Below are 111413 nucleotides of genomic sequence, written 5' to 3'. Positions count from 1 at the left end.
TACGTGCACGCATCACAAGCGACAACTGGCAGAATTGACAGGTAGGCAGTTCAGATCCAGGTACTGAACCACGACAGCAACAACGCCATCGCCAGGCACGAGAAGCCCAGGATGTAGTAGTAGCGCGGTACACGCAGGTCGAACGCATCGACCAGCCCTTCCTCGCCAGCCAGGCTTTCACGCGCATCGCTCTGGCGACGCCGCGCACTGTGCAGCAACAGGCCGCCCGGGCAGGTGATGAACAGCGCCAGGACATTGATCAGCTTGGCGGGATGGGCGGCCAGGAACCCCCAGAGGACTTGCAGGGACATCGCGCAACCTCGTAACGACGATAAGCAAAGCCCGGCATTCTACCCAAGCCTGACCCACCCTCTCGTTTTTTGCGACCAAGGGTCACTAAATTTCATCTGTCACACGCTCGTCATCCAGACAGGCCACCCTGTCGGCCTTTGCAGACCGGAGCTTGTCATGCTGCACGCCGAAAACCAGGACCGTCTCTACCTCGTCTCGCAGAGCGACGAGCAGCAGGCGCTGATCGACGGGTTCGCGATCAATGTCCACGACCAGCGCTGGCTGGTGTATTGCGCCCTGGGCGGACACGCGCACCAGGACCTGCCGGAAGTGGATCAAGACACCGGGCTGAGTGTGCTGGACTTTGGAATCGAGGCGGCTTGACCTGCCCGCTCGTGCGATTAGTGGGAGCGGGCTTGCCCGCGAAAAAGACATCGCGGTGCCTGGCACCGGCGAAGCCGGTGTTCGCGGGCAAGCCCGCTCCTACAGAGAAGTGACCCCAGGTGCCGCACCAACCAGGGTTTGAGCGAGCCTCAGCCCTGGTCCAGCCAAAGAAAAACCCGCTGCCTGTGACCAGGCAGCGGGTTTTGTTCATTCAGGCCGCGTGCTTATTCAGCCAGGACCTGACCGATGGTCGGATCCTTGAACAGCCGGGTCAGCGCATCGCTGAGTACGTCGCTGACCAGCTTGGTGTTGGTTTCCTGGTTCGGCGCCATGCCGAAACGCTGGTCGAGAGAAGCGCCATAGCGGCCGCTGTAGCGGCGGTTGGCGTTGGACACGTCGGCACGGAAGGTGGCACCGATGGTGGCCTCGGTCACGTACATCTTGTCCTTGGGCGACTGGTACTTCAGCTCGGCCAGGGTCACGGTCAGCTGTGGCGCGCTGCCGGCACCCGAGGTGGGGGTGAAGCCGAGCAGGCGTACTGCCGCTTCGGCCTGGGCCTGCAGCTTGGGCACCACGTCATTGCCGTTGACGGTAATGGTGCTGGTCTCCGGGTACATGCCACCCCGTGTGCCCAGCGACTGCGAAGCACGGCCGTCGACCACCCGCACGACTACCGGCTGGCCACGACCTACCGGATTGAGCTGAGCGGTGAGCTTGGGTTGCGGGCTGAGTTGCTGCGGGCTGTGTGCACAGCCGACCAGGCTCAGGGTGGCCACCGCCATCAAACCGAACAACAGACGTTGCAGCATGCGCATTTCTCCAGAAAAAGCGGCAAAGGCCCACAGTATACCCAGCCTGGAGCAAGCCAGTCATCGGCCCGCAGCTGCTGTCACAATGGTTTCATGGCCACGGCGCTATCCTTGCCCCAGCCCGATCAAACAGGACTCGCCGCCATGGCCTCGCTCTGGACTCTGCTCTTCCAACGCCCGCGCCACACCACCTACGCCCGTCTCGACAGCGACGGCAAATGCCTGGCCTTCAAGCAGTGCCACCAGGCACCCAGCGGCAGTGGCTGGGTCCAGGTCAGCGAAGCACACCTGGGCTGGCTGGGTCATCCGCTGCCCAACAGTGCCCGGATTTGCGTACCTGCAAGCCGCCGTTGGCAGCAACGCATCCTCCCTGCCTGACAAACGCTGCAATAAAAACCCAAGAAGAACGACCTTTCTGCCCGCGACCTCGTTATAATCTCCCCCCGATTATAAGGACGTCTCCTGATCGGGCCCCGCACTCGCCGCTTGACCCCGGCACCTTCACCGCTTCGCCCACAGAGAGCCTTCCACTCAGGTCTTGCATTGGCTGTCGTGCCTGCTGTCTCTGGCCGTCTGCTGCGCATGAACCTGCGGGTTGCCACCGCGCAGTCCACTTTTGAGGTTCACGACTCCAAAAGAGCGTGAAAAAACGGTTTTTCACAACTTCACGAGAGTGTGGCGAGCAAATGAACAGTCTGGCATGTGCAAAAGCGGCAGATACGTCTCGAACAGCCCTGAACAGACGGCAAAAGCGCTCATCCTGGATGGGAGCCTGAGGCCGGTCCATAACGCACGACGGAACACTTGACCATAAGTCGAATTGCCGCACCCGTGGCAAATGGCGTTCAATTATCGAACACCCAAGACTGATTGGCGGTGTCCGCGGAAGTTGCAAGAACTGCGAAGAGTCGGACATGGCGATCCTGGCCAACCCAGGGGTCCTATGCTGTCAATTAGGTGCTGTAGATTGTGGAGACGCGTTAATGGCGCAGAACGAATCGGTTGATGTGGTACTGGTAGGCGCGGGCATCATGAGTGCCACCCTGGCCGTACTGCTCAAGGAGCTGGACCCTGCGATCAAGCTGGAAGTCGTCGAGGCGATGGACTCCGGGGCCGCGGAAAGCTCCAACCCCTGGAACAACGCCGGGACCGGCCACGCCGGCCTGTGCGAGCTGAACTATACGCCCCAGGCCGCCGATGGCAGCATCGACATCAAGAAGGCCGTGCACATCAATACCCAGTTCGAGGTGTCCCGCCAGTTCTGGGCCTACCTGAGCAGAAAAGGCGGCTTCGGCTCGGCGCGCGACTTCATCAATCCCGTGCCGCACCTGAGCTATGTCGAAGGTGACAAGGGTGTGCAATTCCTCAAGAAGCGCTTCGAGCTGCTCAAGCAGCACCACGCGTTCTCCGAGATGGAATACACCGAAGACAAGGCGCTGATGAACGAATGGATGCCCCTGATGATGCCTGGTCGCCCGGCCGACCAGCACATCGCGGCCACCCGCGTGCTCAAGGGCACCGACGTCAACTTCGGCGCCCTGACCAACAAGCTGCTCAAGCTGCTGGGCGACAGCCCAAATGCCCAGGTCAAGTACAGCAAGAAGGTCACCGGCCTGCGCCGTAAAGGCGACGGCTGGACCGTGAGCATCAAGGACGTCAACAGCGGCAACAGCCGTGAAGTCGACGCCCGCTTCGTCTTCCTCGGCGCTGGTGGCGCGGCGCTGCCGCTGCTGCAAGCGTCTGGCATCCCGGAAAGCAAGGGGTTCGGCGGTTTCCCGGTGAGCGGCCAGTGGCTGCGCTGCGACAATCCGGAAATCGTCAAGCAGCACCAGGCCAAGGTCTACAGCCAGGCCGCGGTCGGTGCCCCGCCAATGTCGGTGCCACACCTCGACACCCGCGTGGTCGACGGCAAGAAATCCCTGCTGTTCGGGCCTTACGCCGGCTTCACCACCAAGTTCCTCAAGCATGGCTCGTTCATGGACCTGCCGCTGTCGGTGCGCATGGGCAACATCGGTCCGATGCTGGCGGTAGCCCGCGACAACATGGACCTGACCAAGTACCTGGTCAGCGAAGTGATGCAGTCGATGGAGCAGCGCCTGGAATCGCTTCGCCGCTTCTACCCCGAAGCCAAAGCCGAGGACTGGCGCCTGGAAGTGGCCGGCCAGCGCGTGCAGATCATCAAGAAGGATCCGAAGAAAGGCGGCATCCTGCAGTTCGGCACCGAGCTGGTCTCGGCCGCCGATGGCAGCCTGGCTGCGCTGCTTGGCGCCTCGCCGGGCGCCTCGGTGACGGTTTCGATCATGCTCGAACTGATCGAGCGCTGCTTCCCCGAGCAAGCCAAGGGCGCCTGGGCTGCCAAGCTCAAGGAAATCTTCCCGGCTCGCGAGAAGGCCCTGGCCACCGATGCCGCGCTGTACCACAAGATCAGCGCCGACAACGACGTGGCCCTGGACCTGGCGCAAAACAGCCCGGCCAAGCACTACGCCTGAAATGGCTGAAACGAAAAAACGCCCCGAGGGGCGTTTTTTTGTGCCTGCAATCCCTGCCCGCGAAAAGGGCAGACTGAAGGATCAGCCGCGGGCGTTGGCGATGACCTCGATGTACTCCGGCGCATTGCGCTGGTCGGCGATCGTTTCGGCGAAGGTCTTGCCGTGCTCGTCCTTGCCATCGACGTCGTATCCGGCCTCGACGAAGAAGCCAACGAAACGCTCGAAGTCGTCGATGCGCAGGCCACGGTAGGCCTTGATCAGCTTGTGGTGCGACGGCGAGGTCAGGCCATCGGCCGGCTCGAACTGAAGGAACGTCTTGATGTAGTCGTCGCTGATCTCGTCACCGATAACCTGCTTCTTGTCTTTACGCATTGCCGACTCCAACTGGGCCATCACGGGCATTTCAAAGGCGGGCAGTGTACCGCTGGCAGCCCATGGGCCTCAACGCGTACGTACGGTTCCGGTGTGCAGGTCGGCCCAGACATGGCCGTTGGCGTAACTGAGGAACTGCACGTACAGCGTCTCGTTGCGCAGCAGGTCCATGATCACCCGGTAATCGGCCTGTGGATAATTCAGTGTCAGGGTGCGGGTCTTGTCATCGTAGGTCGGCCGCTTGAGGCTCTTGCCGCCCTCGCCGTCGAAGGTGACCAGCACCTGCCCGATAGTTGCCCCCTTGCTCAAGGGCTTGCCCTTCAGACGCAAGGTCAGGGACGAGGTGATGGGAATCGGCTGCTGGTTGGACTGACGCTGGGCACCGACCACCACCGAGTAGTCGGTGACCTGCAGCAGTTGTTGCGACTCGGGTTCTTCCTGGCGCAGCGAGAGGTCATCAGGCGGAAGGAACTGGCTGTGCAAGGGGGCTGCCGAGAGCGGCAGGCTCAGCGCCAGCAGAAGGGGAAAGATCGCACGCATGAGAGGCTCCTTGGCAGAGGGGAGCACTCTAGCACGCCTGATCGACCGCTACTGTCAGCGCGCGCTCAATCGAACTGCGCGCGCATCCAGGCCTGGTACTGCGCCACCCCGTCCTCGCCCTCGCGCGGTGCCCAGTAGGCATGCTCGCCCTCGCCCACCGGGCGGTAGGGGCCGGACTTGCACTCGAACAGGATGCTGTCATCTTCGAGCACCACCAACCCGTGATAGGTGCCGGGCGCCAGGTCGACCCCCAGGCAATCACCGCCGGCTTCGAGCACACGCTTGTCGCACACCGCGCCCTGCTCATCGAAGATCAGCAGCCCCAGACGCCCCTTGAGCACCACCAGCGCCTCGGCCTTGTCATCCTTCAGATGACGGTGTGGCGGAATGTAGGTGTTCGTCTGCAAGCCGACTGCCATGCGATGGCAAGGCTCTTCCATCTCATGGAAATTGTGGTGCTGGCGACCACGCGGGTTGCTGGCAGCCTTGGCGGCCAGCCCGTCGAACAACGTCTTGTCGATGAAGGCAGGCTGGCGCATGGCTCACATGCCCTTTACGGCGAAGATGCCATTGGCGTTGCGCCAGTAACCCTTGTAGTCCATGCCATAACCGAAGATATAGCGATCGACGCACGGCAGGCCGACGTAGTTGGCCTTCAAGTCCGGGCTGGCCTTGCGGTCGTGGTCCTTGTCGATCAGCACCGCGGTGTACACCGAACGCGCGCCGGCATGCTTGCAGAAGTCGATGATGGCGCTGAGGGTGTGGCCTTCGTCGAGGATGTCATCGACGATCAGCACATCGCGATCGATGAACGAGATCTCCGGCTTGGCCTTCCAGAACAGCTCACCGCCGCTGGTCTGGTTGCGGTAGCGGGTCGCGTGCAGGTACGAGGCCTCCAGCGGGAACTGCAGGTGGGTCAGCAGCTTGCCGGCGAAGATCAGGCCGCCGTTCATCACGCAGAAGACTACCGGGTTCTTGTCGTGCAGGTCCTTGCAGATCTGCTCGCCGACCTGGGCGATGGCCGCTTCGACCTGGGCTTCGTTGTACAGGCAATCAGCCTCGCTCATCACTTGGCGGATATGCTCGAGATCGGCGGACATGGCGCTCTCCAGGAGGTGCATTTTGGAAAAGCGGGCAAAGGTACGCATCCGCTCGTCCCAGATCAAGCATTTATGGACTAACGTGCTCAATGACTGCACGACAGCAAGGACTGAATAGATTAACCTAGCGCGGTTTTTTTGCCCGCCCCCCGGAGCCTTCCCCTATGCCTACTCGTGAGATCCGCCATCCGCTGATCCGCCACAAGCTCGGCCTGATGCGCCGTGCCGATATCAGCACCAAGAATTTTCGCGAACTCGCCCAGGAAGTCGGTGCGCTCCTGACCTACGAAGCCACCAAAGACCTGCCGCTGGAAACCTACGAGATCGACGGCTGGTGCGGCAAGGTCCAGGTCGAGAAGATCGCCGGCAAGAAGATCACCGTGGTCCCGATCCTGCGTGCCGGTATCGGCATGCTCGACGGCGTGCTCAGCCTGGTCCCGGGCGCCAAAGTCAGTGCCGTGGGCGTAGCCCGCAACGAGGAAACCCTCGAAGCGCACACCTATCTTGAAAAACTCGCCCCCGACATCAATCAGCGCCTGGCGCTGATCATCGACCCGATGCTGGCTACCGGCGGTTCGATGGTCGCCACCATCGAGCTGCTGAAGAAAGCCGGCTGCAAGGAAATCCGCGCGATGGTCTTGGTCGCGGCGCCCGAAGGCATCGAGGTGGTCGAGAAAGCCCATCCGGACGTGCAGATCTACACCGCGTCCATCGACGAGCGCCTGAACGAGCATGGCTATATCGTGCCGGGCCTGGGCGATGCCGGCGACAAGATCTTCGGCACCAAGCAGAAGGACGCTTGAACATGCAGGACGGCTTCAACGACCCGCTGTGGCGCCAGGTCGTCTCGGGCGCGCAGATGCTCTTCGTGGCATTCGGCGCGCTGGTGCTCATGCCGCTGATCACGGGCCTGGATCCTAACGTGGCACTGTTCACCGCGGGCCTCGGCACCTTGCTGTTCCAGCTGGTCACGGGCCGTCAGGTGCCTGTATTCCTGGCCTCGAGCTTCGCCTTCATCACCCCGATCATCCTCGCCAAGGGCCAGTTCGGCCTGGCCGCGACCATGGGCGGCGTGATGGCCGCAGGCTTCGTCTATACCTTCATGGGCCTGATGGTGAAGATCAAGGGCACCGGTTTCATCGACCGCATGCTGCCACCTGTGGTCATCGGCCCGGTGATCATTTCCATCGGCCTGGCCATGGCGCCGATTGCCGCGAACATGGCCATGGGCAAGGGTGGCGACGGCGCCGCGCTGATGCCGTACAAGACCGCCATGCTGATCTCCATGCCGGCGTTGCTGACCACCTTGATCGTCGCCGTGTTCGGCAAGGGTATCTTCCGCCTGGTGCCGATCATTGCTGGCGTGCTGGTGGGCTTTGCCCTGTCGTTCGCCTTCGGCGTGGTCGACACCGCGAAAATCGCCGCAGCCCCCTGGCTGGAACTGCCCAACTTCACCGCGCCGGAGTTCAACTGGCAGGCGATCCTGTTCATCGTTCCAGTGGCCCTGGCGCCGGCGATCGAGCACATCGGCGGGGTGATCGCGGTCGGCAGCGTGACCGGTCGCGACTACCTGAAAAAGCCCGGCCTGCACCGCACCCTGTTCGGTGACGGCCTGGCCACCACCGCTGCAGGCCTGTTCGGCGGCCCGCCCAACACCACCTACGCCGAAGTCACTGGCGCGGTGATGCTGACCAAGAACTACAACCCGAAGATCATGACCTGGGCTGCAGTGTTCGCGATCACCCTGGCGTTCATCGGCAAGTTCGGCGCGCTGCTGCAGAGCATTCCGGTGCCGGTGATGGGCGGCATTCTCTGCCTGCTGTTCGGCTCGATCGCGGCAGTGGGCATGAACACCATGATCCGCCACAAGATCGACCTCGCCGAGGCACGCAACCTGGTGATCGTTTCGGTGACCCTGGTGTTCGGTATCGGTGGTGTGCTGATCGGCAGCGGCGACGGCCCGGACGACTGGGGCCTCAAGGGCATCGCCCTGTGCGCCGTGGTCGCCATTGCCCTGAACCTGATCCTGCCGGGCAACGACGGTTGGAAGAACAAGAAGCTGGATGACCAGTTGCCTTGACCAGGCGTTGAACCGAGTCGACTTCTTCGCGGGGTTACCCGCGAAGAAGTCATCACCGACTCAAGCCCTCTCGCACATCCCCGCCAATACCTGCGCCCACTGCGGGTGATCGTTCAGGCACGGCACCAGCACCAGCTCCTCGCCGCCGGCCTCGATGAACTGCTCCTTGCCGCGATCGCCGATCTCCTCCAGCGTCTCGATGCAATCGGCAACGAACGCCGGGCACATCACCAGCAGCTTCTTCACTCCCGCCTTGGCCAACTCGTCCAGACGCGTCTCGGTGTAGGGTTCGATCCATTTGGCTCGCCCCAGCCGCGACTGGAACGAGGCTGACCATTTGCCCTCGGGAATTCCTGCCGCCTTGGCGAACGCAGCAGCACTGGCCAGACACTGCGAGCGGTAGCAAACCTTGCGCACCTGGGCACAGGCAGTCTCGCAGCAATTCGGGCTCTGGAAACAGTGCGAACCGGTCGGATCGAGTTTCTTGAGATGGCGCTCCGGCAGGCCATGGAAGCTCAGCAGCAGATGATCGTAGTCCTGTTCCAGGTAAGGACGGGCACTGGTGACCAACGCATCGATGTACTCAGGTTCATCGTAGAACGGCTGCAACACGCGCATTTCGACAGGCAGGTCGCGCTCGGCGACTGTCTGGCGAGCCAGCTCCACCACCGTGGTCACGGTGCTGTCGGCGAACTGCGGGTACAGCGGTGCCAGGGTCACCTTGCGCACACCCTGCGCGGCAAGGCGCTCGAGCACTTCTGGTAGCGCCGGTTGACCATAGCGCATGGCGATTTCCACCGGCCCATGCGGCCAATGCGGGGTGATGGCCGCCTGCAGGCGCCGAGTCAGCACCACCAGCGGCGAACCCTCGTCCCACCAGATCGACGCATAGGCGTGGGCGGACTGCTCCGGGCGCTTGATCAGGATCAGCGACACCAGCAAGCGCCGCACCGGCCAGGGCAGGTCGATCACATACGGGTCCATGAGGAACTGGTTGAGGTAGCGGCGCACATCGGCGACCGAGGTGGATGCCGGTGAACCCAGGTTGACCAGCAGCAGGGCATGATCGGTCATGCAGCGTCCTATGTCAGAGGCGGTCGGACAGGTCGTCCAACGCCGATTGCAGATCGTTGAAGCGGAACGTGAAACCTTCAGCCAGCAGGCGCACCGGGCGCGCACGCTGGCCCCCCAGCAGCAGGGTCGACAACTCGCCCAGGCCAGCCTTGAGCACCAGCGCAGGCACCGGCAGCAACGCCGGGCGATGCAATGCACGTCCCAGACGCCTGGCGAACTCACGGTTGCGTACCGGCTCTGGCGCGCAGGCATTATAGGGACCGCTGGCGTCGTTTTGCTGCAAGAGAAAATCAATGAGGCGGATCTGGTCCTCTATATGGATCCAGGGCATCCATTGCCGACCATCGCCGATCGGCCCGCCAAGCCCCAGCTTGAAGGGCAGGCGCAGGCGCGAAAGAAAGCCCCCGTCGCTGGCTAGTACCAACCCGGTACGCACCAGCACCACGCGCATGCCCAGCGTATGCGCACGTTGCGCAGTCTCTTCCCAGGCGATGCACAGCTGGCTGGCGAAGTCCTCTTTCACCGGCTGCGAGGCCTCGGTCAACTCCCGCTCGCCACCATCGCCATACCAGCCCACGGCCGAGCCGGAAATCAGCACCCCGGGACGCTGCTCGCGGCGCTCCAGCCAGCCCAGCAACTGCTCGGTGAGGGTGACACGACTGGCCCACAACAGTTGCCGGCGCGCGGCCGTCCAGGGTCGGTCGGCGATGGGCGCGCCGGCCAGGTTGACCACCGCGTCCAGCTGATCGTCCGCCTCCAGCTCCTCCAGCCGAGCGATACCGCGCACGCCGCTGCCGCAACGCTTGGGCACCTGGGCAGGCTCGCGGCTCCACACCGTCAGGCGATGGCCCTGGCTGAGCCAGAGCTGGCACAGGTGCCGGCCGATCAATCCAGTACCGCCCGTCAGCAATATATGCATGGCTGTGTCCTCGCAAGCTGCGGCCATGGTCTATTTTTAAGATCAAGGCACTTTTTAAACCGATAGCTCTCGGATAAACATAGGCCAACCTGTCCTATCGAGCGGAATAGCCTTATACAAAACTTCTGCATTGTACAGGTTTGTCTGACAGCGTAGTCTGCTTAAAGCAAGGTTCGAAGAGGCCATCATGACAGTACCTATAGCCATCATCGGTGCCGGTATCGCCGGCCTGTCCGCCGCCCAGGCCCTGCAGAAGGCCGGACAGAACGTCCACTTGTTCGACAAGGGCCACGGCAGTGGCGGGCGCATGGCCAGCAAGCGCAGCGATGCCGGCGCGCTCGACCTGGGCGCCCAGTATTTCACCGCCCGCGACCGACGCTTCGTCGAGCAGGTCCAGCAATGGGTCGCCGCCGGCTGGGCCGCGCAGTGGAAGCCGCAGCTCTACAACTACCGCGACGGTGAACTGACCCCCTCCCCCGACGAACAGACCCGCTGGGTCGGCGTGCCACGCATGAGCGCCATCACCCGCGGCCTGCTCAAGGATGTCACGGTCAACTTCGGGTGCCGTATCACCGAGGTCTTCCGCGGCAAGCAGTACTGGCATCTGCAGGACACCGAAGGCTGCAGCCACGGGCCGTTCAGCCAGGTGGTGATCGCCGTGCCAGCCCCCCAGGCCACTCCCCTGCTGGCGGCCACACCCAAGCTCGCAGCGGTCGCCGCCGGCGTGCAGATGGAACCCACCTGGGCCATCGCCCTGGGCTTCCAGACACCGCTCGATACCCCGATGCAAGGCTGCTTCGTGCAGGACAATCCGCTCGACTGGCTGGCACGCAACCGCAGCAAACCCGGCCGCGACGAGCACCTCGACACTTGGGTGCTGCACGCCACCTCCAGCTGGAGTCGCCAGCACCTGGACCTGCCCCGAGAAGAAGTGATCGAGCAGCTGTGGGGCGAGTTTGCCGAACTGGTCGGCTGCGTGGTGCCAGCACCGACCTTCGCCCTCGCCCACCGCTGGCTCTATGCCCGCCCCGTCGGCAACCATGAATGGGGCACCCTCGCCGACGCCGACCAGGGCCTGTACGCCTGCGGCGACTGGTGCCTGTCCGGACGCGTGGAAGGTGCCTGGCTCAGCGGCCAGGAGGCGGCGCGTCGCTTGCTCGAGCACCTCGAGTAAAGTTGTACAAAAAATTTGTCTTGCATAAGTTTTTCGATGTGCTGGAATAGACCTGTACAAAATTATCGGATTGTACAGGTCTACGGAGGCCACGATGAACGCTCCCCACTCGACAGGCAAACCCCGCATCGCCATCAGCGCCTGCCTGGCCGGGCAGGATGTGCGCTACAACGGCGGGCACAAAGCCTCGGACCTGTGCCAGTCACTCGATGAGCATTTCGACTGGCTGCCGCTGTGTCCGGAAGTTGCCATTGGCCTGGGCACTCCTCGCGACGCCATTCGATTGGTCGGCGATCCCCAGGCCCCGGAAGTGATCAACCCGCGCAATCCCGGTACCGACCTCGCCCCTCCCCTGCGTGCCTACGGCCAGCAGATGGCCGAAGCGCTCGACGATATCTGCGGCTATGTGTTCATGCAGAAGTCACCCTCCTGCGGGCTGGAGCGGGTCAAGGTCTACCAGAACAATGGCCGCCCCTCGCTGCTGGGCGGGCGCGGCGCCTATGCCCAGGCGTTCTGCGAGCGCCGCCCGGACCTGCCGGTGGAAGAAGAAGGCCGCCTGCACGACCCAGTGCTGCGCGAGAACTTCATCAGCCGCGTCTACGCCTATGCCGACTGGCAGCACCTGCTGGCACAAGGCCTGAGCCGCGGCGCCTTGATCCGCTTCCACTCACGTTACAAATACCTGCTGATGGCGCACAACCCGCAGGCCTATCGCGAACTCGGGCGCCTGCTGGGCAGCATGAGCCGCGACGACGACCCGCTGCAGATAGGCCCGCGCTACTTCAGCCAACTCATGCAGGCTCTGCGCCGCTGCGCCAGCCGCGGCACCCACAGCAACGTCCTGCAGCACCTGTGCGGCTATCTGCGCGATGCCCTGGACAGCAGCGACAAAGCCGAACTGCAGCGTCTGATCAGCCAGTACCAGCAGGGCAGCGTGCCGCTGGTGGTCCCGCTGACCCTGCTCAAGCACCATCTGCGCGTTCACCCCGACCCTTACCTGATGCAGCAGGCTTACCTGCAACCGCACCCGGAAAGCCTGGGCCTGCGCAATGCACTCTGAAGACAGCCTGCCGATCGGCGAACTGGCCCGGCGCACCGGGGTCAACCCGGTCACCCTACGGGCCTGGGAGCGACGCTACGGCCTGCTGGTGCCGGAGCGCACGCCCAAGGGCCATCGCCTGTACAGCACACAGCATGTCGAGAAGGTGCAGGCGATCCTGCAGTGGTTGGAACGCGGCGCCTCGGTGAGCCAGGTGCGTGACCTGCTTGAAAACCGCAGCGAAGCCTCGCCAAGGCTGGAGGGTGACTGGCAAGCGCGCTGCCAGCAACTGGTCGAGGCCATTGCCAATCTCGCCCAACGCTCGCTGGACCAGCAACTCAACCAGGCCATGGCGCTTTATCCCGCCTCGACTCTGTGCGAGCAACTGCTGCTGCCGCTGCTCGAGCGCCTGGAGCAACGCTGGCGCAAGCACTTCGACGCCATCCTCGAGCAGGCCTTCTTCCACACCTGGCTGCGCAGCAAGCTGGGCGCGCGGGTCTACCACGACAACCATTCGCTCGAGGGGCCGCCGGTACTGCTGGCCACGACCCTTGACGCCCCCTTCGATGCTCAACTGTGGCTCGCCGCCTGGCTGCTCAGCAGCAGCGGTTTTGCCGTGGAGGTGCTCGAACAACCGGTCGGCGGCAAGCAACTGCTGCACGCGATCGCCCAACTCGCCCCGCGCGCCCTGGTGCTGCACCTGGGGCCGCGCATCGACCTCCAAGCACTGGCCCCCCTGCGGGATGTAACGCTGACGAAACTCCTCGGGGGCGCCAGTGTCTTCATCCATGAGGAGCGACTGCGCAGCCTGGAACTTCCGGCGCTGCTGCTCTTCGAGACACCGCAGGGGGCATTGCGCCTGCTTCAGCAATCACGCTGAACCCGACTGTCAGAGATCCTGAGATGCAATTGATCTGGCTGCGCAGCGACCTGCGCATCAACGACAACACCGCCCTCGCCGCCGCCACCGCACAGGGGCCGACCATTGCCCTGTGGATCGCCAGCCCCGGGCAATGGCAGGCGCATGACGATGCGCCGAGCAAGGTTGACTTCTGGCTGCGCAACCTGCGCGACCTGCGCCACGCCCTCGAACGCCTGAACATCCCGTTGCTGATCCGCCATACCGACACCTGGCAACAGGTGCCCGAAACCGTGCTCGAGGTTTGCCGCACGCACAAGGTGCAGACCGTGCACTGGAACGACGAGTACGGCGTCAACGAAAGCCAGCGTGACCGGCGGACCCAATCCTTGCTGGAGCGCTCCGGCGTGACCGCCCGCACACACCTGGATCAGTTGTTCTTCCATCCCGGCACCCTGCTGACCAAGGCGGGCCACTATTTCCAGGTCTTCGGCCAGTTTCGCAAGACCTGCCTGGAACATCTGCATCGCAGCCTGCCAACCCTTGCCCAGCCCGTGAAACCACAGGCTTCCCTAGGCATCGCCAGCGACCCGATCCCCCGGCACATAGAAGGCTTCGACACGCCCGAGCAGAGCCTGCGCGAGCACTGGCCTGCCGGTGAAGACGAAGCCCAGGGCAGGCTGTCGCGCTTCGTCGACGAAACCATCGACGACTACCAGACCCTGCGTGACCTGCCGGCCAGGCCCGGCACCAGCCAGCTCTCGCCCTACCTTGCCGCCGGTGTGATCTCGCCGCGCCAATGCCTGCACGCCGCACTGTCGAGCAACCGTGGCGAATTCGACAGCGGCAGCCAAGGTGTACGCACCTGGATCGACGAGCTGCTCTGGCGCGAGTTCTACAAGCACATCCTGGTGGGCTATCCACAGGTCTCGCGCCACCGCCCCTTCCGCGCCCCCACCGAGGCTCTGCCCTGGCGTGACGCGCCCGATGATCTCCAGGCGTGGGAACAAGGCCGCACCGGCTTCCCGTTGATCGACGCGGCCATGCGCCAGCTGCTGCATACCGGCTGGATGCACAATAGGCTGCGCATGGTCGTCGCCATGTTCCTGAGCAAGAATCTGCTCATCGACTGGCGCAAGGGCGAGCGGCATTTCATGCGACACCTGATCGACGGCGACCTGGCGGCAAACAACGGCGGCTGGCAGTGGAGCGCCTCCACCGGCACCGATTCGGTGCCCTATTTCCGGATCTTCAACCCGGTGACCCAGTCGCAGCGTTTCGACCCCCAAGGACGCTTCATACGCCATTGGCTACCGGAACTCACTCATCTGGATGACAAATACATTCATTTGCCTGTGAAATCTTCCGGACTATTTGATACAAGTGGCTACATCAGCCCGATCGTCGATCTGGACAGCAGCCGCCATCGGGCACTGGCAGCATTCAAGGCGCTACCCGCCTCCATCAACTGAAGGGCATAGCATTGAGTAGTACGCGAAGGTTCTGGGTAACAGGGGCCAGCAATGGAGTAGGCCTCGCCTTGGTCGAACGATTGCTCGAAGAGGGCCATCGGGTCGCGGCCAGCGGCATGGATTGCCAGGAGCTCGATACCTTGGCCGAGCTGCACGAGGCACGCCTGCTGCGCCTGCCAGCGCACCTGAACGAGCTGGTCGGGGCGCAGTCTGCGGCCGAGCAGCTGCAGTCGCACTGGGGGGCACTGGACGTCTTGATCGTCAATGCCGGCACGTGCGATTACCTAGCAAACGATCTACCTGCCAACGCGGTAATGGAAGAGATCGTCAGCAGCAACCGGCGCGCCAGCGAGCATGTCCTGGCCAGCGCACTGTCGTTATTGGCCAGAGGCGACAGGCCACAGGTGATGGCACTGTTCAGCCGCTATTCGACGCTGCAACTGTTTGCGCCAGCGCAGACCCCGGCGGGCCACAACAGCCTGCCCCAGTGGTTCCGTGAGCAACGCAAGGTCCTCGACAATCTGGCGGTACAGCTTACGGTGGTCGCGCCACAGTCGCTCAAGGCACCGGTCAGCAACAGCATGGCGATACCTGAATCCTGGACGGCGCAGAGCGCAGCAGATGAGTTGGCGCGCAGGCTCAAGCACCCACAGGCCGAGTTGGTGCTCGAAGTGCTGGACCCGACCTTGCTGTGGCCACTGCCCTGGGAAGCCTGAAGTAAACCCGGGGCGCTGCACGCCCCGGTGATCCGGGTCAGAGCGCCATTCGATAATGCAGCGAATAGCTCTCGACCCCATCATTGGGCTGCTTGATCCCGGCGTTGGAGTAGTGGATCGCGCGAACCCCGATCTCGTGCCCACCGGCAAAGCGCAGGCCAAAACCGATGCGGTCCTCGAACTGGAACGACGAGCCCAGGTCATTGCTTTCCAGCTTGGTCCGTGAGAATGCCGCCACACCGATCCCCGCTTCGATGTAGGGCTTGACTGAGTCCCCGGCGAACTCGTACACGAACACGGGGGCGAACGACAGGCTATGATTGCTTGCCCGCTCATCGCCATCCCAGTAGGTGTAGGCACCGTCCCAGTACCCGGTGATTCGGCCTACGCTGGTCTGCCACCAACTGGCATCCCAGTTCGACTGCAACCCCAGTCGATAGACCATGGTACTGTCGCCAGTCTGCCCCACCGACAACGAAACATCAGCCGCCTGTGCCGACACCGCCTGCCCCAATGCCAACGCGGCAACCGCCGCCATTCCAAGCAAATGCCTCATGAGCTCGTCCTTCTTCCTGGTGTTGTTATCAAGTGTCCGCCTGTGAACCAGGCAAAATGATAGAAATCGACATTAGGACGATAGTTCAGCTTGTGTGCGGGAGATTTCAGCTATTTTTTACAGGTCGAACGCGCTGACCTGTTCTACAGACCCGTACCACAGCACCGGCAGGATTTCGCGAAGGTGCTGCGGCGCAGCGCTACTGTAGAAGGCCGCCTCGCGTGAAGGCCCCTCGGCAAGCAGGTCGCGGGCGCTCAACAAGCGCTGCAACTGGCGCGCCACCGCAGCGCCCGTGTCGATGATAGCCACATCCGAGGGCACCATTTCGGCCAACAGCGGGCGCAGGAAGGGGTAGTGAGTGCATCCGAGGATCAGCGTGTCGCAGCCCGCCGCCAGCAGCGGCTGCACGTACCCCTGCAGCATTGCACGCAGCTTCGGGCTGCCCAGATCGCCTGTCTCGATCAACTCCACCAGCCCCGGGCACGGCTGGGTCACGACCTGTACATCGCTGGCGAATCGGTCGAGCAACGCGGCAAATTTTGCGCTCTGCAAGGTGCCGGTGGTGGCCAGGACGCCGACCACGCCGGAGCGTGTCGCCGCGGCGGCCGGCTTGACCGCAGGTTCCATGCCCACCAACGGCCAATCGGGGTAGCGTTCGCGCAAGTCGGCCACGGCCGCCACGGTCGCGGTATTGCACGCCAGGACCATGGCCTTGGCACCGCGAGCATGGAAGAACTCGGCGATGCGCCGGCAGCGCTCACGGATGTAGTCGGGGGATTTCTCGCCATAGGGTACGTGACCGCAATCGGCCACGTAGAGCAGCGACTCGTTGGGCAGCAAGCGGCGAATCTCGGCGAGCACCGACAAGCCACCGACCCCCGAATCCATCACGCCCACCGGCGCCGAGCGATCAGCCATGGCGATCGCCACACACCGTGCAGGCCGGATCACGCTTGACCCGCAGCTCACGCATGCGCGTGCCGAGGGCATCGATCAGCAGCAGGCGGCCCACCAGGGGCTCGCCGAACCCGGCCAGCAGCTTCAGCGCTTCCAACGCCTGCAAGCTGCCGACCAGCCCTACCAGAGGACCGATCACGCCGGCTTCGCTGCAGGTCAGCTCGGCCTCGCTGCCATGGCCATAGAGGCAGTGATAGCAAGGGCTGTAGTCGCGGCGGGGGTCGAACACCGACAACTGCCCTTCCAGGCGAATTGCCGCGCCGCTCACCAACGGCTTGCCGGCCGCCACGCACGCGGCGTTGACCGACTCACGGGTGGCGAAATTGTCGGAGCAGTCCAGCACCAGGTCCACCGCCGCCACCGCCGCAGCCAAGGAGTCGTCGTCCAGGGCATGGCGATGGGCGACCAGCGTGACTTCCGGGTTGATCGCCTGCAGGCGCTGCAGCGCCGAATCGACCTTGCTCATGCCGACGCTGCCGCTGTCATGGAGGACCTGGCGTTGCAGGTTGGTCAGGTCGACCGTGTCGAAGTCGGCCAGGTGCAATTCACCCACGCCGGCAGCCGCCAGGTAGAGCGCGACCGGCGACCCCAGGCCACCAAGCCCGACCACCAGGGCCTTGCTCTGCTTGAGCCGCAACTGGCCGTCGATGTCGACCTGCGATAGCAGGATCTGCCGACTATAGCGCAACAGCTCCTGGTCGCTCAGCATGGCAGGCGCCCCAGGGAAATACGTTCGTGGCCGCCCAGGTCGCGGCGGCTGTCCACGTCGATGAAACCGCTACCAACCAGCAGGTCGCGCACGGCGGCCGCCTGGTCGTAGCCATGCTCGAGCAGCAACCAGCCGCCGGGCAACAGGTGCTGCGGCGCCTGGGCGATGATCAGGCGCAGATCGTCAAGGCCATCGGGGCCGGCCACCAGCGCACTGCTGGGCTCGAAACGCACATCGCCCTCGCTCAGGTGTGGATCTTCGGCGGCAATGTAGGGCGGGTTGCTGAGGATCAGGTCGAAGCGCTCGTCGGCCAGGGCGTCGAACCAGTGACTGCTGCGCACCTGGACATTCGCCAGGTGCAGACGCTCGCGGTTGCGCTCGGCCAGAGCCACGGCCTCGTCGATGCGATCGACCGCCGTCACCTGCCAGGCCGGGCACTCGCTCGCCAGGGCCAGAGCGATGGCGCCGCTGCCGGTGCCAAGATCCAGCACCCGGGCAGGTTTGGCAGGCACCCGTTCGAGCGCGACCTCCACCAGCAGCTCGGTGTCCGGCCGAGGGATCAGGGTGTGCGGCGCGACTTCAAGGTCGAGCTTCCAGAAGCCCTGCTGACCGAGAATGTACGCCACCGGCTCACCTGCACGACGGCGCTCGAGAAAAGCCGCGAACGTCTGCGCCGCCTCACTGCTGACGATGCGCTCGGGCCAGGTGTGCAGGTAGCTGCGCGACTTGCCCAAGGCAGCGGACAACAACAACTCCGCGTCCAGGCGCTCGGTCGGCGAATCGGGCAATTGCGCGTTGCGCAGCAGGCTGGCGATGATGGTCATCAGTCCCCCAGGGCGGCCAGTTGATCGGCCTGGTATTCGGCCAGCAAGGGTTCGATCACGGCATCGACGCCACCGGCGAGCACATCGTCGAGGGAGTAGAGCGTCAGGTTGATGCGATGGTCGGTCACCCGACCCTGCGGGTAGTTGTAGGTGCGGATGCGCTCGGAGCGGTCGCCCGACCCCACCAGCAGCTTGCGCTCGCTGGCAATCGCATTCTGCGCGGCGCTGGTCTGCATGTCGTTGAGCTTGGCCGACAGCCAGGACATGGCGCGGGCGCGGTTCTTGTGCTGGGAACGCTCTTCCTGGCACTCGACGACGATACCGGTCGGCAAGTGGGTGATGCGGATCGCCGAATCGGTCTTGTTCACGTGCTGACCACCGGCACCGGAGGCGCGGTAGGTGTCTATGCGCAGGTCGGCCGGGTTGATCTCGATCGCGGCCTGCTCGTCAGGCTCGGCCAGCACCGCCACGGTGCAGGCGGACGTGTGGATGCGACCCTGCGATTCGGTTTCCGGCACCCGCTGCACGCGGTGCGCACCAGACTCGAACTTGAGCTTGCCGTATACGCTGTCGCCCTCGACGCGGGCGATGATTTCCTTGTAGCCGCCGTGCTCACCCTCGTTTTCGGAGAGAATCTCGAGGCGCCAGCCACGCTTCTCGGCGTAGCGCGAGTACATGCGGAACAAATCGCCGGAAAAGATCGCAGCCTCGTCGCCGCCGGTGCCGGCGCGGATTTCGAGGAACACGTTGCGCCCGTCGTTGGGGTCCTTGGGCAGCAGCATGCGCTGCAACTGCGACTCCAGGACGACGAGTTGCTCCTTGGCGTCGCGCACTTCCTCCACGGCCATCTCACGCAGGTCCGGGTCGCTGTCCTTGAGCAGCGCCTGGGCGCCCTCCAGATCCTCCTGGACCTTGCACCACTCCTTGTAGGCGACGAACACCGGCTCGACTTCGGCATATTCACGGGAATAGGCGCGGAAACGAGTCTGGTCGGAAATGACTTCGGCATCACCCAGCAGGGCGGTGAGTTCTTCGAAGCGGTCCTGGAGGATGTCCAGTTTTTTCAGCAGCGACGCTTTCATTGCGTGGGTTTGTCCGTCGAGCCCTCGTGGAGGGCAAAGAGTTCCTGGGCCATGGCCAGCGCATCGACGCGGCCTTCGGCAGAGAGCTTTTTCAGTTGCACGCTGGGCGCGTGCAACAGCTTGTTGGTCAAGCCGCGGGCCAGTTGGGCGAGTACTTCTTCGGGGTTGCCGCCGTTGGCCAGCAGGCGCTGGGCTTTTTGCAGTTCCTCATCGCGTAGCCGCTCGCTTTGCTGACGGTAGGCCTTGAGCACGTCCACCGCAGCCAGCTCGCGCAGGCGCGCCATGAAATCATCGGCACCGAGATTGACCAGCTCTTCGGCGGCCTGGGCTGCACCCTGGCGGCTCTTGAGGTTTTCGGCGACGACCTCGTGCAGATCGTCGACAGTATAAAGGTAGACGTCGTCCAGCTCGCCCACCTGCGGCTCGATGTCCCGCGGCACAGCGATGTCGACCATGAAGATCGGCTTGTGCCGGCGCTGCTTCAGCGCGCTCTCGACCGCACCCTTGCCAAGAATGGGCAGCTGGCTGGCGGTGGAACTGATGACGATATCGCTGTTGGCCAGCTCCTGGGGGATGTCCGCCAGCAGCACGGCATGGGCACCGAACTGCTCGGCGAGGATGCTGGCTCGCTCGAGCGTGCGGTTGGCGACGACGATCCGCTTGACCCCCTGCTCGTGCAGGTGGCGGGCGACCAGGGTGATGGTTTCACCGGCACCGATCAGCAAGGCCTGGCTGCGGCCCAGGTCGGCGAAGATCTGCTTGGCCAGGCTGACCGCGGCAAAGGCGACCGAAACCGGGTTCTCACCGATGGCGGTGTCGGTGCGCACCTGCTTGGCGGCACTGAAGGTGGCCTGGAACAGGCGCCCGAGCAGCGGACCGATGGTGCCGGCCTCGCGGGCCACTGCGTAGGCCGACTTCATCTGGCCGAGGATCTGCGGCTCGCCCAGCACCAGCGAGTCGAGCCCGGAGGCGACACGCATCATGTGCTTGACCGCATCGTGCTCTTCGTGAACGTAGGCGCTGGCACGCAGTTCGTCGAGGCTCAGGCGATGGTAGGCGGCCAGCCATTGCAGCACGGCGTCGGCGCTGAGCTGGTCCTGCTCTATATAAAGCTCACTGCGGTTGCAGGTCGACAGGATCGCCGCCTCGCGGCTGGCGGTCAGTCGGCAGAGCTGCTGCAGGGCATCGACCAGTTGCTCGGGCGTAAACGCCACGCGCTCGCGTACGTCTACCGAGGCAGTCTTGTGGTTGATACCGAGGGCGAGAAAGGCCATGCAAGGTCGCTGGTTGGGACGGGAAGCCGATAATTGTCCTACTTCGCAGGATTCAGGACAACCACCGTTCGCTATTGTCGTGATGAGCCTGGGCTATCTCGAGGCCTGCGGACAAGGCGCGAATCAAGGCCAGGCACCTGCCGCAACCAGTTGTGGTAGCGGGCCTGCCCGCCGAACATCCCGCGCCCGGCGCGGTCACACACTTCGCGGGTGGGTTTGCCCCCGCGCTTGTGTCATCATGCTCCGACCGCCGGTTAGTCCACCAAAGCCTCTATGAACAGACCCTACGCATTGCTGCTTGCCTTCGCCCTGCTCCAGGGCTGCCAGAGCCTGACCCCGCACAAGAGCGAGGATCAGCAAGCTGTTGCCGAAGCCGACAAGCCCGAGGCGAAAGCGCCTGTGGTGTATGGATCGTTCAAGCAGGACACACTCTACAGCCTGCTGGTGGCTGAGCTCGCCGGCCAGCGCAATCGCTTCGACATTGCCCTGGCCAACTATGTCGACCAGGCGCAGAAGACCCAGGATCCGGCCGTCTCCGAGCGCGCCTACCGCATCGCCGAGTACCTCGGAGCCGACGAACCGGCCCTCGACACCGCGCTGATCTGGGCCCGCAACGACCCGCAGAGCCTCGACGCCCAGCGCGCCGCAGCGATCCAGCTGGCCCGTTCCGGGCGCTACGACGACGCCATGGCCTATATGGAGAAAGTGCTTCAGGGCCAGGGCGACACCCACTTCGACTTCCTCGCCCTGTCTGCCGCCGAAACCGACCAGAGCACCCGCGACGGGCTGATGCAAAGCTTCGACCGACTGCTGGTCAAGTACCCGGACAACGGCCAGTTGGTCTTCGGCAAGGCCCTGCTGCTCAACCAGGACGGCAAGACCGAACAAGCACTCGAACTGCTCGAAAGCCACCCGCCACGCAATGGCGAAATTGCGCCGATCCTGCTGCGCGCGCGCCTGCTCCAGGCCCTGGACCGTGGCGACGAGGCCCTGCCACTGCTGCGCGGGGCGATTCGCGACAATCCGGACGACAAGCGCCTGCGCCTCACCTATGCGCGCACGCTGGTCGAGCAAGACCGCATCACCGACGCCAAGGCCGAGTTCGAGAACCTGCTGCAACAGTACCCGGATGACGACGAGCTGCGTTATTCGCTGGCCCTGGTGAGCATGGAGAACAAGAACTGGGACGAGGCCGAAGGCTATCTGCAGGAACTGGTCGAGCGCGACAGCAACGTCGACGCCGCGCACCTGAACCTCGGCCGCATTCGCGAAGAACGCAACCTGCCGGCAGCGGCCCTGCGCGAGTATGCGCTGGTCGGCCCAGGCCCGGACTACCTGGCCGCGCAATTGCGCCAAGCCGACATCCTGATCGCCAACGGCCGCAGCGCCGAGGCCTCGCGCCACCTGGCCGAAGCCCGCGAAGCACAGCCCGACTATGCGATCCAGCTCTACCTCATCGAGGCCGAGACCCTGGGTAACAATGGCAAGGAAGCCCAGGCCGACCAGGTACTGCAGCAGGCCATCAAGCGCTACCCCGACGACCTCAATCTGCTCTACACCCGCGCCATGCTGGCGGAGAAGCGCGACGACCTGCCGCAGATGGAAAAAGACCTGCGCGCCATCATCGCCCGCGAGCCGGAAAACGCCATGGCCCTCAACGCCCTGGGCTACACCCTGGCCGACCGCACCACACGCTATGGCGAAGCCAAAGCACTGATCGACAAAGCCCACCAGCTCACCCCGGACGATCCTGCAGTGCTCGACAGCCTGGGCTGGGTCAATTATCGCCTGGGCAACCTGGACGAGGCCGAACGCCTGTTGCGCCAGGCGCTGGAGCGCTTCCCCGACCATGAAGTCGCCGCCCATCTGGGCGAGGTGCTGTGGGCCAACGGCAAACGCCGCGAAGCCCGCCAGGTCTGGGCCAAGGCCTTCGCCGAGCAGCCCGACAGCCCTATCCTGCGCAAGACCGTCCTGCGCCTGACCGGATCCGAGAACCTCTAAATCATGCGTTTGCGTCATCTCATCACCTTCGCCCTCATCGCCCTGCTCACCGGCTGCGCCGGTTTTGGCACCCGTGAAGCCGTCCAGGGCAAGGGCAGCCCGCAACAGTGGCGCGAACACAAGCAACAATTGAGCACCCTCGACGGCTGGCAGATCAACGGCAAGGTCGGCATCCGTGCCCCGCGTGACTCGGGCAGCGGTACGCTGTTCTGGCTGCAGCGCCAGGACTACTACGACATTCGCCTGGCAGGTCCTCTGGGTCGTGGCGCCGCACGCCTGACCGGCCGCCCCGGCGGCGTGGTGCTGGAAGTGGCCAACCAGGGTCGCTACGAAGCAGCGAACCCCGAAGCCTTGCTCGAAGAGCAACTCGGCTGGCGCCTGCCGGTGTCGCATCTGGTCTGGTGGGTCCGCGGCCTTCCGGCCCCCGACAGCAAGAGCCAGCTGACCCTCGATGGCGACAGCCGCCTGGCCCGCCTCACCCAGGACGGCTGGGAAGTCGAATACCTGAGCTACATCGAGCAGAACGGCTACTGGCTGCCCGAGCGCCTCAAGCTGCGCGGCGAAAACCTCGACGTCACCCTGGTGGTCAAGGACTGGCAACCCCGCCAGCTGGGACACTGATCCGATGCACAGGCTCACCCTGCCCGCCCCGGCCAAGCTCAACCTGTGGCTGCACATTACCGGCCGACGCGCCGACGGCTACCACGAGCTGGAAACCGTGTTCCAGTTCCTCGACCACGCCGACCAGTTGAGCTTCGAGCTGCGCGACGATGGCCTGATCCGCCTGAACACCGAGATCGCCGATGTCCCCCACGACAGCAACCTGATCGTGCGCGCAGCGCGCAAGCTGCAGGAACAGTCCGGCACGCAACTGGGTGTCGACATCTGGCTCGACAAGATCCTGCCCATGGGCGGCGGTATCGGTGGCGGCAGCTCCGATGCGGCCACTACCCTGCTCGCCCTGCACCATCTCTGGCAGCTCGACTGGCCGGTCGACCGCCTCGCTGCGCTGGGGCTGACACTGGGCGCAGATGTGCCGGTGTTCGTACGCGGTCACGCCGCCTTCGCCCAGGGTGTCGGCGAACAGCTGACCCCGGTTGATCCTGAAGAACCCTGGTATGTCGTGCTGGTGCCGCAAGTGTCTGTCAGCACAGCGGAAATTTTTTCGCATCCAGAGTTGACACGTGATTCCCTCCCCCTTAAGATGCGCCCCGTTCCCGAGGGAAACAGTCGAAATGACTGCCAACCGGTAGTAGAGCAACGTTATCCAGAAGTTCGCAATGCGCTGAATTCGCTGGGTAAATTTACGGAAGCTCGAATGACCGGCACTGGAAGTTGCGTGTTTGGGGCCTTCCCAAGCAAAGCCGAAGCTGATAGAGTTCTGGCCCTTCTTTCAGAGACCCAAACAGGGTTTGTGGCAAAAGGAAGCAATGTTTCGATGTTGCATCGCAAGCTGCAAGGTCTGATCAAGAAGTCGAGCGCATAAGCGTTCGCAGCAACAGATACAGGGGCGTCGCCAAGCGGTAAGGCAGCAGGTTTTGATCCTGCCATGCGTTGGTTCGAATCCAGCCGCCCCTGCCATTTTCCTTATACTCATCCAGGTTACCCTCAGCCTTCAGGTACTGCGCGTGTCCAAGATGATGGTCTTCACGGGGAATGCCAACCCCGATCTGGCTCGGCGTGTAGTACGTCAGCTGCATATCCCACTGGGTGATGTTTCTGTCGGTAAATTCTCCGACGGCGAAATCAGCACTGAGATTAATGAAAACGTCCGCGGTAAAGACGTCTTTATCATTCAGCCGACTTGCGCTCCGACCAACGATAATCTGATGGAACTGGTAGTGATGGCCGACGCCTTCCGCCGCTCCTCAGCTTCCCGAATCACCGCTGTGATTCCTTACTTCGGATACGCCCGCCAGGACCGCCGTCCGCGTTCGGCACGTGTAGCCATCAGCGCCAAAGTCGTCGCTGACATGCTCACTGTCGTGGGTATCGACCGTGTTCTCACCGTCGACCTGCACGCTGACCAGATCCAGGGGTTCTTCGATATTCCTGTCGACAACATCTACGGCTCGCCCGTACTGGTCGACGATATCGAAGACCAGCGTTTCGATAATCTCATGATCGTCTCCCCCGACATCGGTGGTGTGGTGCGTGCACGCGCCGTCGCCAAGTCGCTGGGCGTCGACCTGGGTATCATCGACAAGCGCCGCGAGAAAGCGAACCACTCCGAGGTGATGCATATCATCGGCGACGTCGAAGGACGCACCTGCATCCTGGTAGACGACATGGTCGACACCGCCGGCACCCTGTGCCACGCGGCCAAGGCCCTGAAAGACCACGGCGCAGCCAAGGTCTACGCCTATTGCACCCACCCGGTTCTGTCGGGTCGTGCGATCGAGAACATCGAGAAGTCGGTGCTCGACGAGCTGGTGGTGACCAACACCATCCCGCTGTCCGCCGCTGCTCAAGCCTGTGACCGTATCCGCCAGCTGGATATCGCACCGGTAGTCGCTGAGGCGGTCCGCCGCATCAGCAACGAAGAATCGATCAGCGCGATGTTCCGCTAAGCGGAACGCACGCTGACGAAAAGCGCCCCGCCCCGGCATCGATGTCGGGGCGGGGCTTTTTTGCCATCCCCGTCCGGCGCTGGTCGCAAACGCCCTCGGGGGGCTATTTTGGAGAAACAAAATGACTGATTTCACCCTGAACGCCAAAGTGCGTACTGACCTGGGGAAAGGTGCGAGCCGCCGCCTGCGTCACTCCGCCAACATCCCAGCCGTTGTCTACGGTGGTAACAAGGACGCCGAGTCCCTGACCATCCTGGCCAAGGAAATCACCAAGCTGTTCGAAGACGAGGCTGCCTTCAGCCACGTTCTGCAGCTGAACGTCGACGGCACCAAGCAAGACGTCATCGTCAAGGCTCTGCAGCGCCACCCGGCCAAAGGCTTCATCATGCACGCCGACTTCGTTCGCGTCGTTGCTGGCCAGAAGCTGACCGCCAAGGTTCCGGTTCACTTCGTTGGTGAAGAAGCCCCGATCAAGAAAGGCGGCGAGATCTCCCACGTAGAATCCGAGATCGAAGTTTCCTGCGAAGCCAAAGACCTGCCTGAGTTCATCGAAGTCGACCTGTCCAAGGCCGAAATCGGCACCATCATCCACCTGTCGGACCTGAAAGCTCCGAAAGGCGTAGAGTTCGTCGCTCTGGCCCACGGTGATGACAAAGCCGTTGCCAACGTTCACGCCCCACGCGTGTCCGCTGAAGCTGCTGAAGAAGGCGCTGCCGAGTAATCCACTCGCACGCCGGCGTTGATCGGGTTACAGTGCCGCGCGCACCGTAACCCACCAACTCCAAGGAAAGAGCCCCTGACGTGACCGCCATCCAGTTGATCGTCGGCCTGGGTAACCCCGGCCCCGAATACGAACAGACCCGGCATAACGCAGGGGCTCTTTTCGTTGAACGCATTGCCAGCGCCCAGCGCGTTTCGCTGTCTGCTGACAAAAAGTATTTTGGCCTGACGGCTAAGTTCAGCCATCAAGGCAACGATGTTCGCCTGCTGATTCCCACCACCTACATGAACCGCAGCGGCCAGTCCGTGGCGGCCTTGGCCAATTTCTTCCGCATCAAGCCGGAAGCAATCCTGGTGGCGCATGACGAACTCGACCTGCCTCCCGGCGTCGCCAAGCTCAAGCGTGGCGGCGGGCATGGCGGGCACAACGGCCTGCGCGACATCATCGCGCAGCTCGGCAACCAGAACGACTTCCACCGCCTGCGGCTTGGCATTGGCCACCCGGGCGACGCCAAACTGGTCTCCAACTTCGTCCTGGGCCGCGCGCCGCGCGCCGAGCAGGAGAAGCTCGACGCCAGCATCGATTTTGCCCTCGGCGTGCTGCCGGACGTACTGGCCGGCGACTTCGCCAAGGCCATGCGCGAACTGCACAGCCAGAAGGCCTGACTTTCTAGAAAGGGGAATTCCCATGGGTTTCAATTGCGGCATCGTCGGCCTGCCCAACGTCGGCAAGTCCACCCTGTTCAACGCCCTGACCAAATCCGGTATCGCGGCGGAGAACTTCCCCTTCTGCACCATCGAGCCGAACAGCGGCATCGTGCCAATGCCCGACGCACGCCTGGCGGCGCTGGCCGAGATCGTCAAGCCGAACCGCATCCTGCCGACCACCATGGAGTTCGTCGACATCGCGGGTCTGGTCGCCGGTGCTTCCAAGGGTGAAGGCCTGGGCAACAAGTTCCTCGCCAACATCCGCGAGACCGACGCCATCGCCCATGTAGTGCGCTGCTTCGAAGACGAGAACGTGATCCACGTCTCCAACAGCGTCGACCCCAAGCGCGACATCGAGATCATCGACCTCGAACTGATCTTCGCCGACCTCGACAGCTGCGAGAAGCAACTGCAGAAGGTCGCTCGCAACGCCAAGGGCGGCGACAAGGAAGCCCTCGCACAGAAGGCCTTGCTGGAAAAGCTGATCCCGCACTTCACCGAAGGCAAGCCTGCGCGCAGCCTGATGAAGCATATGGCTGACGACGAGAAGGCGGCCATCCGCGGCTTCCACCTGCTGACCAGCAAGCCGGTCATGTACATCGCCAACGTTGCCGAGGACGGCTTCGACAACAACCCGCACCTGGACGTGGTGAAAGCCATCGCCGAGGAAGAAGGCGCGGTCGTGGTGCCGGTGTGCAACAAGATCGAAGCGGAGATCGCCGAGCTGGAAGACGGTGAGGAGAAGGACATGTTCCTCGAGGCCCTGGGCCTTGAAGAACCCGGCCTGAACCGCGTGATTCGCGCCGGCTACGAGCTGCTCAACCTGCAGACCTACTTCACCGCCGGTGTACAGGAAGTGCGCGCCTGGACCGTCCGCGTCGGCGCCACCGCCCCGCAAGCCGCCGGTGTCATCCACACCGACTTCGAGAAAGGCTTCATCCGTGCCGAAGTGGTCGCCTATGACGACTTCATCCAGTTCAAGGGTGAAGGCGGTGCCAAGGAAGCAGGCAAATGGCGCCTGGAAGGCAAGGACTACATCGTCAAGGACGGTGATGTGATGCACTTCCGCTTCAACGTCTGATCGCGCTGCAGGAGCATTCGGTACGCCGTCTCACTCCGAGCCAATAAAAAACCGCGCCTTTGCGCGGTTTTTTATTGGCTATTGGAAGCCTCGATGGGCGAGGGGCCGCTAGGCGAACATCACGGCTACTGTTAATGCAGCTGGAATTGACAAGTCCAATCCGTCCGCTTTATCCCGCCGGCATCAACCACCATCATTGAGTCAACCGCTCCACTGCCGACCATCGACGCAAGCAACACTGCGAGGGCTCGAACATGACCAGCATTCCCCGCGACACCCCGTCATCCGTCCGCAATCTTCAGGCACGCCTGGAGCCGGTCTTCTATGCCCTGCTGCGCGCTGTACTGGGCAACGTCATGTTCACCCACGGGCTGCCCAAGCTGCTGGGTGACTCACATGGCTCTATAGCCGATCCGATGGCCAGTTCGACCCACCTGATCGGCAACGTGATGGGCCTGCCGTTCGCCGCCGAACTGGCGTTTCTGGTGATGCTGCTGGAAACCGTCGGCGCGCTGATGCTCGTCGTCGGCGTGCTGACCCGGCCCGTTGCCCTGGCCATGGCCGCGGAGATGGTCGGGATCAGCTACGCCCTCGGTCCGACCTGGCCGTGGGTGGACCGGGGCATCGAATATCCGGTGATCCTCGGCAGCCTGGCGTTGTACATGGCCATCCGGGGCGGCGGACGCTTTGCCTTGGATCACAGGTTGTGGCACGGGCGCTAAGTGCAACGCGATCCGTTCAGGCGACGCTCGATCAGCCGTTGCGGAACAGGAAGCTGTAGGCGTTGAGTGCCGGCACACCGCCCAGGTGCGCATACAGCACCCGCGAACCTTCGGGGAATTCGCCATCGCGCACCATGCCGATCATCCCCGCCATCGACTTGCCCTCGTACACGGGGTCGGTCAGCACCCCCTCCAGCCGGCCACACAGGCGGATCGCCTCCAGCGTGCCCTCGTTCGGCAGCCCATATTCGGGGTAGGCGTAGCGGGTATCGAGCACCACATCGTCCTCGGTGATCTCGCGCCCCAGGTCCACCAGCTCGGCGGTGTGACGTGCGATGCGCAGGATCTGCGCCTTGGTCTGCTCCGGCTTGGCTGAAGCGTCGATGCCGATCACCCGCTGCGAGCGCCCATCGGCGGCAAAACCGACCACCATGCCCGCCTGAGTGCTGCCGGTAACCGAACACACCACGATGTAGTCGAACTTGAAGCCCAGCTCCGCCTCCTGCTGGCGTACTTCCTCGGCAAAGCCGACAAAGCCCAGCCCGCCGTAGGGGTGCTCGGAGCACCCTGCCGGAATCGGGAACGGCTTGCCGCCCTTGGCGCGAACATCCGCCATCGCCTGCTCCCAGCTGGGGCGGATACCGATGTCGAAGCCCGCGCTGTCGAGCCGCACATCGGCCCCCATGATGCGTGACATCTCGATATTGCCGACACGGTCATACACAGCGTCGGAGTAGTTCACCCAGTTTTCCTGCACCAGCACGCACTTCATGCCCAGGTGCGCGGCCACTGCGGCGACCTGGCGCGTCTGGTTCGACTGGATGCCGCCGATCGACACCAAGGTGTCGCAGCCTTGTTGCAGCGCCTCGGGGATCAGGTATTCGAGCTTGCGTGTCTTGTTGCCACCAAAGGCCAGGCCGCTGTTGCAGTCCTCGCGTTTGGCATAGAGCTCGACCTTGCCCCCCAAGTGGGCACTCAAGCGCTTGAGCGGGGTGATCGGGGAGGGACCGAAGGTCAGCGGGTAACGCTCGTAGCGACTCAGGTTCATGGTTGTGCTCCCAGTTGCGAAACACGCGGATCGCGGGCTCCGATAGGGTCAATGCTAGGGAGGTTGGTGGAAAAACGGGTTGCAAGTTTTCCCTGAATTTCGAGCTATTGTTTTATTGATCGATCATTTCCCTTCGCTTTGTTGTGAGGTTCAGGCATTGAAAGCAATAAATGAACGCGAGCGGAAAACCCCTCCCCTGTCCGGGCCGCCACAGCTCGACCGTATCGACCGCGCGATTCTGCGTGCCCTGCAGCAGGACGCCTCGATTGCCAACGTGGCCTTGGCCGACAAGGTCAAGCTCAGCGCCCCGGCCTGTCTGCGACGGGTCGAACGCTTGAAGCAGGCGGGATTGATCAAGGGCATCGTCGCCCTGCTCGACAGCGAGCGGCTGGATGCGGGGATGGTGGTGTTGATCGGCGTGGTACTGGACCGCTCCACCCCGGAGTCCTTCGCCGCATTCGAAGCGGCTGCGCAGAAGGTCTCCGGGTGCATGGAGTGCCATGTGGTGACGGGGGAGTTCGACTATTTCATGCTGCTGCGCACCCGCGACAGCCAGAGCTTCAACCGCCTGCATGCCGAGCAGTTGCTGTATCTGCCGGGGGTGCGGCAGATCCGTTCGTTCATGGGCCTGCGCCAGGTGCTTTCGACGACTCGGATTGTGTTGTAGAACAACACTTCACGCCACGATCTCAACACCCCCACGGCACCGGCGCCTCGGCCTCGATGCCATAGCGCACGATCGCCTCGGCACACCGCTGGCGCTCCAGCACGCCTTCATCGGCCAGACTCGACAAGGCCGCCAGCACGATCTGCCGGCTGTCCACCTCGAAGAAGCCACGCAGCCGCTCGCGGCTGTCGCTGCGTCCGAAGCCATCGGTGCCCAAGGCAACGAAGCGATCCTGCACGTATGGCGCCACCAGGTGCGGCCAGGCGCAGACATAGTCGGTCGCGGCAATCACCGGCGCGCCCTTGGGCAGGCACTGCACCAGGTGACTGACCCGCGCCGACTCCTGCGGATGCAGCCGGTTCCAGCGCTCCACCTCCCTTGCCTCGCGCGCCAGCTCGCTAAAACTGGTGGCGCTGAACACTTCACTGGCCACGCCCCAGTCCTGCGCCAACACGCGTGCCGCCGCCTGCACTTCGCGCAGGATCGCACCTGAGCCCAGCAACCGCACCGTGCCACTCGCCCCTTCGGGCAGGTGTTGCTCCAGACGGTAGAGCCCCCGGATGATGTCGTCCTCGACCCCTTCCGGCAGGCTGGCCTGTGGATAGTTTTCGTTCATCAGGGTGACGTAGTAGAACGCATCTTCCTGCGCTTCGAGCATGCGCCGCATGCCGTGGTCGAGGATCACCGCGAACTCGCCGGCAAACGCCGGATCGTAAGCACGACAGTTGGGCACCGTCGAGGCGATCAGCAGGCTGTGGCCGTCCTGGTGCTGCAGTCCTTCGCCGCCCAGGGTGGTACGCCCGGCAGTGGCGCCCAGCAGGAAACCACGGGCGCGCTGGTCGGCGGCGGCCCAGATCAGGTCGCCGATACGCTGGAAGCCGAACATCGAGTAGTAGATGTAGAACGGCAGCATCGGCAAGCCATGGGCCGAATAGCTGGTGGCCGCCGCCACCCAGGAGCTGATCGCCCCCGCCTCGCTGATGCCCTCTTCGAGGATCTGCCCGTCAAGCGCCTCGCGGTAGCAAAGGATCGAACCGATGTCTTCGGGCTCGTAGCGCTGGCCGACGCTGGAATAGATACCGATCTGCTTGAACAGGTTGGCCATGCCGAACGTGCGCGCCTCGTCGGCGACGATAGGCACCACTCGCGGCCCGAGCCGAGGATCCTTGAGCAACCCGCCGAGCATGCGCACAAAGGCCATGGTGGTGGACATTTCCTTGCCATCGGCCTGGGTGGCGAATGCCGCGTAGCTCGCCATCGCCGGCACCGGCAGCCCCTGGGCCTGGCGTGGCCGCGACGGCAGGTAACCGCCCAGTGCCTGGCGGCGTGCATGCAGGTAGCGCATCTCGTGACTTTCGTCGGCAGGCTTGTAGAAGGCCAGGGACTCGGTCTGCTCATCGCTCAATGGCAGGTTGAAGCGATCGCGGAAGGCCATGAGCGCCTCGCGGTCGAGCTTCTTCTGCTGGTGCGTGGTCATCTTGCCCTGCCCGGCCTCACCCATGCCGTAGCCTTTCTTGGTCTGCGCCAATACCACGGTCGGGCGACCATCACCTTGCTGGGCGGCATGGTAGGCGGCATGGATCTTCACCATGTCGTGACCACCGCGCTTGAGCCGGTCGATCTGTTCGTCGCTCATGCCTTGGGCCATCTGTGCCAGCGCCTCGCTCTGGCCGAAGAAATGCTCGCGGTTGTAGCGCCCATCCTTGGCGGCGAACGTCTGGAACTGCCCATCGACGGTGGCCGACAGCGTGCGCTCCAACTCGCCGGAGGCATCGCGGGCGAACAGGCCATCCCAATCCGATCCCCAGACCAGCTTGATCACCCGCCAGCCCGCACCGCTGAACAGCGCCTCCAGTTCGTCGATGATGCGCCCGTTGCCGCGCACCGGGCCGTCCAGGCGCTGCAAGTTGCAGTTGACCACCCACACCAGATTGTCCAGACGCTCGCGCGCGGCAAGGGTAAGCGCCGACATGCTTTCCGGTTCATCCATCTCGCCATCACCGAACACGCCCCACACCCGACGCCCGGCGCTCTGGCGCAGGCCCCGGTGCTCCAGGTAGCGCATGAAGCGCGCCTGGTAGATCGAGCTGATCGGCCCGATGCCCATGGAGCCGGTGGGGAACTGCCAGAAATCAGGCATCAGCCAGGGATGTGGATAACTCGACAGACCCTGCACACCGCGGCGCCGCGCAGTGATTTCTTGTCGATAGTGCTCCAGTTGCTCAACCTGCAAGCGCCCTTCGAGGAAGGCCCGGGCATAGACACCCGGCGCCGAGTGCGGCTGGAAGAACACCAGGTCACCCGCCCCCGGTGCATCGCCGCCACGGAAGAAGTGGTTGAAGCCGACCTCGAACAAGTCGGCGGCACTGGCGTAGCTTGCAATATGACCGCCCAGCTCGCCGTAGGCCTGGTTGGCGCGCACCACCATGGCCAGCGCGTTCCAGCGCATGATCGAGGCCAGGCGTTCCTCGGTCGCCAGGTCGCCTGGGAAAACCGGCTGCTGCTCGACGCCGATGCTATTGATATAGGGCGTGCCATGCCCTGGCTGCCAGCCGACTGCGTGACGCCGCGCCAGCGCCGCAAGCCTGTCGAGCAGCACCCGCGTGCGCGGTGCGCCTTCGTGTTCGAGCAGCGACAGCAACGCGTCGCGCCACTCGTCCAGGCCCTGGGAGTCGATATCGTCCTCGGCGGACGGCTCGCGCAACGATCCTGCGGCTTGATGGATGCTCATGACAGCGCTTGCACCTCGGTGTGTGTGTTGGGTGGGGTTTCAGACCGCCAGGAAGCGTTCCTCGAGAATCCGCTTGACCAGCATCCGCGCCACTTCGACGACCTGCTCGACCTGTGTCACGGGCGAGCCCTGACGACTGATCGCGGGGTCGAGCTGCAGGCAGCGCAGCTCATGGCCACACACTGAGCCTAGCCATGCCAGGCGCACCTGCCCGTCGCTCTCGAGGTCTAGCAGGTAGCACCGCTTGGAGACCGCTCGCAGCAGCGCGCTGGCCTCGCACACCGACTCGGCGGCAAGCGTGCGCTGCCCCTCCCCGGCGGCCAGCCAGTTGGCCTGCAGGCCGTCCATGTCCTGCACGTGCAGATGGGCAACTTCGTTCCAGCCATCGAGCGCGGCGTGCAGCCCGCTGCCCAGGCTTTCGGGCAACGCTGCACTGGACACCACCACCACCGCCACGTCCTGCGATGGCGCCTTCACCCACCTTGCGAACCTGGAAATCGCCAGCATGACCTGCTCCCTCTCGTCGGGCCTGTGCGCATGAAACCTGCTCCAAAACGATACTCAGCGCAGGTTTGAATTTCATACCTATTCTCAAGCTTGATCGGGAACATCCTTCCCGTTTCCTAGCACCCAGTGAAGACCGTCCCGTGACTGCTTTGCAGAACAGACCATCATTCCGGCAACCGCCCAAGCCTGGCGGCAGCGGGCCCCACGCCAGACCGAGGAAGCGCGATGAAAGAACCCTCCAAGTCCATCGAGGTCAACGCCCACGAACGCAAGATCCTGCGTGCATTGCAAGCCAATGGCCGAATCAGCAACGCGGAACTGGCGAAGAAGGTCGGGCTGAGCACCACTGCGTGCTGGAACCACACCAAGCGGCTGTTCGATGCGGGCGTGATCAAAGGGGTGCATGCCCACGTCGATCCGAACGTGCTGCAGCAAGGCACCGTAGTACTCATCGGCGTGGTGCTGGATCGCTCCACCCCCGAGAGCTTCGCCGCGTTCGAAGCGGCCGCGCGCAACCTGCAGCAGGTGCTGGAATGCTGGCTGGTGGCGGGGGATGTGGACTACTTCCTGAAGATCCGCGTGCGTGACCTGCCGGCCTTCAACCAACTGCACAATACGCAGATCATCGCCCTTCCCGGAGTGCGGCAGGTGCGCACCTTCTTCGTGCTCAACGAGGTGAAGTCCGGGGGTTTCATCAATATCTGAGGCAATGCCACCTGCTTTGGTAAACCGTCCCTGAAAGGCATCCGTTCCTTCTTTTTCGAGCTGTGCCCCGACGCTCTAATGCCGACAGCGGTCCGTCGCAGACGCTCCGCTTCCCCCAGGAACGGAGCGTCCCATGCCACTTATCAACGCGTCCATGCAATTGCCAGGTCTGGCGGTGGCCTTGCTATACACAGGGCTCACCAGCGCACAGCCAGCCGATCCGCAGACCGAGACTCTGCAACTGGAACGCCGTGCCGCGCAGTGCGTGCCGCATCTGGAGAGTCTGGAGCGGCTGCTCATCGACAGCATCCATCGCCTGGAGCCCACCATGGGTGAAAGGCTGCGGCAGATTCCCGAAATCGAACGTCGTATAGCCCGCCTGCGCCAGCAGTTGGACCAGGAGCTCCAGGACTACGAAAAACTGCCGTGGCGCCCAGAGCACCGCATACGTCTGCAAGCGCTTGAAAACGAAATCTGGACCAATCAGAGCGCCATCCGTTCGACCCAGTTCGACGAGCGCAACCTGACGGTGATGAAACCGGCACTCAGCAGCACACGCCTGCAACAGAGCGCCGTACTCCAGCAACTGGACGCATTCACCGCCGCACGCCATGACTGTGAATCCCCCCAGCACAGCCCTCAGTGCTACGCCGAGGAGGTCGTGCCTCTGCACCCTCTGCTGCAGTCGGCACTCGACGACACCCATGCGCTGCTCAAAACGCTCTGGTCACAGCTCAGCAACATTGCCTTCTATTCGATGACATGGATAGACGACTGCGCGCCGACAGCCCCCTCGGGATTCGGCCGACAGCCATCCCCCGATTTCCAAACCCCCGCTAGATAGTTCTCCCAATCCACAGAAGAGGTCCACCGTGTCTGAATCTACCCCATTCATCAGCCGCAGAGCCCTGATCGAGAAAAACATCCGTAAGGAACTGACAACTCATGGCGCATCCCAACCGTTGAGCCTGCCAACCGTCCACAGCCCGCTCGTGACTCACTACGTGAACAGGATCGAGGGCTCCTACGACTCGTCGCGCGCCAGGATCGATACGGACCACGCCATCGACCTGCTCTACATCGCCTACAACACCACGCCCCAACGCAACGGCGACATCCGCGTCAAGATCAGCAGCATCATGAACAGCCTGATCAAAGCGCAGCAGGAGAGTGAACGCCAGATCAAGGCCGCCAGCAATGCCGCCAGCCGTCTCACCCGAAGGCTCAACCGCGGCCTGACCGGCTGGACCGCCGCCCAGACAAGCGGCGACATCACGCAGATCAAGCGCTTCGTCGGCAAAGAACTGATGGAGATGGCCAACGAGATCAAAAAATCGGCCATGGAGGTCAACGCGAACCTGCAAACCATCGTCGACCGCTACGATTGCATCATCAATGACACCAACGAAGTGACCGCCAGCAGCGAAATGGCCTTGAGCTTGACACTTGAGGCCAACGAAAAAATTCGTCAGGAAATTCTTCAGCACAAGGCTCGCAGCAAGGCACTGGAATCGCTGGTAGCCGACATGCAACAACAGGTCCAGCGCTACGAGGCGCTTGCCCGCGACTATGCAGCCCAAGCCAAGTCTTCCGAGGAGCGCGCCTTCTGGTCAGGCATGCTGCGTGGTGCGGCGCAGGTGGTATCGGCCGCCATGCCACTGGTGGCCATGGCCGCCAGCGGCGGCGGCTCGTCGCTGATCGCCGCCGCCTCAGTCGCTACCAGCGTCGGTAAAGGCGCCAACAGCGACACCACTGGCGATCTCATTCGCCTGAAGAAAGAACGCTCCGAGCAGCGCGCGGAACTGGCCCTGATACAGGAGGATGTGGAGAAACTGCAGACGTCGATCTCCGGTTATCAGAAGCAGAAAGGCCAGGAGAGCGACACCGGCAAGCTCAAGGCGCTGGAGAACCGGATCACCGAAGCCCAAGAGCTTCTGGCCAAGGCCAAGGTCAAGTACAACCTGGCCAAGGAGCACCTTGGAACACTGGATTCCGCGCTCCAGACGCTGGCCTCGGCAGCCGGTGAGATCAGCGATGCCAGCCGGGAACAGGCCGACAACCTGCGCCAGATGCAGCTGCATATGCTCGATAATGCCGACAAGTACGAAACCGCCCGGCGCGAACAGGCAGCCGAACTGGCGGAAGTCTCTGTGCTGATGGCAGGCAAAGGCAGCGAGCAGGAGATCATCGAGCTTGCCATCAGGTCACTGAACCTGAGCGTGAGCGCCCTCAAGCGCACCCGCGAAATCGTCGTGGAAATTGCGTTCTTCTTCCGCTCGTTCTGCGACTTCATGGAGATCATTCGCCAGGATGCCCAAGAGCAGATCGAAGAGTTCGAAGATGCCGAAGACATCGACTCGAGCCGCGACTACCTCTTCTCGCAATTGTGTGAGTCCACCGACGCATTCTTCATCAGCCAGACCGGGCAGTGGATCGCCGTCGGCATTGTCTCCGATCATTTCGCCCTGACGTTCAAGGACGGCTGGAGCAAGCTCAACACGCTGTCCGGAAAGTACATCACCAACGACGAACTGCCGGCCTATCTTACCCAGGCGGCGGGCAAGCTGGACATGATCGCAGCCGACCGCAATGCCGCCAGCCACGAGCGTCAGGTGTACCTGGAAAACTACCGTAGCGAACTCAACGCCGGTTAATGGCCTCCCGCCAGGGGCAAATAATCAGTTCATGATTTTCTGAACTGATTATTTGCCCCTGCCGATTTTTCCCCCTGACACGCCTCTCCAGAATCGCCTCACCACAATCACAATAACCGTGAGGCCACTCCCGTGGACCAGACCCTCCAGGTACGGCAAGCTGCCGCCGACCTCGTCGACGCCTTTGCCAGTAACGATACCGCCCGCTATTTCGCCTGTTTCAGCGAAGACGCCACGTTCCTGTTCCATACGCTGCCCCAACCGCTGCTGTCTCGCCGCGCCTATGAAGACCTTTGGGCCCAGTGGAAAGCCGACGGCTTTGCCGTGCTCGGCTGCACCTCGAGCAATGCCCACGTGAGCCTGCAGGGCGATCTGGCGATCTTCATGCACGACGTGGCCACACGCATTCGCATTGCCGAGCAGGAACAAGCGCTGAACGAGCGCGAGACCATCGTGTTCCGCCTGCAAGGCGAGCGCTGGCTGGCGTGCCATGAACACTTGTCGGTCGCCTCCTGCGCCTAACGGTCTTGCCGCACTGCCATCGCACTCACAACAAGGCCTGCCTCAGGCCAACAACACACGCGCTGGAGCACCACCATGAGCCACTCGACCGGTATCGAGACCAATGGCGTCGAACAGATCCCCGACGATCAACGCGACGCCACTCCCCTTGACCTTTTCCGCCTGATCTTCGGCGGCGCCAACACTTTCGCCACCGCCGTGCTCGGCAGCTTCCCGGTACTGTTCGGGCTGTCCTTCCAGGCGGGGCTGTGGGCGATCCTGCTCGGCGTCGGGGTCGGTTCGCTGATCCTTGCCCCCATGGGGCTGTTCGGCGCACTCAACGGCACCAACAACGCCGTCTCGTCCGGTGCGCATTTTGGCGTACACGGACGGATCGTCGGCTCGTTCCTGTCGCTGCTGACCGCCGTGGCGTTCTTTTCGTTGTCGGTGTGGAGCTCGGGCGATGCCCTGATCGGCGGCGCCAAGCGCCTGGTCGGGCTGCCCGAAACCGACCTCACCCTGGGTCTGGCCTATGGCCTGTTCGCAGTGCTGGTGCTGGTGGTATGCATCTTTGGTTTCCGCTTCATGTTGTGGGTCAACAAGGTTGCGGTATGGGCTTCAAGCCTGCTGTTCCTGCTCGGCGTCGCCGCCTTCGCCGGACCGTTCGACGCAAGCTTCGCCGGCAGCGTCAACCTCGGCCAGCCGGGCTTCTGGGCCGCCTTCGTTGGCGCCGCGATCCTCGCCATGAGCAACCCGGTGTCCTTCGGCGCGTTCCTCGGTGACTGGTCACGCTACATCCCGCGCCAGACCCCGAAATCGCGCATCATGCTGGCGGTGATCCTGGCCCAGGCCGCGACCCTGATCCCGTTCCTGTTCGGTCTGTGCACCGCTACCCTGGTGGCCAGCCAGGCGCCGGACTATATCGCCGCCAACAACTATGTCGGCGGCCTGCTGGCGATTTCGCCGACCTGGTTCTTCCTGCCGGTATGCCTGATTGCCGTGATCGGCGGCATGTCCACCGGCACCACCGCGCTGTACGGCACCGGGCTGGACATGTCCAGCGTGTTCCCGCGCCTGCTCAGCCGCGCGGCCGCCACCCTGCTGATCGGTGTGCTGGCGATCGCCTTCATCTTCATCGGCCGCTTCGCTTTCAACCTGGTGCAGAGCGTATCGACCTTCGCCGTGCTGATCATCACCTGCACCAGCCCGTGGATGGTGATCATGATCCTCGGCCTGATCACCCGCCGTGGCTTCTACCACGCCGACGACCTGCAGGTGTTCACCCGCGGCCAGCGTGGCGGCCACTACTGGTTCCTGCACGGCTGGAACTGGCGCGGCATGGGTGCCTGGATCCCCAGCGCCGCCGTGGGCCTGTGCTTCGTCAACCTGCCGGGACAGTTCGTCGGCCCGTTCGGTGACCTGGCTGGCGGCATCGACCTGAGCCTGCCGGTCACCCTCGGCATCGCCGGCGTGCTGTACCTGATCCTGCTCAACCTGTTCCCCGAACCTGCCGGTGTCTACGGCCCGCGCGGCCCGCGCTGGGTACGCTGCAAAGACGCTCCCGTGACACCCGTGACCACTGCCGAAATGGCCTGACTGGAATCCGACCATGACCACCCCCCACTACATCGACGGCCGCTGGGTCGAAGGCCAAGGCAACGACAGCATCAGCGTCTGCGATCCCTCTCTGGGCGTCCCGTTCGCCGAGCTGAAATCGGCCAGCAGCGCCCAGGTGGACGAGGCGGTGCAAGCCGCACGCCGTGCGCTGCCCACCTGGAAGAGCCGCCCCGCCGCTGAGCGCGCGGCCCTGTTGCGCGGATTTGCCGAACAGCTCGGTGCCCGCCGCGAGGAATTGATCGCGCTGCAGATGCGCAACAACGGCAAGCCACGGCACGAGGCCGAGATCGATCTGGACGACGCGGTGGCAACCTTCGCCTACTACGCCGAGCTCGCTGAACAACTGCCGCAGAAAAACTGCGACGTGCCCCTGGCCGCCCCAGGCTTTACCGCACGCACCCGCCTGGAAGCCGTCGGCGTGGTCGGCCTGATCGTGCCGTGGAACTTCCCGCTGGTGACCAGTGCCTGGAAGCTCGCCCCGGCCCTGGCCGCCGGCTGCACCGTGGTGCTCAAGCCCTCGGAGGTCACCCCGCTGATCGAACAGGCCTACGGCCAGATCGCCGAGCAGTTGAGGCTGCCTGCCGGGGTGCTGAACATCGTCAACGGCAAGGCCGAGACCGGCGCGGCGCTGAGCGGCCACAACGGTCTGGACAAGCTGTCGTTCACCGGCAGCAATGCCGTCGGCAGCCAGGTCATGCGCAGCGCCGCCACGCAGTGCCGCCCAGTGACATTGGAGTTGGGCGGCAAGTCGGCGATCGTGGTCTTCGACGACTGCGATCCGGACCAGGCGGTAGAGTGGATTGTCGCCGGCATTACCTGGAACGCCGGGCAGATGTGCTCGGCCACCTCACGCCTGCTGGTGCAGGACGGTATCGCCGACACGCTGCTGCCACGCCTGCAGGCGGCGCTGGAGAAATTGCGCGTGGGCAATCCACTGGTCGAAGACGTCGAGATGGGCCCGCTGACCAGCCAGGCGCAATGGCTCAAGGTTGCCAGCTATTTCGCCAGGGCGCGTGAAGAAGGGTTGAAGTGCCTGGCCGGTGGCAAGGCGCTGGATGCCGAAGGTTGGTTCGTCAGTCCGACACTGTACGTCGATGTGCCCGAGACCAGCCGCTTGTGGAGCGAAGAGATCTTCGGCCCGGTGCTGTGTGCACGCCGGTTCTCCACCGAGGAACAAGCGATCGCCCAGGCCAACGACAGCCGCTTCGGCCTGGTGGCTACGGTATGCTCGGCGGACCTCGAACGCGCCGAGCGCGTGGCCGATGCGCTGGAGGTCGGGCATGTCTGGATCAACTCGGTGCAGGCGGTGTTCGTCGAAACCTCGTGGGGCGGCACCAAGGGCAGCGGCATCGGGCGCGAGCTTGGGCCTTGGGGGTTGTCGGGGTATCTGTCGGTGAAGCATGTGACGCGGTGTTTAGGGTGAGTTTTTAAGCGCTCTTTTCGAGGGTTGGGGGGCTCGGTGGCCTGGTAGATATCCCTTTCAGGGTATTTGCGTAGAGGCTGACAGGTGCTCGCCGAAAGCTTTTTAGCGCCTGTGAAATCGAGCGCCGCCCGCGCGGCGCTTCGCGGGCAAGCCCGCTCCTACAGTTTGTTTCGGGCCAGTCTCTCCTGAGCCATCACTGGGTCCGCCTTGGTGATCCGACGCGGTTTCGGTGCGGGCTTTGCCGCCGCTCCACACGACTCAAGACATGCGCCAAGGCAGGCGCCGGTACTTGCACAGGAATAATTGGCCCGAAACAAACTGTAGGAGCGGGCTTGCCCGCGAAGCGCCGCGCGGGCGGCGCTCGATCTCACAGACGCTGAAAAATATGTGACGAGCACCTGCCAGCCCTGTCGCGATCTCATGCAGAACCAACTACGGGACAAGCCCACTCCCACGTTCTTCATGGATGGCGACCTCCATCTACCTGTCAGACATTTCCGAACCTGAAGCAAAGTGCTTCAAAGCCTCTCAGCTTGGGAATTACCCTACGCGCTCTGCAGACGCTTCGGCATTGTCGATCAGCACCAGCAGGACTAACTTCCCCGGGTCGTCGTAATGACGACCGGGTGTGAGAGCCTGCCGTCGTCGAAATGAAGCACGCAGCACTGCCATGGCAGCTGTGCGCGGGCAGGCCCAGGCCTGGCCGGCATTTGCTCATTTCGACCGGTCTCTCACCCCGCGTACGGCTGCCACCCTCACCCTGTGAGAGGGGTCTGGAGGCGGCACCCTTTTCAATCGAAATGAGTGCATTCCATGAAAAAGATCGCCCCCGATCCACCCACCGCAAAATCCGCACAACGCCCCTTCTTCACCATCAACGACGACATGCCCGCCACCGACGCCCTCGTCCACCTCATCCAACTGATGCACGGAATCGAAGACACCCTCGATGAATACTGCTGTGCCAATGCCGGAGTGCCTGGGACCGGGATGCTGGTGAATACTGCGCACAGCGTGCAGATGGGCAGGCTATTGGCTGAACATGTGCTGGGTGATGGCAACCACAGATAACAGCTTTGCCCAATATCCGTAGGAACGGGCTGGTCAGATTTGGAACAAGACAGCCGCTCTCATACGCATCCCTTTCAAGGTGTTTGCGTAGAGGCTGATAGGTGCTCGCCGAAAGTTTTCTAGCGCCTGCGAGATCGAGCGCCGCCCGCGCGGCGCTTCGCGGGCAAGCCCGCTCCTACAGTTTGTTTCGGGCCAGTCTCTCCTGAGCCATCACTGGGTCCGCTTTGGTGATCCGACGCGGTATCGGTGCGGGCTTTGCCGCCGCTCCACATGACTCAAGACATGCACCAAGGCAGGCGCCGGTACTTGCACAGGAATAATTGGCCCGAAACAAACTGTAGGAGCGGGCTTGCCCGCGAAGCGCCGCGCGGGCGGCGCTCGATCTCACAGGCGCTAAAAAGCTTTCGGCGAGCGCCTGTCAGCCTCTACACAATCACATGCGAGCCCCCTCCCCCACAAACATCTGTGGAAGAGGGCCCGCTGCATCACACCGACTCGTCTGCCGCCCGCGTCCCTTCCTGCAGCAACACCATGCTCTGCGGCGACGACAGCGCGATACCTTCCTCGCGCAAGCGCCCGAGAATGGCGAACAGCAGGTCACTGCGTGCGCCCGACACCTGCCGCGGCCCGGCCACGTAGCCGCTGGCGCTGAGCACCATGCCGCTGGCGGTCAAATCCTTGAAGGTGACCGACGGCGCCGGAGCATCGAGGATCGCCTCGTGGTCGCGGTAAGCCTGCAGCAGCAGCTCGCGCACGTGGTTGGCATCGGTCTCCAGTGGCAGGGTCAAGGTCACACCGACCACACCCAGCGCATTGGCCATGGTCACGTTGCGCACGTTCTGCGAGATGAACTGCGAGTTGGGCACGATCACCGTCGAGCGATCGGACATCTGGATCTCGGTAGCACGCACGTTGATGCGCCGGATGTCACCCTCCACCCCCGCCAGGCTGACCCAGTCACCCACCTTCACCGGACGCTCGGTGAGCAGGATCAGGCCGGAGATGAAGTTCTGCACGATCTGCTGCAGACCGAAACCGATACCCACCGACAGCGCACTGACCACCCAGGTCAGGCTGGTCAGGTTGATGTGCAGGGTCGACATCACCAGCATGGCCAGGAACAGGAAGCCCAGGTAGCCAACCAACGTCACCAAAGAGGCACGCATGCCAGCGTCCATGTCGGTTTCCGGCAACAGACGCTCGCTCAGCCAGCGCTTGACCACACGAATGGCGAACAGCCCACCGAGGAAGATCGCCAGCGCCAGGAAGATATCCTGGGGCACGATGTTCAGATTGCCGAGGATCTTGCCACCGCTACCATCCCAGTCGGCCAGGCTCAGCAGCAGCTCGCCGGGGCTGGTGCCCGAAGGCATGAACGCCAGCAGCGCAGCGATGAACAGCAGTACGGTGCGACCGATACCGGCCAGTACCGTGCTGGCCTGGGCCTGGTGACGCTGCTGCAGGCCCAGCGCCGAGGCCAGCGCCAGGCCAGCAGGCTGACGCGGCGACAGCAAGGTTTCGCAGAGGTCGCCGAACACGGTCACCAGCAGGTAGGCGCACACCGCCACGACACTGATCCACAGCAGCTTGGCGGTCAGGAAGTAGGCCAGGGTGAGGTAGCCGGTGAGCAGCGCCAGCAGGATCGCGATGACCCACACCACCACCACGAAGGGGATCAGCCCCGCCAGGCCCGCCGGGCGCTCCAACCCGTGCTGGCGACGAGTGCGGCGATAGCGTACCAGTACGGCGACGAACAGCAGCGATACCACCAGCGCGGTCAGGCCGTTGGTGGCCAGGGTCAGTGCCAGGCTGGTGCCGATGACACTGTTGATCCGCTCCTGGGTCAGCAGCAGCACCAACGCCAGGGCCAGGGCCTGCGGGAACCAGCCCAGGGCGCTGGCCACTTCGTCGGGGATCGGCGGCAGGCGCCAAGACGGGCGCTGCAGCATCAGCATGGCGCGGCCCAGGCCCGAGATGAAGGCGCTGAACACCACCAGGGTGAGAACATGATTGGTCAGGCTGGCAAGGTCCGGCCCTACCTCGGCACTGCTTTCCAGGCCCCAGCGCAGCAACGACACGGAACCGGCGATGGTCGCCAGGGTGGCCAACGCCACGCCCAGGGCCAGGGCACTGCGGCGCAAGCGGCCTTCGGGCAGCCAGCGGATCATCGCGTCGGCCAGCAGGCGCTCGAGCACCTTGCGCACCAAGGTCCAGACCAGCACGGCAGCCACCAGCGCGCTGATGAACAACCAGCGGTGCTCGGCGCTGAGGGCACTGGCCACAGCATCTGCCGCCTCACCGCGCAGGTCGCGCAGGCGCGCCACGTCTTCATCGGTAGGACGGATCAGGCTCGACCAGAACGCCGGGCTCAGCGGGCTGGCGGCGCGGCTGGTGATCTGCGAGTTGAACAGGCTGCGGCGCAGGTTGACGATCTGCGTAGACAGGTCACGCGCCGACTGGGTGAGCTGGGTAGCTTCGGTCTGCTCGGCCACCAGGGCCTTTTTCTGCTTGTCCAGTTGCTGGCGCTGGCGCGTCAGGCTCTCGGCCTCCTCGGGCTGCACCGGCCCCAGCACATTGAGCTGATCATCCAGCCGGGCGACATCCGCCGTACGCTGCGTGGCCAGGGCATCGGCCTGGCGCTGCACCTGCAGCGCCGACTGACGCAGTTGCGAGAGCAGGTCGTCATTGGCATTGCTGGTCACGCCCTGGCGGATCTGGTCGAGCCGGTCGCTCAGCTGATCCAGGCTGGCATCTTCGTCCAGCACCTGCTGTTCGGCAGCGGCCAGGCTCGATACCGGGGTGGCCGGTGCCGACCAGGCGGGCGTGGCCACCCACAGCAACAAGGCCAAAATCCCCACGTAAAAACGCTCAAGGCTTACACGCCTCATCGAAATCCCCTCTATACAACTCGACAGGCGGAGGATTCTACGCTGCCGCGGCGATCAGGTGATGACCGTTTCTCGCGCCAGCAACAGACGCTTGCGTTCCACACCCCAGCGATAACCACTGATATCCCCATCACGCCGCACCACTCGGTGGCAGGGGATCGCCACGGCAATGCGGTTGGCCGCGCAGGCCAGGGCGACGGCACGCACCGCCTTGGGGGCGCCGATGCGCTCGGCGATATCGCTGTAGCTGACCCGGCCGCCCGCCGGCACCTCGCGCAGTGCCTGCCAGACGCGCTCCTGGAACGCGGTGCCCTGTACATCGAGGGGCAGTTGCAGCCCCAGCGACGGTTGCTCGACAAAACCCACCACCTCGGCAACCAAGCGCTCGAAATCGGGGTCACCCCCGATGAAATGGGCCTTGGGGAACTGGTCCTGCAGTTGTTCGAGCAGCGTTTGCGGGTCATCGCCAAGCAGGATCGCGCAGATGCCGCGCTCGCTTTGCGCCACCAGGATCGCCCCGAGAAAGCACTGGCCAAGGGCAAAACGGATGGTCGCGCCCACCCCGCCAGCCCGGTACTCACGCGGCTGCATGCCCAGGCGCTGGCCCGCGCTGGCATAGAAGCGGCTGTTGGAGTTGTAGCCCGCGTCGTAGATCGCATCGGTAACGCTGCCTGCCTGCTCCAGCCCTTCACGCAAGCGCCGGGCACGGAAGGCCGACGCATAGGCCTTGGGCGTGAGGCCAGTTTCGGCCTTGAACAAGCGGTGCAGGTGGAAGGGGCTGACACCCAGTTCGGCGCCAAGCTGCTCAAGTTGAGGAGCGCTGTCGTGGGATTCGATCAGCCGGCAGGCACGCGCGACCAGCGCGGTACGCTTGGCGCCAGGGTCGACGAGGGTTGCCGTGCAGCGTTTGCAAGGGCGGTAGCCGGCGGCTTCAGCGGCGGCGCCATCATCGAAGAACTCGACATTTTCGCGCTTGGCCATCCGCGACTTGCAGCCGGGCTGGCAATAGATGCCCGTGGTGCGCACGGCATAGACGAAGTGACCGGCCGCTTGTGGATCGCGGGCCTGGACGGCCTGCCAGCGGGCGGCATCGGTGTTGTAGGGGGTGGCTGGCATGGGCGGGGCCTCTGGGGTGATTGGCTGTCAGGGTGCCAGGTTCTCTTGGAGCGGGCTCTCCGGTTCTTGCGGGGCTATTTTGTGCTGACCTTTTCGCGGGCAAGCCCGCTCCTACAAGAGACAGCGCGCCCATGCAGGAGCGGGCTTGCCCGCGAAAAGGCCCCCACCTCAAGCCCGCCAGAGATACCAGGCCGCCACCGTCCGATACGGGCTCCACACCCCGCCCAGCGAGCGCATCTGCGCCGGTGTCGGTGCCCTCTCCAACCCCTTCAGGCGACGGTATCCCTCGCGTACCCCGAAGTCATCCACCGGCAGGATGTCCGAACGCTCCAGGCTGTAGATCAGCAACATCTCCACGGTCCAGCGCCCCACGCCACGCAAGGCCACCAGCCGCTCGATCAGCGCCTCATCCTTCATCGCCAGCGCTTCCTCGCGCCCGGGCACGGCCCCGTCGAGACGGGCCTGGGCGATGTGCAGGATGCTCGCCAGCTTGCTCGCCGAGAAGCCACAACCGCGCAACAGCTCGGGGTCGGTGGCGAGCAACTGCTCCGGCGCAGGAAACGCCACCTGCGGATACAACGCCAGCAAGCGCCCGAGTATCGCCTCGGCCGCCCGGGCATGCAGTTGCTGGTACGCCACCGCCCGCACCAGCGCCTCGAACGGCTCACGCCCAGGCGTAGCGCGGTGCAGGCACGGCCCGACCGCGGCGATATGCCGGGCCCAGTCCGGGTCCAGCCCGCTGAGGAAGTCGATCGCCTGCTGATAGGCGTGCGGCGAGAGATCGGCATGGATCATGGCACGTTACCCGTGGAATGAGCTGAAAGACCCATGTTAGACCAACCGTTCATCGCCAGATCGCCGAATCTTGCGCGACAAATTCCTGGTATGCCATTGCTCCGACAGCATTGCCCCGCATAGAATTGAGAACTATTCACACTCACTCCCCCACTCTTTCCTCGCAACCAGGGCCGCAGCCACGATGCAGATGAACGACATGCTCAAGCCTGCCGAAATCGATCTGCTCTACCAGACCCACCATGCCTGGCTGCGCGGCTGGCTGCGGGCCCGGGTCGGCTGCCGGGAGCATGCCGCGGACCTCGCCCAGGACACCTTCGTGCGCCTGCTGCGCGCGCGTCAGGTTTCACCGCTGAAAGAGCCCCGCGCCTACCTCAGCAGTATCGCCCGCGGCCTGATGATCGATCAGTTCCGGCGCCGCGCACTGGAACGCGCCTATCAGGAAAGCCTGGCCTGCCTGCCCGAAAGCGAAGCGCCCAGCGAGGAGCATCGCCTGGTGATCCTCGACACCCTCGAACGCCTCGACCGCGCCCTGCACCTGCTCAAACCCCGGGTGCGCCAGGCGTTCCTGCTGGCCCAGCTCGATGGCCTGAGCATCCCGCAGATCGCCATGCGCCTGGAGGTGTCCCGGGCCACGGTCGAGCGCGACCTGGCCCGGGCGCTGGGCACCTGCTATCGGTTGCGCTATGCCGACGCCTGAGCGCATCCCTGCACAGGCCCAGGTCGACGAGGCGATCGACTGGCTGGTGAAACTGCGCTTCGACGATCCATCGGCGCACCACCAGCAGCAATTCCAGCACTGGCTGCACAGCCATCCGCACAACGCCCTGGCCTGGCAGCGGGTCAACAGCCTGGGCAACGAACTGGCCGGCCTGCCCCCCGACCTGAGCCGACGCACCCTCGAGGGCAGCCAGCGGCAACGCATGAGCCGGCGCGACAACCTCAAGCTGCTGGTCGGATTCGCGGTTGCCGGGGGGGCTCTCTGGACCGCGCGCGAGCCCCTGGGCCTGCCCGCGCTGATGGCCGACAGCCGCACCGCCACCGGCGAGCGCCGCGACCTGCAAGGCAGCGACGGCAGCCGCATCCAGCTCAACACCGCCAGCGCCATCGACCTGCGCTACAGCGCCGACCAGCGCCTGCTGACACTGATTCGCGGCGAGGTCAGCCTGGACAGCAACGCCAGCGACAACCGCACCTTCCACATCGACACCGCCATCGCCGACATGGACACCCGCAACGGCCAGTTGCTGCTGCGCGAGAACGACGACGGCCTGCTGTTGGCGGTTCGCCGTGGCGAGGTGCTGCTGTTCCCCTCCTCCGCTCGCCCACGGTGGGTGAAGACCGGCGAGGTGCTGCAGGTAAGTGCCTCGGGGCTAACCGAGGTGGCGACCCTGCATGGCGACCCGTGGGGCTGGACCGATGGCGTTCTCAGTGTGCAGCAGATGCCACTGGGCGAGTTCGTGGCCGAGCTTTCGCGGTATCGGCCGGGGCTGCTCAGATGCGCACCGGAGGTCGCCGGGCTGAAGGTCTCGGGGACTTATCAACTGGCAGACATCGATCAGATCCTGCTGTTGATCGCACGAACCCTGCCGGTGCGCATCGACTACCGCACGCGCTACTGGGTGAGCATCGACCTGGCCTGACCCTGGGACGTTTGGCCAGTCAACATGCATCGACGAAAATAAATGAGGTGGAATCTCATTCTCGTCCGGCCTGAAGGAACAAAGCCCGAAAAGTGGTCTCCCCCAACCTTCAGGAGCGCTTCATGATTCGCCCGTGTTCCCCCCGCAACGACAGGCTGCGCAATGCCATCCACGCCGCTGCCTTCGGCCTGGGCCTTGCCAGCGCCACGCTCTCGGCCCAAGCTTTCGCCGCCCCGGCAGGCCAAAACCAGCAGCTCGCCTGGAACATCCCGGCCGGCCCGTTGGCCCCAGCGCTGGACCAGATGGCCCGCCAGGGCGGCCTGAACCTGTCGTTCGACGCGAACAGCCTCCAGGGCAAGACCACCCGTGGCGTGCAAGGCAGCTACGACAGCGCCCAGGCCCTGTCGATTTTGCTGCAGGGCAGCAACGTGCAAGTTCAGCAACAGAGCGACAAGAGCTTCATGCTGATCCCGGCGCTGGACGTCGGTGATGCACTCGAGCTTGGCGCCACCAGCATTTCCAGCGACCGCCTGGGCGAGACCACCGAGAACACCGGTTCTTACACCACCGGCGCGGTGACCATCGGCAAGACTCCGCAAAGCATCCGCCGCACCCCGCAATCGGTGACCGTGGTCACCCGCCAGCGCATCGACGACCAGAACATCACCAACCTCACCAACCTGCTCGAGCAGACCCCGGGCGTGGTGGTCAACCTGACCGACAGCGAGCGCGTGCAGTATTACTCGCGCGGCTACTCGATCGACGCCATCCAGTACGACGGCGCCACCGTGGTGCAGAGCAGCGGCGGCGGCTCGTTCATCCAGAGCGACTCGGCGATCATCGACCGCGCCGAGATCCTGCGCGGGGCCACCGGCATGCTGCGCGGGGCGGGCAACCCTTCGGGCACGGTGAACCTGGTGCGCAAGCGCCCGACCTACGAATACCAGGGCAGCGGCAGCATTACCCTGGGCACCTGGAACGCCCAGCGCTATGTCGCCGACATCTCCGGGCCATTGACCGAAACCGGCAACGTGCGTGGGCGGATCATCGCCGTGCACGACGACAAGGACCACTTCCAGGAGTCGCGCCAGGAACGCAAGGACGTGCTGTACGGCGTACTGGCCTTCGACCTGAATGACAGCACCACCCTCACCACCGGCCTTGAATGGACCAAGCTCGACGCCACCGGCGCCTGGGGCAACCTGCCCGCCAACTACGACGGCTCGCCGCTGCCGTTTGGCCGCAGCACCTACCTGGGTGCCGACTGGAACCGCTGGAACCGCAGCAACCTGCAAACCTTCGCCGAGCTCGAACATCGTTTCGACAACGACTGGAAGCTCAAGCTGATGGCACAACGCACCCACTTCGAGTTGGCCGACGATGGTTTCAAGCAGACCTACTTCACCCGGGCCACCGGCGCCGCCAACCCCACCAACAACCCGTACCTGATGAGCTACCAGGTCACCGAAGGCGATGGCGGCGAGAGCCTGCAGAACAACCTGAGCGCGACCCTCAATGGCCCGTTCGACCTGCTGGGCCGCACCCACGAGCTGATGCTGGGCGTCGAGCGCATCCGCAACGATTCCTACGCCTCGGCCACCAACAACGTTCAGTCGGGGGTGTTCGACATCCGCAACTGGGACCCCAAGACCAGCCTGGCCAACCCGCCTATCAACATCCTCGCCCACCCGGTGCGCACCCGCACCACCCAGGAAGGCGCCTACGCCACCTGGCGCATTTCCCTGGCCGACCCGCTCACCGCGATCATCGGCGCGCGCACCAACTGGTACGACTATGAGCAGGAAAACAACAACCGCTCCAACGGCAAGTTCAGTGTCGACAACGAAGTGGTGCCCTACGCGGCGCTGATCTATGACCTCAACGACAACTTCAGCACCTACGTCAGCTATACCGAGATCTTCAACCCGCAGACCGCCACCGACGCCACTGGCTCGGTGCTCGCGCCGGTCACCGGCGAGGCCTACGAGACTGGCATCAAGGGCGAGTTCTATGACGGACGGCTGAATACCTCGCTGGCGTTCTTCCGCATCTATCAGGTCGGCAACCCGCTGGACGACATCAGCGGGCCAAATCCCTGCCCACCCAACTACACCAGTGGCTACTGCAAGGTTGCGGCAGGCAAGAACCGCAGCCAGGGCTTCGAACTGGAGATTTCCGGCGAAGTGCTGCCGGGCTGGAACGTGACCGGTGGCTACACCTACAACACCACCGAGTACCTGAAGGACACCACCAGCAACACCGGCAATGCGATCCGCACCACCGACCCCAAGCGCATGCTGCGGCTGTTCACCAGCTACCGCCTGCCGGGTGAGCTGGACGCCTGGACCATTGGTGGTGGCGTGCAGGCCCAGAGCGACATCTACAACCGCAGCGGCACTGCGGTCGCCACGCAGTCGGGGTATGCGGTGTACAACGCGATGGTCAACTACCGTTTCAACGACCACTACTCGTTGCAGGTCAACGCCAACAACATCTTCGACAAGCAGTACTACCGCCAGGTGGCACCGACACCGACCGGCTACTACTGGGGCGATCCGCGCAATGTGTCGGTGACCTTGCGCGGGAGCTTCTGATCGCCTCGACCTGAATGGGCCTGTTCGCGGCGGTTCGCCGTCCCGACTTGCCCGCCAAGAAGCCTCACTGGCCCGGGCTGGCTTCCACAGAAACCCGCCCGGCCCGCCGCCAGGCCTGCCGTGCAAAGCACACGAACAACCCTGCCATCACCGCCATTGCCATGGGCAAGCCGTGCGGCGCGACGTCCATTGCCGCGCCGCTGACCAGCGGACCGACCAGGCTACCTACACCCCAAAGCAAGCCGACGCTGGCGTTGGCCGTCACCAGGTCCTTGCCCTTGAAGCGCTGCCCGATCAGCACCAGCGCCAAGGTATAGATCCCCCCTGCCACGGCCCCGAGCACCACCAGCAACGGCCACAGCAGCCAGGTCACCTGCAACAGCCACGGCAAGGCGATACCGATCGCCATCGCCACCAGCCCGCACGCCAGGTGCAGCCCGGTGCGCTCCACCCGGTCCGCCAGCCAGCCCAGCGGCAACTGGAACAGCATGTCGCCAGCGAACACCACCGTCACCATCAGCGCAGCCACGCCTATGGCGAAGCCATGGCTGGTGGCATACACCGGCAACAACGACAGCACCACGGCGTCGAAGAACGAGAAGAACAGCACCGCCACGCACAGGGCCGGGGCAACACGGAAGAAGCCGCCCAGGGTGAAGCTCTTGTCGTCTTCCTCGCCATGCTCGACATAATCGTTCGGCACCGTGAGCAGGATGCACAGCAACGCCAGGCCATAGCAGGCGGTGACCACACCCGTCACCCAGGGGCTGTTGGCACCGACCAGCGCCAGCATCGCCGGACCCAGCACCTGGAAGCCGGTGAAACTGGTGGCGTACAGGGCCATGATCTTGCCGCGGTTGTGCTCCGGGCACAGTTCGTTGACCCACGACTCACCCAGGATGATCGCGATGCCCATGCCGATCCCCAGCGCCAGGCGCAGCAGCGCCAGCAACCAGATCGAGGCGAACGACCACTCCAGCAGGCCGATGCTCAGGGCGCAGAGGCTGAAGCACAGCAGGTAGATGGTGCGCCGGGTGAGGTGCCGGCAGCAGGCATCGACCATGAACGCCGAGAGCATCATGCCTGCGGCCGGAATGGCCGAGACGATGCCGATTTCCAGGGTGCCCGCCCCCGCCTCGTGCAGACGCAACGACACCAGCGGCAGGCTGGCCCCCAGGCTGAAGCCCACCACCGACACGGCGAACAGAAGGCCCGCCAGCAAACGCATGTTCATGTACCACTCCACTGAAAAAGACGTGCAAACGCAGGCGCCCGCGGCCACGCCGAGGCGGCGCAGCAGACAGGGGCGCTGATCAGTTCAGTGCGCGGTGTGTGGCGAGAAGGTGAAGGCGAACAGGACGCTGCGCCGGCGCTTGAGCACCGTGTCGCTCGGCCACGCGCGACGCGCTGTCGGGGCGACAGGCAGGCATGTGTGGCTGAGGGGGTGTGGGCGGCGCATTGCTGGAATCGCAGGGAAAAATGAAGGAGGCGGCACTCTAGGCCAGGGCTGATCGTTCAGTCAACTGGAGAGCCCCTTTCGCGGGCGAACCCGCGAAAGGGGCGCAGCAGGTGCCGGGGGCTCAACGCTTGCCGGTAGACGGCAGGAACACCGCCAGCAACCCGAACAACGGCAGGAACGAGCACAGCCCGTACACGTACTCGATCCCGCGCAGGTCGGCCAGATAACCCAGCAGCGCGGCACCGATCCCGCCGAACCCGAACATCAGCCCGAAGAAGATGCCCGCGATCATGCCGACGTTCCCCGGCACCAGCTCCTGGGCATACACCACGATCGCCGAGAACGCCGAGGCGAGGATGAAGCCGATCACCAGGCTCAGCACCGTGGTCCAGAACAGGTCGGCGTAGGGCAGCGCCAGGGTGAACGGTGCCACGCCCAGGATCGAGAACCAGATCACCGCCTTGCGCCCGATACGGTCACCGATCGGCCCTCCGAAGAAAGTGCCCGCCGCCACCGCGCCGAGGAACAGGAACAGGTGCAGTTGCGAGCTGGCCACCGACAGGTCGAACTTCTCGATCAGGTAGAACGTGAAGTAGCTGGTGAAGCTGGCCATGTAGAAGTACTTGGAGAACACCAGCAGCCCCAGCACGATCAACGCGGCGAGCACGCGCTGGCGCGACAGGCCATGGGTGGCGGCACCGGCCTTGCGCGCCTTGAACTGGTTCAGGTGATCCTTGTACCAGCGGCGCAGCAGCAAGGTCACACCGAAGAAGAACAACGCCGCCAGGCCGAACCAGGCGACGTGGGTCTGGCCGAACGGGATGACGATCGCCGCCGCCAGCAGCGGGCCGAAGGCCGAGCCGGCGTTGCCCCCTACCTGGAACGTCGACTGGGCCAGGCCGAAGCGTCCGCCGGAGGCCAGGCGGGCGATGCGCGAGGTTTCCGGGTGGAAGGTCGACGAGCCGATCCCCACCAGCGCCGAGGCCAGCAGGATCATCGGGAAACTGCCGACGAACGCCAGCATGACGATACCCACCAAGGTACACAGCGTGCCCAGCGGCAGCAGGTTCGGCGTCGGCCGCTTGTCGGTATAGAAGCCGACCCATGGCTGCAGCAGCGAGGCGGTCACCTGGAAGGTCAGGGTGATCAGGCCAATCTGGGCGAAGCTCAGGTCGTAGTTGGCCTTGAGCATCGGATAGATCGCCGGCAACACCGACTGGATCAGGTCGTTGATCAGGTGCGCAAGTGCGCAGAAGGTGATGATCCGCATCACCAGCGGGCTGCTGCCGGAAGTCGGCGTTGCACTGCTGGTCGTGGGGCTGGACGAGGTACTGCTGATGGCCATGGGCTCGACATCCGTGCTCAGGTTGGGATCCGATTATTAGAAACATCCCGATACGAAGCCACCCTTAATTTGTTTTTTCCATGCGCTCGCCGAAAGTTTTTTAGTGCCTGTGAGATCGAGCGCCGCCCGCGCGGCGCTTCGCGGGCAAGCCCGCTCCTACAGTTTGTTTCGGGCCAGTTATGCCTGTGCTATAGGCGCTCGACGCCTGGTGTGTACGACTCGGTAACGCGCCGTGCGCCAAAGGGGGGGCGCGAAAATGCCACAGGATTCATTGGCCCGAAACAAATGTAGGAGCGGGCTTGCCCGCGAAGCGCCGCGCGGGCGGCGCTCGATCTCATAGGCACTAAAAAACTTTCGGCAAGCACCTCTCAGCCCTCACGCAATCACATGCGAACACCTTGAAAGACATGCCTGAAAAAAGCGCAAAGACGCTTAAACCACAAGACCACCCATCGCCCACTCACTTGCAAATGGTTCTCACTATATTTAGCATCCTCAGCTCATTCCCTCCGCAAACACAGGGCACACCGCCCTTCTCGCGAGCAGACCGATCCCATGAACCCGATGCCCGCCGTGCAGTTCGATCACGACCCCCAACGCGAAGCACTGGAATGGTTCGCCCGCCTGCGCCAGCCGGGCGGTGACGAGCGGCAGCGCAAGGCCTTCGCGCTATGGTGCCAGGATCCGGACAATGCCCGCGCTTTTGCGGCGCTGGAAAGCCGCTGGCAGCAACTGCAGAGCCCGCCTGCGCGGCTGCGACCGCGGGAGGTGGCGGTACGTCGCAGTCACTGGGGCAAGGCACTGGGGGCGTTGTTCCTGTTGCTGCTGGCCGCGCTGGCCTACCTCTATTGGCCATTGATGCAGCGCCTGGGCAGCGAGCTGCACACCGCTGCAGGCGAGCGCCGCAGCCTGCGCCTGGCGGACGGTTCGACCCTGCATCTGGACAGCGCCAGCGCCATGAACGTTGACCTGCGCAGCCGCACCCGGCAACTGCAACTGGTGCAGGGCCAGGTGTACCTTGAAGTGATGCTCGATGGGCGTGCGCTGGAGGTGCAGGTGGACGCCGCGCGGATCCAGGTGTTCGGCACCCGCCTGATGATCGCCCGCAACAGCGACTACGACGAACTGGTGGTACTCAGCGGCAAGGCCATGGTCAGCCAGGGCGGCGACCAGCGCATGGTGTCGGCGGGCGAGCGGGTCAGGTTCAACCCGGTGCGTATCGATGCGGTGGAAAAGGCCGACATCAAGACTGCCGATGCCTGGCGCAGCGGGCAACTGGTCGCCCGGGACATGCCGTTGCAGCAAGTGCTGGAGCGGCTAGCCAGCTACCAAGGGCAGCGGGTGTGGCTGATGGACGAGCAAACTGCTTATCGGCGCATCAGCGGTGATTTCAACCTCGACCGCGCAGGCGAAACCCTCGACAGGCTCGCCGCCGCCCAACAATTGCGGGTCAACAACCTGCTCGGGCAGTGGCTGATCGTCCGCTGAAGCGGGCCTTCCGGCTAAGTTTTTGAAAGCGTGTAGATTTTTTTTGAAATGAGTGTTGACAGAGGGTCATCACAAGAGAATAATGCGCGCCATTGGCTACATAGCTCAGTTGGTTAGAGCATAGCATTCATAATGCTGGGGTCCGGGGTTCAAGTCCCTGTGTAGCCACCAAATACGAAAAGGGCTTACCGCAAGGTAGGCCCTTTTTTTCTTTGCCCTCGAGAATCCCCTTCAGCGTATTCCCGCCATGGCGACGGCCACCCCCAGGCCAATCAATGCCACGCCGATCACCCGATCCACCACGATCTGTCGTTCGATCATCGCCTTGCGCAGCCCGGTGCTGGAGAAAAACACCGCCACCAGGCTGAACCACGCCCAATGGGCCAACGACATGAAGGCACCATAGCCCAGGTTTATCGCCAGTTCGCTGCCCGGCTTTACCACCTGCGTGTAGGCGCTGATCACGAACAGCATGGTCTTGGGGTTCAGTGCGTTGGTGAGAAAGCCCGTGCGCAGGGCCGCGAATGCGCCCCTCGCATTCGCCGGCTTCTGGCTGTCGAGCCGGATGCGCTGAGTATTGGTCAGCGACTTGTACCCCAGGTAGACCAGATACCCCGCCCCCAGGGTTTTCATCAGCACGAACAGCGTCGGGCTGCGGCTGATGAGCACCGCGATGCCGAACAGTGTGTACAACACATGCACCTGAACCCCCAGGGCGATCCCCAGCGCTGCCGCCAATCCGGCCCGACGCCCTTGTGCATAACTGCTGCGAGTGACCATGGCGAAGTCGGCGCCGGGGCTGATGACAGCCAGGAGGGTGAACAGGGCAACGGCGATCAGTTCGGTCATGCAGGAGGCCTCGATAGGTGACGTCAGTACACAGGAGGGACGATTATCGAAGGCGCTGGCACGAGTAAAAATCGATTTTATCGCGGCTTTATCTGCTAGTTTTCATCACCTATTCTTTGACGCACATGGCTTGTTCACGCCAGCCACTCCAGCGGCAGCCCGGAACAGACAGCGGACTCCCCCATGAAACTCCCCCACCTCACCGCCCTGCGCTACTTCGACAGTGCCGCTCGCAGCGAAAGCTTCGTGCGCGCCGCCGAGCAACTGCACGTCACCCATGGCGCGGTCAGCCGCCAGGTCCGCCTGCTCGAAGAGGGCCTGGGGATCGAACTGTTCGAACGCCGCAACCGCGCAGTCTTTCTCACCGCCGCCGGTCGCACCCTGTTCGACACTACGCAAACGATCTTCGAACAGCTCGCCAGCACGGTGCAGCGCCTTCAGGAACACGCCCAGGACAACGTCCTGGTGCTGTCGTGCGAGCCCACCCTCGCCATGCGCTGGCTGATCCCGCGCCTGCCGGACTTCCATGCCCGCCACCCGGACCTGCAATTGCACCTGGTGGCCGCGGGCGGCCCGGTCGACTTCACCCGCGGCGGTATCGACCTGGCATTACGCCGTGACGACTTCCGCTGGGATCGCCAACTGCACAGCCTGAAGATCTGCGCGGAATGGATCGGCCCGGTCGTCCGCGCGGGCGCGCCCACAACGCTCGATGGCCAGCGTCTGCTGCACAGCCACACCCGCACCACAGCCTGGAACACCTGGCTGAGCCTGAGCGGCAACAGCGTCACCCATATGGAACGCAGCGACTACGAGCATTTCTATCTGTCAATCCAGGCCGCCAGTGCCGGGCTGGGCATGGCCATCGCCTCGGCCCTGATGGTTGGCGATGAACTACACAGCGGCCAGTTGCAGGCGCCCTACGGATTTATGCGCGACGGCTCGGCCTATCATCTGCTCAGCCCCCAGCCCCTGGACGATGACAGCAAGCGCCAGCGCTTCGCCGAATGGGTCTTGTGCCAGTGCCAGGGCAGTCTCGATCACCTGGGCCTGGCACAGAACGACGAACCTGCGCTGCCGTCGCCACCCCAGGTGCGGTAGCCCGCGGTATCGAGATGGATACGGCCTGAAGGGTAGCGCCCCAGCCCCATGTTCCAGGCCTGTCCGTGCTGCTGCCAGAAGACGCACAGCGGATTGGGATCGGCCCAGTCGGGCAGCAACAGGTCGACAGCGAAGGCGCGGGTATGGGCGCTGCCCACCGCGCCCCCGGCACAGGCGTTGAGCTTGGGGTCGCGGTAGGCGGATACCACCTCGAACCGGCGCAGGATGCCCTGCTCATCGAGGGTGCGGATCAGGGCCAGGGTCGAGCGCACCGCCGGCCATTGCGCGGTGGGCGCCACGGCGAACGGGGAGGCGCGGCACAGACGCCAGTCCGACGCCGAGCGCAGCAACTGGTGGATCGGCACCACTCCGTACAACCGCGCATCCACCAGCATCTGGCGAAACGCGCGGGTCTCGTGATCGCCCGCCCAATGGGCGAACATCCGCACATCACGCTCATCGGCGCAGACCTCTGTCATCGCCAAAAGCGACGTCGCCAACAGCCATGTTCCGACGCTTTTCATCCCCCACCTCTTCATCCAGTATGAGCAGCCCGCCGATCCTGGCGGCCACTGACAAGGAGTTAAGCATGCAAAAGATGGCTGTATCGGGCCTGGCCGCCCTCGCCTTCAGCGGCCTGGCACTGGCGGATGCTCAGGTCGACCTGGGCGATGCGCAACGGGTCACCCGCCTGTTCGCCTTCCCCAACAACTGCCACGTGATCTGCTTTCGCGACTGGACGCTGGAACAGACCGTCGAGCACTACCTGACCCAGAGCGTACGCCGCGACGGCTATGCCAACGCCCAGGTACAGGTGCGTCGCGACAACGACAGGCTGCATGCCCATATCAGCGACGTTCCGCCCAGCTATGCCGAGCCGTTGCGCAAGCTGCTCGACAGCGGCGAGCTGGCCTACCAGGGCGCCACGCGCCTGAACAACGATGGCAAGTGGGCCTACGACTGGTACCTGTTCCTGCCACTGGGGATGGCCCTGGAAAATCGCCGCAGCATCGAGCTGTTGCACTTCCCGCCGGATTATTCGCTGACCCAGGCCCAGGACTACCTGCGCTCCAACACCACCGATCGCTGGGCACAGCTGCTGACCTTCAACGGTGTCGAGGCCAGCCAGACCCCGGCCTACCAGACCATCGTCGACATCGCCCCGATCGCCGCGCCCGCCAGCGCCGGCAAGGACCTGGAAGGCACCTACAGCTACTTCGCCGACTATCAGACGCGCATGGTCAAGGAGATGACCCTGCGCCACGACGCCAAGCCCCTGCCAATGGTGGCCTTCGGCGCCCCGGTGCGCAGCTGGATCCAGCAGCAGTACGGGCCGAAGGTCAATGTGCTGGGGCTGGTCAGCATCAGCCCTGAAGCCGGCACCCAGGTACCGGTGCTGGGCGCCAACCACCCGAGCGCGATCTGGTATGCGGCCGACAAGAACAACACCGGCGGAGATCAGGACAAGGCGGACGCTGCGGGCCTGAAGATGATGGGCCAGGACCTGAGCGCCGCCTGCTGGCAGGCCGGCATGGGCCGCAACCCGCAGGCGGACGCCAAGCTGACGCTGCAGGCCTGCTCGAACAAATGGCAGGTAACCCAGAAAAAACAGACCTGCGAACTGTTCTACCGCACCATCCGCGACATGACCCCGGAGCAGGCTGCGGCCAAGTGCAACACCGGCACCGTGACCCGCAGCCTGAGGGACTTGCGCAAACCCGTGGAGATCACGGCGCCGCAGGGCTGACAGGCGTCGTCTAGACCCTGAAGGCCCCGATCAGCCGCTTCAACTCCACCACCTGGCTCGACAGCGCGCGGCTGGCGTCCTCCGTCTGGCAGGCACCCTGAGTGGTGTCCTGCGCCGCGCGGTTGATCGCCACGATGTTCTGGTCGATGTCATGGGCCACGGCCGTCTGCTGCTCGACGGCCGCGGCGATCTGCTGGTTCTGCTCGACGATGCCACCCACCGCGCCCAGGATATTGGCCAGTGCCTGTTGCACCTGCCGCGCCTCATCCACGGTCCCCGCCGCCATCTGGTGGCTGCTGCCCATGGCGCGCACCGCAGCACCAACCCCCTCCTGCAGGCGCTGGATCATCTGCGCGATTTCCTCGGTGGAGTCCTGGGTGCGGCGTGCCAAGGTACGTACTTCATCGGCAACCACGGCAAAGCCCCTGCCCTGCTCGCCCGCACGCGCCGCCTCGATGGCCGCGTTCAGGGCCAGCAGGTTGGTCTGCTCGGCAATACTGCGGATCACTTCCAGTACCCGGCCGATGGCCTGGCTGTCGCCGACCAATTGGTTGACCGCAGCCACCGTCTGGTCGATCTCGCCGGCCAGGCGAGCAATGCTGTCCTGTTGGTGCGCCACCAGGCTACGCCCGTTGGCACTCTCGCGGTTGACCTGCTGCGCGCCATCGGCGGCCAGCGCCGCGCTGCGGGCCACCTCCTGGGCGGTGGCGCTCATCTGGTTCATGGCCGTGGCCACCTGCTCGATCTGTTCGCGCTGGCCACTCACGGCCTGGTTGCTGCGTGTCGACACCGACAGCACCTGCCCGGCCTGCTCCTCGACGGTCGCCACGGTACGCCCGACCTGCTCGATCAGCCCCCGGATGCGTCGTACGGTCTCGTTGAAGCCCTGGCCCAGCTCGCCCAGCTCATCCTGGCTGCGTACCTCGAAGCTGACCGTCATATCGCCACCGGCCACCCTGTCCATGGCCGCGCCAAGATTGCCGAGGGTGCGCCGGGTCGACACATAGAAACCGCTGTAGAGATAGAGGATCGACAGGAACACGCTGGCCAGCGCCGCAACCAACGCGATCATGTGCAAGCGGTGCTCGTCCAGGCGCGCCTGCAATTGCTGCTGGAGGTGGGCGACCACTGCGTCGTTGAGCCGGTAGGTTTCGCCCATCAGGGCACTGACCTGCTCGTAGAACGCAGGCCAGGGTGCGTCGAGGGTTTCGGCCACCACGACCTGTTCCTCGAACAGCGCCGCAGCCCGGCGCACCGTTGCCTGGCTGAGCTGGGCCTGCGTACCGAGGCTGGCCTTGGCCTCGGCATCGGCTGCCAAGGCGTCGTCCACTCGCAGGGCGTAGTCAGCCGACAGACGCTCCAGGCGTTGCAGCAAGTCTTCGAAACGGGCACTCCCCGCCGAATCGATGAAACCGCGGCCCAGGGCAACGGCGCCGATGGCCCGTCCTTCGCCGAGCATCTGGGTGACCTGTGCGGTGCTGGCACCGATCAGGTCGCTCAACTGGCGTACCGATGCCTGGTTGTCCTGGGTCAACCCCGTCTGGCTGGCCACCAGCTTGCCCAGCACCTGGGCCTGGGCCAGCAGCTTGTCGAACAGTGCGGTCTTGTTTTGCAGGGAGGTTTCGGCACGAGCCCTGGCGAAGGCGTCGGCCAGCTCGACGCGCTTGGCTTCGAGTTGCGGATCCTGGCTCGCCAGGGCCTGGAGCTGGGCCTGGACCTTGTCCTCAAGAGCATCGATACGCGCTTCGACATCCCCTGCCTGGCCCGACTGACCGAGCACGGCGTTGATCTGCAGGAGATTGCCCAGGCTTTCGAGATCGCCCCGCAGGCTAAGGCTGCCAGCCACGGGGCCAAGGCCGTTCAGCTCGACGCCTGTGACATGGAACTGGCGATAGGCATCGCGAACCAGGTAGAAGCTGGTGACCAGCATGGGCAGAAAGAACAGGACGCTGATCAGGCTGAACTTCATGCCGAAGCTCAGCCGGTTCATCAACGCGATGGCCGGATGGAGCAGGCGCTTCATGGGTCACCTCCTTGGATTTTTATTGTTCTGCGGGGTAGCACAAGGCCATAACTGGCCGAGGCTCTGTATAGCGCAGAATCAATCCAAGGTTTGTAACTTAAGGTTAAGCAGCCTCGCCGCTCACCTCAGAGCAGCACCGTCCACAGTGCAAACACCGCATACCACAGCACCGCGCTGCGCAGCAGCAGCTCCCACAGGCTGTCCAGGCGCGCCAGCGCGCTCTGCGCCTCTTCTTCCTCGGGAATGTCATCGGCCACCCGCCCGACACGGGCGATCAACTGCCCGGCGCTGATGTGCCAGTTGAGCACTTCGTGCAGCATCACCCGGGTCACCGAAACGAAGTTGCCGACCAGCGCGAAGCTCAGCGCCAGCACCCGCACCGGCAGCCAGTCCATGGCATGGCGCAGCTGCGCCGCGCGCTCCTTGAGCGCCGGTTGACGGCTGTTCGCCGCACTCAGCGCCAGCAAGCGATACCCCAGCGCTGCGGCCGGACCGAGCAGGAAGTACCAGAAAATCACGGCAAAGAAGCTCTGGTACGCCTGCCACACCAGGTTGCCCTGCACCCGTGCCAGCAGGTCGCGCGGATCGTATGCCGCCAGGCCCAGGTCGCGCTCGGCCACATGCAGCGCCGCCTGTTCATCACCCCGACGCCAGGCATCGCGGAACGGGCCGAGCGCCGCCTTGGCATCACCGCGCCCAAGGCTGTAGATCAGCACCAGCAGGTGCACCGGCAGTGCCAGCAGGCCGTAGGCCACCGGCTGCAACACGTGCAGCAGCAACGCCAGCACCACCACCGGAGCCAACACCAGGATCGCCAGGCTCCACCAGGGGTGCACCTTGCCGCTGCGTTCCAGACGCACCAACTCCCCCAGGAAGAATCCGTCACGTTGCAAGCGATGGCGCAGGGACGAGAACTGCTCGACCCACAACACCAGTACCAACACCAGGAAACTCATGCCTTGTCCTCGTTCAGCGCGGCGCGGTAGCGGGGCCAGTCGAAGGCCGGCCCGGGATCGGTCTTGCGCCCCGGCGCGATATGGTCGTGGCCCTGGATGCGTTCGGGACCGATCGCAGGCCAGCGGCTGCGGATCTGCCGCGTCAGTTGTTGCAGGGCGGTGTACTGGGCATCGGTGTAGGGCATATCGTCGGTGCCTTCGAGCTCGATGCCGATGGAAAAGTCATTGCATCCCTCGCGCCCGTCGAAGCACGACACCCCGGCATGCCAGGCGCGGTCGAACAACGACACGAACTGGGTGACCGCGCCATCGCGCTCGACGAACAGGTGCGCCGACACAGTCAGGTGCTGGATGCTTTCGAAGTAGGGATGCTCGGCCGGATCAAGCCGGTTCTGGAAGAACTGCTGAACCTTGCCCGTGCCGAAACAGGCCGGCGGCAGGCTGATGTTGTGGATCACCAGCAGGGAAATCGCCTCGCCGTCGGGGCGGGCGTTGAAGTTCGGCGACGGGCAGTGAGTGACACCGGAGAACCAGCCAGTGGCGCGGTCCAATTGCATGGGCAGATCCTGAAAAACGCCGGATACGAGGCTTCAGTATGCCCCGCCAACCGCGCGCTTGCATGTAAATGATTGTTGGCGCCTCAACGTACCTGGGCGATGCGCAGGCTGTCGAGCACTGCATCCAGGGCGCGTTCGAACAGCAGCCCGTCGTCCAGCACCCGTGCCTCGCCACGGTGCAGGGCAAGGGCCAGGCCGATGCTGTTCCACTCGCGCACCTTCATGCCGGTGCGGTTGGCGAAGACCAGCCGATCACTGCTGTCGATACGCGCCACCAGCTTGCAGCGCAGCGGCTCGTCCTCGTCGCTGAGCTCGATCCAGGTGCCCAGGCGCAGACGCTGGACCTGGCGCAGTTGCGGGCTGTGTTCGTCCAGCACCGGCATCAGGCCACCTGCCGACTCCTCGGCGACGGCCAGGACGATGTCCGACTCGACCCGCACATCGTCAGACTCGTCCTGCCAGTGGCCAGGCTCGGCACAGGCGCGCAGGTGCAGACGCTCCAGTTGCAGGAAGAACTCGCGCAGCGCGGCCGAGTCCAGTGCCACCCCCGCCAGCCCATCGCGCAACGCCTTGAGCAGGCCCGGCACCTGTTCGAGCAGGGCCTGGCGCGCTTGCGCCCCCGGGTGCGGGGCGATGCTGGCCAGCAGCGCGTCCATGGTCGCCAGACCATCGATCCAGGCCGCCGATGCCTCGCCCTGCTTGAGCCAGGCCAGCAGCAGCACCTGGCTCCAGGAGTCCACCAGCATCTGCACCACCACCCGCGGCAATACGCGCCCGCGCAGGCGTTGGTTGAGCGCGTGCTGGACCTGCTGGCGTGCCTGCAGCGTCCGCGCCCGGCCCTCTTCGGCATCGCGGGTGCGCTGCTCCAGCAGCTCGTTGCGCCGGCGCTCTTCAGTGCTGAAGAGCAGGAACTCGTCGAGCACCTCGGCGAACAGCCGAGCATCGTCGGTGAAATCGCTGAGCAGCCGCAGGACGATACGCTCCACCCGCGCCTGCAGCCCTTCACCCGCCCCTTCCCAACCGATGGCCATGGCGGCGATTTCGTTGAGCAGGCGGCGCGCCGGATGGCTGGCACGGCTGAACAGGCTCTTGTCGAGCAGGGCGACCTTGAGCAGAGGGATGTGCAGGCGTCCAAGCAGGGCACGCAGGGGCGGCGGCAGGTTATCGTCGCGCTCGATGTAATCGAACAGCAGGCCGACCAGGTTGATCATGTCCTCGTCAGCGGTGACCAGGCGGCGGCGCGTGCCACTGCGAACGCTGACCCGCAGCAACAGTTGCTCGAGCTGCTGGCCCAGGTCGAAGTCGTCGGCCTCGAACGGCCCAGGCACGTAGTGCTGAAGGTGGGTGAGCAGGCGCAGCAGGTCGGCGCTACCGATCGGCTGCGCCGTCGAGACACTCTGCAAGCGCGGCGCCAGCCTGCCACGTACCGGTGCCAGCAGGCCTTCCAGCGAGGCGAAGTACGCCTGGCCGGCGCTGTCCGCACCAATGTCTTCACCCGCGATCAACGAGGCCTGGGTGCGGCGTGCGGCCAGGCTGCGGTCCTCGGCTCGCCGGCGCGGGGCGGGGGCAAGTTCGCCAAGCACGCCCGCCGCGGCCAGTAGCTGGTTGGCCTCGCCATAGAGCAGGTCGACGTCGCGCAGCACATAGCGCTCGAACAGCTTGAGCAGGACCAGCTTGACCTTGAGGTCTACCCCCAGGCTGCGTCCGGCGTCCAGAAAGTAGCCACACAGGCACGCAGGCCCCAGCGGATTGCAGCGCGCATCCAGGGGGATTTCGAGCAGGGCGGCGAGGCGCTGGCCGAGTTGCTCGAGGGCAAAGCCGTCGCGCGCCAGCACGCGCTCGACCATGGCCCCAACGGCCAGGGTTCGTTCGCGCTGGGCCTTGCCGACGGGCAGGTCGATACTGCCCAGCGCGCCTAGCGGGTCGGCCTGGCCGATGCGGCTGAAGGTGTCGTGGAAGGTGTCGAGGAAGGCCCGCTCGATGCTCTTGCGCTTGAGACGCAAGTCGCGCATGGCTTCGAAATAGAGGTGTTGCTGATCGCCAGCGCAGGCCTTGTCGGCCATTTCGAAGAGGGTGTCGTCAGCGTTGTCGAACAGGGCACGCAGCCCCTGGCGCAGGTGCAGTGCAGCTTTGTCACGCACTTGCAGGAGCACGACGGGAAGGCAAGGCAAGGGCGTACGCACCCCTCTGTCGATGGCGGCCACCAAGGGCCCCATCTTGCCTTCTTCATGCATCCCGAACTCCTTGCAGGGTATTGGTCGACTGGCGAGGAAACATCGTCAAAGCTATGACGCCAAATACAAGGCGCCATTATCAGTGAAAAAGATGAAAGCTGCCAACACGCCATTTACAGGACGCGACCAGGCGCACACTTCCCGACTGCAGGGTCGACGGCTGTACACCGCGCCCCCCTGCCCTATAATCGCCGGCATCTAGCTTGTGGAGCCGACCATGCCGAACCTACGTCTCGCCGATCTCACCGCCGAAATCGAATCCAACGTGCGCCGCGCGCTGCTGGAAGACGTCGGCAGCGGCGACATCACCGCCCAGCTGATTCCGGCCGAGCGGCTGGCCAAGGCCACCATCATCACGCGCGAAGACTGCGTGATCGCCGGCACCGCCTGGGTCGATACCGTGTTCCGCCAGCTCGACCCACGGGTGGCGGTGCACTGGCAGGTGGCCGATGGCGAACGCGCCACTGCCAACCAGGTGCTGTTCCACCTCGAAGGCCCGGCCCGTTCGCTGCTGACCGGCGAGCGCTCGGCACTGAATTTCCTGCAGATGCTCTCGGGCGTTGCCACCCGCGCACGCTTTCTCGCCGACCTGGTCGAGGGCACCCAGGTACGCTTGCTCGATACCCGCAAGACCCTGCCGGGCCTGCGTCTTGCGCAGAAGTACGCGGTCACCTGCGGGGGTTGCCACAATCACCGCATCGGCCTGTATGACGCCTTCCTGATCAAAGAGAACCACATCGCGGCCAGCGGCGGCGTGGCCGAAGCCGTCGCCGCCGCGCACCGCATCGCGCCGGGCAAGCCAGTGGAAATCGAAGTGGAAAGCCTGGACGAACTGCGTCAGGCACTGGCGGCCGGTGCCGATATCGTCATGCTCGACGAACTGACCCTGGACGAAATGCGCGAAGCAGTGCGCATCACTGCGGGCAAGGCCAAGCTCGAAGCCAGCGGCGGGGTCAACGAAACCACGCTGCGGGTCATCGCCGAAACCGGTGTGGACTACATCTCCATCGGCGCGATGACCAAGGATGTGAAAGCCGTCGACCTGTCGATGCGCCTGAGCCTCTGATTCCGCTGCCCGTCAGCCGACCAATGCTTGCGCTTTCAGCAATGACTTAGCGGCTGAGCAGGCCGTCGCTCACGGCGTTTCGCAGTATGGCGGTGGCAGGCTGAAACGAAAGAACCGGCCAGAGGGCCGGTTCTTTCGTGATCAGGCAGCGACTCAGAACGAGGCGTTGGCCAGGCCGTCCAGGTAGCGCTCCACGTCCAGTGCCGCCATGCAGCCGGCACCGGCCGAGGTGATTGCCTGGCGGTAGACGTGGTCGGCCACGTCACCGGCAGCGAACACACCCTCGACGTTGGTGGCAGTGGCATTGCCTTCACGGCCGCCGTTGACCACCAGGTAGCCGTCTTTCAAGGTCAGTTGGCCCTCGAACAGCGAGGTGTTCGGGGTGTGACCGATGGCGATGAACACGCCGTCGACCTTGATTTCGTCGCTGCTGCCATCGTTGTTCTTCAGGCGCGCACCGGTCACACCCATGTTGTCACCCAGCACTTCGTCCAGGGTGGCGTTGAGCTTGAGCTCGATCTTGCCTTCGGCGACACGGGCATTGAGCTTGTCGATCAGGATCTTCTCGGCGCGGAAGGTATCGCGACGGTGCACCAGGGTCACCTTGCTGGCGATGTTGGCCAGGTACAGCGCCTCTTCCACGGCGGTGTTGCCACCACCGACCACGGCAACCGGCTTGTTGCGGTAGAAGAAACCGTCGCAGGTGGCGCAGGCCGACACGCCCTTGCCCATGAACGCTTCTTCCGACGGCAGGCCCAGGTAACGGGCGCTGGCACCGGTAGCGACGATCAGCGCATCGCAGGTGTAGGTGCCGCTGTCGCCGGTCAGGGTGAACGGCTTGCTGGCCAGGTCGACGGCATTGATGTGGTCGAAGACGATCTCGGTCTCGAAGCGCTCGGCGTGTTCCTGCATGCGCTGCATCAGTGCCGGGCCGGTCAGGCCATGGGGGTCGCCCGGCCAGTTGTCGACTTCGGTAGTGGTGGTCAGCTGGCCGCCAGCCTGCATGCCGGTGATCAGCAGCGGCTTGAGGTTGGCACGGGCAGCGTAGACCGCAGCGCTGTAACCGGCAGGGCCGGAACCGAGAATGATGACCCGGGAATGACGAACTTCGGACATGTCGTGCTCCTGTCGAGCCGGCCACATGAGGCCGACACCAGTGTGCCGGCGACGCCGGCTGGAAATGAAAAAGGACCTGCGCAGCACTTGGGGAAGGCTACAACGCACAGGTCCGAAAACCTGGGTGCCACCTCCCACTGAGGGCTCGCGGCGTTTCACGGCGTTCAGAAATTGAGCGCACTGTAGCGAGGTGGCAAAGATTAAGGAAATATCCTTCGACAATCCACCTTATAGACAGGCTCTATCCAGGGACGAATCCGATCCGCGATTGTCCCTATGCTTTGTTACAGCCGGTGTCGCGCCTTTCGTCGGCGTCTCAAACTCGGTAATGTCAGCCCGTTTTCCTTCTGTGGAGCATCCCGATGCAAGCCCCCGTCCTGTCCGGCCCCCAGTACCTGCGCGAGGGCCTGAAACTGGTCCTGAGCCCGAGCCTGCGGTTGTTCGTGCTGTTGCCGCTGGCGGTCAACCTGCTGCTGTTCGGCGGCCTGATCTATTTTGCCGGCCACCAGTTCAGTCTGTGGGTCGATGCACTGATGCCGACCCTGCCCAGCTGGCTGAGTTTCCTCACCTACATCCTGTGGCCACTGTTCGTCGCCCTGGTGGTGCTGATGGTGTTCTTCACCTTCACCCTGTTCGCCAACATCATCGCTGCGCCGTTCAACGGTTTTCTCGCGGAGAAGGTCGAGGTGGTGGTACGCGGTGAAGACACCTTCCCGGCGTTCAGCTGGGGTGAACTGGCGGCGATGGTGCCGCGCACCTTCAGCCGCGAGATGCGCAAGCTCGGCTACTTCCTGCCGCGCGCCATCGGCCTGTTCATCCTGTCGTTCATCCCGGTGGTGAACGTGGTGGCCGCGCCGCTGTGGCTGGTGTTCGGCATCTGGATGATGGCCATCCAGTACATCGACTACCCGGCGGACAACAACAAGATGAGCTGGCAGGACATGCTCGCCTGGTTGCGCAGCAAGCGCTGGCAGTCGATGGGGTTTGGTGGCATCACCTACCTGGCGTTGATGATCCCGGGGGTGAACGTGCTGATGATGCCGGCGGCGGTGGCGGGGGCGACGTTGTTCTGGGTGCGGGAGCGCAACTGAGGCGTCCGGCTCTTGTGCCGAAACTGGCACCCTCGTTGGATGGCACGGGCTACGCCCGTGTTCGCGGGCAAGCCCGCTCCTACAGAGGGATTGGGTTGGCCTTTTTCGCCTACCGCCTTCAGTAAGGGGCACCGCCCGGTAGTCAGTGACTCAACTGGCTGGAGAACTGCCCCACCGCATTGACCACCTTCTTCGCCCCGTCCTGGATCTCGACGATCACGCTGCCGGTTTCCCCGGCCAGCGTCAGGCCCTGCTCGGCCTGGCGCTTGCTGGTGTCGATGATGTCCACCGCCGCCTGGGCCAGTTGCTCGTTCTGTTGCACCACCCGGGCGATCTCCTCGGTGGCGCTGCTGGTACGCGAGGCAAGCTGGCGCACTTCGTCGGCAACCACTGCGAAGCCCCTGCCCTGCTCACCGGCACGGGCGGCTTCGATGGCGGCATTGAGCGCCAGCAGGTTGGTCTGCCCGGCAATGTCGCTGATGGTCTTGATGATCGAGCCGATCACCTTGGACTGCTTGTCCAGCGCCTGGATGCCCTCGGCCGCCTCCTGCATCGAGCTTTCCAGGCCACGCATCACCTCGACCGTCTGGGTGACCACGCCGGTGGCCTTGCGGGCGCTGGCGTCGGTGTCCTGCGAGGTGCTGTAGGCGATATCGGCGGCCTGGGCCACGGCGATTTCCTGGTTGACCTGGTCGGTGATCACAGTGGCGAACTTCACCACTTTGTAGAGCACGTCATGGGCATCGATGATCGGGTTGTACGAAGCCTCCAGCCAGACGACTCGACCATGGGCGTCGATGCGCTTGAAGCGCTCGGCCACGTATTCGCCCCGGCGCAACTTGTCCCAGAACTGCTGGTAACCCGCCGAGCTGACTTCCTCGGGTTCGCAGAACATGCGGTGATGCTTGCCGCGCACCTGCTCCAGGCTGTAGCCCATGGTCTGCAGGAAACGGTCGTTGGCGGTCAGCACCTGGCCGTCGAGGTTGAACTCGATCACCGCCGTTGAGCGCATCAGTGCCTTGATCAGGCTTTCATGCTCGCGCGAAGTCTCGATGGTGCGGGTCAGGTCGCTCGAATGCAGGGTGAAGTACTTGATCCGCCCGTCGACACCTTTGACCGGTTGCAGGATCGAGCGCAGCCAGGCTTCTTCGCCATTGCCACGCAGCAGGCGGAACGCGCCGTTGAGGTGCTCGCCGCGGGTGATTGCGGCCTTCATGCGCTGGTAGAAATCCAGCTTCTTCACGTGCTCCGGGACGATCTCTTCGATGTTGCGGCCGATCAGACGATCGCTGCTGTAGAGCATCTCTTTTTCGAAGTTGCCGTTGGCGACTTCGATCCGTCCCTGAGGGTCGAGCTGCAAGACCAGCATCTCGCTGTCGAGGCTGTTCTTCACCTGCTCGATGGATTGCAGTTCCTCGTGCAGTTGCTGGATTTCTTTTTTCAGTTTGCTGTTGAACATCACCGCTCTCCCGGAGCGCAATCCATCCATCGAATGCATCTTCATCGGCTGCGGGCAGGAGGTTCTTGAGTGCCCGGCAAGGAAATATTCCAGGGGCCGGAAAAACCTGGAAAACAGGCGTCACCGGGGGATCATCTGGATGTCACATAACGGCAACCCAGCAGGGGGAAACTTTTTGATATGAATACACCGCCCCTACGCATCACCCTGGTCAGCGAAACCTTCCCGCCCGAGATCAACGGTGTGGCCAATACCCTTGGTCGCCTCAGCGAAGGGCTGCGCCTGCGCGGCCACCAAGTGGAAGTGGTGCGCCCGCGCCAAGTCGGTGATGCGCCGGGCAACGCCGACGACGCGCTACTGCTGTGCCGTGGCTGGCCACTGCCGGGATACCCGGGGTTGCAGTGGGGCGAGGTATCGATGCACAAGCTGTGGCGACGCTGGCGTCGGTTGCGCCCGGATGTGCTGTACATCGCCACCGAAGGCCCGCTCGGGCTCAGCGCCCTGCGCGCCGCACGGCGCCTGGGGATTGCCGTGGTCAGTGGTTTTCACACCAATTTCCCGCAGTATTCCGGCCAGTACGGCCTGGGTCTGCTGGCACGCCTGCTCACCCACTACCTGCGCTGGTTCCACCGCCGCACCGCGACCACCCTGGTCCCCAGCGCCAGCCAGCGCCTGGAACTGGAGCGCCGTGGTTTCGAACGCCTGGCACTGATGGCGCGTGGCGTCGATGCGCAACTGTTCAACCCGGCACGGCGCAGCCAGGCGCTGCGTGAGCAGTGGGGCCTTGGCCCGGATGACGTCGCGGTGCTGCACGTCGGCCGCCTGGCGGCGGAGAAGAACCTCGCACTGCTGCTGCCTTGCATGCAGGAGCTGCAGAAGAGTTATCCACAGCGACGCCTGCGCCTGATCGTGGTCGGCGACGGGCCACTGCGGGCGCAGATGCAGCAGCAGTTCCCCGATGCGGTGTTTTGTGGCGTGCAACGCGGCGAAACACTGGCCGAACATTACGCCAGCGGCGACCTGTTCCTGTTCCCCAGCCTCACCGAAACCTTCGGCAACGTGGTGCTCGAAGCACTGGCCTCGGGCCTTGCGGTAGTGGCGTACGACGAGGCCGCCGCAGCCCAGCATATTCGCCACGGACACAGCGGCGCGCTGGCCATGCCGGGGGATCAGCCAGCATTCATCGACGCCGCATGCTGGCTGCTCGAGGACGCCGAGACCCTGCGCAGGGTGCGTCTCAATGCCCGCCAGCACGCCAGTCGCCAGGGCTGGCAGGCGATCGTCGAAGAGTTCGAGGGGCACTTGTACAGCGCCTGTCGGCAGACCGCCGCCCAGGGTGAGCGCGCGGCCACGCCACTGACGATCAAGTCAGGCTCGACAGCGCCTCGCGGCTGAACGGCAGAATCTCGTCCTCACGGCCCTCGCGGACTTTCTGCGCCCACTGGGCATCCACCAGCAGCGCACGGCCGACCGCGACCAGGTCGAACTCCTCATCGCCCAGGCGCTGCAGCAGGCCTTCCAGGCTGGCTGGCTTGGCCACCTTGTCAGTGTCGACCATGAACTGCAGGAACTCGCCATCCAGACCGACGCTGCCAACGGTGATGCTCGGCTTGCCGGTGAGCTTGCGGGTCCAACCGGCCAGGTTCAGTGGCGAGCCGTCGAACTCCGGCTCCCAGAAACGGCGGGTGGAGCAGTGGAAGATATCCACACCGGCATCGGCCAGCGGCTTAAGGAAGGCTGCCAATGCCTCGGGCGTTTCGACCAGACGCGCGCTGTAGTCCTGCTGTTTCCATTGGGAGAACCGGAAGATGATCGGGAAACCAGGCCCCACCGCAGCACGCACAGCCTGGACCAGTTCGATGGCGAAGCGCGAGCGTTGCGCCAGATCGCCGCCGTATTCGTCACTGCGCTGGTTGCTGGTGGCCCAGAAGAACTGGTCGATCAGGTAGCCGTGCGCGCCGTGGATCTCGACGCCATCCATACCGATGGCCTTGGCATCGCGGGCCGCTTGTGCAAAGGCGGCGATGACCTCACGGATGTCATCGTGGGTCATTTCATGAACCACCACCTGGCCATCCTTGCTTTTACCGCTCGGGCCATAGCCCGGCACGCTGGCGTCCGGTTCGGTGCCCAGGCGGCGAACGCTGCCCACATGCCACAGCTGCGGAACGATGCGCCCGCCTTCGGCGTGCACGGCATCGACCACCTTCTTCCAGCCAGCCAGGGCGTCTTCGCCATGGAAGCGCGGCACATTCGGATAACCGTTGGCAGCCTTGTGATCGACCGTGGTGCCCTCGGTGATGACCAGGCCCACGCCAGCCGCAGCGCGGCGCCGGTAGTACTCGATGACGCCGTCGTGCGGTACGCCGCCAGGGCAGAAAGTACGGGTCATCGGCGCCATGACCACGCGGGTCGGCAACTCGAGGGAGCCCAGGGTGAACGGCTGGAACAGTGGGTTGCTGGACATACGGCGCTCCCGATGAGGGTAAGGAAATGCGCCTGAGCTTAGAGCCAGCCGAGTGGCGGGCACAGCATTATTGATTTGGGTGATTGAGCACGATATGGCGCAGCTTGCTCCTGCACCTGTGGGAAAACTGAGCGGCGGTTCGCCGCTCCAGCATGCATCAGGCCAGTGCCTTCTCGACCGCCTGAACCACCGTCGGATCGTCCGGCGCAGTGCGGGGCGCAAACCTCGCCAGGACGCGGCCGTCCTTGCCCACCAGGAACTTCTCGAAATTCCAGGTGATATCGCCGGGAAACTCCGCGCCCTCGCCTGCCAGCAGGCGGTACAGCGAATGACGCTCAGGCCCGTTGACCTCGAGCTTGGCGCTCAAGGGGAAGCTGACGCCATAGTTCAGGCTGCAGAACTTCTGGATCTCGTCTTCGCTCCCTGGCTCCTGGCCGGCGAACTGATTGCACGGCAGGCCGAGCACACTGAAGCCCTGGCCCTTGAACTGCTGGTGCAGCTTCTCCAGCGACGCGTACTGAGGCGTCAGGCCGCACTTGGAGGCGACATTGACCACCAGCAGCACCTTACCCTTGAACGGTGCCAGGGGCAGGTCCTGGCCGTTCAGCGCCTTGAGCGTCAGATCGTGAAATGCACTCATCTTGATTCCCCTCTCAGGTTGCCGGTTGCCGCTGGGGCGAATTGCGCCCACTAAAAAGGCGCGCGATCAAGCCGTGTACCCGCCCGCAGAGGGTAGGTCGGCTTGCTCGAGCGCCTGACGACTCTCAGAGCTTAGCTGAGAAATCAGTGGTGATGGCCACCTTCACCGTGGATGTGACGGTGAGCGATTTCTTCTTCGCTGGCGTCACGCACGTTGACCACCTTGACCTGGAAGTTCAGGCGCTGACCTGCCAGAGGGTGGTTGCCGTCGACGGTCACGTCGTCGCCGTCGATGTCGCGGATGGTGACGATCTGCATCTGGCCGTCCGGCGCCGAAGCGTGGAACTGCATGCCGACTTCCAGTTGGTCGACACCTTCGAACATGCTGCGGTTCAGGGTGCTGACCAGCTCGGCCAGGTACTCGCCGTAGGCGTCTTCCGGCTCGATGGCAACGGTCAGTTCGTCGCCGGCCTGCTTGCCTTCCAGGGCTTTTTCCAGGCCCGGGATGATGTTGGCGGCACCGTGCAGGTAAACCAGTGGCGCGCCACCGGCGGAGCTGTCGATGGTCTCCCCGGCGTCGTTGGTCAGGGTATAGTCGATGGAGACTGCCTTGTTGGCGGCGATCAGCATGGGGCAAGACCTTTTGCAAAAGAATGTAGAGCGCACAAGTGTAACCAAGGCCTCGCCCGATTGCGAACGCGCGGCGGGTGGCGAACGGCCCATCAGTCGGATCATCGGCTTTCACCAGGACGAGGAAGGCCAATGGGTGGTCGAGCTGTCCTGCGGCCATACCCAGCACCTGCGCCACCAGCCGCCGTGGCAGGCACGCCCCTGGGTGCTCGATGCGCACGAGCGCACCCGGCGCATCGGCCAGGCTTTTGCCTGCGGCTGGTGCGCGCAGGGGGCCGATAGCGCTACCCTTGGCCGTTGATCCCTTGCACCGCTTATTCCGAGAAGCACGCATGCAGACATTTTTCATCGCGCCGACCGACTTTGGTGTCGGCCTGACCTCCATCAGCCTCGGCCTGGTACGCGCCCTCGAGCGCGGCGGCCTGAAAGTCGGTTTCTTCAAGCCGATCGCCCAGCCGCATCCCGGCGATACCGGCCCTGAGCGCTCCAGCGAGCTGGTCGCACGCACCCACGGCATCAAGCCACCCACGCCGCTGAGCCTGGCCCAGGTCGAGCGCATGCTGGGCGATGGCCAACTCGACGAACTGCTCGAAGAAATCATCCGCCTGTACCAGCAAGCCTGCGTCGGCAACGACGTGGTGGTGGTCGAGGGCATGGTGCCGACCCGTCATGCCAGCTATGCGGCGCGGGTCAACCTGCACCTGGCCAAGAGCCTGGACGCCGAGGTGATCCTGGTCTCGGCACCGGAGAACGAGGTGCTCAGCGAACTGTCCGGGCGGGTCGAACTGCAGGCCCAACTGTTCGGTGGCCCACGCGACCCGAAAGTCCTCGGGGTCATTCTCAACAAGGTCCGTACCGACGAAAGCATGGCCGATTTCGCCACGCGCCTGCGCGAGCATTCGCCACTGCTGCGCGGCAACGACTTCCGCCTGCTCGGCTGCATCCCTTACCAGGCCGACCTCAACGCCCCGCGCACCCGCGATGTGGCCGAGCTGCTCGGCGCCCAGGTGCTCAATGCCGGCGACTACGAACAGCGGCGGATGAACAAGATCATCATCTGCGCGCGCACCGTGGCCAACACCGTGCCGCTGCTCAAGCCGGGCACCCTGGTGGTGACGCCCGGGGATCGCGACGACATCATCCTCGCCGTGAGCCTGGCAGCGATCAACGGCGTTCCGCTGGCCGGACTGCTGCTGACCAGCGACAGCAAGCCTGACCCGCGCATCCTCGAACTGTGCCGCGGCGCCCTGCAGGCCGGCCTGCCGATCCTTTCGGTGAGCACCGGCTCGTACGACACCGCCAACCAGCTCAACTCGCTGAACCGCGAGATCCCGGTGGACGACCGCGAGCGCGCCGAGTTCATCACCGACTTCGTCGCCAGCCACCTCGACGCCCACTGGTTGCACCAGCGTTGCGGTACGCCGCGAGAGATGCGCCTGTCGCCAGCGGTGTTCCGCTATCAACTGATCCAACGCGCGCAGCAGGCCAACAAGCGCATCGTCCTGCCCGAGGGCGCCGAACCGTTGCTGGTGCAGGCCGCCGCCATCTGCCAGGCGCGTGGCATCGCCCGCTGCGTATTGCTGGCCAAGCCCGAGGAAGTCGAGGCGGTGGCCCGCGCTCAGGGCATCACCCTGCCCGCCGACCTGGAAATCCTCGACCCCGAGCTCATTCGCGCACGCTACGTCGAGCCGATGGTCGAGCTGCGCAAGAGCCGCAACCTCAACGCCCCGATGGCCGAGCAGCAGCTGGAGGATCCAGTGGTGATCGGCACCATGATGCTGGCGCTGGATGAGGTCGACGGCCTGGTTTCAGGGTTGGTGCACTCCACCGCCAACACCATCCGCCCGGCCCTGCAACTGATCAAGACCGCGCCAGACTGCAGCCTGGTGTCGTCGGTGTTCTTCATGCTGTTCCCCGAGCAGGTGCTGGTGTACGGCGACTGCATCATGAACCCGCACCCCAGCGCCGTGGAGCTGGCGGAAATCGCACGGCAAAGCGCCGAATCGGCGCAGGCTTTCGGGATTGCACCGCGTGTGGCGATGCTCAGTTATTCGAGCGACTCGGCGGCCAGTGACGAGGAAGTGGAAAAGGTGCGCGAAGCCACGCGCCTGGCGCAGCAGGCCGAACATGATCTGCTGATCGACGGGCCGTTGCAGTACGACGCCGCAGCCAACCCGGAGATTGCCCGGCAGTTGGCACCGCACAGCCAGGTAGCGGGTCGCGCCACGGTGTTCGTGTTCCCGGACCTGAACACCGGCAACACCACGCACAAGGCAGTGCAACGCAGTGCCGACTGCGTAAGCCTGGGGCCGATGCTGCAGGGGCTGCGCAAGCCAGTGAACAACTTGCCGCGCGGTGCGCAGGTGGACGATATCGTGCACACCATCGCATTGACGGCGATCCAGGCCAGTCACGTGCGCTGAAACGCATCGCGGGACAAGCCGGCGTACCGACTTGTCCCGCGACAGGGCCGCAAAGCGGCTGCGTTACAGGTCAGGGATACTGCTGAACGGTGCCCTGCTGGTCATACTGCTGGCCAGGGATCGGCTTCAGGTTAACCTCGACGCGACGGTTCTGCGCCCGGCCATTGGCATCGGCGTTGCTGGCGATCGGCTGGTCCGGGCCCATGCCACGAACCGACACCCGTGACGCATCGACGCCCTGCGAGGTCAGGTAGGTGCTGACGGCCTGCGCGCGACGCTGCGACAGGTCCATGTTGTGCTGGCGGCTGCCGGTGCTGTCGGTGAAGCCGACCACTTCGATGGTGTTCTGGTTGAACTGCTTGAACGAGCTGGCGAGGTTGTTCAGCGGCGAGTAGAAGCTTGGGGCGATGTTCGCCGAATCGGTAGCGAAGGTGATGTTACCTGGCATGATCAGCTTGATCTGGTCGCCCTGGCGCTGCACTTCGACACCGGTGTTGGCCATCTGCGCGCGCAGTTCGGCTTCCTGCTTGTCGGCATAGTAGCCATAACCGGCGGCAGCGGCGCCTACCGCAGCAGCGCCGATCAGCGCACCCTTGCCACGGTTGTTGTGATCGATGGCCGCACCGGCGATGGCACCGGCCAGTGCACCCAGGCCACCGTACTTGGCAGTCTTGCTCATCCCTGTGGAGCCGCCCTGCGCCTGGCCCTGGTTGTCGTAGGGGTTCTGGCCGGCACAGCCGGTCATCAGGGCAGCAGCGGTAGCGACGATAATCAGACGACGCATGGTGAACATGGACAAGCTCCTGGTGAAATTCGAAAGTGCAGCGGATCGTATACGGATCAGTGCCAGCCTTGGATTGCAGCGACGCGGAAAAATTCCATGAAACTTCACGCCCGCACGAACGGGTTTTCACGCATCTCTTCGCCGAGGCGAGTGTCCGGACCATGGCCGGTCACCACGATCGCCTCTTCATCTAGGCGGTACAGCCGCTCCTTGATGGAACGAACGATAGCTCGTTGATCGCCCCCCCACAAATCGGTGCGCCCCACGCCACGCCGGAACAGAGTGTCGCCGGCGATCAGCAGCTTGTGTTCGGCAAACCAGAAACTCATCGAGCCCGGCGTATGCCCGGGTGTGTGCAGCGCCACGCCACAGCCGCAGGCCAGCGCCTCGTCATCGGCGAGCCAGCGGTCGGGGGAAGGGACGGGCGTGTAGGGCACACCGAACATCTGGCACTGCATCTCCAGGTTGTCCCACAGCGGCTGGTCGTCCTTGTGCAGGTGCAAGGTCGCACCGGTCAGCTCCTTGAGCCTGCCGGAGGCCAGGAAATGATCGAAATGGGCGTGGGTATGGATGATGCTCACCAGCGTCAGGCCATGCTGTTGCAGGCGTGCGAGAATCTTCTGCTCGTCGCCACCGGGGTCGACGACGATGGCCTTCTTGCTGACCGGGTCGCCGATCAGCGTGCAGTTGCATTGCAGGGGGCCTACGGGGAAGGTTTCGCGGATCAGCGATACAGGGATATGGGTCATGGGAGTCCAGCTCCAAGCGACTTCACGCTCATTCGAATAAGGTTTGTACGCGCGCCAGCGCATCATCGATGACGGCGTCGGGAACAGACTCGATACGCCGGGCACCAGACGCCTCGAGATCCATCGTACGCAACTGGTTGCACAACACCACGCCCTGGGTTCGCGTACCTGCCCCGCTGAGCGTGACTGCAAACCCGGCATGCCGGGTGAAATCCCCACCTTGAGTAATCGGGACGACCACGGCCAGGCCCGCGGTATTGTAGGCAGCCGGCGTCAGTACAAGCACCTGGCGCATCGCACCTTGCTGCTCGCGACCGACCACAGGCTCAAGATCGACTCGCACAATATCGCCCCTGGCGAATCCCGCCCGCCTCATACCTCACGACCGACAGGACGAATGGCGTTCCACGCCGCGAGCTCATCCGGCTCAGGTGCATCGAGATCGCACTGGGCCATCAGATCCTCAAGCTTGTACTTGGGTTTTGATCGGACGGGCTTGAAAACCAGCGACCCGGTGGCGGTATCCAGGCAGAGGACGGAGCCCACGCTCAGGCGCATCTGCTTGAGAATGGTCGATGGCAGGCGAATGGCAGCACTGTTGCCCCATTGTTGAATCTTGACTTCCATAAGTATCTCCAAAGGTAGATACATAGTAGAAACCCTCCAGATGATTGCAAGTAACTTGTAGAAACAACGTGTCTACATTGTCATCTGAAGCGCTGCTTCTGAAGTCATGAAACCGAAGTCAGGAGCTATCCCACAACGCAGTGGGAAGTGACACTCAAACAGCCAGAGTCAAGGCAAATACAACCTGAACAACCCGCCACCCAGCGCACCACCGTTGGCGATTTCGATCCGCCCGCGTACGCCGTTGCGCTCGTGCAGGGCGGCGATCCTGGCGGCGAAGTACAGGCCAAGGCCGGTGCTGCCGCTCTGCTGGTCGATGCCCTGCACGTAGTCCTGCTGTCGCTCGAGCATGCGCTGTGGATAACCGGGACCATCATCGTTGACGCTGATCACCAACTGCTCGCCCTCCTCCTCGACACTGATCAGCAACGTATGCCCGGCATAGCGGATGGCGTTGGTCAGTACGTTGGCGACCACCGAGGCGACCAGTTCGCGGTCGAAGAAGCCCAGCGGGCTTTCGGTGTCGATGCGCCAGGTCGCCAGCACGTCGCGGTGGCGGATGACTTCCTGATGCGCCGCCAACTGGGCTTCGACGAAATCCTCGAGCTCGTGGTAGTCGGGGCAGATCGGCAACTGGTTGATGCCCAGCTTGTACAACCCCAGCAATTGCACCAGCATCCCGTTGAGGTGGCGGAACTCATGCTCCATCACCCCTTGTTCGCTGCCACTGCGGGCCTGTTCGGGCAAACGCGCCAGCCACTGATCGTGGGCCTGGATCAGCGCCGAGAGCGAGTTCTTCATGTCGTGCACGGTGGAGGCGATCACCGTCGAGAAATCCAGCCCCTGCTCATCCCGGCTCATGCGCCGAACACCCGCACGTGCAGCTTGCGGTAGCGGTCGAAACGGCTGTCGCTGGCGGGGATGCCAGCCACGCTGTTCAGGCAGTTGCGACATTCCTGCATAAGCGACTCCGACGGACTTTCGCCGCCGATACGCAGCAGCGCCTGGGCGGTATTGAGGGCAATGCTGATGTTCTTCGGTTGCAGCGACAGGGCCTTGCGAAACATCTCCAGGGCCTCGTTCAACTGGCCGCCCTGATAGCTGCGCACCCCTTGGCGGTTGAGGTCGACAGCCTCGGTGACGGCTCCGAGCACCGTCGGATCGTCGGTGACCTTGGCCACGCTCTGCATGACTTTCGGGTCATCCCCGTAGGTTTCCACGCACCCCTTGAGAATCGAAGTCCCGGCCGACTCCTGCCCCAGGTCCTTGAGCTGCTTGGCCACGGTCAGCGCGGCATCGACCGAGAAGAACTGATCCATCTTTTCCAGACGCTGCATGGCCTGCTCGGTGAGCTTGGCCGCGGTTTCCGCATCGCCGGCCTGCTGCAGGCTGGCAGCCTTCATCAGGCGGGCGCGAACTTGCAGGCCCTGGTCTTCGGTGTGTTCCTTGGCAACTTCGCTGAGCACGGTATTGATCTCGACCCGCGTACGCGCATCAAGGCCATTGCCGGCGTTCTTGTTCATCAGCGCCTGGACCAGGCCCAAGTTGCTCTCGGCGCTCTTGTAGCGCGAGCTCTGCCCCTGGCTCACGGCGTGCCGGTAGGCCTTGGATGCGCCTTCGTAGTCTTCGTTGTCCAGGGCCAGCTTGCCCAGCGCCGCCTGGCGCCGCACCGCCAGCGGTGACAGGCGCACGGCTTCCTCGAGCATGTGCTGGGCGCGCTTGTTGTCGCCCTTGGCCACCAGCACTTCAGCCAGCCCGTCGTAAAGCCCTGGCATGATCGGGAAGGCCTTGAGCGCCTGCTCATAGACGCCCTGGGCCTGTTCGTACTGGCCACGCTTGTGCATCAGGCTGCCCAGCGCCGCATACACCCAAGGCTGCGGGCGGCTGGCCAGAATGTTGGTGAGAAACTTTTCCAGGTCGTCGAAGCGATTGAGGTCGCGCAGTGCATCGGCCCGGTAGCGCAGGCACAACGGCGCGAAACGCGGATCCTGCTTGCACAGCTCGGCGCAGGCCGCCAGCACCTCGGCCGGGCGCCCACGGTCCAGCGCCTGGAGAATCGGCTTGAGCAAGGTCTTGCGCTGCACCAGCTTTTCCAGGCGCTGCGCCAGGCCCAGGCGGTTGAACGGCTTGGTCAGATAGGCATCCGGTTCATGCTCGATGGCGCTGAGGACAATCGACTGGCTGCTTTCGGCCGTGACCATGATGAACACGCATTCATGGCTGATGAGCTTGTCCAGCAGCAGGTCCTCGAGCACCTGCTGGCCATTCTTCTTGCCATCGCCCAGGTGGAAGTCCTGGAGGATGAAGTCATAGCGCTTCTGCGCGCACATGCGCAGGGCCTGCTCGCCGCTGTCGGCGGTATCCACGTCGCGCACACCCAACTCGCGCAGCATGGAGCGCGTCGAGGTGCGAAAGTCGGTGAAGTCGTCGACGATCAGAAAGCTTTTTTGCCCATACTGCAGCATCAACACGACCTGTATTGAGAAGAAGTGGAAAAAGGCCTGCGGCGACTGGGCCCGGCGAATGCTGTATCGGCCGGGCGGCGGGAAAGATGAGACCGGGAAGTCAGCGCATGACGAGATAATGGCAACTAGCCATCATTTTAACTGCAAGGCGCTTTCTAGACCAGCAGGCCCAGCGACTTGGCCCGTGCCACTGCTTGCGTGCGGCGCTCCACGCCCAGCTTGCTGTTGATATGGCTGGCGTGGGTCTTGACGGTATGCAGGGAGATGAACAGGCGCTCGCTGATCTGCTGGTTGGAGCAGCCTTGCGCGATCAGTTCCAGTACCGCCAGCTCACGGCCACTGAGCGCCTCATTGTTGGCCATGCTGACAGGCTGGGTTTGTGGCAGGCGTGCCAGCAGTTCGGCCTGTGCCGGGCACGCAGGGCTTGCCGCGAGCTGCTCGCGCAACCATATCGGGCGCTCCTCCAGCAGCCGCTGGAAAGCGTGCAATGCCCCGCCACGCGCAGCCTCGAGTGCTTTGGCCAGCAACTTGCCCGCTTCCTGTTCGCGCCCCTGCGCCAGCAACAGATCAACCAACTGGCACAGCGCGCTGACCGCCAGCATCATTCCACCACTGGCCTCCCCCTGTGCCACCAGTGCCCGCAGGCGCTGCTCGGCGGGCTCCGGTCGTGCCAGGGTGCGCTCCAGCAACGCTTGTTGCAGCTCGATATGCAGTGGCAGCAATGGATGAAATTCCGGTGCAGCGGCCGGTTGCTCTCCGCCGTAGGTCTGCCCCAGGCGCAGCAGCCAGGACTCGGCAAGGTCGGTGCGGCCCTGGGCCAGCCAGAGTTCGCACTTCACCAGCGTGATCATGGCCAGGTAGAAGATCGGCGGCACGTCCCAGATGTGCATCAGCCGCTCGGCCTCGGCGAGCTCCGCAAAAGCCTCGGCGAAGCGACCGTCGCGCCCCTCCAGCGAGGCGATCACGCAGTGGCCGATCAGTACGCTGATATCACGACACGCCCGCGCTTCGCTCAGCCCGGCGCGCAACCGCGCCCGCCCTTGGCCTGGTTGCAGGCGCGAGGCATACAGGTAGCCTTCGTAGAGAATCAAGCGGGCGCGCACGGCGTACAGGCGCTGCCCCGACAACCCCTGCAGACGCTGCAACCCCTGACGCACCTCGTCCAGGGCGCGCAACACCTCGCCGCGGGCGTGCAATACCCTGGCGCGATCGTAATGGGCCAGGGCCTCGAACAATGGATTGCCAACACGCTGGGCCAACTCCAGCGCCTCACGGTTCCAGCCCCGCGCCCGCCAGAAGTCACCGTCGGCAATGGCCAGGTTGGACAGCGTCGACAGGCACACCAGACGCTGGCCGTAGCGCTTGCAGGGCAGGCTCTGCAGGGCCTCCTCGCAGTAGGCCAGGGTGCGCTCGCGATCGCCGCGGCCGCGCGCGATCACGCCGCTGAGCGCCAGCCACTGGGCGAGCATGGATTTCTGGGCGGTCGCCGAGGGCGCTGGGAGGAAACGGCTGAGATAGGCCGCCAGTTCTTCGGCAGCATCCAACTGGCAGGCCAGGCCCAGTGCCCAGCTGTACAGCACGATCAAGCGTGGCGTACTGATCAGCAGGCTGTCAGGCAGGTCCATCTTCCAGCGCAACAGCATGCCGACGTTCTGTTCGGCCAGCAGTTGCTCTTCGGAAAGGCTCTGCACCAGATCGGCGGCGACATCCAGAGAACCCGCACGCAAGGCTTGCTCCACCGCTTCGTCGAGCAGCCCCTGGCGCTCGAACCAGCGACAGGCACGCAGATGCAGCGCCGCCGAAGGCTCGCTGGCCTGGCGACTGCGCAGCAGGTCGGAGAACAGGTGGTGATACCGGAACCAGCGACCGTGCTCATCCAGCGGCACCAGGAACACCTGGTGAGCCTGCAGGTAACGCAGGATGGCCGCGCTGTCCTCGCGCTCGCGCAGGGCGTCGCACAGTTCGATGCAGAAGCGCTCCTGGCAGGCGGTGTCATAGAGGAAGGCCTGGACTTCTACCGGCAGGATCTCGATGACCTCTTCAAGCAGGTAATCGCGGATCAACCCTTCACCACCGTGCAGCGCCTGGGGCAAGGCATGGTCCTCGCCAGACTCGCTGGTCGCCAGTTGCCAGAAACGCAGCCCGGCGACCCAGCCGTCGCTGCGCTGGATCAGGTTGTCCAGCGCCTGACCACGCAGGCCGGTGGGCTGGCGGCCAATCACGGCGAGGGCTTCGTCGGAGGTCAGGCGCAAGTCTTGTTCGTTGAGTTCGGCCAACTGGCGCGACAGGCGTAGCCGCGCCAGATGCCAGTCGGGGCGCTGACGGCTGGTGACCAGCAATGCCAGACCCGGCGGCAAATGGTTGAGGAAGAACTGCAGGCAGCGATCGAGAACCGGCCCCTGGGCAAGATGGTAGTCATCCAGCACCAGCAGCAGCGGCGTATCGCTATTCAGGTAGAGCGCCAGCTCGTCGAGCAGGCTGTCGAGCCATTCTTCGAAGGCGAACGGCTGATGGCGCTGGCGCATCTTCAGCAAGCCCATGGCCTGACCACCCAACGCCGGGCAGAACTGCTGCAAGCCTTCGAGCAGACGCTCGAGGAAACGACCGGGGTCGGCATCGCGCTGGCTCAGGCCCAACCAGAGGCTGCGCCAGTGGCTGGGCAGTTGCTGGCAGAACTCGATGGCCAGCGAACTCTTGCCGAACCCCGCCGGTGCGTTGACCAGCAGCAGCCGCCCATCCAGACCCGCTTCGAGACGCTGGCACAAGCGCGCGCGCAGCACATGCCCGTCCGGCAGCGGTGGCCGGAAGAAACGCCCGTCCAGCAGACCCAGGGCCTGGCTGGCGACTCCATGCGTACGGGACAAATCTGTCATGGCCGACTCGTTCTGGTTGGAAGATCACGGCGGTACGGATTGTTGCGAGACTAACGGCTATTGCGGCGCATTTGAAGAAAATCGAAACGCTTGAGAGGGAAAAGACTACGACAAAAAGCAACAACACTGATGGACATCAGTGAGATCTATTGCACGGCATAGCACAGACCGCCCCGGCAAGGGCGCAAAGGCTCAGCGAGGTTCGAGCCAGACCAGCGAGGCGAAACGCCCGCCCTGTGGGGTGCGTCGATAGGAGAAGAAACGCGGATCGCTGACCGTGCAGAAACCGCCGCCATACACGGCCGTCACGCCGCGCGCGGCCAGACGGATACGCGCCAGGGCATAGATGTCGGCGATCAGCTTGTCGGGGCGCTCGCCCGCGACGAAGGCACTGGCAGCCTCCGGATGCACGGCGGTGAAAGCATCGCGCACTTCCAGGCCCACCTCGAACGCTTGCGGGCCGATGGCAGGGCCCAGCCAAACCAGCACCTGTTCAGGTGCCAGCGCCAGACGATCAAGGGTGGCCTCCAGCACGCCACCGGCCAGCCCGCGCCAGCCCGCATGGGCGGCCGCCACACGCGTGCCGGCACGATCGCAGAACAGCGCGGGCAGGCAATCGGCGGTCATCACGGTACAGGCGATACCAGGCTGGTCGGTCCAGCTGGCATCCGCTTCGGCCACCACGGCCGGATCGGCGTCGGCCACGACCAGGCCATGGACTTGCTTGAGCCAGGCCGGCTGGATAGCGAATTCATCGCCCAGGCGGCGGCGATTCTCGGCAACCGCCGCCGGGTCGTCGCCCACGTGGTCACCCAGGTTGAAGGTGTCGTAGGGCGGCAGGCTGACGCCGCCCTCACGCGTGGTGACGCAAGCGCGAACCGAGGCCGGGGCCGGCCAGTCGGGGAAGATCAGCGATTGCGTCAGCTCGCTCATCCGATGAAGCTCTCGCGGTCCTGGTCGAGCAGCGACAGCAGCCACATGAAGTCGTCCGGCAAGGGCGATTTCCACTCCATGCGCTTACCGGTCGTCGGATGGTCCAGCGCCAGGAAGCGCGCGTGCAGGGCCTGACGCGGGAAATGCTTGACCGCCTCGACCATGGCCACGCTGGCCGCCGGCGGGATGCGGAAGCGACCGCCGTAGGTCTGGTCACCCACCAGCGGGAAACCGACATGGGCCATGTGCACACGAATCTGGTGGGTACGCCCGGTCTCCAGCTTGACCCGCACATGGGTGTGCGAGCGGAAGCGCTTGAGCACGCGATAGTGGCTGACCGCCGGCTTGCCGCCATCGGTGACCGCCATGCGCTGACGCATGCCGCCGTGGCGACCGATCGGTGCGTCGATCTTGCCACCGGCCGTCACCACGCCAACCACGATGCATTCATAGATGCGGCTGACCGAGCGCTTCTGCAGTTGGTCGACGAGGTTGGTCTGCGCCTGCAGCGTCTTGGCGACCACCATCAGACCGGTGGTGTCCTTGTCCAGGCGGTGGACGATGCCGGCGCGCGGCACGTTGATGATGTCCGGCACATGGTACAGCAAGGCGTTGAGCAGGGTCCCGCTGGCATGCCCGACAGCCGGGTGGACCACCAGCCCGGCAGGCTTGTTGATCACCAGGATCTGGTCGTCTTCATAGACGATGTCCAGATCGATCTCCTCTGCCTCCCATTCACCCTGGGCCTCCTGTTCGGCCTCCAGGGCGAGAACGGAGCCGGTGTGGACGGTATCGCGCGGGCGCAGCACCGCACCATCGACGGTCAGGCGGCCTTCCTTGATCCACGAAGTCAGGCGCGAACGCGAGTACTCGTCGAACAATTGGGCGGCGACCTGGTCGAGGCGTTGGCCGCCCAGCTCGGACGGGACCTCTGCACTAAGTTGAATGATCTCGGACATGCTCGAATCGATGGGCTTACAGCCTTTGGTTTCAGCTGCGTGCTTGTGGTTAAATACGGCTTCTTTTGCCCCGGGGTTGGCCGGGGGCGCTCATCATAACAGGACGGCACCGCCCAAGACAGCGGCCGTCAAAGGACGCAAGCCGCCATGCAAGTGAAACACCTGCTGCTGATCGCCATCCTCGGGCTCACTGCTGCCTGTTCCTCGAACAAGGAAGTCATTGACGAGAACCTCAGCGAAGCCGAGTTGTACCAGCAGGCGCAGGCCGACCTGGACAACCACAGCTACACCAGTGCCGTGAACAAGCTCAAGGCCCTGGAATCGCGCTACCCGTTCGGCCGCTACGCCGACCAGGCCCAGCTCGAGCTGATCTACGCCAACTACAAGAACACCGAGCCGGAGGCCGCCAAGTCTGCTGCCGAACGCTTCATCCGCCTGCACCCGCAGCACCCGAACGTCGACTACGCCTATTATCTGAAAGGCCTGACCTCGTTCGACCAGGACCGCGGCCTGCTGGCGCGCTTCCTGCCGCTGGACATGACCAAGCGTGACCCGGGCGCGGCGCGCGACTCGTACAACGAGTTCGCCCAGCTCACCAGCCGCTTCCCCAACAGCCGCTACGCCCCGGACGCCAAGCAGCGCATGATCTACCTGCGCAACCTGCTGGCCTCCTACGAAATCCACGTCGCCGACTACTACCTGAGCCGCGAGGCTTACGTTGCCGCCGCCAACCGTGGCCGCTACGTGGTGGAGAACTTCCAGGAAACGCCATCGGTTGCCGACGGCCTGGCCGTGATGACCGAGGCCTACCAGAAAATGCACCTGGACGACCTGGCCGCCACCAGCCTGGAAACCCTCAAGCTCAACTACCCGAACCACCCGAGCCTGGTCGACGGTCAGTTCGTACCCAAGCAGAGCGAGTCCGACGGTCGCTCCTGGCTGTCCAAGGCTACCCTGGGCCTGATCGAGACCGACACCCCGCTGCCACCGGGTGAAACCCGCGCCAACCAGGACGTGGTCCGTCAGTTCAAGGACGCCCGCTCGGAAATGCCGGCCGACCTGCTGCCCAAGGACGAGAACGGCGATCCGATCCTGCCGGCTGGCCCCAAGGAAGCCGAAGAGGATCGTTCCTGGTTCAGCTACCTGACCTTCGGTCTGTTCGACTGACAGATCGCGCAACGACAGAAAGGGAGGCCCAGGCCTCCCTTTTTTCATGGCCGCGTCCTAGACTGTGGCCTCTTCATTCACGACAAGCTGGACACCATGGTTCGTCTACTCTTCTGGATCGCCCTGATCGCCGCCGCGTTCTGGCTGTGGCGCAAATTCAAGATCAGCCAGCAATCACGCCCCGAGCCACGCCTCGAAGACCCCTTGACCATGGTGCGCTGCGCCCATTGCGGCGTACACCTGCCCAACGACCGGGCGCTCAAGCTCGGCAAGGACTGGTACTGCAGCCAGGCCCACCTCGAGCAGGGTCCTGGCCGACAAGGCTGATTGCCGACAACTGGCTCCCCCCAGTGCAGGAGGGGGCCAGTTTTCAGATTCCTGGGCAAGGCCCGCTTATCCCTCCCCGACCCTTTAGCTCCATTTGCGACCCCTCTCCCCCGCCACCATTGACCCTGCCCGACAAAACTCGCTAAATCCTATTTATCCGCATAAATATGAAAAATAGCGAAATGCTCAAGCCCAAACGCAAGCGCCAGAAGCTCTCGGACCTGATCGTCGAATCGGTCAAGCGCTCGATCGTCACCGAAGCCTTGCGCCCCGGTGATCGCCTGCCCACCGAACGCGAGCTGATGGAGCACTTCGAATGCTCCAAAGGGACCGCCCGCGAGGCACTCAAGGCCCTGGAGGTCGAAGGGCTGGTCAACACCCGCACCGGCCCGACGGGCGGCGCCTATCTCGCTGAAGTGGGCACCGAGCCGGCCAGTCGCGCGCTGCGCAACTACCTGCACTTCCAGCATCTGGACGGCGAACAGGTCTACCAGTTGCGCAAGGTCATCGAGGTCGAGTTGGCAGTGGCCGTGATGGGGCAGCTCAGCGACGCCGACTATGCCGCACTGCAGGCCAACATCGACTTCTGCAGCACCCCGGAAGACAGCGAGCAGGGCCAGCGCGAACAGCGCCTGGCGGAAATCGAGTTCCACACCTTGCTGGCACGCCGCTGCTCCAATCCGCTGCTGCGCTTCATGGCGGTGTTCCTCAACGACCTGCTGCGCGACCTGGTGGTACTGAAGAAGGCCTACCTGCCCAAGCGCCAGCAGTTCGCCGCGGCCAACATCGACTACCACAAGCAACTGCTGGTCGCCCTGCGCGCCAGCGATGAAAAGGCCGTGCGCCGGCTGATGCACGAGCACATGTGCGACGCCGAACATCACATGACCGCGCTGGAGGGCGAGGTCGAACGCAACTTCCTGCTGGAGTTCGAGCACCACCACTGATCCAGCCTGCACAGAGGCCTGCCTACAGGCCCCGCCGTACCCGCTTTGCCATTGCCACTCCTGCCTAATAACCAGAATCAAGGAGTTATCCATGCAAAGACGTACCCTGCTCAAGGCAGGTCTTGCCCTGGGTGCCCTCGGCAGCCTCCCACTGGGAGCGCAGCGGGCATTCGCCGAACAGCCGCTGGTCTTCTACGGGCTCAAGTCGATGTCCGGCGCCTTCGCCAGCTACGGCAAGTACGCCGACATGGGCTCGCGCCTGGCCATCGCCGAGCATCCGCAACTGCTGGGGCGGCCGCTGCAGTACAAGGTCATCGACACCGAAGGCAATGCCGGCAAGGCCGTGCGCAAGGTCCAGGAAGCCATCGGCCAGGACGGTGCGAGATTCTTCCAGGGTTGCACCCTGTCTTCCTCCGCCCTGGCCGTGTCCAAGGAAATCAACAAGGCCGGCGGCGTGTTCATGACCCCGGTCGGCGCCGACGAGATCACCGGCAAGGATTGCAATCTCTCGACATTCCGCTGGTCGGTGCCGACCTACGGCGCGATTCGCGAAACCCTGGTGCCGATGATCCGCCAGCTGCCGCAAGCCAAGCGCTGGTACACCATCACCCCGCAATACGTGTTCGGCGATGCGCTGCTGGACAATGCGCGCAAGGTTTTTGCCGAGTTCGGTGTCGAGCACATCGGCAACAGCTACCACTCGCTGCAGGAACAGGAGTTCTCCGGGTACCTGACCAATGCCATCGCCGCCAAGCCCGACGTGCTGGTGCTGCTGAACTTCGGCAGCCAGTCGTCCAACGCCCTGCGCCAGGCGGTCAACTTCGGCATCAAGGAGCGGATGAAGGTGCTGCTGGTCTGGTCGGCAGGGCTCGACCAGTTCCAGGAGCTGGGCAGCGATGTGCTCGAAGGGGTCTACCTGGGCGCCCAGTACTGGCATCAGGTGGATACGCCGCTGAACAAGGCGCTGGTCGCCGCCACGCAGAAGGCCTATGGAATCAACCCCAACTATCCGCTGGCCGCCGACTACATCGGCACCAAGGTCATGCTCGACGCCATCGTCCAGGCTGGCACCTTCGACGGCGCCAGCGTCGCCAGGGCCTTGCAGGGCATGCGCTTCCAGGGCCCGACCGGCGAAGAGCTGATCCGCCCTGGCGACCACCAGGTGCTCAAGGACTACTACCTGCTGCGCGGCAAGCCCCAGGGTCAGTTGCGCGACGAGGACGACCTGGCTGAAGTCATCAGTTCGGGCCGCTCGTTCGTCGAGGTCGATCACACCGGTTGCGCCCTGGCCTGAGGCCGCGCCGCCAGTCAAACACACCTGTACAGGCAGCCGCGCCGCGCGCTGTCGAGGGCACGCTCATGCTCGAATTGTACCTGTTCCAACTGCTCAACGGCCTGGGCCTGGGGATGATCTACTTCCTCATCGCCGTAGGCCTGACGATCATTTTCGGCCTGCTGAACTTCGTCAACTTCGCCCACGGCGCGTTCTTCCTGCTCGGCGCCTACCTGTGCTACACCGCCGTGGCTCTGACCGGCAACTTCTGGCTGGCATTGCTGATCGCCCCGCTGGTCGTGGCAGTGCTGGCCTGGGCGGTGGAGCGCCTGCTGATCAAGCGCATCTACCACCTGCCGCACACCTTCCAGATCCTGGTCACCCTGGGCATCGCCCTGATCATCCAGGAAGCCTCGGTCCTGATCTGGGGGCCGGTGGGCAAGAACATCGCCGTACCGCCGGAGCTCCGTGGCGTGGTGATCCTGGGCGACTTCATCTACCCCTACTACCGCCTGTTCCTGATCGGCTTCGCCGCGCTGATCGGCCTGGCCTTGTGGCTGCTGCTCGAACGCACGCGCTTCGGTGCCCTGGTACGCGCCGGCAGTGAAAGCACCGAAACCGTGTCGCTGCTGGGCACCAACATCTTCCGCCTGTTCTCCCTGACCTTCGCCCTCGGTGTGGGCCTGGCCGGTGTCGCCGGGGTGCTGTTCGCGCCGTTGCGCGGTGCCCAGCCCTTCGTCGGCCCGGAGATCCTCGGCATCGCCTTCGTAGTGGTGGTGATCGGCGGCATGGGTTCGTTCGGCGGCGCGCTGGTCGGTGGACTGCTGGTCGGCGTGGTGCAAAGCATGATGACCAGCCTCTGGCCGCAAGGCGCCAGCCTGATGATCTACGGGGCGATGGCCGCGGTGATCCTGGTCCGTCCCTATGGCCTGTTCGGGAGAGCATGATTGATGAGCGAGAAGAATCCATTACCGGTCGGGCCGCGCACGCCCGTCCTGCTGTTGCTGGTGGTCGCCAGCCTGGTGCTGCTGCCGTTGGTGCTGCCTTCGGCCACGCTGGCCACCGAGATCCTGATCTTTGCCCTGGCGGCGCTCGCCTGCAACCTGCTGCTGGGCTACACCGGCCTGCTGTCGTTCGGCCAGGGCATTTTCTTCGGCGTGGGTGCCTATGGCGCGGCACTGCTGATGATCCATCTGAAATGGGGGCTGTTCGCCGCGCTGCTGGGCGCTGCGGTATTCGGTGCGTTGCTGGCGCTGCTGGTCGGAGCACTGGCGATCCGGCGCAAGGGCATCTACTTCGTCATGCTGACCCTGGCCTTCAGCCAGATGGCGTACTTCCTGGCCTACACCCTCAGCGGCTGGACCGGTGGCGACAACGGCCTGCTCGACGTGCCGCGGCCGAATATCGAGGTCTTCGGTCATGTACTGGTCGATCTGGCCGACCCTCGGCATTTCTATGCCTTCGTCGCCCTGCTGTTCCTGTTGATTTTCGCCTTCGCCCTGCGGGTGATCCGCTCGCCCTTCGGCAGCACCTTGCTGGCGATCCGCGAGAACGAGACCCGCGCGGCGGCGATCGGCTACGACACCCGCCACTTCAAGATCCTGGTGTTCATGCTGTCCGGCGCCATCACCGGTATCGCCGGCGCGCTGTACGCCATGCTGCTGCACTTTGCACCGCTGTCGAACATCGACCTGATGATGAGCGAGAACATCCTGATCATGACCATCATCGGCGGCACGGGCTCGCTGTTCGGCTCGCTGCTGGGGGCCGGCGCCATCGTTGTGCTGGGCGACGTGCTGTCGGAGCTGTGGCCACGCTGGCTGATGCTGCTCGGGCTCATCCTGATCCTGGTGGTGGTGTTCATGCGTGGCGGCCTGTGGGGCGGCCTGGCCGAGCTGGGCAAGCGCCTGCGTCCGGGGCGTACGTTGTCGACCAAGACCAAGGAGACCTTGTGATGAGCGAGTTCCTGCTGGAAACCCGCAACCTGGAGCTGGCCTACGGGCCGTTCCGCGCAGTCGGCGGTGTCGACCTGAAAGTCCGCCCTGGCACCATCCACACGGTCATCGGCCCCAACGGCGCCGGCAAGACCAGCCTGTTCCACTGCCTGACCGGCGAACGCCAGGCCACCGCCGGCAGCATCCTGTTCAATGGGCGCGACATCGTCCGCAAGCCCTCCCATGGCCGCGTGGCCCTGGGCATGGCGCGCTCATTCCAGCTCACCAGCCTGTTCCAGAACCTCTCGGTACGCGAGAACCTGCGCCTGGCCGCCCAGGGCCGCGATGGCCTGGGCGCGCTGAACTTCTGGCGTAGCGTCGAGCACAAGCGCAGCCACTGGGACACCGCCGACCAGGTGCTCGAGCGCCTGAAACTCACAGGCCGTGCCGACACCCTCGCCGGCGAACTCTCCCATGGCCAGCAGCGCGTACTGGAAGTCGGCATGTCGATCTGCGCCAAGCCAAGCCTGCTGATGCTCGACGAACCCACCTCCGGCATGGGCATCGACGACATTCCGCTGATGACCGAGCTGATCAGCGATCTGGGCCGCGACCACACCGTGCTGCTGATCGAGCACAACATGAGCATCGTCATGTCGATCAGCCAACGCATCACCGTCATGAGCCACGGCCAGATCCTGGTCGAGGGCACCCCGGAATTCGTGCGCAACGACGAACGCGTGCGCACCGCCTACCTTGGAGAGGCCGCCTGATGCTCAACGTCGACTCGATCCATTCCTACTACGACAAAAGCCACGTGCTCGAAGGCGTCTCCCTGCAGGTCGGTGCCGGCGAACTGGTGACCCTGCTGGGGCGTAACGGCGCCGGCAAGACCACCACCCTGCGCAGCATCCTCGGCATCGTGCGGCCACGCCAGGGCCAGATCAGCTTCGATGGCCAGCCTCTGGTCGGCCGCGAAATCTTCGATATCGCCCGCCGGGGCATCGCCCTGGTGCCGGAGCACCGCGGCATCTTTCGCCAGCTCAGTGTCGAGGAAAACCTGAAGATCGCCACGCGCAAGGAGAGCCGCTGGCAACTGCGTGACGTCTACGCGATGTTCCCGCGCCTGGAAGAGCGCCGCCGTAACGGCGGCTTCGCGCTGTCGGGTGGCGAGCAGCAGATGCTGGCGATCGCCCGGGCCCTGCTCAATGGCCCGCGGTTGCTGATCCTCGATGAGCCGACCGAAGGGCTGGCGCCGGTGATCGTCGACGAGTTGGTGAAGATCCTGCGGCGGATCAAGGACGAGGGCCTGTCGATCCTGCTGGTGGAGCAGAACCTGATGGTCTGCGATGCCTTGGCCGACCGTCACTACGTGCTCGAACAGGGTCGCGTGGCCTACCAGGGAACCGCCGCACAGTTTCGCGACGACCCGAGCATCAAGAACCGCTACCTGGCGCTGAGTGCCTGATTTCAGGCATTGCTCTGTATCGGCCTCTTCGCGGGCAAGCCCGCTCCCACTGGGATATCGCCACGCGCCGGCCGCGAAGAAGCCCCCTATTTGCTACAGGAGAGACGCCCCATGAACACCCGCATCGATCCCTCGCAACACCTGCTCGGCCAGGGCGCCCTGGTCAACCGCGAGCGCCTCTGGCAATCGCTGATGGACCTGGCCCGGCTCGGCGCCACGGCCAAGGGCGGCGTGTGCCGCCTGGCGCTGACCGATCTCGACCGACAGGCCCGCGACCTGTTCGTGCGCTGGTGCGAGGAGGCCGGCTGCACGGTCAGTGTCGACGCCATCGGCAACATCTTCGCCCGCCGCGCAGGACGCAACCCGGCACTGGCGCCGGTCATGACCGGCAGCCATATCGATACCCAACCCACCGGAGGCAAGTTCGACGGCTGCTACGGCGTCATGGCCGGGCTCGAAGTGGTGCGCACCCTCAATGACCTTGGCCTGCAGACCGAGGCCCCACTGGAAGTGGTGGTGTGGACCAACGAAGAAGGCTCGCGCTTCCCACCGTGCATGATGGGGTCGGGGGTGTTTGCCGGTAAGTTCGGCCTGCAGGAGACCCTCGACAAGGTCGACGAACAAGGCCTTTCGGTGGGCGCGGAGCTCCAGCGCATCGGTTACGCCGGCCCGCGGGTGCCCACCGGGCATCCGGTCGGGGCTTATTTCGAGGCGCATATCGAGCAAGGACCAGTGCTGGAAGACCAGCGCACCACTATCGGAGTGGTTCAGGGTTGCCTGGGCCAGAAATGGTTCGACCTGATGTTCACTGGCGTCGAGGCGCATGCAGGCCCGACGCCGATGCACCTGCGCAAGGATGCGCTGGTTGGCGCTGCCGAGGTGGTGGCCGCAGTCAACCGCGTGGCCCACGCCCACCAGCCCCATGCCTGCGGCACCGTCGGCTGCCTGAACCTGCACCCTGGTTCGCGCAACGTGATTCCCGGCCAGGTGCAGATGACCCTCGACCTGCGCCACCTCGACCCCGCCCAACTGGATGCGATGGTCGCCGAGGTGCGCGAGGTGATCGAGGCCAGTGCCGCCCGCCATGGCCTGAGTTTCGAGCTGACCCCCACCGCCGACTTCCCACCCTTGTACTTCGCCGAGCAGTGCGTCGATGCGGTACGCCAGGGTGCGCGCACGCTGGGCCTGAGCCACATGGACATCGTCAGTGGCGCTGGCCACGATGCGATCTTCCTCGCCGAGCTGGGCCCGGCCGGGATGATCTTCGTGCCGTGCGAAGGCGGCATCAGCCACAACGAAATCGAGAACGCCGCGCCGCAGGACCTGGCAGACGGCTGCGATGTGCTGCTGCGCGCCATGGTCCAGGCCGCCAACCCGGGAGCCCATTGAGATGACAGGCAAGACCGCCATCGGTGAATTCAGTGCCACCGAGCTGCTCGAACTGTACCGCCGCCGCCAGTTGTCGCCGCTCGAAGTGATCGACGACGTGCTGGCCCGCATCGACCTGCACAACCCTGCCGTCAACGCCTACTGCCATGTCGACGGTGAAGGCGCGCGCGCCGCGGCCCGCGCCAGCGAACGCCGCTGGCAGCGTGGCGAGCCGTGCGGGCGCCTGGACGGCCTGCCCGCGTCGATCAAGGACCTGACCTTGACCCGCGGCATGCCGACCCGCAAAGGCTCGCGCACCAGCTCAGGCGCCGGGCCGTGGGAAGTCGATGCGCCCTTCAGCGCCTTCATGCGCGAGGCTGGCGCAGTGCTGGTGGGCAAGACCACAACGCCGGAGTTCGGCTGGAAAGGGGTCACCGACAACCCGTTGTACGGCATCACCCGCAACCCCTGGGATACCCGTCTGACCGCGGGCGGGTCGTCTGGCGGTGCGGCAGCAGCAGCGGCGCTCAACCTCGGCGTGCTGCACCAGGGCAGCGATGCCGGTGGCTCGATTCGAATCCCCTGCGCCTTCACCGGCACCTTCGGCATCAAGCCGACCTTCGGCTACGTACCGCAGTGGCCAGCCAGCGCCATGACCGTGCTGTCGCACCTGGGGCCGATGACTCGTACGGTGGATGACGCCGTGCTGATGCTCGACTGCGTGGCCCGCCCCGACCCGCGCGACGGCCTGGCCGGAGCCCCGCGCCAGTCGCCCTGGCTGGACGACTCGACCGACCTGCGCGGCCTGCGCATCGCCTACAGCGCCGACTTCGGCTACATAAAGGTCGATCCGCAGATCCAGGCCCTAGTGACCCAAGCCGTGCAGCGCCTGGCGCGCCTGGGGGCAACGGTAGAGGAAGTCGATCCAGGCTTCAGCGACCCGCTGCAGACCTTCAATACCCTGTGGTTCGCTGGCGCGGCACGCTTGGCCAGTGGACTGAGCGAGGCACAGCGGGACTTGCTCGACCCGGGCCTGCGCGGCATCGCCGAACAGGGGGCCGGCATCAGCCTGGCCGATTACACCCAGGCCCTGGAAGCACGCGCCGAGCTGATCGCGCAGATGAACGCCTTCCACCAGCGTCATGACGTGCTGCTGTCACCGATGCTGCCGCTGGTCGCGTTCGAAGCCGGGCACAACGTGCCGCCAGGGTCGGGCATGGCGCAGTGGATGGAGTGGACGCCGTTCAGCTACCCGTTCAACCTGACCCAGCAGCCTGCGGCGTCGGTCCCCTGCGGCTTCACGCGCGAGGGGTTGCCGGTGGGGCTGCAGGTGGTGGGCGCGCGCTTTGCCGATGAACAGGTGCTCAGGGTGTGCAAGGTGTACGAGCAGCATTACCCGAGTCGGCACCTGCAGGCGCCGCACCGGCACTGAGGGCTGGCAGAGTCCGCAGCGGCCTTGCGCAACGCAAGGCCGCTGCATGTTTTCAGCCCAGACGCCCGGCCGGCGCGTAGGGCGCAGGATCGATGATCGGCTCGGCCCCGGTCAGCAGGTCGGTAAACAACTGGCACGAAGCAGGCGCCAGCACCAGACCGTTGCGGTAATGCCCGCAGTTGAGCCACAACCCCGCATGCCCAGGCACCGGCCCGATGTAGGGAATGCCTTCAGGAGAGCCCGGTCGCAGCCCGGCCCAATGCCCAACGACTGGCGCGTCCTTCAGTTGCGGCAACAGCTCGATCGCCGAAGCCCGCAGGCTTTGCAGCGCTGCCTCGGTCGGGGTCTTGTCGTAGCCCTCGTGCTCAAGCGTGCTGCCCACCAGGATATGCCCGTCACGCCGCGGAATCGCATAACGCCCCTTGGCCAGTACCATGCTTGGCAGGAAGTCGGCATCGCACTTGAACAGGATCATCTGCCCCTTTACCGGCTCCACCGGCAATTCCAGCCCCAGGGTGCGCAACAGGTCGCCACTCCAGGCACCGGCACTGAGCACCACTTCGTCGGCGCTCAGCACGCCTTCATTCGTCAGCACACCGGTCACACGCCCGCCTTCCTGGGCGAAACCGCTGATCTGGCAGTGCTCGCGAAGACTGACGTTGGGCAGCGCCAGCAACGCGGCTTTCAGCGACTTCACCAGGCGCGGGTTGCGCACGTTGGCCACGCCAGCCATGTAGATGGCGCGCTGGAAGCCTGGGCCGAGGACTGGCACGGCGTCATAGGCCGCCGAGATATCCACGGCGCTCAAGGGACGTTGTTCGCGCGCAGCCCAGGCCAGGGCCTGGGCTTCATCGTCGAGGTCGAGCCAGTACAGACCGGTGGTGTGTACTTCAGGGTCGACACCCGTGCTGGCGAACAGGCGCTCGCCCAACTGTGGATAAAAATCCTGCGACCAATGCGCCAGGGCGGTCACCGCCGGGCTGTAGCGCCACGGATACAGCGGCGAGACGATACCACCGCCGGCCCAGGACGACTCACGGCCGACCTCGCCCTGGTCGCACACCACCACCCGGTCAACCTTTGCGGCCAGGTTGAACGCAGTCAGCAGACCGATCACCCCGCCACCGACAATCACTACGTGCTTGCTCATCTGTCGATCCAACACCTGAAGTAAAAACGCCTCACCAACAATCCGCCTGATCCAACGCCCCGGGGTTTGCGCGCACACCGGCCTGGTCAAGCTGGTAGTCGCCACAACGATCACGCGCCATCAGCCCCTGGGCCTGACGCTCGGCCAGTAGCCGATACTGGCCGTGCTCGCGCCAGGCTCGCAGGCGGTAGAAACGGCTACCCTCGGGCAGCGGTGTCTGCCACTGCTCGCTGTCGGCATACTGGCCGGTACGGGCGTAGTGATATTCCAGACGCTGGGCGGCATCGTGCAGCAGGCCGACCACTTCGCCGCGCGCGGCACGCCGAAGCTGGTCGCTGTAGCTGGGATAGGCAACGCTCGCCAGAATGCCGGTCACGGCCACGACAAGCAACAGCTCCATAAGGCTTAGGCCACGTTGCATCTCAAGACCCCCTGAATCGCTGGCGCCAGGCGATACGCCGGGGTGCCTGGGCCTGTCCGGGCTCGACCGCATAGATCGCCTCCAGTACCTGCCGTGCGCGGGCCTGACGGCTTACCGCAGTGATCCGGAACAGAACCACCCTTGCCCCTTCCGGCATGTGCGCAGCGCGAGTACTCACGCCCAGTTGCTGCACCTGGAAGAAACCGTGCTCGCTGGCCTGCCAAGGTGGGCGCCCATCAATCAGGTCATGGGGTGCGGGCGGTGGGGCGCACACCTGGCAGGGCGAGGGGGGCGCCAGGGCAAGCTGCAGCGCGCCCGCCAGCAGGCTCGCCTCGGCCTCTTCAAAGGCGCGCGCCGCCGCCAGCGCGCTGCCCGCCAACGCTATCTGCTGCAGCGTGTCACGCAGGGCCGAGATGGAGAACAGACCAAGCAGCAGGCTCAGCACCAGGGCCAGCAGCAAGACCATTCCGCGCTGGGCGCTCATGACGGTGGCAACCGGTTGCGCAGGGCAACGCTCAGCGCGTAGTCCCGCTCGATGTCCAGCACAGGGTCGACAAGGGTCAACTGCAGGTCCACACGCTCCCCGTCATTGCCCACGACACGGGTGGCGCGAAAAGCACGCACATTGTCGATGAGCACGGCATTCATGCCGCCGCCGCTGAGCATCAGGCTGTCGCCTTGAAAGCGGTAGGTCTGCCGCCGCAGCGGGAAAGCCAGCGTGGTGCCGCTGCCGAGCTGGCGTGCCGGATGCACTTGTGCCCAGGCGAGACAGTCGGTGAGCAGCGTCCAGTCCGGGTTTCCTCCGGCCCCTGGTACATCGGCGGTCACCAGGCTGAGCGTGGCCTCGCGGCTATTGCCGGCGTGGGATATCTGCAAGGGCTGGGCAAAGGCCTGTGCAGCAGATGGGTCGGTGAACTCGAGGGTTTCGGCTGCCAGGCAACCAAACATGCCGGTCATGCGAATGTCCTGCGCCAGCCGGTGCAAGGCCAGCGACGCGTCATCCTGCATCCGCGACAACGCGCCTTGCATGCGCCAGGCCTGCTGGGCCGAGACCAGGGCCTGCCCCGCTGCGGCCAGCAGCATCAAGCCCAAGGCCAGTGCCAGCAAGGCCTCCAACAGACCGAAGCCTTGCTGTCGGCTCATCATGGCAACACCCGGCCCTGCAGCGCGATGACCTGCGCCTCGCTGCCGCGTGGGTCGTGCCAGCGAATCTCCAGTTGCAACCACTCCCCGGTCACCACCGCCCGCCCCTCGCCGCTCTCGCCCAGCAGCGAACCGATCAGGGCGCGCCAACTGTGCAGCGCCTCGGGTTCAAGGGTGCCGCTCGCCCTCACCCGCTCGAACAACAAGTGCGCCAACTGCACGGCCTGCGCATCGCGCCGCGCCCCTTCGCCGACCTGCACTGCGCGTATCTGCGATGCCGCCGCGGCGAACAGCCCGAGCGACAGCACCAGCACTGCCAACACCACTTCCAGCAAGGTCATGCCCCGCTCCCTGTGCACCATGGTTTCGCCTCCTGCGAAATTTCCCGCCAAGCATGACCGGCCTGGCTGACTGGACCTCCTGGTCCGCAGCACCGAAGCTACAGCGAAGCACTTCCAGGGAGGAATGCACGATGCGGCAACAGGGAGTAACACTGATACAAATGATGAGCGTACTGGCCATGCTCGCGCTTCTGACACAGCTCGCGGCACCGGCCTACGCCAACTTGACCGAAGACCTTCGCCAGGCCGCAGCCGCCCGTGACCTGGCGCAGAGCCTGCGAAGTGCACGTAACCACGCCCTGCTGCAGAACCGGAGCGTTGTGGTGCAACCACTGGAGGGGGATTGGGGGAAGGGTTGGCAAACAGTGCAAGAGGGAGACCAGCAACTGCTGCGCGAGCATCGGCTGGGCCGATCCGTGAGGATCGCTGCCAACCTGGAAAAGCTGAGATTCAGTGGCCTGGGCGTCCCCCTGCGCGACAATGGCGCATTTTCCGGCGGCACCTTGCAGGTCTGCCAACGCGCGCAGGGCAACAGTCAGCATCGGGTCGTTGTCGCACCTAGCGGGCGAGTCAGCCTGCGCAGCGGGGCGAGCGAAGCACCGCGCTGCGCAGCCCCCTGATCAGATCAGCGAGCGAACCCGCAGCTCCTTGGGCATCGAGAAGGTGATGTTCTCTTCACGCCCGTCGAGCTCTTCAGCGCCCGTAGCGCCCCAGGCCTTGAGCTGCTCGATCACCCCACGCACCAGCACCTCGGGCGCAGAAGCGCCTGCGGTGATGCCGATGCGCTGTACGCCGTCGAACCAGGCACGCTGCAGGTCTTCGGCACCGTCGATCAGGTAGGCCGGGGTGCTCATGCGCTCGGCCAGCTCGCGCAGACGGTTGGAGTTGGAACTGTTCGGGCTGCCGACCACCAGTACCACATCACACTCGTCGGCCAGTTGCTTGACCGCATCCTGGCGGTTCTGGGTCGCGTAGCAGATGTCGTCCTTGCGTGGGCCGCCGATATTCGGGAAGCGTGCACGCAGGGCATCGATGACGCGACTGGTATCGTCCATCGACAGGGTGGTCTGGGTGACGAACGCCAGGTGGTCTGGGTCGCGGACCTGCAGGGTGGCGACATCCTTCTCGTCCTCGACGAGGTAGATGGCGCCGCCATTGCTGGCGTCATACTGGCCCATGGTGCCTTCGACTTCCGGGTGCCCTTCGTGGCCGATGAGGATGGTCTCACGGCCGTCGCGGCTGTACTTGGCAACCTCGATATGCACCTTGGTCACCAACGGGCAGGTGGCATCGAACACCTTCAGGCCACGCCCGGCGGCTTCCTGGCGTACCGCCTGGGACACACCATGGGCACTGAAGATGACGATCACATCGTCCGGGACCTGATCCAGTTCTTCGACGAAGATCGCGCCACGGTTGCGCAGGTCCTCGACGACGAACTTGTTGTGCACCACTTCGTGGCGCACGTAGATCGGCGGCCCGAAAACTTCCAGGGCACGGTTGACGATTTCGATCGCCCGGTCGACACCCGCGCAGAAGCCACGTGGATTGGCGAGTTTGATTTGCATGCTCGGCTCCAGGCTCACAGCGCCTTCACATCGAGGATCTTGACCTCGAAGTTCAGGGTCTTGCCAGCCAGCGGATGGTTGAAGTCGATGGTCACCTGGTTGTCATCGAAGGCTTTCACCACACCCGGAAGCTCGGTGTTGGCGGCATCGTTGAAGATCACCAGCAGGCCCTCGGACAGCTCCATGCCGTCGAACTGCGAACGGGGCATCACCTGTACGTTCTGCGGGTTAGGCTGACCGAAGGCGTGCTCAGGGGCGATGGTCAGCTTGCGCTCGTCGCCGGCCTTGAAGCCGAACAGTGCAGTCTCGAAGCCCGGTAGCAGGTTGCCATCGCCGACCTTGAACACGGCTGGCGCCTTGTCGAAGGTGCTGTCGACGGTGTCGCCGTTTTCCAGGTGCAACGCGAAGTGCAGGGTGACTTCGGTGTTCTGGCCGATACGGGTCTCAGTCATGGACCGGCTCCTCGGTTTTCTTGCTCTTGAACATGTCCAGCGCCAGCATCACCGCACCAACGGAAATCGCACTGTCGGCCAGATTGAAGGCCGGGAAGTAGTGGGTGTTGCGCCAGTGGACGAGGATGAAATCGACCACATGCCCCAGCACGACGCGGTCCCACAGGTTGCCGATGGCACCGCCCAGCACCAGGGCCAGCGCGACCGCCAGCCAGGTCTCGTTGCGCCCCAGGCGCTTGAGCCAGACCACCAGCACGGCACTGACCACCACGGCGATCAGGGCGAACAGCCAGCGCTGCCAGCCCGAGCTGTCGGCCAGGAAGCTGAAGGCCGCGCCGGTGTTGTAGGCCAGGGTCCAGCTGAAGTAGTCGGGGATGACCACGATCTGCTGATACATGGTCAGGGCGTTATCGAAGTACAGCTTGGTGGCCTGGTCGAGGACCAGGACCACCAGGCTCAGCCAGAGCCAGGCAAGGCGCCCGAAGCGCCCCGCTGCAGGATTAGGCATAGTGGCGCACCTCACCGTTGCCGCTGATGTTGTCGACGCAGCGAGCGCAGATCTCCGGGTGCTCCGGATGGCTGCCGACGTCGGCGCGGAAGTGCCAGCAACGGCCGCACTTGGCGTGGCCGGACTTGACCACTTTCAGCTTGAGGCCTTCGACTTCGGTTGTCACCGCCTCGGCCGGCGCCTGGACGAACGGCACCACGCTGGCGGCAGAGGTGATCAGCACGAAGCGCAGCTCGTCGCCCAGCTTGGCCAGGTCGGCGCTCAGGCCTTCCTCGGCGAAGAGCGTGACTTCGGCCTGCAGGTTGCCACCGATGACCTTGGCCACGCGCTGGTTCTCCAGCTCCTTGTTGACCGCTGCCTTGACCGCCATGATGCGGTCCCAGTAGGCGCGATCCAGCTCGCTGTCCTGCGGCAGCTCGCTCAGGCCCTGGTACCAGGTGTTGAGCATGACCGACTCGTTGCGCTCGCCCGGCAGGTACTGCCAGATCTCGTCAGCGGTGAAGGCCAGGATCGGCGCGATCCAGCGCACCAGCGCCTCGCTGATGTGGTACAGCGCGGTCTGGCAGGAGCGGCGCGCGACGCTGTTGGCGCCGGTGGTGTACTGGCGGTCCTTGATGATGTCGAGGTAGAAGCCGCCCAGCTCCTGCACACAGAAGTTGTGCACCTTGGAGTAGACGTTCCAGAAGCGGTACTCGGCGTAGTTCTCTTCCAGCTCGCGCTGCAGCAGCAGGGTGCGGTCGACCGCCCAGCGGTCCAGCGCCAGCATGTCTTCGGCCGGCAGCAGGTCACGCGCCGGGTCGAAGCCGGACAGGTTGGAGAGCAGGAAGCGCGCGGTGTTGCGGATACGCCGGTAGGCGTCGGCGCTGCGCTGCAGGATCTGCTCGGAAACGGCCATCTCGCCAGAGTAGTCGGTGGCCGAGACCCACAGGCGCAGGATGTCGGCGCCCAGGGTGTTGTTGACCTTTTCCGGCTCGATGGTGTTACCCAGCGACTTGGACATCTTGCGGCCGTTCTCGTCCACGGTGAAACCGTGGGTCAGCAGCTCGCGGTACGGCGCGTGGCCGTCGATGGCGCAACCGGTCAGCAAGGAGGAGTGGAACCAGCCGCGGTGCTGGTCGGAGCCCTCCAGATACAGGTCGGCGCGCGGACCGGTGGTGTGGCCGATGTCGTGCGAGCCACGCAGCACGTGCCAGTGGGTGGTGCCGGAGTCGAACCAGACGTCGAGGGTGTCGGCGATCTTGTCGTACTGGCCGGCCTCGTCACCCAGCAGCTCCTGGGCGTCGAGCTTGAACCAGGCCTCGATACCTTCTTTCTCGACGCGCTTGGCCACTTCTTCCATCAGTTCGACGGTGCGAGGGTGCAGTTCGCCGGTCTGCTTGTCGAGGAAGAACGGGATAGGGACGCCCCAGTTGCGCTGGCGCGAGATGCACCAGTCAGGACGGTTGGCGATCATCGCGTGCAGGCGCGCCTGGCCCCAGGACGGCACGAACTTGGTGTCCTCGATGGCCTTGAGCGCGCGCTCGCGCAGGTTTTCACCGTTGTTGGGCTGCTTGTCCATGCCCACGAACCACTGTGCGGTGGCACGGTAGATCAGCGGGGTCTTGTGGCGCCAGCAGTGCATGTAGCTGTGGCTGATGGTTTCGGTGTGCAGCAGCGCACCGACTTCCTGCAGTTTCTCGACGATGGCCGGATTGGCCTTCCAGATGAACTGACCACCGAAGAACTCCAGCGATGGCGCGTACACACCGTTGCTCTGCACTGGCGTGAGGATGTCGTCGTTGACCATGCCGTAGCGCTTGCAGGTGACGAAGTCGTCCTCACCGTAGGCCGGTGCGGAGTGGACCACACCAGTACCGGCGCCCAGCTCGACGTACTCGGCCAGGTAGATGGGCGACAAGCGCTCGTAGAACGGGTGGCGGAAATTGATCAGCTCCAGCGCCTTGCCTGGCGCCGTGGCCACTACCGAGCCTTCCAGCGCATAACGCTTCAGGCACGACTCGACCAGCTCCTCGGCCAGCACCAGCAGGCGCTCGCCGGTATCGACCAGGGCGTAGTTGAAATCCGGGTGGATGTTCAGCGCCTGGTTGGCCGGGATGGTCCAGGGGGTGGTGGTCCAGATCACGATCGCGGCAGGCTTGGCCAGCGAAGCCAGGCCGAAGGCGGCGGCCAGTTTGTCCTGGTCGGCTACCGGGAAGGCCACATCGATGGTCTGGGATTTCTTGTCGGCATATTCGACCTCGGCCTCGGCCAGGGCCGAACCGCAATCGAAGCACCAGTTCACCGGCTTGAGGCCCTTGAACACGAAGCCCTGCTTGACCATCTCGGCCAGGGCGCGGATCTCGCCAGCTTCGTTGGCGAAGTCCATGGTCTTGTAGGGGTTGTCCCAGTCACCCAGCACACCCAGGCGGATGAATTCGCTCTTCTGCCCTTCGATCTGCTCGGCGGCATAGGTGCGGCACAGCTCGCGGGTCTGGTCGGGCGTCAGGTGCTTGCCATGGGTGACCTCGACCTTGTGCTCGATCGGCAGGCCATGGCAGTCCCAGCCCGGTACATAGGGCGCGTCGAAGCCCGACAGGGTCTTGGAGCGGACGATCATGTCCTTGAGAATCTTGTTCAGCGCGTGACCGATGTGGATTTTGCCGTTGGCATAGGGCGGGCCGTCGTGCAGGACGAACTTCGGACGATCCTTGCCAATCTCGCGCAACTTCCGGTACAGGCCAATGCTGTCCCAGCGCTGCAGGATCTGCGGTTCGCGCTGAGGCAGGCCGGCCTTCATGGGGAAGGCGGTGTCCGGAAGGTTAAGCGTGGCTTTGTAGTCGGTCATTTCAGGCTCTTGGTTAGCGGTTGAGCGTGCCAGTGGGCACGCGCGGCGGCGATGTCCGCGTCGATCGCCGACTTCAGCGCCTCCAGGGAGGCGAATCGCTGCTCCTCGCGCAGCTTGTGGTGGAACTCCACTGTCAGACGCCGGCCATAGAGGTCGCCGGTGTAGTCCAGGAGGTGGATTTCCAGGTGGGGACGCCCATCACCCTTGACGGTAGGACGAACCCCGATGTTGCCGACACCCGGCCAGGGCGTGCCGTCGATCTCGATGCTGGTCAGGTAGACCCCGGACAGCGGTACGCGACGGCGCTTGAGCTGGATGTTGGCGGTGGGCGTGCCGAGCTGACGGGCCAGTTTCTGGCCGTGCAACACGCGCCCGGTAATACGATACGGACGGCCCAGCAAGTGCTCGGCCAGCTCGAAGTCGGCTTCGGCCAAAGCCTTGCGCACTTCGGTGCTGCTGACGCGCAGGCCGTCCTGGATCACGGTGTTGGCCGCCTCGACGGTGAACCCGTACTGCTGGCCGGCCTCGACCAGGAAATCGAAGTCACCTGCGCGATCACAACCGAAGCGGAAGTCGTCACCGACCTCCAGGTGCCGCACGCCCAGGCCGTCCACCAGCACCGCCTTGACGAACTGATCGGCACTGAGCTTGCTCAGGCGCTGGTTGAAGGCCAGGCACAGCACCCGGTCGATGCCTTCGCCGGCCAGCAGCTCGACCTTGTCGCGCAGACGCGCCAACCGGGCCGGCGCAGTGTCCGGGGCGAAGTACTCACGTGGCTGCGGCTCGAAGATTACCACGCAGGTGGGCAGGCCCAGCTCCTGGCCGCGCTCACGCAAGCGCGCCAGGATGGCCTGGTGGCCCCGGTGAACCCCGTCGAAGTTGCCAATGGTGGCGACACAGCCCCGGTGCTCGGGGCGCAGGTTGTGAAGACCTCGAACCAGCTGCATAACGCGCTTCTTGCTCATAAAGTGGCCGATTATAACCACACCGGGGCGCTGGTGACAGGCAGCAGTGCCACTGTGGGCCATGGAATGCGAAAAACCGACGCCTGACCCTGTCCGCGCCCTAGTGAAGTGCCTTGCGAGCGAAATGCCGGGGCCGGAAACCACACAGGAAAAGGCAACCAAAGTAAGTCACCACGCCCGCGCCAATCAATGCGCCCAGACGCAGGAAGCGCTCGAGCATGCCGCCCTGCGCCCATGGCGGCATGAAGTGCATGCCCAACAGCAGCACAACGGACATCAGCCCAACTGCCAGTACCAGCTTGAGCAGGAACATCGCCCAGCCCGCCTGGGGCTGGAACAGGCCCTGGCTGCGCAGTTTCCAGAACAGCAGCCCGGCGTTGAGGCAGGCTCCCAGGCTGATGGCCAGGGCCAGACCGGCGTGCTGCAGCGGACCGATCAGGGCGAGGTTGAACAATTGCGTGCAGACCAGGGTGAAGATGGCGATCTTGACTGGCGTACGGATGTTCTGTTGCGCATAGAAGCCAGGCGCCAGAACCTTGACCAGGATGATCGCCAGCAGCCCCACCGAATAGGCGATCAGCGCTCGCTGGGTCATGGCCGCATCGGTGGCGGTGAACTTGCCGTACTGGAACAGCGCCACGGTCAGTGGTTCGGCAAGGATCGCCAGGGCCAGCGTGCAGGGCAGCACCAGCAGGAAGCACAGGCGCAGGCCCCAGTCGAGGATTCGCGAATACTCTTCGCGGTCCTTGTTGGCGTAGGTCTTGGCCAGCGTGGGCAGGAGGATGGTGCCCAGCGCCACGCCCAATACACCGGAGGGCAGCTCCATCAGGCGGTCGGCGTAGTACATCCAGGATACAGAGCCGGCCACCAGGAAGGACGCGAAGATGGTGTTGATGATCAGCGAAATCTGGCTCACCGACACCCCGAGGATCGCCGGCAGCATCTGCTTGAGCACGCGCCATACCCCGGTATCCCGCAGGTTCAGCCGTGGCAGCACGAGCATGCCGATCTTCTTCAAGGCTGGCAGCTGGTACAGCAACTGCGCCAGGCCGCCCGCCAGAACGCCCCAGGCCAGGGCCATGATCGGCGGATCGAAGTACGGGGTGAGGAATACGGCGAAGGCGATCATCGCCACGTTCAGCAGCGTTGGCGTGAAGGCAGGTACAGAGAAGCGATTCCAGGTATTGAGGATCGCCCCGACGAGCGACGACAGAGATATCAGCAATATATAAGGAAATGTCACCCTCAACAGTGCGGTGGTGAGTTCGTATTTCTCGGCACTGTCGACAAAACCGGGGGCTGTGACCCACACCACCCAGGGCGCGGCGAGTATGCCCAGGGCAGTGACCAGAGCCAGGACCAGCGTGAGCAGGCCACTGACATAGGCGATGAAAGTGCGCGTGGCCTCCTCGCCCTGCTGGGTCTTGTACTCGGCAAGGATGGGCACGAAAGCCTGGGAAAACGCGCCCTCGGCGAAGATACGCCGCAGCAGGTTGGGCAGTTTGAAGGCAATGAAGAAGGCGTCGGTGGCGATGCCGGCACCGAAGACCCGCGCCAGAATGGTGTCGCGCACGAAGCCCAGCACCCGCGAAATCATGGTGATAGAGCTGACTGCAGCCAGGGATTTGAGCAGGTTCATCGAAAAGTTTTACGCCTGGGACTTGAGAGCGCTGCCAGTTGGCGCCCGAGTGTGCGATAATCCCGCTTCTTTGCAGGGGTGCCAAAAACTCCCGAGTTTACAGGTCGTTGCGTAGAAAGGAATCTCTCCTTACGCGCGCACATGCCACTCGGCAGATCCTTGCAACTGGCCTTGACATCCGTCCGACTCATCGGCATGATTCGCGGCCTTATTTGTTTGCTATTTACCCAAAAGTCTTTCGAGGAGCTCGACGGTGGCCAACACACCTTCCGCCAAGAAACGTGCAAAACAGGCTGAGAAGCGTCGCAGCCACAACGCCAGCCTGCGTTCCATGGTCCGTACCTACATCAAGAACGTAGTCAAGGCCATCGACGCTAAAGACGCCGAAAAAGCGCAAGCTGCCTACACTCTGGCTGTACCTGTAATCGACCGTATGGCCGATAAAGGTATCATCCACAAGAATAAAGCTGCTCGCCACAAAGGCCGTCTGAATGGCCACATCAAGGCACTGAAAGAAGCTGCAGCTGCCTAAGCGACGCGCTTTAACAAAAACCGACCTCAGGGTCGGTTTTTTGTTGCCTGCGATTTATGTGGCCAGCGTCAGGCTACCCAATGAAACCGGGCCGCGATAAGCGGCCCGACTTCATTGCTACTTGCCCACCGGGATCTTCGGCGCCCACTGCAGCCAGGCATCATCCGGCTTGTCGAACAAAGCGAAGGTCTGCTGCGGCCGTGCGGGATTGCCCATCTGCTCGCCATCCGGCGTGGCGAAGGCGATCCCTCCATCGATGAGGGTTTCCAGCGATTCGGTCCTCACTGTAGCCCCCTTGAACAGTCCCCAGTCAAAGCCGAAGCCACTGCTGTTCCAGAAACGGCTGCCGCCACGCACCAAGGCAGCATAACGCGGCTCGATCAGGATATGGATCAACACCCGATCCGCACTCTGCCCCAGCTCGTAGCCCGTGACCTTGCCAACCTGCACTTCACGATAGGTGACTGGCACACCCGGCTTTATCGATCCACGACGCGAGGCACTCAACGTCAGCGGTAGCCCGACTTCCTGACCAACCACCTCCGGCGCTTCGGGCAAGGCGATGAAGTCCCGCTGCGGGCCCTGACTCTTCAGTGCCGGCTGTACCTCCAGGTACTGGCCGCCGATCAGGGTGTCGAGGTTCTCTGTGCGCACCAGCCCGAATGCCGGCTTCACCACCCAGAATTGCGTGCCTGCCCGGGCAATACGGTCCGCGGCATCGGTGATCCGCGCTCGCAGCAGCACCGCCTGCAGGTCGGAGGTCAGGTCGACGCTTTCAATGCTGCCTACATCCAGGCCACGGAAGCGAATCGGCGTACCGGGCTTGAGGCCATCGGCACGGTCTACACGGATGGTCACCAGAGTGCCAGCGCGGTTGGCCGCCTCCTCGTTCTCCAGCAGGCGGAAGCGCGGAATGTGTCGCTTGAGCGGTACATTCTGCTGTGGTGTATCGAAGGCGATGCCGCCGGCCATCAGGGTCTGCAACGACTCACTCTTGATCTTGATACCCGACAGGCCGCCGGTAAGGGTGATACCGCTGGCATTCCAGAAGCGCGTCGAACCGTTCACCAGGCCGGCATACTCTTTCTCGATATGCACACCAATCAGGATACGCTTGCTGTTGCGAGCGAACTGATAGCTCTGCACGCTACCGACCTTGACCTGGCGATAGGTTACCGGGCTACCGACCTCGAGCGAGCCGAGCGTGTCAGCGAACAGCACCAGGTGCAGGCCCGGTGCCTTGAGATCGAGCGGTGGCGCCTTGGCCCGAGCCTCGAACTCACGCTGCGGTCGCGCACCTTTCTCACCCGGTCGGATGGCGATGTAGTTACCCTTTACCAGTGCCTCAAGGCCGGTGATGCCCGCCAATGAAATGGACGGCTTGACCACCCAGAACTGGGTGCCCTCCACCAGGTAGTCCTCAGCCAGCGGGTCCAGCGTGAGTTCAGCCATGGCGCCGTCTAGACCATCATCGATCTTCAACGTCTTCATGGAACCCACCTGGATACCCTTGTACATCACCGGAGTACGCCCAGCCTGCAGGCCTTCGTAATCGGTCAGGTGCACCTTGATGCGGATACCGGCCTGAGCCGCCTCGAAGTCCTCATAGAGACGGAACGGCAGGCTCGGATCGGTGGGCGGGCTGTCCTTGCGATGCTCTGGGGTGGCGAAGGCGATGCCGCCCGCCACGATGCTCGAAAGCGACTCGCTGCGCACCTTGACGCCTGACAGGTTGGCATCGATGCTGATGCCGCTGGCATTCCAGAAACGCGTGTGCTTGCGTACCAGGCTTGCGTATTCAGGCTCGATGAACAGCTTGATCTCGACCGTTCCATGATCGTCTGACAGGCGATAGCTTTTTACCTTGCCCACCTGGATCTGCTTGTAGAACACCGGGCTCTCACGATTGAGCGAGCCCAGGCGCTCGGCCTTGAGCGTCAGGTGCAGGCCAGGCTCCCTGTCAGAAAGCGGTGGCGCCTCGGCCAGCGCGGTGAAGCGGCGTGTCGGCTCGCCCTGCCCCGGATCAACGGCGATGTAATTGCCGGAAACCAGTGTCTCCAATCCGGAGATCCCGGCCAGGCTGACACTCGGCTTGACCAGCCAGAAGCGCGTGCCTTTATTCATGTGCGGCTCCGCCGCCTTGTTCATCTCGATGGTGGCGATCACACCCGTGTTGCTGCCCTCGGCATCCAGCACCAGGCTGGTAACCTTGCCCACCGACATGCCTTTGTAGATCACCTCGGTCTTGTTGGCGACGATACCCTCGCCAGTCTCGAAACGTACCTGGATCTCCACGCCAGCGTCACGATAGGCCTGCCAGGCAAGCCAACCCCCGATCATCAGGGCAATCAGCGGCAGAATCCAGATGGCCGACCAGTTCGAGGCTGGGCGTGTTTTGGCCGTTGGCAAGTCACTCATGGTCGTCGTCCGACTCCGTGTTATCCCAGATCAGTCGGGGATCGAAAGTTAAAGCAGCAAGCATCGTCAGAATCACCACACTGGCAAAGGCGACGGCGCCCAGGTTGGCTTCGACACTGGCGATACGACCGAAATTCACCACCGCCACCAGAATGGCGATGACGAAGATGTCGAGCATCGACCAGCGACCGATGAATTCGATAAAGCGGTACATCAGGATCCGCTGCCGAGCCGAGAGCGGCTGATGACGCTGCACCGAGTAAAGCAGCAGGCCAATGCCCACCAGCTTGAACGTCGGCACCAGGATACTGGCGATGAAAACCACCGCAGCAATGGGCAGCATGCCATGCTTCATCAGGGTGATGACCCCGGACATGATGGTGTCCGGACTGCCCTTGCCCAATGTACTGACCGTCATGATCGGCAGCAGGTTGGCCGGGATGTACAAGATCATCGCAGTGACGAGCAGCGCCCAGGTGCGCACGATACTGTTGGGGCGACGCGCATGCACGATGGCACCGCAGCGAGTGCAGGTCTGCGAGTCGCTGCCCGGCTCCTGGCGATTGAGCTCATGACATTCATTGCAGACCAGGATACCGGCATCAATCGCCCGCATGGGTGTCCTCCCCGGAAAGCGCTACCCATATCTGATGCGGCGACATCACCACCTCCAGCCACACCTGCACCAGCAACAGGCTGATAAAGCAGAACAAACCCAGCCCGACGGTCAGTTGCGCCAGGTCGACCAGCTTGACGATCGCTACCAGCACGCCCATGAAGTACACCTCGAGCATCCCCCACTCCCGAAGGTGATGATAGATGCGATAGAACAGCAGGCCATGAGCACGACCGATATTCAGGCGAATGCTCAGCAGTACCAGGAGTTGGCACAGCAGCTTGAGCAACGGAATAGCCATGCTGCAGAGAAACACCACCACGGCGATGCCACGCATTTGTGAGTTGTACAGGCCCAGCACACCGCTCCACACCGTGTCGTCAGAGGTCTGACCGAGCAGGTGCAGTTGCATGATCGGCAGGAAGTTGGCCGGAATGTAGAGAAACAACGCCGTCAGCACCAGGGCCAAGCTGCGATTGACGACATTGTGGCGGTGGGCGTAGAGCTCATAGCCGCAGCGCGGGCACTGCGCCTTTTCGTCATGCTGCAGCACGGGCTTGCGCAGCAGCAGGTCGCACTCGTGGCAAGCCACGAGCTCTTCCAACGGCAGGCGTGCCAGCGCTTCGGGTTCGACAGGGTTGGGCATAGGGGGATCTGCTGGGAATCTCGGCTCTATTCTAGTGTTCCGACCCGAAATGTGGGAGATGGTGCTCTGCAAAGGACGTTACGATTGGTGTCCAGCAAGCTGCTGCAGGTGCGATTTAGTAAACGCCAGAAAGACAAAACCCCTACCTGCTCGCGCAGATAGGGGTTTTGCGAAATGAATCTTGACGATGACCTACTCTCACATGGGGAAACCCCACACTACCATCGGCGATGCATCGTTTCACTGCTGAGTTCGGGATGGGATCAGGTGGTTCCAATGCTCTATGGTCGTCAAGAAATTCGGTTGCCAGTGCGTCTTTGCAGACACGCCAGCCAATTCGGATATGTGATCTTTGTGAGTCGCTTCGAACTTTCGGTTCGTGTCGTCTTCACCACCACAATCTGCACAGCAGATTGCTTGGGTGTTATATGGTCAAGCCTCACGGGCAATTAGTATTGGTTAGCTCAACGCCTCACAGCGCTTACACACCCAACCTATCAACGTCGTAGTCTTCGACGGCCCTTCAGGGGATTCAAGATCCCAGTGAGATCTCATCTTGAGGCAAGTTTCCCGCTTAGATGCTTTCAGCGGTTATCTCTTCCGAACATAGCTACCCGGCAATGCCACTGGCGTGACAACCGGAACACCAGAGGTTCGTCCACTCCGGTCCTCTCGTACTAGGAGCAGCCCCTCTCAAATCTCAAACGTCCACGGCAGATAGGGACCGAACTGTCTCACGACGTTCTAAACCCAGCTCGCGTACCACTTTAAATGGCGAACAGCCATACCCTTGGGACCGGCTTCAGCCCCAGGATGTGATGAGCCGACATCGAGGTGCCAAACACCGCCGTCGATATGAACTCTTGGGCGGTATCAGCCTGTTATCCCCGGAGTACCTTTTATCCGTTGAGCGATGGCCCTTCCATACAGAACCACCGGATCACTAAGACCTACTTTCGTACCTGCTCGACGTGTGTGTCTCGCAGTCAAGCGCGCTTTTGCCTTTATACTCTACGACCGATTTCCGACCGGTCTGAGCGCACCTTCGTACTCCTCCGTTACTCTTTGGGAGGAGACCGCCCCAGTCAAACTACCCACCATACACTGTCCTCGATCCGGATCACGGACCTGAGTTAGAACCTCAAGGTTGCCAGGGTGGTATTTCAAGGATGGCTCCATGAGAACTGGCGTCCCCACTTCAAAGCCTCCCACCTATCCTACACAAGCAAGCTCAAAGTCCAGTGCAAAGCTATAGTAAAGGTTCACGGGGTCTTTCCGTCTAGCCGCGGATACACTGCATCTTCACAGCGATTTCAATTTCACTGAGTCTCGGGTGGAGACAGCGCCGCCATCGTTACGCCATTCGTGCAGGTCGGAACTTACCCGACAAGGAATTTCGCTACCTTAGGACCGTTATAGTTACGGCCGCCGTTTACCGGGGCTTCGATCAAGAGCTTCGCTTGCGCTAACCCCATCAATTAACCTTCCGGCACCGGGCAGGCGTCACACCCTATACGTCCACTTTCGTGTTTGCAGAGTGCTGTGTTTTTAATAAACAGTCGCAGCGGCCTGGTATCTTCGACCGGCATGGGCTTACGGAGCAAGTCCTTCACCCTCGCCGGCGCACCTTCTCCCGAAGTTACGGTGCCATTTTGCCTAGTTCCTTCACCCGAGTTCTCTCAAGCGCCTTGGTATTCTCTACCTAACCACCTGTGTCGGTTTGGGGTACGGTTCCCAGTTATCTGAAGCTTA

The 111413-nt window shown here is 64.0% G+C and carries 104 protein-coding genes, 2 tRNA genes, 2 rRNA genes and 2 pseudogenes (1 of these 110 only partly in view); 51 read left to right on the top strand and 59 right to left on the bottom strand.

Annotation, left to right across the window (positions count from 1 at the left end; genetic code table 11):
- Nucleotides 1–50: 50 nt before the first annotated feature.
- The gene (locus ACK3BK_RS04495) at nt 51–311 is read right to left on the bottom strand and encodes a hypothetical protein (RefSeq protein WP_186667666.1); all 261 of its coding nucleotides are present in this window, start codon (nt 309–311) and stop codon (nt 51–53) included.
- A gap of 157 nt (nt 312–468) precedes the next feature.
- On the opposite strand from ACK3BK_RS04495, the gene ACK3BK_RS04490 reads away from it, so the two are divergent.
- Complete coding sequence (locus ACK3BK_RS04490; RefSeq protein WP_054894589.1) at nt 469–675, top strand: hypothetical protein; 207 nt, start codon at nt 469–471, stop codon at nt 673–675.
- 224 nt (nt 676–899) lie between these two features.
- Here the strand turns inward: ACK3BK_RS04490 and ACK3BK_RS04485 are convergent, their stop codons facing one another.
- A complete protein-coding gene (locus ACK3BK_RS04485; RefSeq protein WP_054894590.1) occupies nt 900–1484 on the bottom strand; it encodes a YajG family lipoprotein in 585 nt (194 codons plus the stop codon).
- A 144-nt stretch (nt 1485–1628) separates the two neighbouring features.
- Here ACK3BK_RS04485 and ACK3BK_RS04480 point away from each other — a divergent pair, with 144 nt between their 5' ends.
- Both ACK3BK_RS04480 and mqo read left to right on the top strand, forming a co-directional pair.
- On the top strand, nt 1629–1862 hold the full coding sequence (locus ACK3BK_RS04480; protein ID WP_186711205.1) for a hypothetical protein: 234 nt from the start codon (nt 1629–1631) through the stop codon (nt 1860–1862).
- A gap of 605 nt (nt 1863–2467) precedes the next feature.
- On the top strand, nt 2468–3973 hold the full coding sequence (mqo, locus tag ACK3BK_RS04475; RefSeq protein ID WP_186667663.1) for a malate dehydrogenase (quinone): 1506 nt from the start codon (nt 2468–2470) through the stop codon (nt 3971–3973).
- A gap of 81 nt (nt 3974–4054) precedes the next feature.
- On the opposite strand, the gene ACK3BK_RS04470 is transcribed toward mqo, so the two are convergent.
- The 4 genes from ACK3BK_RS04470 to ACK3BK_RS04455 all read right to left on the bottom strand — a co-directional run bounded on the left by ACK3BK_RS04470 (nt 4055) and on the right by ACK3BK_RS04455 (nt 5985).
- The gene (locus ACK3BK_RS04470; protein ID WP_186667662.1) at nt 4055–4345 is read right to left on the bottom strand and encodes a PA4642 family protein; all 291 of its coding nucleotides are present in this window, start codon (nt 4343–4345) and stop codon (nt 4055–4057) included.
- Between the two features lie 69 nt (nt 4346–4414).
- Entirely contained in the window at nt 4415–4885 is a 471-nt protein-coding gene (locus ACK3BK_RS04465) for a hypothetical protein (protein ID WP_411383804.1), read from the bottom strand.
- A gap of 65 nt (nt 4886–4950) precedes the next feature.
- A complete protein-coding gene (locus ACK3BK_RS04460; protein WP_186667660.1) occupies nt 4951–5424 on the bottom strand; it encodes a WbuC family cupin fold metalloprotein in 474 nt (157 codons plus the stop codon).
- Between the two features lie 3 nt (nt 5425–5427).
- A complete protein-coding gene (locus ACK3BK_RS04455) occupies nt 5428–5985 on the bottom strand; it encodes a hypoxanthine-guanine phosphoribosyltransferase (protein WP_186667659.1) in 558 nt (185 codons plus the stop codon).
- 164 nt (nt 5986–6149) lie between these two features.
- Here ACK3BK_RS04455 and upp point away from each other — a divergent pair, with 164 nt between their 5' ends.
- Nucleotides 6150–6788: a uracil phosphoribosyltransferase gene (gene upp / locus ACK3BK_RS04450; RefSeq protein ID WP_186667658.1), complete on the top strand. Its 639-nt coding sequence runs from the start codon at nt 6150–6152 to the stop codon at nt 6786–6788.
- Between the two features lie 2 nt (nt 6789–6790).
- Nucleotides 6791–8065 carry a uracil-xanthine permease family protein gene (locus ACK3BK_RS04445; RefSeq protein WP_186711208.1) on the top strand — a complete coding sequence of 425 codons (1275 nt, stop codon included), beginning with the start codon at nt 6791–6793 and terminating at the stop codon, nt 8063–8065.
- Nucleotides 8066–8125: 60 nt separating this feature from the next.
- Here ACK3BK_RS04445 and hemH read toward each other — a convergent pair whose 3' ends face one another.
- Nucleotides 8126–9139: a ferrochelatase gene (gene hemH / locus ACK3BK_RS04440; RefSeq protein WP_186722004.1), complete on the bottom strand. Its 1014-nt coding sequence runs from the start codon at nt 9137–9139 to the stop codon at nt 8126–8128.
- 13 nt (nt 9140–9152) lie between these two features.
- The gene (locus tag ACK3BK_RS04435; RefSeq protein ID WP_411383803.1) at nt 9153–10058 is read right to left on the bottom strand and encodes a TIGR01777 family oxidoreductase; all 906 of its coding nucleotides are present in this window, start codon (nt 10056–10058) and stop codon (nt 9153–9155) included.
- Nucleotides 10059–10245: 187 nt separating this feature from the next.
- Between ACK3BK_RS04435 and ACK3BK_RS04430 the strand changes: the two genes are divergently transcribed.
- The 5 genes from ACK3BK_RS04430 to ACK3BK_RS04410 all read left to right on the top strand — a co-directional run bounded on the left by ACK3BK_RS04430 (nt 10246) and on the right by ACK3BK_RS04410 (nt 15318).
- Entirely contained in the window at nt 10246–11232 is a 987-nt protein-coding gene (locus tag ACK3BK_RS04430) for an NAD(P)/FAD-dependent oxidoreductase (protein ID WP_186667654.1), read from the top strand.
- A 94-nt stretch (nt 11233–11326) separates the two neighbouring features.
- Nucleotides 11327–12292, top strand: a complete 966-nt coding sequence (locus ACK3BK_RS04425) for a YbgA family protein (protein ID WP_411383802.1) — start codon at nt 11327–11329, stop codon at nt 12290–12292.
- The gene (locus tag ACK3BK_RS04420; protein ID WP_411383801.1) at nt 12282–13151 is read left to right on the top strand and encodes a MerR family transcriptional regulator; all 870 of its coding nucleotides are present in this window, start codon (nt 12282–12284) and stop codon (nt 13149–13151) included. The genes ACK3BK_RS04425 and ACK3BK_RS04420 overlap by 11 nt, the downstream gene beginning before the upstream one ends.
- 23 nt (nt 13152–13174) lie before the next feature.
- On the top strand, nt 13175–14602 hold the full coding sequence (phrB, locus tag ACK3BK_RS04415) for a deoxyribodipyrimidine photo-lyase (RefSeq protein ID WP_288374219.1): 1428 nt from the start codon (nt 13175–13177) through the stop codon (nt 14600–14602).
- An 11-nt stretch (nt 14603–14613) separates the two neighbouring features.
- The gene (locus tag ACK3BK_RS04410; RefSeq protein WP_411383800.1) at nt 14614–15318 is read left to right on the top strand and encodes an SDR family NAD(P)-dependent oxidoreductase; all 705 of its coding nucleotides are present in this window, start codon (nt 14614–14616) and stop codon (nt 15316–15318) included.
- Nucleotides 15319–15355: 37 nt separating this feature from the next.
- Here the strand turns inward: ACK3BK_RS04410 and ACK3BK_RS04405 are convergent, their stop codons facing one another.
- The 6 genes from ACK3BK_RS04405 to hemA all read right to left on the bottom strand — a co-directional run bounded on the left by ACK3BK_RS04405 (nt 15356) and on the right by hemA (nt 20720).
- A complete protein-coding gene (locus ACK3BK_RS04405) occupies nt 15356–15874 on the bottom strand; it encodes an acyloxyacyl hydrolase (protein ID WP_186667649.1) in 519 nt (172 codons plus the stop codon).
- Between the two features lie 117 nt (nt 15875–15991).
- Complete coding sequence (gene murI, locus ACK3BK_RS04400; RefSeq protein WP_186667648.1) at nt 15992–16792, bottom strand: glutamate racemase; 801 nt, start codon at nt 16790–16792, stop codon at nt 15992–15994.
- Nucleotides 16785–17540, bottom strand: coding sequence for a molybdopterin-synthase adenylyltransferase MoeB (locus tag ACK3BK_RS04395; RefSeq protein WP_186667647.1), 756 nt, complete (start codon nt 17538–17540; stop codon nt 16785–16787). Before ACK3BK_RS04395 ends, murI begins: the two co-directional genes overlap by 8 nt.
- Complete coding sequence (gene prmC / locus ACK3BK_RS04390) at nt 17534–18364, bottom strand: peptide chain release factor N(5)-glutamine methyltransferase (protein ID WP_186667646.1); 831 nt, start codon at nt 18362–18364, stop codon at nt 17534–17536. Before prmC ends, ACK3BK_RS04395 begins: the two co-directional genes overlap by 7 nt.
- Entirely contained in the window at nt 18364–19446 is a 1083-nt protein-coding gene (gene prfA, locus ACK3BK_RS04385) for a peptide chain release factor 1 (protein ID WP_186667645.1), read from the bottom strand. The genes prmC and prfA overlap by 1 nt, the downstream gene beginning before the upstream one ends.
- A complete protein-coding gene (gene hemA / locus ACK3BK_RS04380; RefSeq protein ID WP_063542909.1) occupies nt 19443–20720 on the bottom strand; it encodes a glutamyl-tRNA reductase in 1278 nt (425 codons plus the stop codon). The genes prfA and hemA overlap by 4 nt, the downstream gene beginning before the upstream one ends.
- 273 nt (nt 20721–20993) lie before the next feature.
- Between hemA and ACK3BK_RS04375 the strand changes: the two genes are divergently transcribed.
- The 9 genes from ACK3BK_RS04375 to ACK3BK_RS04335 all read left to right on the top strand — a co-directional run bounded on the left by ACK3BK_RS04375 (nt 20994) and on the right by ACK3BK_RS04335 (nt 28522).
- Entirely contained in the window at nt 20994–22721 is a 1728-nt protein-coding gene (locus ACK3BK_RS04375) for a tetratricopeptide repeat protein (RefSeq protein ID WP_186667644.1), read from the top strand.
- A 3-nt stretch (nt 22722–22724) separates the two neighbouring features.
- Nucleotides 22725–23342 (top strand): lipoprotein insertase outer membrane protein LolB, encoded by a 618-nt coding sequence (lolB, locus tag ACK3BK_RS04370; protein WP_186667643.1) that lies wholly within the window; start codon nt 22725–22727, stop codon nt 23340–23342.
- Between the two features lie 4 nt (nt 23343–23346).
- A complete protein-coding gene (gene ispE / locus ACK3BK_RS04365; RefSeq protein WP_186667642.1) occupies nt 23347–24207 on the top strand; it encodes a 4-(cytidine 5'-diphospho)-2-C-methyl-D-erythritol kinase in 861 nt (286 codons plus the stop codon).
- 20 nt (nt 24208–24227) lie between these two features.
- A tRNA-Gln gene (locus ACK3BK_RS04360) sits at nt 24228–24302 on the top strand.
- A gap of 47 nt (nt 24303–24349) precedes the next feature.
- The gene (locus tag ACK3BK_RS04355; protein WP_029614333.1) at nt 24350–25291 is read left to right on the top strand and encodes a ribose-phosphate pyrophosphokinase; all 942 of its coding nucleotides are present in this window, start codon (nt 24350–24352) and stop codon (nt 25289–25291) included.
- A 121-nt stretch (nt 25292–25412) separates the two neighbouring features.
- Nucleotides 25413–26012, top strand: coding sequence for a 50S ribosomal protein L25/general stress protein Ctc (locus ACK3BK_RS04350; protein WP_186667641.1), 600 nt, complete (start codon nt 25413–25415; stop codon nt 26010–26012).
- An 80-nt stretch (nt 26013–26092) separates the two neighbouring features.
- Nucleotides 26093–26677: an aminoacyl-tRNA hydrolase gene (gene pth, locus ACK3BK_RS04345; protein WP_054894616.1), complete on the top strand. Its 585-nt coding sequence runs from the start codon at nt 26093–26095 to the stop codon at nt 26675–26677.
- 22 nt (nt 26678–26699) lie between these two features.
- Nucleotides 26700–27800 (top strand): redox-regulated ATPase YchF, encoded by a 1101-nt coding sequence (gene ychF / locus ACK3BK_RS04340; protein WP_186667640.1) that lies wholly within the window; start codon nt 26700–26702, stop codon nt 27798–27800.
- Between the two features lie 254 nt (nt 27801–28054).
- Nucleotides 28055–28522 carry a DoxX family protein gene (locus tag ACK3BK_RS04335; RefSeq protein ID WP_411383799.1) on the top strand — a complete coding sequence of 156 codons (468 nt, stop codon included), beginning with the start codon at nt 28055–28057 and terminating at the stop codon, nt 28520–28522.
- Nucleotides 28523–28553: 31 nt separating this feature from the next.
- On the opposite strand, the gene ACK3BK_RS04330 is transcribed toward ACK3BK_RS04335, so the two are convergent.
- On the bottom strand, nt 28554–29570 hold the full coding sequence (locus tag ACK3BK_RS04330; RefSeq protein WP_186711642.1) for a 1-aminocyclopropane-1-carboxylate deaminase: 1017 nt from the start codon (nt 29568–29570) through the stop codon (nt 28554–28556).
- 157 nt (nt 29571–29727) lie between these two features.
- On the opposite strand from ACK3BK_RS04330, the gene ACK3BK_RS04325 reads away from it, so the two are divergent.
- Nucleotides 29728–30237: an Lrp/AsnC family transcriptional regulator gene (locus ACK3BK_RS04325; protein ID WP_411383798.1), complete on the top strand. Its 510-nt coding sequence runs from the start codon at nt 29728–29730 to the stop codon at nt 30235–30237.
- A gap of 22 nt (nt 30238–30259) precedes the next feature.
- Here the strand turns inward: ACK3BK_RS04325 and mdeB are convergent, their stop codons facing one another.
- Both mdeB and ACK3BK_RS04315 read right to left on the bottom strand, forming a co-directional pair.
- Nucleotides 30260–32968: an alpha-ketoglutarate dehydrogenase gene (mdeB, locus tag ACK3BK_RS04320; protein WP_411383797.1), complete on the bottom strand. Its 2709-nt coding sequence runs from the start codon at nt 32966–32968 to the stop codon at nt 30260–30262.
- A gap of 39 nt (nt 32969–33007) precedes the next feature.
- Nucleotides 33008–33475, bottom strand: a complete 468-nt coding sequence (locus ACK3BK_RS04315) for a transketolase (protein WP_411383796.1) — start codon at nt 33473–33475, stop codon at nt 33008–33010.
- Nucleotides 33476–33700: 225 nt separating this feature from the next.
- Here ACK3BK_RS04315 and ACK3BK_RS04310 point away from each other — a divergent pair, with 225 nt between their 5' ends.
- The 7 genes from ACK3BK_RS04310 (at nt 33701) to ACK3BK_RS04280 (ending at nt 41446) form a co-directional block, all read left to right on the top strand.
- On the top strand, nt 33701–34180 hold the full coding sequence (locus tag ACK3BK_RS04310; protein ID WP_186711638.1) for an Lrp/AsnC family transcriptional regulator: 480 nt from the start codon (nt 33701–33703) through the stop codon (nt 34178–34180).
- A 133-nt stretch (nt 34181–34313) separates the two neighbouring features.
- Complete coding sequence (locus tag ACK3BK_RS04305) at nt 34314–35024, top strand: hypothetical protein (protein ID WP_411383795.1); 711 nt, start codon at nt 34314–34316, stop codon at nt 35022–35024.
- A 160-nt stretch (nt 35025–35184) separates the two neighbouring features.
- Entirely contained in the window at nt 35185–36834 is a 1650-nt protein-coding gene (locus tag ACK3BK_RS04300; protein ID WP_186711636.1) for a tyrosyl-tRNA deacylase, read from the top strand.
- Between the two features lie 132 nt (nt 36835–36966).
- On the top strand, nt 36967–37356 hold the full coding sequence (locus ACK3BK_RS04295) for a YybH family protein (protein WP_186711635.1): 390 nt from the start codon (nt 36967–36969) through the stop codon (nt 37354–37356).
- 75 nt (nt 37357–37431) lie between these two features.
- Nucleotides 37432–38931 carry a purine-cytosine permease family protein gene (locus ACK3BK_RS04290; protein ID WP_186721988.1) on the top strand — a complete coding sequence of 500 codons (1500 nt, stop codon included), beginning with the start codon at nt 37432–37434 and terminating at the stop codon, nt 38929–38931.
- Between the two features lie 13 nt (nt 38932–38944).
- Nucleotides 38945–40375, top strand: a complete 1431-nt coding sequence (locus ACK3BK_RS04285) for an aldehyde dehydrogenase family protein (RefSeq protein ID WP_411383794.1) — start codon at nt 38945–38947, stop codon at nt 40373–40375.
- A gap of 813 nt (nt 40376–41188) precedes the next feature.
- Nucleotides 41189–41446 (top strand): hypothetical protein, encoded by a 258-nt coding sequence (locus ACK3BK_RS04280; protein ID WP_411383793.1) that lies wholly within the window; start codon nt 41189–41191, stop codon nt 41444–41446.
- Between the two features lie 485 nt (nt 41447–41931).
- Here ACK3BK_RS04280 and ACK3BK_RS04275 read toward each other — a convergent pair whose 3' ends face one another.
- The 3 genes from ACK3BK_RS04275 to ACK3BK_RS04265 all read right to left on the bottom strand — a co-directional run bounded on the left by ACK3BK_RS04275 (nt 41932) and on the right by ACK3BK_RS04265 (nt 46245).
- On the bottom strand, nt 41932–44334 hold the full coding sequence (locus ACK3BK_RS04275) for a DUF3772 domain-containing protein (RefSeq protein ID WP_411383792.1): 2403 nt from the start codon (nt 44332–44334) through the stop codon (nt 41932–41934).
- 54 nt (nt 44335–44388) lie between these two features.
- Nucleotides 44389–45450, bottom strand: coding sequence for a bifunctional DNA-binding transcriptional regulator/O6-methylguanine-DNA methyltransferase Ada (gene ada, locus ACK3BK_RS04270; protein ID WP_186711627.1), 1062 nt, complete (start codon nt 45448–45450; stop codon nt 44389–44391).
- 168 nt (nt 45451–45618) lie between these two features.
- The gene (locus ACK3BK_RS04265) at nt 45619–46245 is read right to left on the bottom strand and encodes a DNA-3-methyladenine glycosylase family protein (RefSeq protein WP_411383791.1); all 627 of its coding nucleotides are present in this window, start codon (nt 46243–46245) and stop codon (nt 45619–45621) included.
- A gap of 184 nt (nt 46246–46429) precedes the next feature.
- Here ACK3BK_RS04265 and ACK3BK_RS04260 point away from each other — a divergent pair, with 184 nt between their 5' ends.
- From ACK3BK_RS04260 to ACK3BK_RS04250, 3 genes are all read left to right on the top strand, one after another.
- Complete coding sequence (locus tag ACK3BK_RS04260; RefSeq protein ID WP_186667630.1) at nt 46430–46945, top strand: sigma-70 family RNA polymerase sigma factor; 516 nt, start codon at nt 46430–46432, stop codon at nt 46943–46945.
- Nucleotides 46932–47888 (top strand): FecR domain-containing protein, encoded by a 957-nt coding sequence (locus tag ACK3BK_RS04255; protein ID WP_186667629.1) that lies wholly within the window; start codon nt 46932–46934, stop codon nt 47886–47888. The genes ACK3BK_RS04260 and ACK3BK_RS04255 overlap by 14 nt, the downstream gene beginning before the upstream one ends.
- Nucleotides 47889–48010: 122 nt before the next feature.
- Nucleotides 48011–50482 (top strand): TonB-dependent siderophore receptor, encoded by a 2472-nt coding sequence (locus tag ACK3BK_RS04250; RefSeq protein WP_411383790.1) that lies wholly within the window; start codon nt 48011–48013, stop codon nt 50480–50482.
- 64 nt (nt 50483–50546) lie between these two features.
- Here the strand turns inward: ACK3BK_RS04250 and ACK3BK_RS04245 are convergent, their stop codons facing one another.
- Together ACK3BK_RS04245 and ACK3BK_RS04240 are read right to left on the bottom strand one after the other, a co-directional pair.
- Nucleotides 50547–51716, bottom strand: a complete 1170-nt coding sequence (locus tag ACK3BK_RS04245) for an MFS transporter (RefSeq protein WP_411383789.1) — start codon at nt 51714–51716, stop codon at nt 50547–50549.
- A 346-nt stretch (nt 51717–52062) separates the two neighbouring features.
- A complete protein-coding gene (locus ACK3BK_RS04240) occupies nt 52063–53286 on the bottom strand; it encodes an MFS transporter (RefSeq protein ID WP_186667626.1) in 1224 nt (407 codons plus the stop codon).
- A gap of 555 nt (nt 53287–53841) precedes the next feature.
- On the opposite strand from ACK3BK_RS04240, the gene ACK3BK_RS04235 reads away from it, so the two are divergent.
- Nucleotides 53842–54774, top strand: a complete 933-nt coding sequence (locus ACK3BK_RS04235; protein WP_411383788.1) for a FecR family protein — start codon at nt 53842–53844, stop codon at nt 54772–54774.
- Nucleotides 54775–54868: 94 nt separating this feature from the next.
- Nucleotides 54869–54945 (top strand) — tRNA-Met (locus ACK3BK_RS04230).
- A gap of 60 nt (nt 54946–55005) precedes the next feature.
- On the opposite strand, the gene ACK3BK_RS04225 is transcribed toward ACK3BK_RS04230, so the two are convergent.
- Nucleotides 55006–55623 carry a LysE family translocator gene (locus ACK3BK_RS04225; protein WP_411383787.1) on the bottom strand — a complete coding sequence of 206 codons (618 nt, stop codon included), beginning with the start codon at nt 55621–55623 and terminating at the stop codon, nt 55006–55008.
- Nucleotides 55624–55806: 183 nt separating this feature from the next.
- Between ACK3BK_RS04225 and ACK3BK_RS04220 the strand changes: the two genes are divergently transcribed.
- Nucleotides 55807–56724, top strand: coding sequence for a LysR substrate-binding domain-containing protein (locus ACK3BK_RS04220; protein ID WP_411383786.1), 918 nt, complete (start codon nt 55807–55809; stop codon nt 56722–56724).
- Here ACK3BK_RS04220 and ACK3BK_RS04215 read toward each other — a convergent pair.
- The gene (locus ACK3BK_RS04215; protein ID WP_411383785.1) at nt 56664–57248 is read right to left on the bottom strand and encodes a peptidase M15; all 585 of its coding nucleotides are present in this window, start codon (nt 57246–57248) and stop codon (nt 56664–56666) included. The genes ACK3BK_RS04220 and ACK3BK_RS04215 overlap by 61 nt on opposite strands.
- 65 nt (nt 57249–57313) lie before the next feature.
- On the opposite strand from ACK3BK_RS04215, the gene ACK3BK_RS04210 reads away from it, so the two are divergent.
- Complete coding sequence (locus ACK3BK_RS04210) at nt 57314–58471, top strand: hypothetical protein (protein ID WP_186709415.1); 1158 nt, start codon at nt 57314–57316, stop codon at nt 58469–58471.
- Nucleotides 58472–58481: 10 nt separating this feature from the next.
- Here ACK3BK_RS04210 and ACK3BK_RS04205 read toward each other — a convergent pair whose 3' ends face one another.
- From ACK3BK_RS04205 to ACK3BK_RS04190, 4 genes are all read right to left on the bottom strand, one after another.
- Entirely contained in the window at nt 58482–59186 is a 705-nt protein-coding gene (locus tag ACK3BK_RS04205) for a methyl-accepting chemotaxis protein (protein ID WP_411384439.1), read from the bottom strand.
- 1433 nt (nt 59187–60619) lie between these two features.
- Nucleotides 60620–61450, bottom strand: coding sequence for a regulatory signaling modulator protein AmpE (gene ampE / locus ACK3BK_RS04200; RefSeq protein ID WP_411383784.1), 831 nt, complete (start codon nt 61448–61450; stop codon nt 60620–60622).
- The gene (gene ampD, locus ACK3BK_RS04195; protein ID WP_186709418.1) at nt 61447–62007 is read right to left on the bottom strand and encodes a 1,6-anhydro-N-acetylmuramyl-L-alanine amidase AmpD; all 561 of its coding nucleotides are present in this window, start codon (nt 62005–62007) and stop codon (nt 61447–61449) included. Before ampD ends, ampE begins: the two co-directional genes overlap by 4 nt.
- An 83-nt stretch (nt 62008–62090) precedes the next feature.
- A complete protein-coding gene (locus ACK3BK_RS04190) occupies nt 62091–64241 on the bottom strand; it encodes a DUF1631 domain-containing protein (RefSeq protein WP_411383783.1) in 2151 nt (716 codons plus the stop codon).
- A gap of 217 nt (nt 64242–64458) precedes the next feature.
- Between ACK3BK_RS04190 and nadC the strand changes: the two genes are divergently transcribed.
- Nucleotides 64459–65307, top strand: a complete 849-nt coding sequence (nadC, locus tag ACK3BK_RS04185; protein WP_186667616.1) for a carboxylating nicotinate-nucleotide diphosphorylase — start codon at nt 64459–64461, stop codon at nt 65305–65307.
- A 153-nt stretch (nt 65308–65460) separates the two neighbouring features.
- Here the strand turns inward: nadC and trxB are convergent, their stop codons facing one another.
- Entirely contained in the window at nt 65461–66423 is a 963-nt protein-coding gene (trxB, locus tag ACK3BK_RS04180) for a thioredoxin-disulfide reductase (RefSeq protein ID WP_065863398.1), read from the bottom strand.
- A 362-nt stretch (nt 66424–66785) separates the two neighbouring features.
- On the opposite strand from trxB, the gene cysZ reads away from it, so the two are divergent.
- Complete coding sequence (gene cysZ, locus ACK3BK_RS04175) at nt 66786–67514, top strand: sulfate transporter CysZ (RefSeq protein WP_411383782.1); 729 nt, start codon at nt 66786–66788, stop codon at nt 67512–67514.
- 142 nt (nt 67515–67656) lie between these two features.
- Here cysZ and ACK3BK_RS04170 read toward each other — a convergent pair.
- Together ACK3BK_RS04170 and ACK3BK_RS04165 are read right to left on the bottom strand one after the other, a co-directional pair.
- Nucleotides 67657–68088: pseudogene (locus tag ACK3BK_RS04170) on the bottom strand (methyl-accepting chemotaxis protein); the annotation flags it as partial.
- Nucleotides 68089–68250: 162 nt separating this feature from the next.
- A pseudogene (locus ACK3BK_RS04165) lies at nt 68251–68883 on the bottom strand (PAS domain-containing protein); the annotation flags it as partial.
- Between the two features lie 270 nt (nt 68884–69153).
- On the opposite strand from ACK3BK_RS04165, the gene ACK3BK_RS04160 reads away from it, so the two are divergent.
- Nucleotides 69154–70368: a glycosyltransferase family 4 protein gene (locus tag ACK3BK_RS04160; protein ID WP_411383781.1), complete on the top strand. Its 1215-nt coding sequence runs from the start codon at nt 69154–69156 to the stop codon at nt 70366–70368.
- Here ACK3BK_RS04160 and ACK3BK_RS04155 read toward each other — a convergent pair.
- From ACK3BK_RS04155 to ACK3BK_RS04145, 3 genes are all read right to left on the bottom strand, one after another.
- Complete coding sequence (locus tag ACK3BK_RS04155; RefSeq protein ID WP_186667612.1) at nt 70337–71440, bottom strand: NADH:flavin oxidoreductase; 1104 nt, start codon at nt 71438–71440, stop codon at nt 70337–70339. The two genes, ACK3BK_RS04160 and ACK3BK_RS04155, sit on opposite strands and share 32 nt — an antisense overlap.
- Nucleotides 71441–71597: 157 nt before the next feature.
- Entirely contained in the window at nt 71598–72080 is a 483-nt protein-coding gene (locus tag ACK3BK_RS04150; protein WP_186667611.1) for a glutathione peroxidase, read from the bottom strand.
- Between the two features lie 143 nt (nt 72081–72223).
- On the bottom strand, nt 72224–72709 hold the full coding sequence (locus ACK3BK_RS04145; RefSeq protein ID WP_054925639.1) for a peptidylprolyl isomerase: 486 nt from the start codon (nt 72707–72709) through the stop codon (nt 72224–72226).
- Between ACK3BK_RS04145 and ACK3BK_RS04140 the strand changes: the two genes are divergently transcribed.
- Nucleotides 72708–73010: a DUF3565 domain-containing protein gene (locus tag ACK3BK_RS04140; protein WP_186667610.1), complete on the top strand. Its 303-nt coding sequence runs from the start codon at nt 72708–72710 to the stop codon at nt 73008–73010. The two genes, ACK3BK_RS04145 and ACK3BK_RS04140, sit on opposite strands and share 2 nt — an antisense overlap.
- Before the next feature lie 31 nt (nt 73011–73041).
- Complete coding sequence (gene pta, locus ACK3BK_RS04135; RefSeq protein ID WP_411383780.1) at nt 73042–75132, top strand: phosphate acetyltransferase; 2091 nt, start codon at nt 73042–73044, stop codon at nt 75130–75132.
- A 70-nt stretch (nt 75133–75202) separates the two neighbouring features.
- On the opposite strand, the gene ACK3BK_RS04130 is transcribed toward pta, so the two are convergent.
- The 9 genes from ACK3BK_RS04130 to rluD all read right to left on the bottom strand — a co-directional run bounded on the left by ACK3BK_RS04130 (nt 75203) and on the right by rluD (nt 84522).
- Nucleotides 75203–75925, bottom strand: coding sequence for an OmpA family protein (locus ACK3BK_RS04130; protein WP_065863405.1), 723 nt, complete (start codon nt 75923–75925; stop codon nt 75203–75205).
- 95 nt (nt 75926–76020) lie between these two features.
- Nucleotides 76021–76665, bottom strand: coding sequence for an MBL fold metallo-hydrolase (locus ACK3BK_RS04125; protein WP_186667608.1), 645 nt, complete (start codon nt 76663–76665; stop codon nt 76021–76023).
- Nucleotides 76666–76693: 28 nt separating this feature from the next.
- A complete protein-coding gene (locus tag ACK3BK_RS04120; RefSeq protein ID WP_411383779.1) occupies nt 76694–77008 on the bottom strand; it encodes a type II toxin-antitoxin system ChpB family toxin in 315 nt (104 codons plus the stop codon).
- Between the two features lie 29 nt (nt 77009–77037).
- Complete coding sequence (locus ACK3BK_RS04115) at nt 77038–77292, bottom strand: AbrB/MazE/SpoVT family DNA-binding domain-containing protein (protein ID WP_186667606.1); 255 nt, start codon at nt 77290–77292, stop codon at nt 77038–77040.
- Between the two features lie 168 nt (nt 77293–77460).
- Entirely contained in the window at nt 77461–78153 is a 693-nt protein-coding gene (locus ACK3BK_RS04110) for a sensor histidine kinase (protein WP_288374179.1), read from the bottom strand.
- Nucleotides 78150–79757, bottom strand: coding sequence for a tetratricopeptide repeat-containing response regulator (locus ACK3BK_RS04105; RefSeq protein ID WP_186721965.1), 1608 nt, complete (start codon nt 79755–79757; stop codon nt 78150–78152). The genes ACK3BK_RS04110 and ACK3BK_RS04105 overlap by 4 nt, the downstream gene beginning before the upstream one ends.
- Before the next feature lie 155 nt (nt 79758–79912).
- Complete coding sequence (locus ACK3BK_RS04100) at nt 79913–82630, bottom strand: LuxR C-terminal-related transcriptional regulator (RefSeq protein ID WP_411383778.1); 2718 nt, start codon at nt 82628–82630, stop codon at nt 79913–79915.
- A gap of 192 nt (nt 82631–82822) precedes the next feature.
- Entirely contained in the window at nt 82823–83563 is a 741-nt protein-coding gene (gene pgeF, locus ACK3BK_RS04095; protein WP_186709434.1) for a peptidoglycan editing factor PgeF, read from the bottom strand.
- Entirely contained in the window at nt 83560–84522 is a 963-nt protein-coding gene (gene rluD / locus ACK3BK_RS04090; RefSeq protein WP_411383777.1) for a 23S rRNA pseudouridine(1911/1915/1917) synthase RluD, read from the bottom strand. Before rluD ends, pgeF begins: the two co-directional genes overlap by 4 nt.
- Before the next feature lie 147 nt (nt 84523–84669).
- Here rluD and ACK3BK_RS04085 point away from each other — a divergent pair, with 147 nt between their 5' ends.
- The 10 genes from ACK3BK_RS04085 to ACK3BK_RS04040 all read left to right on the top strand — a co-directional run bounded on the left by ACK3BK_RS04085 (nt 84670) and on the right by ACK3BK_RS04040 (nt 94438).
- A complete protein-coding gene (locus ACK3BK_RS04085; protein WP_186667600.1) occupies nt 84670–85689 on the top strand; it encodes an outer membrane protein assembly factor BamD in 1020 nt (339 codons plus the stop codon).
- 96 nt (nt 85690–85785) lie between these two features.
- Complete coding sequence (locus ACK3BK_RS04080; RefSeq protein ID WP_063542822.1) at nt 85786–86016, top strand: PP0621 family protein; 231 nt, start codon at nt 85786–85788, stop codon at nt 86014–86016.
- Between the two features lie 182 nt (nt 86017–86198).
- Complete coding sequence (locus ACK3BK_RS04075) at nt 86199–86963, top strand: FadR/GntR family transcriptional regulator (protein WP_411383776.1); 765 nt, start codon at nt 86199–86201, stop codon at nt 86961–86963.
- A 91-nt stretch (nt 86964–87054) separates the two neighbouring features.
- Nucleotides 87055–88257 (top strand): ABC transporter substrate-binding protein, encoded by a 1203-nt coding sequence (locus ACK3BK_RS04070; RefSeq protein ID WP_054895111.1) that lies wholly within the window; start codon nt 87055–87057, stop codon nt 88255–88257.
- 65 nt (nt 88258–88322) lie between these two features.
- Nucleotides 88323–89183 (top strand): branched-chain amino acid ABC transporter permease, encoded by an 861-nt coding sequence (locus tag ACK3BK_RS04065; RefSeq protein ID WP_411383775.1) that lies wholly within the window; start codon nt 88323–88325, stop codon nt 89181–89183.
- 3 nt (nt 89184–89186) lie between these two features.
- Entirely contained in the window at nt 89187–90191 is a 1005-nt protein-coding gene (locus tag ACK3BK_RS04060; RefSeq protein ID WP_186667596.1) for a branched-chain amino acid ABC transporter permease, read from the top strand.
- Nucleotides 90191–90943, top strand: a complete 753-nt coding sequence (locus ACK3BK_RS04055; RefSeq protein ID WP_186721957.1) for an ABC transporter ATP-binding protein — start codon at nt 90191–90193, stop codon at nt 90941–90943. Before ACK3BK_RS04060 ends, ACK3BK_RS04055 begins: the two co-directional genes overlap by 1 nt.
- Nucleotides 90943–91638, top strand: a complete 696-nt coding sequence (locus ACK3BK_RS04050; protein ID WP_063542818.1) for an ABC transporter ATP-binding protein — start codon at nt 90943–90945, stop codon at nt 91636–91638. Before ACK3BK_RS04055 ends, ACK3BK_RS04050 begins: the two co-directional genes overlap by 1 nt.
- A 111-nt stretch (nt 91639–91749) precedes the next feature.
- The gene (locus tag ACK3BK_RS04045; protein WP_411383774.1) at nt 91750–93027 is read left to right on the top strand and encodes a Zn-dependent hydrolase; all 1278 of its coding nucleotides are present in this window, start codon (nt 91750–91752) and stop codon (nt 93025–93027) included.
- Nucleotide 93028: 1 nt separating this feature from the next.
- Nucleotides 93029–94438, top strand: coding sequence for an amidase (locus ACK3BK_RS04040; RefSeq protein WP_411383773.1), 1410 nt, complete (start codon nt 93029–93031; stop codon nt 94436–94438).
- A gap of 52 nt (nt 94439–94490) precedes the next feature.
- Here the strand turns inward: ACK3BK_RS04040 and thiO are convergent, their stop codons facing one another.
- From thiO to ACK3BK_RS04015, 5 genes are read right to left on the bottom strand one after another with little or no spacing between them, the layout of a single operon-like run.
- Complete coding sequence (gene thiO / locus ACK3BK_RS04035; RefSeq protein ID WP_411383772.1) at nt 94491–95588, bottom strand: glycine oxidase ThiO; 1098 nt, start codon at nt 95586–95588, stop codon at nt 94491–94493.
- Between the two features lie 31 nt (nt 95589–95619).
- Entirely contained in the window at nt 95620–96009 is a 390-nt protein-coding gene (locus ACK3BK_RS04030) for a type IV pilin protein (protein ID WP_411383771.1), read from the bottom strand.
- A 1-nt stretch (nt 96010) separates the two neighbouring features.
- On the bottom strand, nt 96011–96493 hold the full coding sequence (locus tag ACK3BK_RS04025; protein ID WP_411383770.1) for a hypothetical protein: 483 nt from the start codon (nt 96491–96493) through the stop codon (nt 96011–96013).
- Nucleotides 96490–97155 carry a PilW family protein gene (locus tag ACK3BK_RS04020; protein ID WP_411383769.1) on the bottom strand — a complete coding sequence of 222 codons (666 nt, stop codon included), beginning with the start codon at nt 97153–97155 and terminating at the stop codon, nt 96490–96492. The genes ACK3BK_RS04025 and ACK3BK_RS04020 overlap by 4 nt, the downstream gene beginning before the upstream one ends.
- Nucleotides 97152–97493 carry a hypothetical protein gene (locus ACK3BK_RS04015; RefSeq protein ID WP_346655291.1) on the bottom strand — a complete coding sequence of 114 codons (342 nt, stop codon included), beginning with the start codon at nt 97491–97493 and terminating at the stop codon, nt 97152–97154. Before ACK3BK_RS04015 ends, ACK3BK_RS04020 begins: the two co-directional genes overlap by 4 nt.
- Before the next feature lie 131 nt (nt 97494–97624).
- Between ACK3BK_RS04015 and ACK3BK_RS04010 the strand changes: the two genes are divergently transcribed.
- Nucleotides 97625–98113, top strand: coding sequence for a GspH/FimT family pseudopilin (locus ACK3BK_RS04010; RefSeq protein WP_411383768.1), 489 nt, complete (start codon nt 97625–97627; stop codon nt 98111–98113).
- On the opposite strand, the gene ispH is transcribed toward ACK3BK_RS04010, so the two are convergent.
- The 6 genes from ispH to murJ all read right to left on the bottom strand — a co-directional run bounded on the left by ispH (nt 98114) and on the right by murJ (nt 105449).
- Nucleotides 98114–99061, bottom strand: coding sequence for a 4-hydroxy-3-methylbut-2-enyl diphosphate reductase (gene ispH / locus ACK3BK_RS04005; protein ID WP_186709446.1), 948 nt, complete (start codon nt 99059–99061; stop codon nt 98114–98116).
- A 14-nt stretch (nt 99062–99075) separates the two neighbouring features.
- A complete protein-coding gene (locus ACK3BK_RS04000) occupies nt 99076–99513 on the bottom strand; it encodes an FKBP-type peptidyl-prolyl cis-trans isomerase (protein ID WP_411383767.1) in 438 nt (145 codons plus the stop codon).
- Nucleotides 99506–100021, bottom strand: a complete 516-nt coding sequence (lspA, locus tag ACK3BK_RS03995; RefSeq protein WP_411383766.1) for a signal peptidase II — start codon at nt 100019–100021, stop codon at nt 99506–99508. Before lspA ends, ACK3BK_RS04000 begins: the two co-directional genes overlap by 8 nt.
- Nucleotides 100014–102845: an isoleucine--tRNA ligase gene (ileS, locus tag ACK3BK_RS03990; RefSeq protein WP_411383765.1), complete on the bottom strand. Its 2832-nt coding sequence runs from the start codon at nt 102843–102845 to the stop codon at nt 100014–100016. Before ileS ends, lspA begins: the two co-directional genes overlap by 8 nt.
- The gene (gene ribF, locus ACK3BK_RS03985) at nt 102842–103792 is read right to left on the bottom strand and encodes a bifunctional riboflavin kinase/FAD synthetase (protein ID WP_186667585.1); all 951 of its coding nucleotides are present in this window, start codon (nt 103790–103792) and stop codon (nt 102842–102844) included. The genes ileS and ribF overlap by 4 nt, the downstream gene beginning before the upstream one ends.
- Before the next feature lie 118 nt (nt 103793–103910).
- Complete coding sequence (murJ, locus tag ACK3BK_RS03980; protein WP_186721946.1) at nt 103911–105449, bottom strand: murein biosynthesis integral membrane protein MurJ; 1539 nt, start codon at nt 105447–105449, stop codon at nt 103911–103913.
- 253 nt (nt 105450–105702) lie between these two features.
- On the opposite strand from murJ, the gene rpsT reads away from it, so the two are divergent.
- The gene (gene rpsT, locus ACK3BK_RS03975) at nt 105703–105981 is read left to right on the top strand and encodes a 30S ribosomal protein S20 (RefSeq protein WP_029614579.1); all 279 of its coding nucleotides are present in this window, start codon (nt 105703–105705) and stop codon (nt 105979–105981) included.
- A gap of 117 nt (nt 105982–106098) precedes the next feature.
- Here rpsT and ACK3BK_RS03970 read toward each other — a convergent pair whose 3' ends face one another.
- From ACK3BK_RS03970 to ACK3BK_RS03950, 5 genes are all read right to left on the bottom strand, one after another.
- Nucleotides 106099–108399: a PqiB family protein gene (locus ACK3BK_RS03970; RefSeq protein WP_186711888.1), complete on the bottom strand. Its 2301-nt coding sequence runs from the start codon at nt 108397–108399 to the stop codon at nt 106099–106101.
- A complete protein-coding gene (locus tag ACK3BK_RS03965) occupies nt 108392–109015 on the bottom strand; it encodes a paraquat-inducible protein A (protein ID WP_186667582.1) in 624 nt (207 codons plus the stop codon). Before ACK3BK_RS03965 ends, ACK3BK_RS03970 begins: the two co-directional genes overlap by 8 nt.
- Entirely contained in the window at nt 109002–109661 is a 660-nt protein-coding gene (locus ACK3BK_RS03960) for a paraquat-inducible protein A (protein WP_411383764.1), read from the bottom strand. Before ACK3BK_RS03960 ends, ACK3BK_RS03965 begins: the two co-directional genes overlap by 14 nt.
- A gap of 179 nt (nt 109662–109840) precedes the next feature.
- Nucleotides 109841–109956: ribosomal RNA gene (gene rrf, locus ACK3BK_RS03955) — 5S ribosomal RNA — on the bottom strand.
- Between the two features lie 133 nt (nt 109957–110089).
- Nucleotides 110090–111413 (bottom strand): 23S ribosomal RNA (locus ACK3BK_RS03950); it runs 1569 nt beyond the window's last position.

Origin of the sequence: Pseudomonas sp. L7, assembly GCF_046605565.1 — a bacterium.
Classification (GTDB): Bacteria; Pseudomonadota; Gammaproteobacteria; order Pseudomonadales; family Pseudomonadaceae; genus Aquipseudomonas; species Aquipseudomonas wayambapalatensis.
The sequence above is the reverse complement of the archived record's forward strand: the minus strand, read 5'-3'. Positions and strand labels throughout refer to the sequence as shown.

What these genes read in the sequence shown, in the direction of transcription:
- ACK3BK_RS04495 (WP_186667666.1), bottom strand. Translation starts at nt 311, where the DNA reads ATGTCCCTGCAAGTCCTCTGGGGGTTCCTGGCCGCCCATCCCGCCAAG.
- ACK3BK_RS04490 (WP_054894589.1), top strand. Translation starts at nt 469, where the DNA reads ATGCTGCACGCCGAAAACCAGGACCGTCTCTACCTCGTCTCGCAGAGC.
- ACK3BK_RS04485 (WP_054894590.1), bottom strand. Translation starts at nt 1,484, where the DNA reads ATGCTGCAACGTCTGTTGTTCGGTTTGATGGCGGTGGCCACCCTGAGC.
- ACK3BK_RS04480 (WP_186711205.1), top strand. Translation starts at nt 1,629, where the DNA reads ATGGCCTCGCTCTGGACTCTGCTCTTCCAACGCCCGCGCCACACCACC.
- mqo (WP_186667663.1), top strand. Translation starts at nt 2,468, where the DNA reads ATGGCGCAGAACGAATCGGTTGATGTGGTACTGGTAGGCGCGGGCATC.
- ACK3BK_RS04470 (WP_186667662.1), bottom strand. Translation starts at nt 4,345, where the DNA reads ATGCGTAAAGACAAGAAGCAGGTTATCGGTGACGAGATCAGCGACGAC.
- ACK3BK_RS04465 (WP_411383804.1), bottom strand. Translation starts at nt 4,885, where the DNA reads ATGCGTGCGATCTTTCCCCTTCTGCTGGCGCTGAGCCTGCCGCTCTCG.
- ACK3BK_RS04460 (WP_186667660.1), bottom strand. Translation starts at nt 5,424, where the DNA reads ATGCGCCAGCCTGCCTTCATCGACAAGACGTTGTTCGACGGGCTGGCC.
- ACK3BK_RS04455 (WP_186667659.1), bottom strand. Translation starts at nt 5,985, where the DNA reads ATGTCCGCCGATCTCGAGCATATCCGCCAAGTGATGAGCGAGGCTGAT.
- upp (WP_186667658.1), top strand. Translation starts at nt 6,150, where the DNA reads ATGCCTACTCGTGAGATCCGCCATCCGCTGATCCGCCACAAGCTCGGC.
- ACK3BK_RS04445 (WP_186711208.1), top strand. Translation starts at nt 6,791, where the DNA reads ATGCAGGACGGCTTCAACGACCCGCTGTGGCGCCAGGTCGTCTCGGGC.
- hemH (WP_186722004.1), bottom strand. Translation starts at nt 9,139, where the DNA reads ATGACCGATCATGCCCTGCTGCTGGTCAACCTGGGTTCACCGGCATCC.
- ACK3BK_RS04435 (WP_411383803.1), bottom strand. Translation starts at nt 10,058, where the DNA reads ATGCATATATTGCTGACGGGCGGTACTGGATTGATCGGCCGGCACCTG.
- ACK3BK_RS04430 (WP_186667654.1), top strand. Translation starts at nt 10,246, where the DNA reads ATGACAGTACCTATAGCCATCATCGGTGCCGGTATCGCCGGCCTGTCC.
- ACK3BK_RS04425 (WP_411383802.1), top strand. Translation starts at nt 11,327, where the DNA reads ATGAACGCTCCCCACTCGACAGGCAAACCCCGCATCGCCATCAGCGCC.
- ACK3BK_RS04420 (WP_411383801.1), top strand. Translation starts at nt 12,282, where the DNA reads ATGCACTCTGAAGACAGCCTGCCGATCGGCGAACTGGCCCGGCGCACC.
- phrB (WP_288374219.1), top strand. Translation starts at nt 13,175, where the DNA reads ATGCAATTGATCTGGCTGCGCAGCGACCTGCGCATCAACGACAACACC.
- ACK3BK_RS04405 (WP_186667649.1), bottom strand. Translation starts at nt 15,874, where the DNA reads ATGAGGCATTTGCTTGGAATGGCGGCGGTTGCCGCGTTGGCATTGGGG.
- murI (WP_186667648.1), bottom strand. Translation starts at nt 16,792, where the DNA reads ATGGCTGATCGCTCGGCGCCGGTGGGCGTGATGGATTCGGGGGTCGGT.
- ACK3BK_RS04395 (WP_186667647.1), bottom strand. Translation starts at nt 17,540, where the DNA reads ATGCTGAGCGACCAGGAGCTGTTGCGCTATAGTCGGCAGATCCTGCTA.
- prmC (WP_186667646.1), bottom strand. Translation starts at nt 18,364, where the DNA reads ATGACCATCATCGCCAGCCTGCTGCGCAACGCGCAATTGCCCGATTCG.
- prfA (WP_186667645.1), bottom strand. Translation starts at nt 19,446, where the DNA reads ATGAAAGCGTCGCTGCTGAAAAAACTGGACATCCTCCAGGACCGCTTC.
- hemA (WP_063542909.1), bottom strand. Translation starts at nt 20,720, where the DNA reads ATGGCCTTTCTCGCCCTCGGTATCAACCACAAGACTGCCTCGGTAGAC.
- ACK3BK_RS04375 (WP_186667644.1), top strand. Translation starts at nt 20,994, where the DNA reads ATGAACAGACCCTACGCATTGCTGCTTGCCTTCGCCCTGCTCCAGGGC.
- lolB (WP_186667643.1), top strand. Translation starts at nt 22,725, where the DNA reads ATGCGTTTGCGTCATCTCATCACCTTCGCCCTCATCGCCCTGCTCACC.
- ispE (WP_186667642.1), top strand. Translation starts at nt 23,347, where the DNA reads ATGCACAGGCTCACCCTGCCCGCCCCGGCCAAGCTCAACCTGTGGCTG.
- ACK3BK_RS04350 (WP_186667641.1), top strand. Translation starts at nt 25,413, where the DNA reads ATGACTGATTTCACCCTGAACGCCAAAGTGCGTACTGACCTGGGGAAA.
- ychF (WP_186667640.1), top strand. Translation starts at nt 26,700, where the DNA reads ATGGGTTTCAATTGCGGCATCGTCGGCCTGCCCAACGTCGGCAAGTCC.
- ACK3BK_RS04335 (WP_411383799.1), top strand. Translation starts at nt 28,055, where the DNA reads ATGACCAGCATTCCCCGCGACACCCCGTCATCCGTCCGCAATCTTCAG.
- ACK3BK_RS04330 (WP_186711642.1), bottom strand. Translation starts at nt 29,570, where the DNA reads ATGAACCTGAGTCGCTACGAGCGTTACCCGCTGACCTTCGGTCCCTCC.
- mdeB (WP_411383797.1), bottom strand. Translation starts at nt 32,968, where the DNA reads ATGAGCATCCATCAAGCCGCAGGATCGTTGCGCGAGCCGTCCGCCGAG.
- ACK3BK_RS04315 (WP_411383796.1), bottom strand. Translation starts at nt 33,475, where the DNA reads ATGCTGGCGATTTCCAGGTTCGCAAGGTGGGTGAAGGCGCCATCGCAG.
- ACK3BK_RS04310 (WP_186711638.1), top strand. Translation starts at nt 33,701, where the DNA reads ATGAAAGAACCCTCCAAGTCCATCGAGGTCAACGCCCACGAACGCAAG.
- ACK3BK_RS04305 (WP_411383795.1), top strand. Translation starts at nt 34,314, where the DNA reads ATGCCACTTATCAACGCGTCCATGCAATTGCCAGGTCTGGCGGTGGCC.
- ACK3BK_RS04290 (WP_186721988.1), top strand. Translation starts at nt 37,432, where the DNA reads ATGAGCCACTCGACCGGTATCGAGACCAATGGCGTCGAACAGATCCCC.
- ACK3BK_RS04285 (WP_411383794.1), top strand. Translation starts at nt 38,945, where the DNA reads ATGACCACCCCCCACTACATCGACGGCCGCTGGGTCGAAGGCCAAGGC.
- ACK3BK_RS04280 (WP_411383793.1), top strand. Translation starts at nt 41,189, where the DNA reads ATGAAAAAGATCGCCCCCGATCCACCCACCGCAAAATCCGCACAACGC.
- ACK3BK_RS04275 (WP_411383792.1), bottom strand. Translation starts at nt 44,334, where the DNA reads ATGAGGCGTGTAAGCCTTGAGCGTTTTTACGTGGGGATTTTGGCCTTG.
- ada (WP_186711627.1), bottom strand. Translation starts at nt 45,450, where the DNA reads ATGCCAGCCACCCCCTACAACACCGATGCCGCCCGCTGGCAGGCCGTC.
- ACK3BK_RS04265 (WP_411383791.1), bottom strand. Translation starts at nt 46,245, where the DNA reads ATGATCCATGCCGATCTCTCGCCGCACGCCTATCAGCAGGCGATCGAC.
- ACK3BK_RS04260 (WP_186667630.1), top strand. Translation starts at nt 46,430, where the DNA reads ATGCAGATGAACGACATGCTCAAGCCTGCCGAAATCGATCTGCTCTAC.
- ACK3BK_RS04255 (WP_186667629.1), top strand. Translation starts at nt 46,932, where the DNA reads ATGCCGACGCCTGAGCGCATCCCTGCACAGGCCCAGGTCGACGAGGCG.
- ACK3BK_RS04250 (WP_411383790.1), top strand. Translation starts at nt 48,011, where the DNA reads ATGATTCGCCCGTGTTCCCCCCGCAACGACAGGCTGCGCAATGCCATC.
- ACK3BK_RS04245 (WP_411383789.1), bottom strand. Translation starts at nt 51,716, where the DNA reads ATGAACATGCGTTTGCTGGCGGGCCTTCTGTTCGCCGTGTCGGTGGTG.
- ACK3BK_RS04240 (WP_186667626.1), bottom strand. Translation starts at nt 53,286, where the DNA reads ATGGCCATCAGCAGTACCTCGTCCAGCCCCACGACCAGCAGTGCAACG.
- ACK3BK_RS04235 (WP_411383788.1), top strand. Translation starts at nt 53,842, where the DNA reads ATGAACCCGATGCCCGCCGTGCAGTTCGATCACGACCCCCAACGCGAA.
- ACK3BK_RS04225 (WP_411383787.1), bottom strand. Translation starts at nt 55,623, where the DNA reads ATGACCGAACTGATCGCCGTTGCCCTGTTCACCCTCCTGGCTGTCATC.
- ACK3BK_RS04220 (WP_411383786.1), top strand. Translation starts at nt 55,807, where the DNA reads ATGAAACTCCCCCACCTCACCGCCCTGCGCTACTTCGACAGTGCCGCT.
- ACK3BK_RS04215 (WP_411383785.1), bottom strand. Translation starts at nt 57,248, where the DNA reads ATGAAAAGCGTCGGAACATGGCTGTTGGCGACGTCGCTTTTGGCGATG.
- ACK3BK_RS04210 (WP_186709415.1), top strand. Translation starts at nt 57,314, where the DNA reads ATGCAAAAGATGGCTGTATCGGGCCTGGCCGCCCTCGCCTTCAGCGGC.
- ACK3BK_RS04205 (WP_411384439.1), bottom strand. Translation starts at nt 59,186, where the DNA reads ATGAGCGCCACCGCCCAGGAGGTGGCCCGCAGCGCGGCGCTGGCCGCC.
- ampE (WP_411383784.1), bottom strand. Translation starts at nt 61,450, where the DNA reads ATGAGTTTCCTGGTGTTGGTACTGGTGTTGTGGGTCGAGCAGTTCTCG.
- ampD (WP_186709418.1), bottom strand. Translation starts at nt 62,007, where the DNA reads ATGCAATTGGACCGCGCCACTGGCTGGTTCTCCGGTGTCACTCACTGC.
- ACK3BK_RS04190 (WP_411383783.1), bottom strand. Translation starts at nt 64,241, where the DNA reads ATGCATGAAGAAGGCAAGATGGGGCCCTTGGTGGCCGCCATCGACAGA.
- nadC (WP_186667616.1), top strand. Translation starts at nt 64,459, where the DNA reads ATGCCGAACCTACGTCTCGCCGATCTCACCGCCGAAATCGAATCCAAC.
- trxB (WP_065863398.1), bottom strand. Translation starts at nt 66,423, where the DNA reads ATGTCCGAAGTTCGTCATTCCCGGGTCATCATTCTCGGTTCCGGCCCT.
- cysZ (WP_411383782.1), top strand. Translation starts at nt 66,786, where the DNA reads ATGCAAGCCCCCGTCCTGTCCGGCCCCCAGTACCTGCGCGAGGGCCTG.
- ACK3BK_RS04160 (WP_411383781.1), top strand. Translation starts at nt 69,154, where the DNA reads ATGAATACACCGCCCCTACGCATCACCCTGGTCAGCGAAACCTTCCCG.
- ACK3BK_RS04155 (WP_186667612.1), bottom strand. Translation starts at nt 71,440, where the DNA reads ATGTCCAGCAACCCACTGTTCCAGCCGTTCACCCTGGGCTCCCTCGAG.
- ACK3BK_RS04150 (WP_186667611.1), bottom strand. Translation starts at nt 72,080, where the DNA reads ATGAGTGCATTTCACGATCTGACGCTCAAGGCGCTGAACGGCCAGGAC.
- ACK3BK_RS04140 (WP_186667610.1), top strand. Translation starts at nt 72,708, where the DNA reads ATGGGGCAAGACCTTTTGCAAAAGAATGTAGAGCGCACAAGTGTAACC.
- ACK3BK_RS04145 (WP_054925639.1), bottom strand. Translation starts at nt 72,709, where the DNA reads ATGCTGATCGCCGCCAACAAGGCAGTCTCCATCGACTATACCCTGACC.
- pta (WP_411383780.1), top strand. Translation starts at nt 73,042, where the DNA reads ATGCAGACATTTTTCATCGCGCCGACCGACTTTGGTGTCGGCCTGACC.
- ACK3BK_RS04130 (WP_065863405.1), bottom strand. Translation starts at nt 75,925, where the DNA reads ATGTTCACCATGCGTCGTCTGATTATCGTCGCTACCGCTGCTGCCCTG.
- ACK3BK_RS04125 (WP_186667608.1), bottom strand. Translation starts at nt 76,665, where the DNA reads ATGACCCATATCCCTGTATCGCTGATCCGCGAAACCTTCCCCGTAGGC.
- ACK3BK_RS04115 (WP_186667606.1), bottom strand. Translation starts at nt 77,292, where the DNA reads ATGGAAGTCAAGATTCAACAATGGGGCAACAGTGCTGCCATTCGCCTG.
- ACK3BK_RS04110 (WP_288374179.1), bottom strand. Translation starts at nt 78,153, where the DNA reads ATGAGCCGGGATGAGCAGGGGCTGGATTTCTCGACGGTGATCGCCTCC.
- ACK3BK_RS04105 (WP_186721965.1), bottom strand. Translation starts at nt 79,757, where the DNA reads ATGCTGCAGTATGGGCAAAAAAGCTTTCTGATCGTCGACGACTTCACC.
- ACK3BK_RS04100 (WP_411383778.1), bottom strand. Translation starts at nt 82,630, where the DNA reads ATGACAGATTTGTCCCGTACGCATGGAGTCGCCAGCCAGGCCCTGGGT.
- pgeF (WP_186709434.1), bottom strand. Translation starts at nt 83,563, where the DNA reads ATGAGCGAGCTGACGCAATCGCTGATCTTCCCCGACTGGCCGGCCCCG.
- rluD (WP_411383777.1), bottom strand. Translation starts at nt 84,522, where the DNA reads ATGTCCGAGATCATTCAACTTAGTGCAGAGGTCCCGTCCGAGCTGGGC.
- ACK3BK_RS04085 (WP_186667600.1), top strand. Translation starts at nt 84,670, where the DNA reads ATGCAAGTGAAACACCTGCTGCTGATCGCCATCCTCGGGCTCACTGCT.
- ACK3BK_RS04080 (WP_063542822.1), top strand. Translation starts at nt 85,786, where the DNA reads ATGGTTCGTCTACTCTTCTGGATCGCCCTGATCGCCGCCGCGTTCTGG.
- ACK3BK_RS04075 (WP_411383776.1), top strand. Translation starts at nt 86,199, where the DNA reads ATGCTCAAGCCCAAACGCAAGCGCCAGAAGCTCTCGGACCTGATCGTC.
- ACK3BK_RS04070 (WP_054895111.1), top strand. Translation starts at nt 87,055, where the DNA reads ATGCAAAGACGTACCCTGCTCAAGGCAGGTCTTGCCCTGGGTGCCCTC.
- ACK3BK_RS04065 (WP_411383775.1), top strand. Translation starts at nt 88,323, where the DNA reads ATGCTCGAATTGTACCTGTTCCAACTGCTCAACGGCCTGGGCCTGGGG.
- ACK3BK_RS04060 (WP_186667596.1), top strand. Translation starts at nt 89,187, where the DNA reads ATGAGCGAGAAGAATCCATTACCGGTCGGGCCGCGCACGCCCGTCCTG.
- ACK3BK_RS04055 (WP_186721957.1), top strand. Translation starts at nt 90,191, where the DNA reads ATGAGCGAGTTCCTGCTGGAAACCCGCAACCTGGAGCTGGCCTACGGG.
- ACK3BK_RS04050 (WP_063542818.1), top strand. Translation starts at nt 90,943, where the DNA reads ATGCTCAACGTCGACTCGATCCATTCCTACTACGACAAAAGCCACGTG.
- ACK3BK_RS04045 (WP_411383774.1), top strand. Translation starts at nt 91,750, where the DNA reads ATGAACACCCGCATCGATCCCTCGCAACACCTGCTCGGCCAGGGCGCC.
- ACK3BK_RS04040 (WP_411383773.1), top strand. Translation starts at nt 93,029, where the DNA reads ATGACAGGCAAGACCGCCATCGGTGAATTCAGTGCCACCGAGCTGCTC.
- thiO (WP_411383772.1), bottom strand. Translation starts at nt 95,588, where the DNA reads ATGAGCAAGCACGTAGTGATTGTCGGTGGCGGGGTGATCGGTCTGCTG.
- ACK3BK_RS04030 (WP_411383771.1), bottom strand. Translation starts at nt 96,009, where the DNA reads ATGCAACGTGGCCTAAGCCTTATGGAGCTGTTGCTTGTCGTGGCCGTG.
- ACK3BK_RS04025 (WP_411383770.1), bottom strand. Translation starts at nt 96,493, where the DNA reads ATGAGCGCCCAGCGCGGAATGGTCTTGCTGCTGGCCCTGGTGCTGAGC.
- ACK3BK_RS04020 (WP_411383769.1), bottom strand. Translation starts at nt 97,155, where the DNA reads ATGATGAGCCGACAGCAAGGCTTCGGTCTGTTGGAGGCCTTGCTGGCA.
- ACK3BK_RS04015 (WP_346655291.1), bottom strand. Translation starts at nt 97,493, where the DNA reads ATGACCTTGCTGGAAGTGGTGTTGGCAGTGCTGGTGCTGTCGCTCGGG.
- ACK3BK_RS04010 (WP_411383768.1), top strand. Translation starts at nt 97,625, where the DNA reads ATGCGGCAACAGGGAGTAACACTGATACAAATGATGAGCGTACTGGCC.
- ispH (WP_186709446.1), bottom strand. Translation starts at nt 99,061, where the DNA reads ATGCAAATCAAACTCGCCAATCCACGTGGCTTCTGCGCGGGTGTCGAC.
- ACK3BK_RS04000 (WP_411383767.1), bottom strand. Translation starts at nt 99,513, where the DNA reads ATGACTGAGACCCGTATCGGCCAGAACACCGAAGTCACCCTGCACTTC.
- lspA (WP_411383766.1), bottom strand. Translation starts at nt 100,021, where the DNA reads ATGCCTAATCCTGCAGCGGGGCGCTTCGGGCGCCTTGCCTGGCTCTGG.
- ileS (WP_411383765.1), bottom strand. Translation starts at nt 102,845, where the DNA reads ATGACCGACTACAAAGCCACGCTTAACCTTCCGGACACCGCCTTCCCC.
- ribF (WP_186667585.1), bottom strand. Translation starts at nt 103,792, where the DNA reads ATGCAGCTGGTTCGAGGTCTTCACAACCTGCGCCCCGAGCACCGGGGC.
- murJ (WP_186721946.1), bottom strand. Translation starts at nt 105,449, where the DNA reads ATGAACCTGCTCAAATCCCTGGCTGCAGTCAGCTCTATCACCATGATT.
- ACK3BK_RS03970 (WP_186711888.1), bottom strand. Translation starts at nt 108,399, where the DNA reads ATGAGTGACTTGCCAACGGCCAAAACACGCCCAGCCTCGAACTGGTCG.
- ACK3BK_RS03965 (WP_186667582.1), bottom strand. Translation starts at nt 109,015, where the DNA reads ATGCGGGCGATTGATGCCGGTATCCTGGTCTGCAATGAATGTCATGAG.
- ACK3BK_RS03960 (WP_411383764.1), bottom strand. Translation starts at nt 109,661, where the DNA reads ATGCCCAACCCTGTCGAACCCGAAGCGCTGGCACGCCTGCCGTTGGAA.